Source organism: Mesorhizobium calcicola (assembly GCF_042682105.1).
Lineage (GTDB): Bacteria > Pseudomonadota > Alphaproteobacteria > Rhizobiales > Rhizobiaceae > Mesorhizobium > Mesorhizobium calcicola.
The window spans coordinates 1-110,050 of sequence record NZ_JBHUGY010000017.1; the positions used below are offsets into that span (position 1 = coordinate 1).

118 protein-coding genes and 4 pseudogenes are annotated in these 110,050 nt (G+C 62.9%); 73 read left to right on the forward strand and 49 right to left on the reverse strand.

The window, feature by feature from the left end; genetic code table 11:
* Positions 1–35 precede the first annotated feature (35 nt).
* The 3 genes and pseudogenes from ACFSQT_RS09755 to ACFSQT_RS09765 form a co-directional block, all read right to left on the reverse strand.
* Positions 36–491: a cation:dicarboxylate symporter family transporter gene (locus ACFSQT_RS09755; protein WP_379018113.1), complete on the reverse strand. Its 456-nt coding sequence runs from the start codon at positions 489–491 to the stop codon at positions 36–38.
* Positions 406–675, reverse strand: a pseudogene (locus ACFSQT_RS09760) (cation:dicarboxylate symporter family transporter); the annotation flags it as partial. The gene ACFSQT_RS09755 and the pseudogene ACFSQT_RS09760, both read right to left, overlap by 86 nt.
* Positions 676–759: 84 nt before the next feature.
* The gene (locus ACFSQT_RS09765) at positions 760–897 is read right to left on the reverse strand and encodes a hypothetical protein (protein ID WP_379018114.1); all 138 of its coding nucleotides are present in this window, start codon (positions 895–897) and stop codon (positions 760–762) included.
* Between the two features lie 374 nt (positions 898–1,271).
* Between ACFSQT_RS09765 and ACFSQT_RS09770 the strand changes: the two are divergent.
* The 3 genes and pseudogenes from ACFSQT_RS09770 to ACFSQT_RS09780 all read left to right on the forward strand — a co-directional run.
* Positions 1,272–2,159, forward strand: a pseudogene (locus ACFSQT_RS09770) (divalent metal cation transporter); the annotation flags it as partial.
* Positions 2,160–2,243: 84 nt separating this feature from the next.
* On the forward strand, positions 2,244–3,086 hold the full coding sequence (locus ACFSQT_RS09775) for a protein-L-isoaspartate O-methyltransferase family protein (RefSeq protein ID WP_379018115.1): 843 nt from the start codon (positions 2,244–2,246) through the stop codon (positions 3,084–3,086).
* 120 nt (positions 3,087–3,206) lie between these two features.
* Entirely contained in the window at positions 3,207–3,857 is a 651-nt protein-coding gene (locus ACFSQT_RS09780) for a dihydrofolate reductase family protein (protein WP_379018116.1), read from the forward strand.
* 244 nt (positions 3,858–4,101) lie between these two features.
* On the opposite strand, the gene ACFSQT_RS09785 is transcribed toward ACFSQT_RS09780, so the two are convergent.
* Entirely contained in the window at positions 4,102–4,971 is an 870-nt protein-coding gene (locus ACFSQT_RS09785) for a LysR family transcriptional regulator (protein WP_379018210.1), read from the reverse strand.
* A gap of 125 nt (positions 4,972–5,096) precedes the next feature.
* On the opposite strand from ACFSQT_RS09785, the gene ACFSQT_RS09790 reads away from it, so the two are divergent.
* Positions 5,097–5,696: a LysE family translocator gene (locus ACFSQT_RS09790; RefSeq protein WP_379018117.1), complete on the forward strand. Its 600-nt coding sequence runs from the start codon at positions 5,097–5,099 to the stop codon at positions 5,694–5,696.
* A gap of 241 nt (positions 5,697–5,937) precedes the next feature.
* Here ACFSQT_RS09790 and ACFSQT_RS09795 read toward each other — a convergent pair whose 3' ends face one another.
* The gene (locus ACFSQT_RS09795; RefSeq protein WP_379018118.1) at positions 5,938–6,732 is read right to left on the reverse strand and encodes an SDR family NAD(P)-dependent oxidoreductase; all 795 of its coding nucleotides are present in this window, start codon (positions 6,730–6,732) and stop codon (positions 5,938–5,940) included.
* 219 nt (positions 6,733–6,951) lie between these two features.
* Between ACFSQT_RS09795 and ACFSQT_RS09800 the strand changes: the two genes are divergently transcribed.
* Positions 6,952–7,407: a MarR family winged helix-turn-helix transcriptional regulator gene (locus ACFSQT_RS09800; protein WP_379018119.1), complete on the forward strand. Its 456-nt coding sequence runs from the start codon at positions 6,952–6,954 to the stop codon at positions 7,405–7,407.
* 127 nt (positions 7,408–7,534) lie between these two features.
* Here ACFSQT_RS09800 and ACFSQT_RS09805 read toward each other — a convergent pair whose 3' ends face one another.
* A complete protein-coding gene (locus ACFSQT_RS09805) occupies positions 7,535–8,713 on the reverse strand; it encodes an MFS transporter (RefSeq protein WP_379018120.1) in 1,179 nt (392 codons plus the stop codon).
* A 195-nt stretch (positions 8,714–8,908) separates the two neighbouring features.
* Between ACFSQT_RS09805 and ACFSQT_RS09810 the strand changes: the two genes are divergently transcribed.
* The 6 genes from ACFSQT_RS09810 to ACFSQT_RS09835 all read left to right on the forward strand — a co-directional run bounded on the left by ACFSQT_RS09810 (position 8,909) and on the right by ACFSQT_RS09835 (position 17,082).
* On the forward strand, positions 8,909–9,265 hold the full coding sequence (locus ACFSQT_RS09810) for an ArsR/SmtB family transcription factor (RefSeq protein WP_379018121.1): 357 nt from the start codon (positions 8,909–8,911) through the stop codon (positions 9,263–9,265).
* 51 nt (positions 9,266–9,316) lie between these two features.
* The gene (locus ACFSQT_RS09815; protein WP_379018122.1) at positions 9,317–10,075 is read left to right on the forward strand and encodes a metallophosphoesterase family protein; all 759 of its coding nucleotides are present in this window, start codon (positions 9,317–9,319) and stop codon (positions 10,073–10,075) included.
* A gap of 237 nt (positions 10,076–10,312) precedes the next feature.
* On the forward strand, positions 10,313–11,230 hold the full coding sequence (locus ACFSQT_RS09820) for an SH3 domain-containing protein (RefSeq protein ID WP_379018123.1): 918 nt from the start codon (positions 10,313–10,315) through the stop codon (positions 11,228–11,230).
* A gap of 221 nt (positions 11,231–11,451) precedes the next feature.
* Positions 11,452–14,955: a carbamoyl-phosphate synthase large subunit gene (carB, locus tag ACFSQT_RS09825; protein ID WP_379018124.1), complete on the forward strand. Its 3,504-nt coding sequence runs from the start codon at positions 11,452–11,454 to the stop codon at positions 14,953–14,955.
* 262 nt (positions 14,956–15,217) lie between these two features.
* Entirely contained in the window at positions 15,218–16,570 is a 1,353-nt protein-coding gene (locus ACFSQT_RS09830) for an AAA family ATPase (protein WP_379018125.1), read from the forward strand.
* A gap of 182 nt (positions 16,571–16,752) precedes the next feature.
* Positions 16,753–17,082 carry a hypothetical protein gene (locus ACFSQT_RS09835; protein ID WP_379018126.1) on the forward strand — a complete coding sequence of 110 codons (330 nt, stop codon included), beginning with the start codon at positions 16,753–16,755 and terminating at the stop codon, positions 17,080–17,082.
* A gap of 76 nt (positions 17,083–17,158) precedes the next feature.
* Here ACFSQT_RS09835 and ACFSQT_RS09840 read toward each other — a convergent pair whose 3' ends face one another.
* The 4 genes from ACFSQT_RS09840 to ACFSQT_RS09855 form a co-directional block, all read right to left on the reverse strand.
* Positions 17,159–17,551, reverse strand: a complete 393-nt coding sequence (locus ACFSQT_RS09840; RefSeq protein WP_379018127.1) for a RidA family protein — start codon at positions 17,549–17,551, stop codon at positions 17,159–17,161.
* A gap of 263 nt (positions 17,552–17,814) precedes the next feature.
* Positions 17,815–18,279, reverse strand: a complete 465-nt coding sequence (locus ACFSQT_RS09845) for a cupin domain-containing protein (protein WP_379018128.1) — start codon at positions 18,277–18,279, stop codon at positions 17,815–17,817.
* Between the two features lie 126 nt (positions 18,280–18,405).
* Entirely contained in the window at positions 18,406–18,807 is a 402-nt protein-coding gene (locus tag ACFSQT_RS09850) for an endonuclease domain-containing protein (protein WP_379018129.1), read from the reverse strand.
* 229 nt (positions 18,808–19,036) lie between these two features.
* Positions 19,037–19,780, reverse strand: a complete 744-nt coding sequence (locus tag ACFSQT_RS09855) for a DUF899 family protein (protein ID WP_379018130.1) — start codon at positions 19,778–19,780, stop codon at positions 19,037–19,039.
* Positions 19,781–19,842: 62 nt separating this feature from the next.
* Here ACFSQT_RS09855 and ACFSQT_RS09860 point away from each other — a divergent pair, with 62 nt between their 5' ends.
* Entirely contained in the window at positions 19,843–19,998 is a 156-nt protein-coding gene (locus tag ACFSQT_RS09860; protein ID WP_379018131.1) for a hypothetical protein, read from the forward strand.
* A 9-nt stretch (positions 19,999–20,007) separates the two neighbouring features.
* Here ACFSQT_RS09860 and ACFSQT_RS09865 read toward each other — a convergent pair whose 3' ends face one another.
* The gene (locus tag ACFSQT_RS09865) at positions 20,008–20,496 is read right to left on the reverse strand and encodes a GNAT family N-acetyltransferase (RefSeq protein WP_379018132.1); all 489 of its coding nucleotides are present in this window, start codon (positions 20,494–20,496) and stop codon (positions 20,008–20,010) included.
* A 5-nt stretch (positions 20,497–20,501) separates the two neighbouring features.
* A complete protein-coding gene (locus tag ACFSQT_RS09870) occupies positions 20,502–21,434 on the reverse strand; it encodes a transglycosylase SLT domain-containing protein (protein ID WP_379018133.1) in 933 nt (310 codons plus the stop codon).
* 181 nt (positions 21,435–21,615) lie between these two features.
* On the opposite strand from ACFSQT_RS09870, the gene ACFSQT_RS09875 reads away from it, so the two are divergent.
* Positions 21,616–22,185 (forward strand): methylated-DNA--[protein]-cysteine S-methyltransferase, encoded by a 570-nt coding sequence (locus ACFSQT_RS09875; protein ID WP_379018134.1) that lies wholly within the window; start codon positions 21,616–21,618, stop codon positions 22,183–22,185.
* A gap of 1 nt (position 22,186) precedes the next feature.
* Here ACFSQT_RS09875 and ACFSQT_RS09880 read toward each other — a convergent pair whose 3' ends face one another.
* A complete protein-coding gene (locus ACFSQT_RS09880) occupies positions 22,187–22,516 on the reverse strand; it encodes a hypothetical protein (protein ID WP_379018135.1) in 330 nt (109 codons plus the stop codon).
* A gap of 297 nt (positions 22,517–22,813) precedes the next feature.
* Here ACFSQT_RS09880 and ACFSQT_RS09885 point away from each other — a divergent pair, with 297 nt between their 5' ends.
* From ACFSQT_RS09885 to ACFSQT_RS09895, 3 genes are all read left to right on the forward strand, one after another.
* On the forward strand, positions 22,814–23,026 hold the full coding sequence (locus ACFSQT_RS09885; RefSeq protein ID WP_010910991.1) for a cold-shock protein: 213 nt from the start codon (positions 22,814–22,816) through the stop codon (positions 23,024–23,026).
* A gap of 274 nt (positions 23,027–23,300) precedes the next feature.
* Positions 23,301–23,501: a hypothetical protein gene (locus ACFSQT_RS09890; protein WP_379018136.1), complete on the forward strand. Its 201-nt coding sequence runs from the start codon at positions 23,301–23,303 to the stop codon at positions 23,499–23,501.
* On the forward strand, positions 23,498–23,752 hold the full coding sequence (locus ACFSQT_RS09895) for a type II toxin-antitoxin system RelE family toxin (RefSeq protein ID WP_379018137.1): 255 nt from the start codon (positions 23,498–23,500) through the stop codon (positions 23,750–23,752). The genes ACFSQT_RS09890 and ACFSQT_RS09895 overlap by 4 nt, the downstream gene beginning before the upstream one ends.
* A gap of 121 nt (positions 23,753–23,873) precedes the next feature.
* On the opposite strand, the gene ACFSQT_RS09900 is transcribed toward ACFSQT_RS09895, so the two are convergent.
* From ACFSQT_RS09900 to ACFSQT_RS09910, 3 genes are all read right to left on the reverse strand, one after another.
* Positions 23,874–24,482: a glutathione S-transferase family protein gene (locus tag ACFSQT_RS09900; protein ID WP_379018138.1), complete on the reverse strand. Its 609-nt coding sequence runs from the start codon at positions 24,480–24,482 to the stop codon at positions 23,874–23,876.
* A gap of 263 nt (positions 24,483–24,745) precedes the next feature.
* A complete protein-coding gene (locus ACFSQT_RS09905) occupies positions 24,746–25,594 on the reverse strand; it encodes an EAL domain-containing protein (RefSeq protein ID WP_379018139.1) in 849 nt (282 codons plus the stop codon).
* Positions 25,591–26,487, reverse strand: coding sequence for an EAL domain-containing protein (locus ACFSQT_RS09910; protein ID WP_379018140.1), 897 nt, complete (start codon positions 26,485–26,487; stop codon positions 25,591–25,593). The genes ACFSQT_RS09905 and ACFSQT_RS09910 overlap by 4 nt, the downstream gene beginning before the upstream one ends.
* Before the next feature lie 204 nt (positions 26,488–26,691).
* On the opposite strand from ACFSQT_RS09910, the gene ACFSQT_RS09915 reads away from it, so the two are divergent.
* Complete coding sequence (locus ACFSQT_RS09915; RefSeq protein WP_379018141.1) at positions 26,692–27,894, forward strand: pyridoxal phosphate-dependent aminotransferase; 1,203 nt, start codon at positions 26,692–26,694, stop codon at positions 27,892–27,894.
* 95 nt (positions 27,895–27,989) lie between these two features.
* Here the strand turns inward: ACFSQT_RS09915 and ACFSQT_RS09920 are convergent, their stop codons facing one another.
* The gene (locus tag ACFSQT_RS09920) at positions 27,990–28,385 is read right to left on the reverse strand and encodes a (R)-mandelonitrile lyase (RefSeq protein WP_111542955.1); all 396 of its coding nucleotides are present in this window, start codon (positions 28,383–28,385) and stop codon (positions 27,990–27,992) included.
* A 125-nt stretch (positions 28,386–28,510) separates the two neighbouring features.
* Between ACFSQT_RS09920 and ACFSQT_RS09925 the strand changes: the two genes are divergently transcribed.
* The 3 genes and pseudogenes from ACFSQT_RS09925 to ACFSQT_RS09935 all read left to right on the forward strand — a co-directional run bounded on the left by ACFSQT_RS09925 (position 28,511) and on the right by ACFSQT_RS09935 (position 32,192).
* On the forward strand, positions 28,511–28,642 hold the full coding sequence (locus tag ACFSQT_RS09925; protein WP_379018142.1) for a hypothetical protein: 132 nt from the start codon (positions 28,511–28,513) through the stop codon (positions 28,640–28,642).
* Positions 28,643–28,837: 195 nt separating this feature from the next.
* Positions 28,838–30,889: an elongation factor G gene (locus ACFSQT_RS09930; protein WP_379018143.1), complete on the forward strand. Its 2,052-nt coding sequence runs from the start codon at positions 28,838–28,840 to the stop codon at positions 30,887–30,889.
* An 804-nt stretch (positions 30,890–31,693) separates the two neighbouring features.
* Positions 31,694–32,192: pseudogene (locus tag ACFSQT_RS09935) on the forward strand (methyltransferase family protein).
* Between the two features lie 80 nt (positions 32,193–32,272).
* Here the strand turns inward: ACFSQT_RS09935 and ACFSQT_RS09940 are convergent.
* Positions 32,273–33,169: a LysR family transcriptional regulator gene (locus ACFSQT_RS09940; protein ID WP_379018144.1), complete on the reverse strand. Its 897-nt coding sequence runs from the start codon at positions 33,167–33,169 to the stop codon at positions 32,273–32,275.
* A 78-nt stretch (positions 33,170–33,247) separates the two neighbouring features.
* On the reverse strand, positions 33,248–34,222 hold the full coding sequence (gene trxB / locus ACFSQT_RS09945; RefSeq protein WP_379018211.1) for a thioredoxin-disulfide reductase: 975 nt from the start codon (positions 34,220–34,222) through the stop codon (positions 33,248–33,250).
* 252 nt (positions 34,223–34,474) lie between these two features.
* On the opposite strand from trxB, the gene ACFSQT_RS09950 reads away from it, so the two are divergent.
* Positions 34,475–34,954 (forward strand): Lrp/AsnC family transcriptional regulator, encoded by a 480-nt coding sequence (locus ACFSQT_RS09950; protein ID WP_095090929.1) that lies wholly within the window; start codon positions 34,475–34,477, stop codon positions 34,952–34,954.
* 129 nt (positions 34,955–35,083) lie between these two features.
* Positions 35,084–36,010, forward strand: coding sequence for a glycosyltransferase family 2 protein (locus tag ACFSQT_RS09955; RefSeq protein WP_379018145.1), 927 nt, complete (start codon positions 35,084–35,086; stop codon positions 36,008–36,010).
* On the opposite strand, the gene ACFSQT_RS09960 is transcribed toward ACFSQT_RS09955, so the two are convergent.
* From ACFSQT_RS09960 to ACFSQT_RS09975, 4 genes are all read right to left on the reverse strand, one after another.
* Positions 35,908–36,558: an HAD family hydrolase gene (locus ACFSQT_RS09960; RefSeq protein WP_379018146.1), complete on the reverse strand. Its 651-nt coding sequence runs from the start codon at positions 36,556–36,558 to the stop codon at positions 35,908–35,910. The genes ACFSQT_RS09955 and ACFSQT_RS09960 overlap by 103 nt on opposite strands.
* Before the next feature lie 12 nt (positions 36,559–36,570).
* Positions 36,571–37,143: a D-sedoheptulose-7-phosphate isomerase gene (locus tag ACFSQT_RS09965; protein WP_379018147.1), complete on the reverse strand. Its 573-nt coding sequence runs from the start codon at positions 37,141–37,143 to the stop codon at positions 36,571–36,573.
* 7 nt (positions 37,144–37,150) lie between these two features.
* A complete protein-coding gene (rfaE1, locus tag ACFSQT_RS09970) occupies positions 37,151–38,644 on the reverse strand; it encodes a D-glycero-beta-D-manno-heptose-7-phosphate kinase (protein ID WP_379018148.1) in 1,494 nt (497 codons plus the stop codon).
* A gap of 152 nt (positions 38,645–38,796) precedes the next feature.
* Positions 38,797–39,429 (reverse strand): LysE family translocator, encoded by a 633-nt coding sequence (locus tag ACFSQT_RS09975; protein ID WP_379018149.1) that lies wholly within the window; start codon positions 39,427–39,429, stop codon positions 38,797–38,799.
* 164 nt (positions 39,430–39,593) lie between these two features.
* Between ACFSQT_RS09975 and rfaD the strand changes: the two genes are divergently transcribed.
* From rfaD to waaC, 3 genes are read left to right on the forward strand one after another with little or no spacing between them, the layout of a single operon-like run.
* Positions 39,594–40,544, forward strand: coding sequence for an ADP-glyceromanno-heptose 6-epimerase (gene rfaD / locus ACFSQT_RS09980; RefSeq protein WP_379018150.1), 951 nt, complete (start codon positions 39,594–39,596; stop codon positions 40,542–40,544).
* On the forward strand, positions 40,517–41,524 hold the full coding sequence (gene waaF, locus ACFSQT_RS09985) for a lipopolysaccharide heptosyltransferase II (protein ID WP_379018151.1): 1,008 nt from the start codon (positions 40,517–40,519) through the stop codon (positions 41,522–41,524). Before rfaD ends, waaF begins: the two co-directional genes overlap by 28 nt.
* Positions 41,521–42,495 carry a lipopolysaccharide heptosyltransferase I gene (waaC, locus tag ACFSQT_RS09990; protein ID WP_379018152.1) on the forward strand — a complete coding sequence of 325 codons (975 nt, stop codon included), beginning with the start codon at positions 41,521–41,523 and terminating at the stop codon, positions 42,493–42,495. The genes waaF and waaC overlap by 4 nt, the downstream gene beginning before the upstream one ends.
* A 274-nt stretch (positions 42,496–42,769) precedes the next feature.
* On the opposite strand, the gene greA is transcribed toward waaC, so the two are convergent.
* On the reverse strand, positions 42,770–43,243 hold the full coding sequence (gene greA, locus ACFSQT_RS09995) for a transcription elongation factor GreA (protein ID WP_095090920.1): 474 nt from the start codon (positions 43,241–43,243) through the stop codon (positions 42,770–42,772).
* A gap of 302 nt (positions 43,244–43,545) precedes the next feature.
* Positions 43,546–44,082, reverse strand: coding sequence for a tetratricopeptide repeat protein (locus ACFSQT_RS10000; RefSeq protein ID WP_379018153.1), 537 nt, complete (start codon positions 44,080–44,082; stop codon positions 43,546–43,548).
* Positions 44,083–44,227: 145 nt separating this feature from the next.
* On the opposite strand from ACFSQT_RS10000, the gene ACFSQT_RS10005 reads away from it, so the two are divergent.
* From ACFSQT_RS10005 to ACFSQT_RS10015, 3 genes are all read left to right on the forward strand, one after another.
* Complete coding sequence (locus ACFSQT_RS10005; RefSeq protein WP_379018154.1) at positions 44,228–44,653, forward strand: DUF3775 domain-containing protein; 426 nt, start codon at positions 44,228–44,230, stop codon at positions 44,651–44,653.
* 186 nt (positions 44,654–44,839) lie between these two features.
* Positions 44,840–45,883 carry an extensin-like domain-containing protein gene (locus ACFSQT_RS10010; RefSeq protein WP_379018212.1) on the forward strand — a complete coding sequence of 348 codons (1,044 nt, stop codon included), beginning with the start codon at positions 44,840–44,842 and terminating at the stop codon, positions 45,881–45,883.
* Positions 45,884–45,996: 113 nt separating this feature from the next.
* Positions 45,997–46,800 (forward strand): extensin-like domain-containing protein, encoded by an 804-nt coding sequence (locus ACFSQT_RS10015; RefSeq protein ID WP_379018155.1) that lies wholly within the window; start codon positions 45,997–45,999, stop codon positions 46,798–46,800.
* A 266-nt stretch (positions 46,801–47,066) separates the two neighbouring features.
* Here the strand turns inward: ACFSQT_RS10015 and ACFSQT_RS10020 are convergent, their stop codons facing one another.
* The gene (locus ACFSQT_RS10020) at positions 47,067–48,302 is read right to left on the reverse strand and encodes a TadE/TadG family type IV pilus assembly protein (protein ID WP_379018156.1); all 1,236 of its coding nucleotides are present in this window, start codon (positions 48,300–48,302) and stop codon (positions 47,067–47,069) included.
* A gap of 217 nt (positions 48,303–48,519) precedes the next feature.
* Between ACFSQT_RS10020 and ACFSQT_RS10025 the strand changes: the two genes are divergently transcribed.
* The gene (locus ACFSQT_RS10025) at positions 48,520–49,215 is read left to right on the forward strand and encodes an LssY C-terminal domain-containing protein (RefSeq protein ID WP_379018157.1); all 696 of its coding nucleotides are present in this window, start codon (positions 48,520–48,522) and stop codon (positions 49,213–49,215) included.
* Positions 49,216–49,241: 26 nt separating this feature from the next.
* On the opposite strand, the gene ACFSQT_RS10030 is transcribed toward ACFSQT_RS10025, so the two are convergent.
* Positions 49,242–50,264 (reverse strand): zinc-dependent alcohol dehydrogenase family protein, encoded by a 1,023-nt coding sequence (locus ACFSQT_RS10030; RefSeq protein WP_379018158.1) that lies wholly within the window; start codon positions 50,262–50,264, stop codon positions 49,242–49,244.
* Between the two features lie 127 nt (positions 50,265–50,391).
* Between ACFSQT_RS10030 and ACFSQT_RS10035 the strand changes: the two genes are divergently transcribed.
* Both ACFSQT_RS10035 and ACFSQT_RS10040 read left to right on the forward strand, forming a co-directional pair.
* Positions 50,392–51,306, forward strand: a complete 915-nt coding sequence (locus ACFSQT_RS10035) for a LysR family transcriptional regulator (protein ID WP_379018159.1) — start codon at positions 50,392–50,394, stop codon at positions 51,304–51,306.
* 174 nt (positions 51,307–51,480) lie between these two features.
* The gene (locus ACFSQT_RS10040; protein WP_379018160.1) at positions 51,481–52,791 is read left to right on the forward strand and encodes a hemolysin family protein; all 1,311 of its coding nucleotides are present in this window, start codon (positions 51,481–51,483) and stop codon (positions 52,789–52,791) included.
* Between the two features lie 149 nt (positions 52,792–52,940).
* On the opposite strand, the gene ACFSQT_RS10045 is transcribed toward ACFSQT_RS10040, so the two are convergent.
* Positions 52,941–53,195, reverse strand: a complete 255-nt coding sequence (locus ACFSQT_RS10045; RefSeq protein WP_379018161.1) for a DUF1127 domain-containing protein — start codon at positions 53,193–53,195, stop codon at positions 52,941–52,943.
* A 136-nt stretch (positions 53,196–53,331) separates the two neighbouring features.
* On the opposite strand from ACFSQT_RS10045, the gene ACFSQT_RS10050 reads away from it, so the two are divergent.
* Positions 53,332–54,852, forward strand: coding sequence for a winged helix-turn-helix domain-containing tetratricopeptide repeat protein (locus tag ACFSQT_RS10050; RefSeq protein WP_379018213.1), 1,521 nt, complete (start codon positions 53,332–53,334; stop codon positions 54,850–54,852).
* Between the two features lie 171 nt (positions 54,853–55,023).
* Here ACFSQT_RS10050 and ACFSQT_RS10055 read toward each other — a convergent pair whose 3' ends face one another.
* Entirely contained in the window at positions 55,024–56,004 is a 981-nt protein-coding gene (locus ACFSQT_RS10055) for a quinone oxidoreductase family protein (protein ID WP_379018162.1), read from the reverse strand.
* Positions 56,005–56,101: 97 nt separating this feature from the next.
* Here ACFSQT_RS10055 and ACFSQT_RS10060 point away from each other — a divergent pair, with 97 nt between their 5' ends.
* Positions 56,102–56,515 (forward strand): winged helix-turn-helix transcriptional regulator, encoded by a 414-nt coding sequence (locus tag ACFSQT_RS10060; protein WP_379018163.1) that lies wholly within the window; start codon positions 56,102–56,104, stop codon positions 56,513–56,515.
* A gap of 57 nt (positions 56,516–56,572) precedes the next feature.
* Here the strand turns inward: ACFSQT_RS10060 and ACFSQT_RS10065 are convergent, their stop codons facing one another.
* Positions 56,573–57,178 (reverse strand): NADPH-dependent FMN reductase, encoded by a 606-nt coding sequence (locus ACFSQT_RS10065; protein WP_379018164.1) that lies wholly within the window; start codon positions 57,176–57,178, stop codon positions 56,573–56,575.
* Between the two features lie 90 nt (positions 57,179–57,268).
* Between ACFSQT_RS10065 and ACFSQT_RS10070 the strand changes: the two genes are divergently transcribed.
* Positions 57,269–57,637, forward strand: a complete 369-nt coding sequence (locus ACFSQT_RS10070) for a winged helix-turn-helix transcriptional regulator (RefSeq protein WP_379018165.1) — start codon at positions 57,269–57,271, stop codon at positions 57,635–57,637.
* Positions 57,638–57,913: 276 nt separating this feature from the next.
* Here ACFSQT_RS10070 and ACFSQT_RS10075 read toward each other — a convergent pair whose 3' ends face one another.
* Complete coding sequence (locus ACFSQT_RS10075; RefSeq protein WP_256754348.1) at positions 57,914–58,309, reverse strand: acyl-CoA thioesterase; 396 nt, start codon at positions 58,307–58,309, stop codon at positions 57,914–57,916.
* Between the two features lie 144 nt (positions 58,310–58,453).
* The gene (locus tag ACFSQT_RS10080) at positions 58,454–59,395 is read right to left on the reverse strand and encodes a phosphoribosylaminoimidazolesuccinocarboxamide synthase (protein ID WP_379018166.1); all 942 of its coding nucleotides are present in this window, start codon (positions 59,393–59,395) and stop codon (positions 58,454–58,456) included.
* A gap of 203 nt (positions 59,396–59,598) precedes the next feature.
* Here ACFSQT_RS10080 and ACFSQT_RS10085 point away from each other — a divergent pair, with 203 nt between their 5' ends.
* From ACFSQT_RS10085 to ACFSQT_RS10095, 3 genes are read left to right on the forward strand one after another with little or no spacing between them, the layout of a single operon-like run.
* Positions 59,599–61,215, forward strand: coding sequence for a GMC family oxidoreductase (locus tag ACFSQT_RS10085; protein WP_379018167.1), 1,617 nt, complete (start codon positions 59,599–59,601; stop codon positions 61,213–61,215).
* The gene (locus tag ACFSQT_RS10090; protein WP_379018168.1) at positions 61,212–62,426 is read left to right on the forward strand and encodes a mandelate racemase/muconate lactonizing enzyme family protein; all 1,215 of its coding nucleotides are present in this window, start codon (positions 61,212–61,214) and stop codon (positions 62,424–62,426) included. The genes ACFSQT_RS10085 and ACFSQT_RS10090 overlap by 4 nt, the downstream gene beginning before the upstream one ends.
* The gene (locus ACFSQT_RS10095; RefSeq protein ID WP_379018169.1) at positions 62,423–63,340 is read left to right on the forward strand and encodes an NAD(P)-dependent oxidoreductase; all 918 of its coding nucleotides are present in this window, start codon (positions 62,423–62,425) and stop codon (positions 63,338–63,340) included. The genes ACFSQT_RS10090 and ACFSQT_RS10095 overlap by 4 nt, the downstream gene beginning before the upstream one ends.
* A 79-nt stretch (positions 63,341–63,419) precedes the next feature.
* Here ACFSQT_RS10095 and ACFSQT_RS10100 read toward each other — a convergent pair whose 3' ends face one another.
* Positions 63,420–64,358, reverse strand: coding sequence for a diacylglycerol/lipid kinase family protein (locus ACFSQT_RS10100; protein WP_379018170.1), 939 nt, complete (start codon positions 64,356–64,358; stop codon positions 63,420–63,422).
* Between the two features lie 836 nt (positions 64,359–65,194).
* Here ACFSQT_RS10100 and ACFSQT_RS10105 point away from each other — a divergent pair.
* From ACFSQT_RS10105 to ACFSQT_RS10120, 4 genes are all read left to right on the forward strand, one after another.
* Positions 65,195–65,629 (forward strand): DUF4383 domain-containing protein, encoded by a 435-nt coding sequence (locus ACFSQT_RS10105; RefSeq protein WP_095090901.1) that lies wholly within the window; start codon positions 65,195–65,197, stop codon positions 65,627–65,629.
* Positions 65,630–65,635: 6 nt separating this feature from the next.
* The gene (locus tag ACFSQT_RS10110) at positions 65,636–66,766 is read left to right on the forward strand and encodes a hypothetical protein (RefSeq protein WP_379018171.1); all 1,131 of its coding nucleotides are present in this window, start codon (positions 65,636–65,638) and stop codon (positions 66,764–66,766) included.
* Between the two features lie 15 nt (positions 66,767–66,781).
* Positions 66,782–67,780 carry an alpha/beta fold hydrolase gene (locus tag ACFSQT_RS10115; RefSeq protein WP_379018172.1) on the forward strand — a complete coding sequence of 333 codons (999 nt, stop codon included), beginning with the start codon at positions 66,782–66,784 and terminating at the stop codon, positions 67,778–67,780.
* A 111-nt stretch (positions 67,781–67,891) separates the two neighbouring features.
* A complete protein-coding gene (locus ACFSQT_RS10120; protein WP_379018173.1) occupies positions 67,892–68,413 on the forward strand; it encodes a hypothetical protein in 522 nt (173 codons plus the stop codon).
* A gap of 35 nt (positions 68,414–68,448) precedes the next feature.
* Here the strand turns inward: ACFSQT_RS10120 and ACFSQT_RS10125 are convergent, their stop codons facing one another.
* The 3 genes from ACFSQT_RS10125 to ACFSQT_RS10135 form a co-directional block, all read right to left on the reverse strand.
* Entirely contained in the window at positions 68,449–69,072 is a 624-nt protein-coding gene (locus ACFSQT_RS10125; protein ID WP_379018174.1) for a cupredoxin domain-containing protein, read from the reverse strand.
* An 18-nt stretch (positions 69,073–69,090) separates the two neighbouring features.
* Positions 69,091–70,713, reverse strand: a complete 1,623-nt coding sequence (locus ACFSQT_RS10130) for an FAD-binding oxidoreductase (RefSeq protein WP_379018175.1) — start codon at positions 70,711–70,713, stop codon at positions 69,091–69,093.
* Between the two features lie 198 nt (positions 70,714–70,911).
* Positions 70,912–71,154, reverse strand: a complete 243-nt coding sequence (locus tag ACFSQT_RS10135; RefSeq protein ID WP_140745412.1) for a DUF1344 domain-containing protein — start codon at positions 71,152–71,154, stop codon at positions 70,912–70,914.
* A 445-nt stretch (positions 71,155–71,599) separates the two neighbouring features.
* Here ACFSQT_RS10135 and ACFSQT_RS10140 point away from each other — a divergent pair, with 445 nt between their 5' ends.
* Positions 71,600–72,094 (forward strand): YegJ family protein, encoded by a 495-nt coding sequence (locus ACFSQT_RS10140; RefSeq protein ID WP_379018214.1) that lies wholly within the window; start codon positions 71,600–71,602, stop codon positions 72,092–72,094.
* Between the two features lie 6 nt (positions 72,095–72,100).
* Here the strand turns inward: ACFSQT_RS10140 and ACFSQT_RS10145 are convergent, their stop codons facing one another.
* Positions 72,101–73,069, reverse strand: coding sequence for a hypothetical protein (locus ACFSQT_RS10145; RefSeq protein ID WP_379018176.1), 969 nt, complete (start codon positions 73,067–73,069; stop codon positions 72,101–72,103).
* Positions 73,070–73,135: 66 nt separating this feature from the next.
* The gene (locus tag ACFSQT_RS10150) at positions 73,136–74,182 is read right to left on the reverse strand and encodes a CapA family protein (protein WP_379018177.1); all 1,047 of its coding nucleotides are present in this window, start codon (positions 74,180–74,182) and stop codon (positions 73,136–73,138) included.
* A 161-nt stretch (positions 74,183–74,343) separates the two neighbouring features.
* Here ACFSQT_RS10150 and ACFSQT_RS10155 point away from each other — a divergent pair, with 161 nt between their 5' ends.
* Positions 74,344–75,600: a hypothetical protein gene (locus ACFSQT_RS10155; RefSeq protein ID WP_379018178.1), complete on the forward strand. Its 1,257-nt coding sequence runs from the start codon at positions 74,344–74,346 to the stop codon at positions 75,598–75,600.
* 144 nt (positions 75,601–75,744) lie between these two features.
* Here ACFSQT_RS10155 and ACFSQT_RS10160 read toward each other — a convergent pair.
* Positions 75,745–76,077, reverse strand: a pseudogene (locus ACFSQT_RS10160) (protein-L-isoaspartate O-methyltransferase family protein); the annotation flags it as partial.
* A gap of 271 nt (positions 76,078–76,348) precedes the next feature.
* Here ACFSQT_RS10160 and ACFSQT_RS10165 point away from each other — a divergent pair.
* The 14 genes from ACFSQT_RS10165 (at position 76,349) to ACFSQT_RS10230 (ending at position 91,757) form a co-directional block, all read left to right on the forward strand.
* Complete coding sequence (locus tag ACFSQT_RS10165) at positions 76,349–76,819, forward strand: RNA-binding protein (RefSeq protein WP_379018079.1); 471 nt, start codon at positions 76,349–76,351, stop codon at positions 76,817–76,819.
* Positions 76,820–76,898: 79 nt separating this feature from the next.
* A protein-coding gene (locus ACFSQT_RS10170; RefSeq protein WP_379018080.1) for an IS5 family transposase occupies positions 76,899–77,665 on the forward strand; the annotation gives its coding sequence in 2 pieces (ribosomal slippage) (positions 76,899–77,223 and positions 77,223–77,665; 768 coding nt in all).
* A gap of 291 nt (positions 77,666–77,956) precedes the next feature.
* The gene (locus tag ACFSQT_RS10175) at positions 77,957–79,582 is read left to right on the forward strand and encodes a DUF2778 domain-containing protein (protein ID WP_379018179.1); all 1,626 of its coding nucleotides are present in this window, start codon (positions 77,957–77,959) and stop codon (positions 79,580–79,582) included.
* Positions 79,583–80,057: 475 nt separating this feature from the next.
* Entirely contained in the window at positions 80,058–80,294 is a 237-nt protein-coding gene (locus ACFSQT_RS10180; protein WP_379018180.1) for a hypothetical protein, read from the forward strand.
* A 41-nt stretch (positions 80,295–80,335) separates the two neighbouring features.
* A complete protein-coding gene (locus ACFSQT_RS10185) occupies positions 80,336–80,548 on the forward strand; it encodes a hypothetical protein (RefSeq protein WP_379018181.1) in 213 nt (70 codons plus the stop codon).
* Between the two features lie 5 nt (positions 80,549–80,553).
* Complete coding sequence (locus ACFSQT_RS10190; RefSeq protein ID WP_379018182.1) at positions 80,554–81,906, forward strand: radical SAM protein; 1,353 nt, start codon at positions 80,554–80,556, stop codon at positions 81,904–81,906.
* A 3-nt stretch (positions 81,907–81,909) separates the two neighbouring features.
* Positions 81,910–84,231, forward strand: a complete 2,322-nt coding sequence (locus tag ACFSQT_RS10195; RefSeq protein ID WP_379018183.1) for a TOMM precursor leader peptide-binding protein — start codon at positions 81,910–81,912, stop codon at positions 84,229–84,231.
* Between the two features lie 37 nt (positions 84,232–84,268).
* Positions 84,269–85,249, forward strand: coding sequence for a SagB family peptide dehydrogenase (locus ACFSQT_RS10200; protein WP_379018184.1), 981 nt, complete (start codon positions 84,269–84,271; stop codon positions 85,247–85,249).
* Between the two features lie 114 nt (positions 85,250–85,363).
* Positions 85,364–88,450, forward strand: a complete 3,087-nt coding sequence (gene uvrB, locus ACFSQT_RS10205; protein WP_379018185.1) for an excinuclease ABC subunit UvrB — start codon at positions 85,364–85,366, stop codon at positions 88,448–88,450.
* 100 nt (positions 88,451–88,550) lie between these two features.
* On the forward strand, positions 88,551–88,886 hold the full coding sequence (locus tag ACFSQT_RS10210; RefSeq protein WP_379018186.1) for a hypothetical protein: 336 nt from the start codon (positions 88,551–88,553) through the stop codon (positions 88,884–88,886).
* A gap of 322 nt (positions 88,887–89,208) precedes the next feature.
* On the forward strand, positions 89,209–90,735 hold the full coding sequence (locus ACFSQT_RS10215) for an ABC-F family ATP-binding cassette domain-containing protein (protein WP_379018187.1): 1,527 nt from the start codon (positions 89,209–89,211) through the stop codon (positions 90,733–90,735).
* 112 nt (positions 90,736–90,847) lie between these two features.
* The gene (locus ACFSQT_RS10220) at positions 90,848–91,126 is read left to right on the forward strand and encodes a type II toxin-antitoxin system RelE/ParE family toxin (RefSeq protein ID WP_379018188.1); all 279 of its coding nucleotides are present in this window, start codon (positions 90,848–90,850) and stop codon (positions 91,124–91,126) included.
* A 27-nt stretch (positions 91,127–91,153) separates the two neighbouring features.
* Positions 91,154–91,462, forward strand: coding sequence for a HigA family addiction module antitoxin (locus ACFSQT_RS10225; RefSeq protein ID WP_379018189.1), 309 nt, complete (start codon positions 91,154–91,156; stop codon positions 91,460–91,462).
* Positions 91,463–91,598: 136 nt separating this feature from the next.
* Positions 91,599–91,757 (forward strand): hypothetical protein, encoded by a 159-nt coding sequence (locus ACFSQT_RS10230; RefSeq protein ID WP_379018190.1) that lies wholly within the window; start codon positions 91,599–91,601, stop codon positions 91,755–91,757.
* A gap of 26 nt (positions 91,758–91,783) precedes the next feature.
* On the opposite strand, the gene ACFSQT_RS10235 is transcribed toward ACFSQT_RS10230, so the two are convergent.
* Positions 91,784–92,398, reverse strand: coding sequence for a glutathione S-transferase family protein (locus ACFSQT_RS10235; protein WP_379018191.1), 615 nt, complete (start codon positions 92,396–92,398; stop codon positions 91,784–91,786).
* A 216-nt stretch (positions 92,399–92,614) separates the two neighbouring features.
* On the opposite strand from ACFSQT_RS10235, the gene ACFSQT_RS10240 reads away from it, so the two are divergent.
* Together ACFSQT_RS10240 and ACFSQT_RS10245 are read left to right on the forward strand one after the other, a co-directional pair.
* Positions 92,615–93,037, forward strand: coding sequence for a VOC family protein (locus ACFSQT_RS10240; RefSeq protein ID WP_379018192.1), 423 nt, complete (start codon positions 92,615–92,617; stop codon positions 93,035–93,037).
* A 99-nt stretch (positions 93,038–93,136) separates the two neighbouring features.
* Positions 93,137–93,490: a DUF1428 domain-containing protein gene (locus ACFSQT_RS10245; RefSeq protein WP_379018193.1), complete on the forward strand. Its 354-nt coding sequence runs from the start codon at positions 93,137–93,139 to the stop codon at positions 93,488–93,490.
* 222 nt (positions 93,491–93,712) lie between these two features.
* Here the strand turns inward: ACFSQT_RS10245 and ACFSQT_RS10250 are convergent, their stop codons facing one another.
* Together ACFSQT_RS10250 and ACFSQT_RS10255 are read right to left on the reverse strand one after the other, a co-directional pair.
* On the reverse strand, positions 93,713–95,347 hold the full coding sequence (locus tag ACFSQT_RS10250) for a tetratricopeptide repeat-containing sulfotransferase family protein (protein WP_379018194.1): 1,635 nt from the start codon (positions 95,345–95,347) through the stop codon (positions 93,713–93,715).
* 179 nt (positions 95,348–95,526) lie between these two features.
* Positions 95,527–95,745 (reverse strand): hypothetical protein, encoded by a 219-nt coding sequence (locus tag ACFSQT_RS10255; RefSeq protein WP_379018195.1) that lies wholly within the window; start codon positions 95,743–95,745, stop codon positions 95,527–95,529.
* A 327-nt stretch (positions 95,746–96,072) separates the two neighbouring features.
* Here ACFSQT_RS10255 and ACFSQT_RS10260 point away from each other — a divergent pair, with 327 nt between their 5' ends.
* The 5 genes from ACFSQT_RS10260 (at position 96,073) to ACFSQT_RS10280 (ending at position 97,450) form a co-directional block, all read left to right on the forward strand.
* Complete coding sequence (locus ACFSQT_RS10260) at positions 96,073–96,279, forward strand: cold-shock protein (protein ID WP_227345679.1); 207 nt, start codon at positions 96,073–96,075, stop codon at positions 96,277–96,279.
* A gap of 148 nt (positions 96,280–96,427) precedes the next feature.
* Complete coding sequence (locus ACFSQT_RS10265; protein ID WP_379018196.1) at positions 96,428–96,697, forward strand: hypothetical protein; 270 nt, start codon at positions 96,428–96,430, stop codon at positions 96,695–96,697.
* Positions 96,694–96,942 (forward strand): hypothetical protein, encoded by a 249-nt coding sequence (locus ACFSQT_RS10270; RefSeq protein WP_379018197.1) that lies wholly within the window; start codon positions 96,694–96,696, stop codon positions 96,940–96,942. The genes ACFSQT_RS10265 and ACFSQT_RS10270 overlap by 4 nt, the downstream gene beginning before the upstream one ends.
* A gap of 43 nt (positions 96,943–96,985) precedes the next feature.
* A complete protein-coding gene (locus ACFSQT_RS10275; RefSeq protein ID WP_184874645.1) occupies positions 96,986–97,123 on the forward strand; it encodes a hypothetical protein in 138 nt (45 codons plus the stop codon).
* Positions 97,124–97,225: 102 nt separating this feature from the next.
* The gene (locus ACFSQT_RS10280) at positions 97,226–97,450 is read left to right on the forward strand and encodes a hypothetical protein (protein ID WP_379018198.1); all 225 of its coding nucleotides are present in this window, start codon (positions 97,226–97,228) and stop codon (positions 97,448–97,450) included.
* A gap of 86 nt (positions 97,451–97,536) precedes the next feature.
* On the opposite strand, the gene ACFSQT_RS10285 is transcribed toward ACFSQT_RS10280, so the two are convergent.
* Entirely contained in the window at positions 97,537–97,932 is a 396-nt protein-coding gene (locus ACFSQT_RS10285; protein ID WP_379018199.1) for a Kazal-type serine protease inhibitor family protein, read from the reverse strand.
* 520 nt (positions 97,933–98,452) lie between these two features.
* Between ACFSQT_RS10285 and ACFSQT_RS10290 the strand changes: the two genes are divergently transcribed.
* The 4 genes from ACFSQT_RS10290 (at position 98,453) to ACFSQT_RS10305 (ending at position 101,033) form a co-directional block, all read left to right on the forward strand.
* Entirely contained in the window at positions 98,453–98,665 is a 213-nt protein-coding gene (locus ACFSQT_RS10290) for a cold-shock protein (RefSeq protein ID WP_140821513.1), read from the forward strand.
* Between the two features lie 243 nt (positions 98,666–98,908).
* Positions 98,909–99,121: a cold-shock protein gene (locus tag ACFSQT_RS10295; RefSeq protein ID WP_013530020.1), complete on the forward strand. Its 213-nt coding sequence runs from the start codon at positions 98,909–98,911 to the stop codon at positions 99,119–99,121.
* A 185-nt stretch (positions 99,122–99,306) separates the two neighbouring features.
* A complete protein-coding gene (locus tag ACFSQT_RS10300; protein ID WP_379018200.1) occupies positions 99,307–99,735 on the forward strand; it encodes a BA14K family protein in 429 nt (142 codons plus the stop codon).
* 354 nt (positions 99,736–100,089) lie between these two features.
* Positions 100,090–101,033, forward strand: a protein-coding gene (locus ACFSQT_RS10305) for an IS630 family transposase (RefSeq protein ID WP_379018015.1) whose coding sequence is annotated in 2 segments (ribosomal slippage) — positions 100,090–100,426 and positions 100,426–101,033 — 945 coding nt in all. Because the reading frame shifts where the segments join, the coding sequence is not laid out codon by codon here.
* A gap of 12 nt (positions 101,034–101,045) precedes the next feature.
* On the opposite strand, the gene ACFSQT_RS10310 is transcribed toward ACFSQT_RS10305, so the two are convergent.
* The 3 genes from ACFSQT_RS10310 to ACFSQT_RS10320 form a co-directional block, all read right to left on the reverse strand.
* On the reverse strand, positions 101,046–101,684 hold the full coding sequence (locus ACFSQT_RS10310; RefSeq protein WP_379018201.1) for an MBL fold metallo-hydrolase: 639 nt from the start codon (positions 101,682–101,684) through the stop codon (positions 101,046–101,048).
* A gap of 203 nt (positions 101,685–101,887) precedes the next feature.
* Entirely contained in the window at positions 101,888–102,205 is a 318-nt protein-coding gene (locus tag ACFSQT_RS10315) for a hypothetical protein (RefSeq protein WP_379018202.1), read from the reverse strand.
* 145 nt (positions 102,206–102,350) lie between these two features.
* Positions 102,351–103,244, reverse strand: a complete 894-nt coding sequence (locus tag ACFSQT_RS10320; RefSeq protein ID WP_379018203.1) for a branched-chain amino acid aminotransferase — start codon at positions 103,242–103,244, stop codon at positions 102,351–102,353.
* Between the two features lie 246 nt (positions 103,245–103,490).
* On the opposite strand from ACFSQT_RS10320, the gene ACFSQT_RS10325 reads away from it, so the two are divergent.
* The 4 genes from ACFSQT_RS10325 to ACFSQT_RS10340 all read left to right on the forward strand — a co-directional run bounded on the left by ACFSQT_RS10325 (position 103,491) and on the right by ACFSQT_RS10340 (position 107,453).
* Entirely contained in the window at positions 103,491–104,024 is a 534-nt protein-coding gene (locus tag ACFSQT_RS10325) for a MarR family winged helix-turn-helix transcriptional regulator (RefSeq protein ID WP_379018204.1), read from the forward strand.
* Positions 104,011–104,730, forward strand: coding sequence for a response regulator (locus ACFSQT_RS10330; protein ID WP_095090873.1), 720 nt, complete (start codon positions 104,011–104,013; stop codon positions 104,728–104,730). The genes ACFSQT_RS10325 and ACFSQT_RS10330 overlap by 14 nt, the downstream gene beginning before the upstream one ends.
* A gap of 50 nt (positions 104,731–104,780) precedes the next feature.
* A complete protein-coding gene (locus ACFSQT_RS10335; protein ID WP_379018205.1) occupies positions 104,781–106,196 on the forward strand; it encodes an ATP-binding protein in 1,416 nt (471 codons plus the stop codon).
* Between the two features lie 234 nt (positions 106,197–106,430).
* On the forward strand, positions 106,431–107,453 hold the full coding sequence (locus tag ACFSQT_RS10340) for a glycosyltransferase family 4 protein (protein WP_379018206.1): 1,023 nt from the start codon (positions 106,431–106,433) through the stop codon (positions 107,451–107,453).
* A 150-nt stretch (positions 107,454–107,603) separates the two neighbouring features.
* Here the strand turns inward: ACFSQT_RS10340 and ACFSQT_RS10345 are convergent, their stop codons facing one another.
* A complete protein-coding gene (locus tag ACFSQT_RS10345; RefSeq protein ID WP_379018207.1) occupies positions 107,604–107,864 on the reverse strand; it encodes a hypothetical protein in 261 nt (86 codons plus the stop codon).
* On the opposite strand from ACFSQT_RS10345, the gene ACFSQT_RS10350 reads away from it, so the two are divergent.
* A complete protein-coding gene (locus ACFSQT_RS10350) occupies positions 107,857–108,744 on the forward strand; it encodes a hypothetical protein (RefSeq protein ID WP_379018208.1) in 888 nt (295 codons plus the stop codon). The genes ACFSQT_RS10345 and ACFSQT_RS10350 overlap by 8 nt on opposite strands.
* Positions 108,745–108,876: 132 nt before the next feature.
* Here the strand turns inward: ACFSQT_RS10350 and ACFSQT_RS10355 are convergent, their stop codons facing one another.
* Together ACFSQT_RS10355 and ACFSQT_RS10360 are read right to left on the reverse strand one after the other, a co-directional pair.
* Positions 108,877–109,236 carry a tRNA-binding protein gene (locus tag ACFSQT_RS10355; protein ID WP_379018209.1) on the reverse strand — a complete coding sequence of 120 codons (360 nt, stop codon included), beginning with the start codon at positions 109,234–109,236 and terminating at the stop codon, positions 108,877–108,879.
* A gap of 24 nt (positions 109,237–109,260) precedes the next feature.
* Positions 109,261–109,761, reverse strand: a complete 501-nt coding sequence (locus tag ACFSQT_RS10360) for a type III secretion system chaperone family protein (protein ID WP_013893499.1) — start codon at positions 109,759–109,761, stop codon at positions 109,261–109,263.
* Positions 109,762–110,050 lie beyond the last annotated feature (289 nt).

Here is a 110,050-nt window from a genome sequence, read left to right on the forward strand (position 1 = left end):
GCGGCTTTCTCCATCATTCCTCTTTTTTCTTTCCATCAGCGAGGGCAGGGCGGCTTCAGAGAAGACGTTCCCAGCACCAGCAGCAGCTCTTCCTTGATGTAGCGGATCAGCGACAGGATGGAGAACCCATTGTAGCGGCAGACCGCACCCAGCACGACGAACACGAACAGCAGCGACGTCACGTAGAAGGTGCCGACCAGCATGGCGAGGTTGATGACCGCGCCGATGCCGTATTTGCCGATGGTGAACGCCATGGCGCCGAAGGCGCCGATCGGCGCAGCCTTCATCAGCACGCTGACCAGCTTGAAGATCGGCGTCGTCAGCGCCTGCAGGAAATTGAGGACCGGGCGCGCCCTTGTCGCCGACCAGCGCCAGCGAAATGCCGAACAGCACCGAGAAGAACAGCACTGCAGGATGTCGCCGTCGGCGAAGGCACCGACGATAGTCGTCGGGATGATGTTCATCAGGAACCCGGTGACCGACTGGGTCATGCGCTTTGGCGGCGTAGGTGTTGACGGTCGAGGCGTCGAGCGTCGCCGGGTCGATGTTGAAGCCGGCACCCGGCTGCACGACATTGGCCACGACAAGGCCGATGATGAGGGCCAGCGTCGAGAAGGTGAGGAAGTAGAGCATCGCCTTGCCGGCGACACGCCCGACTTTCTGCAGGTCGCTCATGCCGGCGATGCCGGTCGCCACGGTCAGGAGATGACCGGGGCAATGATCATCTGACCAGCTTGATGAAGGCGTCGCCGAGCGGCTTCATGCTCTCGCCGATCGACGGATAGAAGTGACCGAGCAGGATGCCGACGTGATCGCGACGAGCACCTGCACGTAGAGTTGGGCATAGAAAGGCTTGCGCTGCGCGGAAGGCGCGCCTGATTGATCTGCGATATGCATCGAACTCTCCCTGCCGGATGGGGCGGAAATGCACCGCCCTGCGTGACTTCTCCCATCGCGGCGCTCCGGTCGCACGCCGCTGCAAGGACTTTTGCAAGCGCTGTGCCAGATCGATGAAAGGCCGGAATCCCGGAATTTCTGCGGTTGTCCGGTGCTTTGCGGCAAATGCCTGTGCGGATTTCCGCACAGGCGCGTTTGCCTGGGCGGAATTTCGCATTACACTGGCCGCCAAGCTGCGAAGAAACGGGGCCGCGAAGAAAAGGGAGAGGGCAGACGCCGCAAGCAGGCACCGATAGCGGGTCCGCAGGGTTTCCCGGCCGTGAATTGCTGCGCGAGGGCGGCGGCCCGGCTGCGCGATGGCCGCTGCGTGTCGTATACTGACCGCGCTCGATGCCTTCCTGGTGCTGCTGCTGATGAACAAGGGTTTCCGCTATCTCGAAGCCTTCGTCATCGCGCTTTTGATCATCATCTTCAGCTGCTTTGCCATCCAGATCTTTGTCGCCGCCCCGCCGGCGGGCTCGATCCTGCACGCCATGTTCGTGCCGTCGTCGGAAATCGTCACCAATCCGGCGATGCTCTACATCGCCATCGGCATCATCGGCGCCACCGTCATGCCGCACAATCTCTATCTGCACTCCTCGATCGTGCAGACCCGAGCCTATGAGCGCACCGACAAGGGCAAGCGTGATGCCATCAAATGGGCAACGACGGACTCGACCATCGCCCTGATGCTCGCTTTGTTCGTCAACGCCTCGATCCTGATCGTATCGGCGGTCGCCTTCCACGACACCGGCCACCAGGACGTCGCCGAGATCGGCCAGGCCTTCGAGCTGCTGTCGCCGCTGCTCGGCCTCGGCATCGCCTCGGTCCTGTTCGCGGTGGCACTGCTTGCCTCAGGCCTGAATTCGACGGTGACGGCGACGCTCGCCGGCCAGATCGTCATGGAAGGTTTTCTGCGCCTGCGCATCCCCAACTGGGCACGCCGGCTTTTGACACGCGGTCTCGCCATCATCCCGGTGGTGATCGTCACCGCGCTCTACGGCGAAAAGGGCACCGGCCAGTTGCTGGTGTTCAGCCAGGTGATCCTGTCGATGCAACTGCCCTTCGCGGTCATCCCGCTGGTGCAGTTCGTCTCCGACAAGAAGAAGATGGGCAACCTCGCCATTCCGCGCGGTGTCGCCGCGCTGGCCTGGGTGGTCGCCACGATCATCCTGGTGCTCAATTTCAAGCTCCTCTACGACACCATGTTCGGGGTCAGTTGAGTTCAGCCCGCCGAGAGATCGACTGCCCCTTCGAGTAGGTAATCCCGCGACAAATCGGCAATCCGCGCTATCTTCTCCGGCGCCATGACCGGGATCGAAGACATCAGGAAGTTCTACGCGCGGCTGATGGCCGCCAATGCCGGCTCGCCCGATCCGCGCCTGGAGGCGGTCTTCGCCGAGGTGCCGCGCGAAGCCTTCCTCGGTCCCGGGCCGTGGACGATCATCGCCGGCAACGGCAAGATCACGACGCCGAGCGCCGATCCGGCCCACATCTACCAGAACGTGTTGGTGACGCTCGACGCCGACAAGGGCATCAACAATGGCGAGCCTTTCCTGCACGCCATGTGGATCGGAAAGCTTGCGCCGAAACCCGGCGAGGCCGTTTGCCACATCGGCGCCGGCACCGGCTACTACACAGCGGTGCTGGCCAGGCTGGTGTCGCCCGGCGGCACCGTCACCGCTTTCGAACTCGATGCCAACCTGGCCGAGCTCGCGCGACAAAATCTCGAAGCCTATGGCAATGCGACCGTCGTCCATGGCGATGCCGTGACGACGCCCTTGCCGCCATCCGACATCATCTATGTCAATGCCGGCGTCGCCGCACCGCCGGCCGGATGGCTGAAGGCGCTGCGGCCGGGTGGCCGCATGATCTTTCCCTGGCGCCCGGCCGAACGCGTCGCGCTGGCGGTAATGGTGACCCGCACCGAAAAAGGCTTTAGCTGCGCCCCGTTCATGCGCTCGTGGTTCATTCCATGTGTCGGCGCCTCGGTTGCAGACCCCGCGGCGAAGATCCCGACGCGCGATCAGGCCGTGCGCAGCCGTTCGATCTGGCTGACATCGGATAAGGTGCCGGACCGCACAGCCACCGCCATCTTCGGCGAGGTCTGGTTCTCGTCGCGCAGCCTCGATGCCAGGCCTCGCCGTTGACTCATCCAGGGCGGGCTCGCCGGAATCTTGCTGGCGGTGTCGGACCGGCGGCCGATCGCCCGTCCTTGGGCTGAAGTCCGGCCACTGACGGCGTGGATTGAAGACATGGGAGCACGAACAATGAGAAAGATCATCGCCGCGACATTCGTCAGCCTCGATGGCGTCATGCAGGCACCCGGCGGTCCGGAAGAGGATCCGGTCGGCGGCTTCAAGTTCGGCGGCTGGACATTCCATTACTGGGACGAGGTGGGCGGCGCGGCAATGGATGAACTCTTCTCCAAGCCCTTCGCCTTGCTGCTCGGCCGCAGAACCTACGACATCTTCGCCGCCTACTGGCCGTACCAGAAAGATCCGATCGCTGATGCCTTCAATCCCGCGACCAAATATGTGGCGACGCATCGGCCTGACACACTCACCTGGCAGAACACGCAATGGCTTGGGGAAGATATAGTCGCGGCGCTGCGCCGCCTCAGCCAGGAGGACGGGCCCGACCTGCTTATCCAGGGATCGGCCGATCTGATCCAGACCTTGCTCGCCAACGGGCTGATCGACGAGATCCGGCTGATGATCTTCCCGCTGGTGCTGGGCAAGGGCAAGCGCCTGTTCGGCGATGACGCAATGCCGGCCGCCTTCAGGCTTGTGAAGTCGCAGACGTCGAGCACCGGCGTCGTCATCGCGAGCTACGAGCGCGCGGGCGAAATCGAGGTCGGGTCGTTCGTCACGGGCGAGCCATCCGACGCCGAGCTCGAGCGACGCAAGAACTGGAAGTAGCGGGACCGGCCTTGGCACCTTTCCTCTCCCTCCGGAGGGGGGAGAGGTGGCGCTGCGAAGCAGTGACGGAGTGGGGGAAGGCATTCGCCAAACGCACCGCCGTAAGACAGGCAGTGCCAGGCGGGCAAGAAGACTGGAGGCCTGCGGTAATCAGGCGGAAAAAGATCGACCCCCACTCCGTCGAGCTGCGCTCGACACCTCTCCCCCGATCGACGGGGGAGAGGAACCTAAGTTCTGCTTGGTCTCAAGCCGCCACCAGCCGCCGCGCCAGCCCTTCGCGGATATGCCGCGCGAACTCCTGCGCCGCCGGCCCGACGCCATGCCTGGGCAAATGCAGATTGATGGCGAAATTCGGCAATGGCGGCAGCCCGGAATCCAAGGGCAATATGTCGAGGTCGGCCGGGACGGTGGAGGCCAGCCACGTCGTGACCGCGAGGTCGGAACGCACCGTCGCCGTCGTTGCGTCGATGTTGCCGTTCTCGAACACGGTGCGCCATTCCAGCCCGTGCTCCCCGAGCGCCGACAGCACGGCCGGCCGGAAGGCGCAGGTGTCGGCGACGATCGAAACCGGCAGCGGCCGCTTGGCGCGGGCAACGCCGCCCCTGGCGCCGACCCAGACCAGTCGGTCGATGGCAAGGCACTCGCCGGCCGACGAGCCGACGCGTTCCTCGATCACGGCAAGGTCGATGGTTCCCGCCGCAAGGGCCGCCGCCAGTTCCGGCGAAGAGGCGCAGACCAGCGATATCTCGACCTGCGGATAGGTCTCGGCATAGGTCTTCAGCACCGGCGCCAGCAAGGTGCCGACAAGATCGTAAGGCACCCCAAGCCGCACCTGGCCGGCAACCGGGACGCCCGCCATTTCGGCCCAGATCTCGTCATTCAAGGCCAGCAGCCGCTTGCCCTTGCCGAACAGCCGCTCGCCGGCGCACGTCAGCCTGAGGCCCCGCCGGTCGCGCTCGAACAGGCTGGAGCCGAGCGCCTCCTCCAGCCGCTTGACTTGCTGGCTGACGGCACCCTGCGTCAGGTGCAGTGCGTTGGCCGCGGCCGTCATGCTGGCCTTGTCGGCGACGGTCACGAATGTGCGGATCAACGCCATGTCGAGATTTCGGATCATGGCCTGCATTATGACTTCTAATGCTGATCATGGCAAACATTGCATTTACTGAAGTTCGTGCGCGGCTACGATGGCGGTGTCCAAACAAAACTTGAAGCGCGTCGACGCGCTTTAAAGGAAGCCGCATGCTCGAGCCCGTCATCCCCCTCGTCCTGTTTGCGATCGTTGCCACCACCACGCCCGGCATCGCCACGACCTTGTCGACGGCGTCCGGCGCGCAGTTCGGCTTTCGCCGTTCCGTTCCCTTGCTGGTTGGTAGCGCGGCCGGCCTCGCCACCGTGACGGGCGCCGCCGCCGCGGGGCTTGCCGGCCTGCTGCTGGCCATGCCCTCGCTCCAGCTGGCGATGAAGGTCGTCGGCTCGCTCTATCTCGTCTGGCTGGCGATCAAAATCGGCCGTAGCGGCCCGCCCAATCTGGATGTGACCATGGCCAGACCGAACAGCTTTCTCGGCGGCGCCGGCATTCAATGGATGAACCCCAAGGGCTGGGCGATGGGGCTGGGTGCCGCGGCCTCGTTCGCAGCTTTGGCGAGCGGCCCGCTGCAGCTTGCGCTGCTGCTCGGCGCCACCTTTGGCCTGGCGGCGGCGGCCTCGCTGTCGCTGTGGTGCGTGGCCGGCATGCTGCTTGCCCGGCTGCTCAAGACCGAGTGGCAATGGCGGGCGCTCAACGTCGTGCTGGCGCTGGTGCTCGCCGCCTCGATCATTCCGATGTGGCGGTCGGCATAGAGGTCAATTGCACTCTTTGTGCCTCAGCTGGAGGAGAATAGCGGACCCTACGGGACTTGGGTTCCTCGCCCCCGCCAGAGCGGGGGAGAGGTGGCCGCGAAGCGGTCGGAGAGGGGGCCTTCGTAGGGTGGATACCAGGTATGATTTGGTCACCGTCGCGCCAGTCCCCCTCTCCGTCTCGGCTTCGCCGAGCCACCTCTCCCCCACATCCGTGGGGGCGAGGAACTAAGAGGGCGGCCCCTCAAGCCGCGTAGCGGGCCGCCGGCTTGTCGGCATGCAGGCTGCCGTAAAAGGCTTGCCGCGCACCAAGGAAAGTGTCCAGCTTGGCAGCGTCGGCAAGCCCCGGCACGGTGACGGTTTCGCCTTTGGCCAGGCCGACAAGCGCGGCATCGACCAGGTCGTCGGCCGTCATGACGATCTCCTGCGGAAGGCTGTCGATATCGCTGCCGGCAAGTTCCCAGAAATCGGTCCGCGTCGCCCCCGGCAGCACCACCTGCACTTTCACCTGCGTATCCGCGACTTCGCGCTGCAGGGCCTCGGTAAAGTTGACCACATAGGCCTTGCTGCCACTGTAGATGCCGCCGAACGACGTGTCGAAGGCGAGCACCGAGGCGATGTTGACGATGGCGCCACGGTTGCGCGCCACCAGCCCGGGCAGCACGGCACGGGTCAGCCGCGTCAGGGCGATGACATTGACCTTGATCATGCGCTCGGCCGCATCGGCATCAGCTGTCGCCACCACCTGCTGGCCGCCTAAGCCGGCATTGTTGACCAGCAGCGTCACGCTGTCGTCGGCGGCGATCGCCTGCTCGACGCGGCGGACGTCATTGTCGTCGGATAGATCGGCGCTGATCACACTGACCTTGCGACCGTAGGCATAGCGCAGCTTCTGCGCCAGTTCCTCGAGCCGGTCGGCGCGGCGCGCCACCAGTACCAGGTCATGGCCCTGCCCTGCCAGCCGGTCGGCATAGACCGCACCGATGCCCGATGAAGCGCCGGTGACGACCGCCGTGCCCTTGTTGTTCTGTCCACTCATTGTCCTGTTCCTTCTTCGACTGATTTCTTCGCTTCGACCTGGCCGCCGGTACCGTGGGCAACCGCCCTCGCCTCGACGGCAAAGCCAATCGAGTTCATTTAGTGGCATATACCATCATTAATGAAATAGGCATATGCCGCTATCTTGTCAATGACCGGACCGCGGATTATTTAAGGGTCAGCGGTCGGGCGTGATGTCGCCGTTGCCGAGAGAAAAAACATGCCGAAAGACACCCTGCCCGGACTGACGCTGTGCAACAACGCCATGCTGCGCCGCGCGGCGCGCAAGCTCGGCCAGTTCTATGATGATGTGCTGGCGCCCTCGGGCCTCAAGGCCACGCAGCAGGGCCTGCTCTATCAGATCCATGTCGGCGGCGAGCCGGCGATGGGCGCCATTGCCGCCTCCCTGATCATGGACCTGTCGGCACTCGGCCATACGCTGAAACCGCTGATCCGGGACGGCTATGTCGAGACCTTTTCCGATCCGGACGATCGCCGCATCAAGCGCGTGCGGCTGACGCCGCAAGGGCTGGTCAAGCTCGATGAAGCGATGAAGCTGTGGCACGTCGCCCAGCAGCGCTTCGAGGATGTGGTCGGCAAGGATCAGGCGGCAAAGCTGCGCGCGGCGCTGGATGACATCGCCGCACTGGATTTTGATCTGCCGCCGGCCGGCTAGAGCAGTTCGCCGTTTCACGGAAACGGCGAACAGCTCTAACTCTTTGTTTTGACGCAGTTCCGGACGGAAAACCGTTTCACACTTTTCCTGGAATTGCTCTAAGGCAGCCGACGAGCTTCCGAAAAGACTATTCGGCCGGCATGGCGACTGGCCGCGCCGCCCGGCGCCCGGCCAGCACGATGCCGAGCCCGATGATCGGGAATATCGCGGCGACCAGGCCGAGATCGGCCGGCGTGCCGTAGCGCAGCACGGCACCACCGACCACGGCGCCCAGCGCCACACCGAGATAGAGCGCCGAGCCGTTAAGCGACAGCACGATCGGGGCGGCGTCGGGCGCCAGCTTGATGATGCGGCTGGCCTGCGCCGGCGGGAACGCCCAGCCGACGATGCCCCATGGCACCATCATCGCCATCAGCGCCGGCCCGGCAATATGGGGCGGCAGGAAGGTCGGGATGACCGACAGCAACACCAGCATGGCCGCGCTCAGCGTCAGCGACCAGCCGACGGTGCGGGTCGCGCCGAACCGGTCGGCCGCCTGGCCGCCGGCGATGTTGCCGATGACGGCGCCGACACCGAAGGCGAGCAGCATGCCGGGCAGCGCGATCTGGCTGAGTCCGCCGCCTTCGATGGCGAGCGGCGCGACATAGGCGAAGACGGTGAAGGCGCCGGTCAGCGCCAGCAGCGTGGTCAGCAGGATCGGCATCACGCCGGGACGAAGGGCGGCCGCCAGCCTGCGCTTCAAGGGCAGCCTGGTGCCGACGATGCCGCGTGGCAGCCGGTACCACAGGATTGCACCCGCGAACGCGCCGAGCCCGGCGATGGCATAGAACGTGCCGCGCCAGCCGGCGATCGTCGCAACGAGGGCGCCGAGCGGCGCCCCTACAGCGACGGCCACGGTGGTGCCGCCGACGACGACGGCAATGGCGCGGGCCCGGTGATGGTCATCGACCAGCGCCACCGCCGTGCCCTGCGCTGTCGCGGCGAACAGACCGGACGACAGCGCCATAACGATGCGCGCGATCAGCAGGAGTTCGAACGAGGAGCTCAGGGCGGCGGCGATGTTGCCGATGACGAAGAACACCAGCGTCCACAGAATGACGCGGCGCCGGTCCCATTCGCCGGTCAGCGTGGCCAGGATCGGCGTGCCAACCGCATAGGCGAGCGCGAACGCGGTGATCAGCGTGCCGGCCAGCGGAATCGAGATGCCGGCGTCCGCCGCGATATCAGGCAGAAGGCTGGAGATGACGAAGCCTTCGGTCGAGATCGTAAACGATCCGAGCGCAAGCCAGAAGAGGCGCTTGTCCATGGGCTGTGTCCTTAGTTCAAAGCTTATTGAACAATTGGACATAACAGGGCATGATGTCAATGAAGCCAGGGGAAAATAGCTGAACCCTCCTGACAGCCCTGTGTCAGCACGGATCATCAAACGGAGAAACACTGTGCACGGCCACGGCGGGACGGATGCGTTGAAATCGGCCGGAACTGCGCTTAGGTTCCAGCCATGACCTTGCCGCACCCCAATACCGATCAGATCAGCCTGCCGATCGTGCTCGGCGTGCTCGGCGACCCGACGCGGCTCGCCATCGTGCGCTATCTCGCCAGCAAGCAAGGCGTGCCGCTGAACTGTAGCCAGTTCCTCGATCTCTGCTCGAAAACCAATCTGAGCTACCATCTCGCCAAATTGCGCGAGGCCGGTGTTACCCGCACCGAAGTGGTCGGCACCAACCGCATGATCACGCTGCGCCGCGCCGACCTCGAAGCCCGCTTCCCCGGCCTGCTCGACAGCGTCATCGCCGCCGCCAGCGATGACCCGGCGCTGCCGGCGGTCGGCGGCCACGATCTCGAAGTGCCGGCCTAAAGCTGTTCCTCGCCTTGCATGAGAAACGCTGCTCACACACGGAGCCATCAAATGCGCATTGCCGTCCTCGCCGATATCCACGGCAATGTGCTGGCGCTGGACGCGGTGCTTGACGATCTGCGCCGGCGCGGTGGCGCCGACCTGACCGTCAATCTCGGCGACAGCGTTTCCGGCCCGCTCTGGCCGCGCGAGACGTTTGCGCGGCTCGAAGCGCTCAACCTGCCGACGGTGCGCGGCAACCACGACCGCCGCGTCGCCGTCGATCCCGCCGACGGCGAGATGTGGCCTTCCGACGCCTATGCACAGGAGCGGCTGACGGCAACGCAGCGCGAGGTGCTGTTCGCCCAGCCGCTGACGCTGGAGGTCGCGCCCGGCATCATCGCCTTCCATGCCCGCCCCGACCATGACGAGAAATACCTGCTCGATGCGATCACCGATGGCCAGCTGGTGCGCGCGCCGCTGGCGGCGATCCGGCGCCGGCTGAAGGCGCTCGACCCCGGCTGCCGCATCGCGCTGTGCGGCCACAGCCACCGGGCGGAACTGGTCCGCATCCCCGACGGTCCGGTCATCTTCAATCCCGGCAGCATCGGCTGTCCCGCCTATGACGATTCGACACCGCCGGCGCATGTCTCCGAGCAGGGCTCGCCGCATGCGCGCTACGGCATCGTCACGCTGGGCAGTGCGGATCAGCCCGACCGTTTCGAGGCCATCGCCGTCGACTACGACCACGAGGCCGCGGCCAGGCAGGCCGAACAGGCGGGACGCCCGGAATGGGCCCACGCGCTCAGGACGGGGTTTATGCCCGGCTAAACGCCCCTTGCGTTTATGCCAGGCTGAGCTTGCTCATGCCCGGCTGAACGCCCTTGCGTTCATGCCGCCCGACCGAGCTTGCTCCTGCCCGATCGGACCGGCCGACAGTTCGCACGGACGAAACGGCGATCGAATTTTCGGACTTACATGGCGGCGCGTCGTCCCTTATAAAAACCGGCCGGGCGGCGGGCTCGACCCGCGGCATGGTGTCTTTGAGTACCAGCGCACGGCCAAACGATGAGGCGCACAGTTACGCTCCGAACAACCCTGCATGCGCTGATTGCCGCTCCGCTGCTGATGGCGGCATGGCCTGCCGTTGCCCCCGCCATGGCCGAAGAAGATCTCGTCATCTCCATCGTCACCGGCCTGGCGCCGGACGACCTTCTCAAGGTCCGCACTGCCGCATCGCCGATCGCCAAGGTCGAAACGCGTCTGGCCGGCGGCGACAGCGTCACCAATCTTGGCTGCAACGACGTCAACGGCTACAAATGGTGCAAGATCGAGAGCACCGGCAAGGAGAAGCTGAGCGGATGGGTGCCGGCGCGCTACCTCGTCCCCCTCAATCCGGCGCCCTATGCCGAAGGCCAGACAAAACCGGCCGATGCGCCGGTGGTCGCCTCCACCGATGGCGGCAGTGAGGCCGACCAGGCATCGGCGCCGGACAAAGCGCAGGCCACTGGCACGGACGGTCCTGCAAAGCCCCAGCCGCCGATCGCACCGCCGCCCGACCTGACCGAGCGGCTGGGCGGCGCTGGTCCCGCAAGTGCCGAAAGCACGCTGAACTCCGCCGCCGAAATCGGCCAGACAGCCATGCAGGATGCCTACGGCCTGGCCTTCGCGGCCCCAGCGCCCGACCCGCAGACCGTCGCGCGGACGTCCGCCGATGCCGCCAGCGAAATTCCGTGCGCGCGCTATGTCGGTGAGCCGATGACGCGCTGCGCGGTCAGCGTCGTGCGCAAGGGCAGCGACAAGGCCGACGTCACGGTCACCTGGCCCGACGGCGGAACCCGCGTCATTTCGTTCGTCGCCGGCCAGCCGGCCGGCTCGGACGGCCAGAGCGATTTCCGCTTCACCCGAGAAGGCAGCCTGAACATGATCCGCGTCGGCGTCTCCGAACGCTTCGAGATCACGGATCAGCTGGCGCTGGGGGAATAGGTTTCAGGCAGTAGGCGGTAGGGAATAGGCATTAGGCGCTTTGAACCTCCCCTGCCTACTGCCTAATCCCTACTGCCTATTCCCCTCATTTTCGGGGTTACATCGGGCAAAACTCTTCCCTATAAGGCCCTCCTAGCCTGATACCAGAATCGCGAGCACAACCGGCCGGGTCTTCCCGTCCCGGTTTTTTGTGCAAGCCGCCCGCCGAACGGACCTATGACATGCCAAGACGCACCGACATCAAGTCGATCCTGATTATCGGGGCCGGCCCCATCGTCATCGGCCAGGCCTGCGAATTCGACTATTCCGGAACCCAGGCCTGCAAGGCGCTGAAGGAAGAGGGTTTCCGCGTCATCCTGGTCAATTCCAACCCGGCCACCATCATGACCGACCCGGAACTGGCGGACGCCACCTATATCGAGCCGATCACGCCGGAAGTCGTGGCCAAAATCATCGCCAAGGAGCGTCCCGACGCGCTGCTGCCGACCATGGGCGGCCAGACCGCGCTCAACACCGCTTTGTCGCTGCGCCGCATGGGCGTGCTCGACCGCTACAATGTCGAGATGATCGGCGCCGACGCGCATGCCATCGACAAGGCCGAGGACCGCGCGCTGTTTCGCGAGGCGATGAAGAAGATCGGCCTGGAAACGCCGAAGTCGATGCTGGCCAACGCCACCGACGTCAAGAACACCGACCGCAAGACGCACGAGGCCGAGCGCGCCGCGCTGAAGGCCGAGAAGCCGGAAAACCTCGACGCCGCGCTCGACGCGCTGGAGACCCGCTGGAACCTCGGCGAAGGCGACCGCAAGCAGCGCTACATCAGCCATGGCATGGCGATCGCCGCCCAGGCGCTCGACCATGTCGGCCTGCCCGCCATCATCCGCCCGTCCTTCACCATGGGCGGCACCGGCGGCGGCATCGCCTACAACCGCGCCGAATTCTACGACATCGTCCAGTCCGGCCTCGACGCCTCGCCGACCACTGAAGTGCTGATCGAGGAGAGCGTCCTCGGCTGGAAGGAGTACGAGATGGAGGTCGTCCGCGACAAGGCGGACAATTGCATCATCGTCTGCTCGATCGAGAACATCGACCCGATGGGCGTGCACACCGGCGACTCGATCACCGTCGCCCCTGCCCTGACCCTGACCGACAAAGAATACCAGATGATGCGCAACGCCTCGATCGCGGTGCTCCGCGAGATCGGCGTCGAGACCGGCGGCTCCAACGTGCAGTTCGCTGTCAACCCGGCCGACGGCCGCCTGGTCGTGATCGAGATGAACCCGCGCGTCTCGCGCTCGTCCGCGCTGGCCTCCAAGGCGACCGGTTTCCCGATCGCCAAGATCGCCGCCAAGCTTGCCGTCGGCTACACGCTGGACGAGCTGGAGAACGACATCACCGGCGGCGCGACGCCGGCCTCGTTCGAGCCGTCGATCGATTATGTCGTGACAAAAATCCCGCGTTTCGCCTTCGAGAAATTCCCCGGCGCCGAACCGGTGCTGACCACCGCCATGAAGTCGGTCGGCGAAGTCATGGCCATCGGCCGCACCTTCCAGGAATCGCTGCAGAAGGCGCTGCGTGGTCTCGAAACCGGCCTCACCGGTCTCGACGAGATCGAGATCCCCGGCCTCGGCCATGGCAGCGCGGCTGCCAACCATGCGGACGACCGCAACGCCATCCGCGCCGCACTCGGCACGCCGACGCCCGACCGGCTGCGCATGGTGGCGCAGGCGATCCGCATGGGCACGTCGCTGGAAGACGTGCACGCTATGTGCAAGATCGACCCGTGGTTCCTCGAACAGATCGCCGGCATCCTGGCTATGGAGGACCGCATCCGCGAGCACGGCATTCCTGAGGACGCCGTCAATCTGCGCATGCTGAAGGCGATGGGTTTTTCCGATGCCCGCCTCGCCTCGCTGACCAGCACCGACGCCGAAGAGATCCAGAAGGTCCGCGAAAAGCTCGACGTTCATCCCGTCTACAAGCGCATCGACACCTGCGCGGCCGAGTTCGCTTCGCCGACCGCCTACATGTACTCGACCTATGAGGTGCCGTTCGCCGGCGCGCTCGCCAACGAGGCGCAGGTCTCGTCGCGGAAGAAAGTCGTCATCCTCGGCGGCGGACCGAACCGCATCGGCCAGGGCATCGAGTTCGACTATTGCTGCTGCCACGCCGCCTTCGCGCTGCGCGACGCCGGCTACGAAGCGATCATGATCAACTGCAACCCCGAGACCGTGTCGACCGACTACGACACCTCGGACCGGCTCTATTTCGAGCCGCTGACGGCGGAAGACGTGCTGGAGATCCTGCGCGCCGAACAGGCGTCGGGCGAGCTGGTCGGCGTCATCGTCCAGTTCGGCGGCCAGACGCCGCTGAAGCTGGCCGACGCCTTGGAGAAAGCCGGCATCCCGATCCTCGGCACCTCGCCCGACATGATCGATCTCGCCGAAGACCGCGACCGTTTCCAGAAGCTGCTGCACAAGCTCAACCTCAGCCAACCGAAGAACGGCATCGCCTATTCGGTCGAGCAGGCCCGCCTCGTGGCCGGCGAGCTCGGCTTCCCGCTGGTGGTGCGCCCCTCCTATGTGCTCGGCGGCCGCGCCATGCAGATCATCCATGACGAGGGCATGCTGCAATCCTACCTGCTCGACACCGTGCCCGGCCTGGTGCCGGAGGACATCAAGCAGAAATACCCCAATGACAAGACCGGCCAGATCAACACGCTGCTGGGCAAGAACCCGCTGCTGTTCGACACCTACCTCTCCGGCGCCATCGAGGTCGATGTCGATTGTCTCTGCGACGGCAAGGCGACCTTCGTCTCCGGCATCCTGGAGCACATCGAGGAAGCCGGCATCCATTCCGGTGACAGCGCCTGCTCGCTGCCAGTGCATTCGCTGCCCTCGGAGTTGGTCGACGAACTGGAGCGCCAGACGGCAGCGCTCGCCCGCGCGCTCAATGTCGGCGGGTTGATGAACGTGCAGTACGCGATCAAGGACGGCACGGTCTACGTGCTGGAGGTCAACCCGCGGGCGTCGCGCACCGTGCCCTTCGTCGCCAAGACCATCGGCCGGCCCATCGCGAAAATCGCCGCCCGCATCATGGCCGGCGAGAAATTGGAAGACGCCTTCGCCCATTACGGCGCCATGCCCGACCCGCGCAACCCCGGCCACATCGCGGTCAAGGAAGCGGTCTTCCCGTTCGCCCGCTTCCCCGGCGTCGATATATTGCTCGGCCCGGAAATGCGCTCGACCGGCGAGGTCATGGGCCTCGACCGCGATTTCGCGCTCGCCTTCGCCAAGAGCCAATTGGGCGCCGGCGTCGACCTGCCACGCTCCGGCACGCTGTTCGTCTCGGTGCGCGACGAGGACAAGAAGGGCATATTGCCGGCGGTCAAACGTCTGACCGGCCTCGGCTTCAAGGTGCTGGCAACCTCGGGCACGCAACGCTTCCTCGCCGAAAACGGCGTGGACGCCGAGAAAATCAACAAGGTCCTGGAAGGCCGCCCCCACATCGAAGACGCCATCCGCAACCGCCAGGTGCAGATCGTCTTCAACACCACGGACGGCCAGAAAGCGGTGTCGGACTCAAAGTCGCTGCGGCGGGCCACGCTGATGCAGAAGGTGCCGTATTACACGACGCTGTCGGGCGCGGCGGCGGTGGCCGAGGCGATCGCGGCGCTGAAGGCGGGGAGCCTGGAGGTCAGGCCGCTGCAGGAGTATTTTGCGTAAGGGCCACTTCTTTTTTCCTCTTTAGAAACAATGAAGCACAGTAAGCGAAGTCAGGGTTGTAGCGCTATGGCGCTGAATCGAGCTGATTCTTCATAGCCATGCACCCGCGTAGCATATGCCGACTGCGACGTTTCTATGCATATTGTGCTGCGAACTCGCGGCATCTAGGCAGCCAACTGTCGAAAGACAAAGTGCCTTCCAAAATTTAAATTCGATGATAGCTTATGGCAAATTTTTTGCCCTGCACTCACCGATGAGACCAATGATTAGGTACCTCAGGCTACGCAGTTTCCGCGCATATCGGGATCATAAATTTGAATTCCGTCGACTTAATATATTTATAGGCGCAAATAATTCTGGAAAATCATCGATTCTAAGTGCAATAAATTTAATCGCGCAGACCCATTTCGCGAGCCGAGGCAGTTCGAGCCCGCTAGTCTTGAATGGACCATACGAAGAATTGGGAACGTTTCAGGACGTTGTACATGGAAACAACGTTCGAACGCCTATCGGATTTGATCTTGGGATTGGAGAATTTGACATTTCCTTCGACGTCAAATTCCGATTACAACGCAGAGAGCTCGAAATATCCAGGTTCAGTTTGTCAGAAAACAACGAGGAGATTTTTTCCTATCAAGCTAGGAAGGATAGCTCGGACGTCAAACTCCTGCGGCGGAGTGTGGAGACAGTGCTCGGAAGTAAGAGTGCGAGGCGCCCTCTATTTATTGGATTTTGGCCTTTTGACCCAAGTCTTTCTAGGCTGGTTGTCCCAGAGAACGAATTTCCAAAATCATCAAAGGACATAATTGAACGCGTTGCCCGAGCTTTGCGCAAGGCGGATATGTTGCTTCGAGATAATTTCCGCAACTTCGATTCCCTCAGCCCCTTTCGAGCCCAACCACAGCGCACATATCTCTACAGTGGGGAAACTCCCACCGAGATCGGAAGGACGGGGTCAAACGGCATAACGCTGCTGGTAAATGACACAGCTAAACGCGGCGCTTTACGAATTGGCCTTGAGGAGCAAATTTCGGATTGGTTGCGCGTAAACAAGATAGCTGATAAAATTCGAGTTAAAAATCTAACTACAAGGCACTTCGAAATATGTATTGTCGACTTCAAAGGAAAAGAGCATAATATTTGTGATGTTGGTTTTGGATGCAGTCAAGTACTTCCTGTGCTAATTGGTGGACTTAATATATTTGGATCTCACGTTTCTCAAAGAAAAAGCCCAACTTTTGTAGTTCAGGAACCCGAGATACATTTACACCCGAACGCTCAAGCTTCTCTTGGTTCTTTTTTTGTTGGTTTGGCAAAATTTGGAGGTCAGCAATTTATAGAAACTCACAGCGATAATTTGGTTTTGAGAATTGCGCGACATGTCGCTCTCGGTGATATAAGCCCTTCAGACGTTAAAATTTTCTTTGTGGAAGATCAAAACGGGGAGAAGATCGTTACGGATATTGACATTCGTGCCGATGGAATCTTTAAACCGGATTGGCCCGGCGGATTCTTTCCGCAAAGACAGGTTGAATCACTTCAACTTGCTAAGGCAAGGGCTCACCCTGAAAGGTCTGAGTCAGAACGTCAACTACGTTTTATATATCCAGAATAATGGCTACCTTCCTCGACGCTAATTCATTTAAAACCTACATAGATGGGATGGTAGGCGGCACTCCGAACAATTGTACTGCGTCCGTCGAGCTTATAAAAAGTAAAGATCACCTTACCTTAGACCTTGGTGGGTTATTTCTTCAAGAGTGGCGCTCGTGCACCGGCGGTGTCGGAAATATATTCGTGGCAGACCATATTGCGGATTTGATGCAAAATGGGGCGTTGCGATTGGTCGCTTTTGTCCGAAATAATCCGCTGAGAAAACATCTGGTTCAAAGTGGGATTCCTGTAAAGGACGCTCGAATAGTCGAATTCTCTGCGGGAGCAGAAGTGAGTATTGTAGTCACACAAGACATAGACCTTTTCGAACCTCAGAAGAAAGGGTGTCAATCAAAGGAGAGGCACAAGATTATACATGAGAGAAAGGGTAAGATATGCAAAATGATTGAGAAAGAACTTAAAATTTATATTGTTTGCTGCTGCAGAGTGGAGGAATTTTTACCTCAAAATTGACCGAGATTGTCTTGGTCAAACGCTTAGCTTCTCTCATCCGATCTCACCGTCAACGGAGAGCCAAGAGATTAGCCCCTCACGCCACCGCCACACACTCAATCTCAATATCAAACTCCATCGGCCACGACGCCACCGGCACGAAACTGCGCGCCGGCGGATTCACGCTGAAGTACCGCGCGTAGACCCGGTTGATGGCGTTGTAGAAGCCGGAATTGACGGCGTAGATGCGCACCATCACCACGTTTTCCAGCGTGGTGCCGGCCGCTTCCAGGCAATGTTTCAGCGCCTTCAGCGACGCTTCGGTCTGGACCTCGATGTCGCCGCGCACCATCTCGCCGGTCACCATGTCCACCGGCGGCGTCGCCGAGATGAACACGAAGCCGTTGGCCTTGACCGCCGTCGAGCAGGGCAGGCCGAGCGCCCGCACCTTGTCCGACATGACAGGCACTTCGATGACTTCCTTCTTCATGGTGATCCTCCCTTTGTTGCAGGGAGCTTATCGCGGCACCGGCGGAATGCCAGTCTTTCCTTCTCCCCTTGTGGGAGAAGGTGGATTGCCGCGAAGCGGCAAGACGGATGAGGGGTGTTCCAGCGGAGTGAGACGCTGATAATCAGCTATACGGTCACGGCTGCGCAAGCGGTGTTGCCAAGCTGGAACACCCCTCATCCGTCCGAGCTTCGCTCGGCCACCTTCTCCCACAGGGGGAGAAGGAAAGTCCCGCGTCGCCGCCCTCACGCCTGCCCCGGATACGGCGTGCCGTCCTTGTGCAGGAACCGTCCATCCGAACTCGGGCTCATCATGTCGATGTCGGAGCAGGTGATGACATCGTCCTGAGAGCGCGAGCCGACCTCCAGGTAGCGCGCCGTGGCCGAGGAGCGGTTGATCATGTGATGGCCGTTGCCGCTGTTCCTGGCGAAGGTCGCGCAGTCGCCTGCCCTGAGCAGCGTCTCGCCGCCGTCCTCGACCAGCACCAGTTCGCCCTCCAAGACATAGACGAACTCGTCCTCATGGCTGTGCCAGTGGCGCTGGCTCGACCAGCCTCCGGGCGGCAAGGTCATCAGGTTGACGCCGAAATCGGTGAGCCCGCCGGCCTCGCCGAGGCGGCGGCACGTGCGCTCGGCGCAAGGAGCATCGAAAGGCGCGGGATAGCCCGAGCCCTTGCGGACGGGCACGGATGACAGGTCGATCTTGGGCATGTGTTGCTTCCTTGTTTTGTGACGGCAGACGCGACTTTCCCTTCTCCCCTTGTGGGAGAAGGTGGCCTCGCGAAGCGAGGTCGGATGAGGGGTGTTCCAGCTTGGCGTCTGGTTACGCCCAAGCTGTCACCGCCATGGCTCCAAACTCATGTCCCGCACATAAGCGATGATGGTGTCCCAGACGGAATCCAACTCGCGCATCACATCATCATTCCAGAAGCGCAGAACGCGAAAACCGCGCAGCATCAGATCGTTGTCCCGCTCTCGATCATGGCTGGAATCCGCATGCTGACTGCCATCGATTTCGATGATCAGCATTGCTTCTGCACAAAGAAAGTCGGCAACGAACCGCCCTATCGGGACTTGCCGACGAAACTTGATCCGATCTAATTTGCGGCCGCGTAGCTCGTGCCAAAGCTTGTCCTCGGCCTCGGTCGGTTCGCGCCGCAAGGTTCGGGCGAAACGTCTTTTTGCTGGCAGGACGGGTTGGTGCGGCATTGTGAGAGGATAGGTGAGGTTGGCGTTCACTGGAACACCCCTCATCCGACCTCGCTTCGCGAGGCCACCTTCTCCCACAAGGGGAGAAGGAAAGACCGTACGTGGCGCCCGCCCCTAATGACAGCACGCCTCGCCATATTGCAGCGGCTCGCCGAAGTCAGGCCGGCGTCCGAGCTGCCAATCTCCCCAAGTGGGGGAGATGTCCGGCAGGACAGAGGGGGGCGCCGTAGAGCGCTGATTTTCTAGAAGGCAAGCCCTCCTAATGACAACACGCCTCGCCATATTGCAGCTGCTCGTGCCAGTTCGGCCGGCCCCCAGGTGTGAAATCCATCAGGTTCCACAGCGTCTCGCAGGTGCCGACGCCACGCGGATCCTGGCCTGGGTCCGTTGGCGCGAAATCCAGTTCAGAACTCCAGAAATGGCGGATGCCGTCGGCGTCGCGATGGAACACCGACAGCAGCGGCGACTGTGCGCCGTCAGCCGTCTCCGCATTGTAGTCGCGCTTGAAGCCGTTCCCGGCCGACGACACCAGCCGCATGTTCTTCCAGCCGCGATCGCGGCTAAGTGTGACCAGGTTTTCCAGCGCGGTCTTGGCCACCACGGCGAAATTGAAGCCGGCCGCTTCGAGATGCCCAACGGCGCCGTCGAACTGGTCGAGCAGCGCCGTGCAGGACGGGCATGGCTGGTCTTTCCTCGCCAGCTTCGCCGTGCCGCCGCCGGTCGCCACTTCGCGCGTCTCCTGCGGGTGGCGGGGAAACATCATGTTGTAGAGGATGAGCGAATCCCTGCCCGGCGCGAACAGCTCCGACAGTTTTACCGTCGCCGGCTTGCCGTCCGGTCCGAGCACGTCGAACACATAGTCCTGCGGCACCAGTCCGCCCGGCGGCAATGCACGGCGCGCGACCGCAACCTCTTCCATGGCGCGGCGCAGCCCAATTTCCTTCCGCAGCAATTTTTCGCGGGCGGTGCGGTATTTGGCGGATTCGTTGGGAAAGGTGATCATGATCGTCTCCTTGGGTCATCGCGCTGGCGTCCCGGCGCGGTTGCTCTGCGACCCAAGGACGTTTGGCGGCGATCGGCTCCGACATTTTTTTGCGGATGGCCCGCTACGGAACCTCCCTGGCTTCCCGGCATTCTCACCACGGGATTGTGGGCAGCTACGAGGCCGGCGCCTGGGCGATGGAGCTGAAGCGGAAGATCGGCAAAGCGCCGGACATCTGAGCGCCCCGCTCAGCTGTACCAATCGACCTCGAACATGCCGAGCCGCTGGTAGAGCCTGACGGCGACGGCATTTTCCACCGTGTTGGTCTTCAGGTCGACACGGTCGACGCCGCGCTCGCGAAAACGGGCGAAGGCGTGCCACATCAGCGCCTCGGCAATACCCTTGCCGCGCGCCTCGGGGTGAACGGCGAGGTCCTTGACGAAGCCGCGCGTCCAGCACAGTGCCGCCGCCGCCAGCCGGCCCTTGGCGTCGATGACGAGGAAACACAGCGCCGGGTCGAATTCAGGATCGCCTGATATACGCGGCCACCATTCGTCGAACGGGCCATCGGCGCCGTCGTCGAACACTTCGGTCAAAAGCGCATGCAGGGCCGCTGCGTCACCGGGCTCGAAGCAGCGCATCGCAAAGCCCTGCGGCCAATGCGGAGGAACCAGCGTCTCGTCGAGCATCTTGCGCAGCCGGATGTCGTTCGGAGCCGGCGGACGCGGTTCAGGCATTGCGCTCAGGCGTCGGGCTGCAAGCGGCGACGCTGGCGGTCGCGGCCAAGGCCGGTCGCCTCGAGCAGGCCCTTGCGCTTGGCGTCGAAATAATAGCCGGTCTGGTAGAGCCAGTCGGCGCGCTTGGCGTTGCCGCCGGCCACCAGCCAGGCGCCGCGCAGATACTTGACCGCGTATTTCAAATTGGTCTCGGCGTCGAATAGGCCCTTGGCCGGTCCGTCATAGCCCATGCCGCGCGCCGTCGCGTGCTTGATCTGCATCAGCCCCCAATGGCCATTGTTGTAGGCTTTCGGGTTGAAGGTGCTCTCGCGGTTAACGACATGGCGCACCAGGTCGACCGGCACCTGGTAGAGTGCGGCATATTTCTCGATCAGCCGCTCGACATCGCCGCGCATGCCCGTCGCATGCTCTTCTTCCACGGGTGCCGTCGGGAACTGGACAAGGGCAGCCGGATTCTGCGGCACCACATAAGCGACCTGTTGCACGCCGGGCATGCCTTTTTGACCGCCCTTGGCGGTCGCCGGCATGACGAGCCCGGCGGTCGTGTAGGTCTCGGCCGTGTTGACCGGCTCACCCGCAGTCGCCGGCGGCGGCGCCTGCCAGGCATTGGCGGCCATTACGGCAGGCATGGCCGGTGCCGCCGGGGTCGAACCGGCAAAGGCGGCGGTCGCAGCAAGCGGCTGGACGGCGGGATCGAGTGCTGGCGTGGCCGGACTGGGCGTCAATTCAGCCGTCTGAACGGGCGCGATCCCTGAGGATTGCGGCAGCACCGAAACGGTGTCCGGCAGCGGTATGGTGAAACCGGCGTCAGCGCCGGCGGCGGTCGCGGTTTCGGTCAGGGCAGGCGCGGATTTCATCTGCGAGGTCGACGTGCAGCCGCTCATGCCGGCGGCGGCCAGGATCACGCCGATCGCGATAAAAGTATGTTTTGCTCGCAAGCCGCGCTCGAGTCCGGTTTGTTGGGTTGTTAAGAAATTCCTTACACCAGCGATTCAGGGCCGGCAATCGGGGCCATTAGGTGGTTTTCGGGTGGCGAGACTCTGGCCGGGATGCCATATTGTTCTGGATATGTACTGGGACGAATCCCGGTTTTCGCCACTTTGCGGAAAGGAACGCATCATGGAAACGACATCTTCGATCACAGCCGGCCACGCAGTGTTAGAAACAGTGATCGGTTTCATGGGCATCGCCTGGAGCGAAAAGGGCTTGATCCGGCTCTGCCTGCCCGAACGCAGCCGCGAAGCGGTCGAGCGGCGCCTGCTGCGCCATGCCGGCGTTTCCGCCTCCACCGCCCAGCCGCCATGGGTGGTCGAGCTGATCGCGTCGATCAAGGCCTATGCGGCCGGCGAGGATGTCGACTTCACCGGCGTGCCGGTCGATCTCGACGGCATCGACGACTTCCGCCTCGCCATCTACGATGCGGCGCGAAAGCTCGGCTACGGTGAAACCACCACCTATGGCGAGTTGGCCAAACGCGCCGGCCATGGCGGTCTGCCGCGCGAAACCGGTGCTGCCCTTGGCGCCAATCCGGTGCCGCTGGTCATCCCTTGCCATCGCATCCTTGCCGCCGGCGGCAAGATCGGCGGCTTCTCGGCGCCGGGCGGCTCGAACACCAAGGAGAAGATGCTGGCCATGGAAGGCGTGCGCGTCGGCCCGCCGCCGCCCGCGCAGGTTTCCTTCGGGTTTTGAACTAGTTGTTGTGGAAGAACCGCCGGCGGAAATGCCGATCATTGTCCGGCCGCTTGCAGATATAGACCGGGCAGGACTTCGTGTCGGCGCTCGGCACATAGGCACGCGTCCTCGCCTCGCCCATGGTGCAAAATTGCTGGCTCTGCACATAGCGGTCGTAGAGCGGCAGGCCCGGCACCCGCGTCGACTGGTAGCGCAGGATGACGGCGCCCTGCCGCGCGATCGTCGACTGGACCTTGTCGCAGCTCATATGCGTGGGATCATAGCGCGAGATTGCCTGCGCCTCGGCGGCCGCCAGCGTCAGGCAGGCGGCAAGCAGAATGGTTTTCATGGCCCTCTCCCCAAGGTCCTCTCCTTCCAGAAGCGGATCTAACCCCTGCCGGGGCCCAATCCTGTTGCGACGCTCTCACGCGATTGGGGCGGCCATTGGGCAGTCCCCTGATCACGGCTTTCTCACGCAGTCTTGTTTTTCGTGCGAAAGCAGCCTATATGCGGTCCATTGATATTTCGGCCGATCGATCCGGGCCTCGCGATCTTCGCGTTTGCTGACGTCTATCTCCAAAATCTCGATGCACACCGGCTGGACCTCGGTCCGGTCAATCTAAAGCAAATGTGAAGGACTATCTAAATGGCAACTGGAACGGTCAAGTGGTTCAACGCCACCAAGGGCTTCGGCTTCATCCAGCCTGACGCGGGCGGCGCGGACGTTTTCGTCCACATCTCCGCTGTCGAGCGTGCTGGACTGTCGACCCTGGTCGAAGGCCAGAAGATCAACTTCGAGATCGAGCAGGACCGCCGCACTGGCAAGTCGTCCGCTGGATCTCTGAGCAAGGCAGCCTGATTTAGCGAATGGCGCGCGCCGGGCGAGAGCCCGGGGCGCGTGGCAAGTCACGGATGTACTGACAGTCGCGCGAGAAGCGCGCCGGAGCGGAAAGACCCGACAAGCTGGATCAGCAGATAGCTGCCAGCCCGGACCGGACGCTCCCGATCAGGCTACCGAAAATGGGAAGGCGGGATTTATCCCGCCTTTTTGTTTGTCTGGAGTTCAGGCGTCGCAGCCGGAACTATAGTCCCACTCATGGTACTTTTAGCCCAAATAGTGGTACCATTCGGCCATGACCAAGCTTGAACAAATCGAAAAATCCATCGCTGAACTAAGCCCCGAGGAACTGAAGGCGTTTGCCGCATGGTTCGAGGCGCTCCAGGCGGAGATGTGGGATCGGCAGATAGAATCGGACGCGAAGACAGGCCGGTTGGACAAGCTTGCCGAACAGGCATTGGCTGACCATCGCGCGGGCCGGACGCGGCCTCTGTGAACCACGTCGCCTCTCCATCATTCTGGGAGGCTTACGAAAAACTGCCATCGTTAATCCGGGCAAAGGCGGACAGGCGTTTTGCCAGACTGCGCTCTGATCCTTTTCAACCATCACTCCATTTCAAACAGGTCGGACGCTACTGGTCAGCGCGAGTTGACGACCACTACCGGGCTGTTGCTATCCGCGACAATGATGACGTGATCTGGTTCTGGATCGGCACCCATGCCGACTACGACCATCTCTTGAAATAACCAAATCTTCCCCCCGGCAGCCATTCGCGCCACCGGCCGAAGACCGCAAGCCCGACCGGCGTCGCGCCTGTTGGCGCGCCCGCCCGGAGCAGCCGCGAAGCGGCGACGCCGTGAGGACGAACTATGGAAGCCGGTCCATCGGCACATGCCCTGGATCCGCCTCCACTCGTTTCAGCCACTCTGCCACCGCTGGATAGGCATCAAGCTGGAAGCCGCCCTGCTCTGCCGTATGGGTATAGGCATAGAGCGCGATGTCGGCGACGCTGAGCGCGCCGCCGGCAAAGAAGGCATTGCTTTCCAGATATTTGTTCATCACGCCGAGCGCCTTGTTGCCGCGTTCCAGCGTCACCGCCAGCCGCTCCGGTGTCGCATCGCTGGCGCGTTCGGGAAAGGTCAGCAGCGCCTTGCGCACGGCGATATAGGGCTCGTGGCTGTATTGCTCGAAGAACAGCCATTGATAGGCAAGCCCCCGCTCATACCTGTCGGCCGGCAGGAAGCGCGTGCCTTCGGCGAGATAGAGCAGGATGGCGTTGGATTCGGCCAGCCGGCGGCCATCGTCGAGTTCAAGCAGCGGCACCATGGCGTTCGGATTCTTGGCGACATAATCGGGCTTGCGGGTGTCACCGGTGTGCGAACTCACCTCGACATTGGTAAAGGTGAGGCCGAGCTTGGCCATCAGCAGACGCGGCTTGTAGCAATTGCCGCTGTCGATCATGCTGTAAAGTATCATTGCCGTTCCCCGAAGCGCTGCCTCTATTGGTGCGATTATCGCAGTTGCTCCAGCCGCAACCAATGATTTGTTTAGGTACGACCATCAGCGCCGCTGATGTGTGAACGTATGAGGTCGCTCAAGGGCGTGTTGAGATTCAGGTCAGGCCGAGTCGAAAACGGTAGGTTCCTAGAACCAGAGCGGAGCGTACTTTTGGGTACGTGAGTACCGGAAGCGCAGGAAGCTGCCGTTTGCAGGCCGGCCTCCCTGAATATCAGCATGCCCTAGCCGAACAGCGGCACGACCTTGCTGTCCCTGCCCAGCAGCGTGTCGATGGCCAGCGGCTCTTCGTCGAAGATCGTGCCGGCCAGCGCCGGCCGGGCGAGAAGAAAGCCCTGCAGCAGGTCGACGCCGCCTTCGAGCGCGACGCGCAGATGGGTGGGCTGCTCGATGCCTTCGACCAGCACCTTGGCGCCGCGGTCGTGCAAGGCCGAAACCAGCGGGCGGAAGAACCGTTCTGCGGCGGCATGGCGGCAGAACTCGGCGAACCAGGTGCCGTCGATCTTGACGATGTCGGGGTGGAGCAGGCTCACTCGCTCCGCGGTCGAGTGGCCGGTGCCGAAATCGTCGATGGCGATGCGGATGCCGTCGCGCCGCATTTCGCGCACCAGCCTGGTGAGAAGCGCGTCGTCGGCCGCCTGTTCGGTGATTTCGCAGACCAGCATGCCCGGCGCAAGGCCGAACTCGCCGAGATCCCGGGTCATCAGCCGGATCTCGGCCAGCGCCCGGCCCCGATGGTCGTTGATCAGCGGATTGTAGTTGAAGAACAGATCGAGCCCGTCGACGCCGATGTTGCGAAAATTCCTCAGGTGCAGCGCCCGGCACATGGTCTCGACAAACAGCCGGTCGGAGGCGGCAACGCTTTCGAAGAACACCTTCGGCGCAACGGGGCGGCCGGCGCGGTGCGGCTCGATCAGGGCTTCGACCGCGACGGCGTGAAGAAAGCGGCCGCGCGGCGCGAAAATCGGCTGATAGGCGCTGCGCAGCCGGAACTCGTCATGGACGCCATACTCGATGCCGACCTCGTCGGCGAAGATCGCATCGCCGACATTGCGCCGCTGCTCGGGCCTCATGGTGTCACCCTGCGCCCGAAGACTTTCGCCGGCCGCGTCGCATGCGGTGGGGCCGGTTGGACAGGCGCGGCTCCGACGACCGCCGGGGCGGCTTGCCGCGTGGTTTTGCCGAAGACGCGAAAGCTGGTCGGCGCCAGTTCGGGCCGCGCCAGCACGAAACCCTGCACCATGGACGCTCCCGATTTCTCGGCGAGTTCCAGTTGCCAGCCCTCCTCGATGCCCTCGAACACCGTGCGGATGCCCTGCTCCTCGAAACTTCTCACCATGGCGGTCAGCAGCGCGAAGCCGGCGCCGGACTCCATCAGCTGCGTGATCCAGATGGCGTCGAACTTGACGATGTCGGGCTTCAGCTCCTTGATGCGGTTGATGTCGGAATCGTCGGCGCCATAATCGTCGACGGCGATGCGAAAGCTGTTGGCCCGCAGCGCCGCGACGAAGCTGTGCAGGGTCTCCTGCGATGCCGACCGCTGCTCGGTCACTTCGCAGACCACCCGGCGCGGATCGATATCGGCCTCGTGCAGCACCAGCCGCATTTCGCGCAAGGCATTGTCGGCAACGCTGCGCTCGGTGAACACCGACGGGTCGAAATTGACGAAGATTGATGCTTCCTGCGGCAGGCAGGCGCCGGCGTTCAGAAGATGCAGCGTCCTGGTCAGCGCCTCGACATGCAGGCGGTCGGCGGCCGGACAGGTGCTGAAAAAGCTCATCGGCGATTGCGGCTCGCCGTCGCGGAACGGCCGGATCAGCCCTTCGAAGGCGATCACCGACAGCTTGCCTTCCTTGAAGGCGAAAATCGGCTGGAAAGCGCTTTGCAGCGTGTGGATGCCCCAGACACCGCTGGAGGTGCCGTCATCATGACGGACGATGTGGGCAAGCCCGATGCTGCGCGACACGGTTCCTCGCTCCGCAAGCTGGCGGATTGGATTGCGATCCTGCCACGCAAGCCTCTACCGCCCGTTAATGAATTTTTTGTTGCCGATCACGGGTCCTTGCGATCTGGATCAGCCGACAATGCTTGCACTGCGCGAAATCATGCGACATGAGAAGCGCCGCGGCCGCTCCCGGCCTGCACCGACCTTGCTTGGAGATATCTGGTCATGGCCTTTCTCGCCGACGCCCTTTCCCGCGTAAAACCTTCCGCCACCATTGCGGTGACGCAGAAAGCGCGCGAGCTGAAAAATGCCGGCCGTGACATTATCGGCCTCGGCGCCGGCGAACCGGATTTCGATACGCCCGACAACATCAAGAATGCGGCGATCGAGGCGATCCGCCGTGGCGAAACCAAGTATCCGCCGGTTTCAGGCATCGTGCCGCTGCGCGAGGCGATCGCGAAGAAGTTCAAGCGCGAGAACAATCTCGACTACAAGCCCGAGCAGACCATTGTCGGCACCGGCGGCAAGCAGATCCTGTTCAACGCCTTCATGGCGACGCTGAACCCCGGCGACGAGGTCATCATACCGCGCCCCTACTGGGTCAGTTATCCCGAGATGGTGGCGATCTGCGGCGGCACCTCCGTGTTTGCCGACACCTCGATCGACAACGGCTTCAAGCTGACCGCCGCTGTGCTGGAGAAGGCAATCACGCCGCGCACCAAATGGCTGCTGATGAACTCGCCATCGAACCCGTCGGGGGCCGCCTACACCGAGGCGGAACTGCGCGCGCTGGCCGACGTGCTGTTGAAGCATCCGCATGTCTGGACGCTGACCGACGACATGTATGAGCACCTGACCTATGGCGACTTCGTCTTCAAGACCATCGCCGAGGTCGAGCCGAAGCTTTACGAGCGCACGCTGACCATGAACGGCGTGTCGAAAGCCTATGCCATGACCGGCTGGCGCATCGGCTATGCCGCCGGTCCGGTGGCGCTCATCAAGGCGATGGACATGATCCAGGGCCAGCAGACCTCGGGCGCCTGCACCATCGCGCAATGGGCGTCGGTCGAGGCGCTCAATGGCCCGCAGGACTTCATCGCCAGGAACAAGGCGATCTTCCAGGGCCGGCGCGATCTCGTCGTGTCGATGCTCAACCAGGCACGCGGCATAAGCTGCCAGTCGCCGGAAGGCGCCTTCTATGTCTATCCGTCCTGCGCCCGGCTGATCGGCAAGACGACCAAAGCCGGCAAGGTGATCGACACCGATGAAACCTTCTGCTCGGAACTGCTCGAGGCCGAGGGGGTCGCGGTCGTGTTCGGCTCCGCCTTCGGCCTCGGCCCGAACTTCCGCATCTCCTACGCCACTTCGGAGACGCTGCTTGAGGAAGCCTGCACGCGCATCCAGCGCTTTACGGCGTCGCTGACCTGATCAGGCCAGTCTGATCAGGCAAGTCCTTGAAACTGAAAACCCGGCTTCACCGCCGGGTTTTCGTTGGCATCGACGTCCCCTCACAAGCTCGGCGCTCAGCCGCCATATTGGACCGACGTCACCTCTTCCAGCCAGTCGGCGTGGACGCCGTCGAGCGCTTCCTGCATGGCGATATGCGTCATCGCCGATTTCGGCGCCGCGCCATGCCAGTGCTTTTCGCCAGGCGCAAAGGAAATGACGTCGCCCGCCCTGATCTCCTGGACCGGTTCACCCCATGTCTGGGCAAGGCCGGCGCCTGAGGTGACATAGAGTGTCTGGCCGAGCGGATGCGTATGCCAGTGGGTGCGCGCGCCCGGCTCAAAGCTGACCAGCGTCGCCCGCAGCCGTGCCGGCGCCTCCTTCTCGATGATCGGCGTCTGCAGCACGCGGCCGGTGAAGTATTTTTCCGGCGCTATGATGGTCGGCACGCTGCCACAGGCAATGATCTTCATCGTGAAACCCTGGAACTGTTGAAGCGATCGGCAACAAACGCCGCCCGACATTTTGAGGCAGGACGCATTCTCGGCCGATATCATCCCGGGCGCAACCGGCCGTTTCGCCCGCCGTCGCAAGACTAGTGTTTTTCGCCCTGGCCAGGGCCGCCGGTTGCAATCGTTTCCAGGGCTATTTCTTCGGCCGGCCGGCGCCACGCGACAAGGTCGGTCTCTTGCGCGCCGTCCATGCCGGGCCGCTGGCGCTGCGCGCCTGAGGCCACAGCGAAGAATTTCTATTTTTCTTGCCCTGCCGGCAAACAAGTGGGACGATGGTTTTGGGCAGGTGGCGAAACCAAAAGAACCCCGCCCGCGACGGTCGAACAGGCCGGCCGCCGCTCAGGACCGATTGACCACGCCTGAACCATGCATGCCAGTCGGTCCTACGGGAAACGCCTGAGTGGAGGTCAGTCATGGGTACTCGCGCCGGAGGACGACGCACGGGACCGAAATGCATTGCCATAGTCGGTCCCTTCGCAAGCGGTAAGACGACACTTCTCGAAGCCATATTGGCCCGCACGGGCTCCATTCCCCGACAAAATCCCGTCTCATCAGGAAACACCGTTTCAGATCATTCGCCGGAGGCGCGCGCCCACGCCATGAGCGTCGAGGCGACCTTCGCCACCACCGAATTCATGGGCGAGCAGCTTACTTTCGTCGATTGCCCCGGCTCCATCGAATTCTCCTTCGAGGCCGAGCCGGTGCTGGCTGCCTGCGACCTCGCGGTGGTCGTTGCCGAGGCCGACGAGAAGAAGATCCCTGCCCTGCAGCTGATCATGCGCAAGCTCGACGATCTCGACGTGCCGCGCATCCTGTTCCTCAACAAGGTCGACAAGGCAGTCGCCGGCGTGCGCGACACGCTGAAGATGCTGCAGCCGGCCAGCGCCATGCCGTTGCTGCTGCGCCAGATCCCGCTGCGCAAGGACGGCGTCGTCATCGGCTCGATCGACCTGGCGCTGGAGCGTGCCTACGTCTATCGCGAATATGCCCAGAGCGAGGTGGCCGAAATACCGGGCGACGACAAGGCGCGCGAACTGGAGGCGCGCTTCTCCATGCTGGAGACGCTGGCCGATCATGATGACCAACTGATGGAGCAGCTGCTGGAGGAGATCGAGCCGCCCAAGGACGCCGTCTTCGACGACCTCGCCGCCGATCTGCGCGATGGCGCGGTGACCCCGGTGCTGATCGGCACCGCGGAGAAAGGCAACGGCGTGCTGCGTCTCTTGAAGGCGATCCGCCACGACGCGCCCGACATCGAGGCGACTCGCAAGCGGCTCGGCGCGCCCGATGGCGCGGCCACCGTCGCTCAGGTGATGAAGACCATCCACACCCCGCATGGCGGCAAGCTGTCGGTGTCGCGCATCCTGTCCGGCCAGGTCGTCGACGGCTCCGAACTCTGGCTGCCCGGCGGCAACACGGCGAAGGTTTCCGGCATCTACCGAATGCTCGGCAAGGACCAGGTCAAGCTCACCATCGCCAAGGCCGGCGACACGGTGGCACTGGGCAAGCTGGACGAGGTCAAGACCGGCCAGACGCTCAGTTCGGCCAAGGGCGGCATCAAGCCGCTGCTTGAGTTCGAGCCGCCGCAGCCGGTTTTCGCTTTCGCGCTGCGCCCCAAGGAGCGCAAGGACGAAGTGAAGATGTCGGCCGCCATCCAGCGGCTGGCCGAGGAAGACCCCTCGCTCAGCCTGCGTCACAACCAGGATTCGGCCGAGACCGTGCTGTCGGGCCATGGCGAGATGCATCTGCGCGTCGTGCGCGAACGGCTGGAAGGCAAGAACCAGATCCCGGTTGAAGGCCATGCGCCGGCAGTGCCCTATCGCGAGACGATCCGCAAATCGGCGCAGCAACGCGGCCGTCACAAGAAACAGTCCGGCGGCCATGGCCAGTTCGGCGACGTGGTGATCGAGATCAAGCCGCTGCCGCGCGGTTCCGGCTTCCAGTTCACCGACACCATCACCGGCGGCGTCGTGCCGAAGACCTACATCCAGTCGGTCGAGACGGGCGTGCGCGACTATCTGAAGTTCGGCCCGCTCGGCTTTCCCGTCGTCGATGTCGCCGTCAACCTGTCGGACGGCTCCTACCATGCGGTCGATTCCTCCGACATGGCCTTCCAGATGGCGGCCAGACTGGCGATGAAGGAAGGCATGGCCGCCTGCTCGCCGGTGCTTCTGGAACCGGTGATGAAGGTCGAGATCGTCACGCCCTCCGACGCGACCGCGAAGATCATCGCGCTCATCCCGCAGCGGCGCGGACAGATCCTCGGCTATGATGCGCGGCCTGACTGGCCGGGATGGGATGTCGTCGAAGCGACCATGCCGCAGGCCGAGATCGGCGACCTGATCATCGAATTGCGCTCGGCGACCGCGGGCGTCGCCAGCTACCGCGCCGTCTTCGACCACATGGCCGAACTCACCGGGCGTCTTGCCGACGAGGCGATGAACGCCAGCGGCAAGGCTGCCTGATTCCATCTGATGCATGTCGCCCAAAAGTGCGCGGCGATGTTGGGGCAATGACGAGCATAAGGACAAGGATGCCGCACTCCCCTCGAACCTCGGTTCGAGGGGCCAAATGAAAACGACGCCCGGCGGGGACCGGACGTCGTTTTATTTGCGGACCGTTCCTTGGGAGGTAAAACGGCAGGTCCGCCGCATCTGGCGCCGCCGGGCTTCGGCGGCGGAAATGGTTCGGACGCGGTAGCCGCCTGAGCCCGGGCCGTCCGAGTGATGCCCCCATCTCCCGCACGACCACACCGCGTCCTATTATCTACGTAGCAGGTGTTGAGCGTCCGCGACATGTTACCTGGGGTTACATGTCACTGTTACGTGGCAATTCTGATGAATTTTTTTGTTGGCCCGGCAGAGCTTTGTTGGCCCGGCAGAGCGCGGGCAACAAAAAAGCCGGATCAACGAAGATCCGGCTGAGTTTGATTGGAAGTGCCTGTTAAGGCTAACCTCCAGAGGGGAACACTCGAGGGCGCTAATGGGAGGAGAACGCGCCCAGGAGATGGTCTATATATGTGCTCATCATGCCCAAGAAACAAGCATCTATTTTGCAACACACGCATGCAAAAAGACGCAGGCTGTGGTCCAACCCGTATCCGAGGCAAATAGGACCAGCAAAATCACCGAAAAGGAACGCTGCGCGCTGCGATTCACACTACAGAATCGCCAATCGCGATCGGTTTTACCCCGAAATGTCAAAATCGCGTGATGACGTGGAAGCAGGCAACAGGCGTCCATTTCTCAGGCAGTCAGGGAGGGCATCCAATGCGGACGTTTTCGGCGATCGCCCGGCAGCGCGGCGTTCTTCATGGCCGCACCTGGCGTGGTTGCCGGGCTTGTGCCCTGGCTGTTGACCGATCGCTGGGGCTTGCCGTGGTCGAGCCTGCCTGGCTTTGTGCCTGTTGGCGGGCTCCTGATCGTCGCCGCGACAGCTGCGCTGTTGCATGCCTTCGGCCGCTTTGCGCTCGAGGGCCTGGGCACCCCGGCTCCGGTCGCGCCGACCGAGAGACTGGTGATCGGCGGCATCTACCGCCATGTCCGCAACCCGATGTATGTCGCCGTGCTGTCGATCATCCTCGGCCAGGCGCTGCTGTTCTCGAGCTGGACGCTTGCCGCCTACGCCGTCATCGGGGCGATCGCCATGGTGTCGTTCGTCAGGTTGTATGAGGAGCCGACATTGGCCCGCCGCTATGGCGCGCAATACGAAACCTACCGCCGCAATGTGCCAGGCTGGCTGCCGCGACTGACGCCCTGGCGGGGTTGAGCCGAAGAAACGAAGCAACACTGTTCCAGGGCATGTTGAGATTCAGGTCAGGCCGGCATCACCTGATTATCAATATGTCCTCAGAACGACCAGCTTCGGGCCTTCGCAATGATGAAGTCGCGAAAGACATGCAGCTTGGCCTGGTTCTTCATCGCGTCCGGATAGGCGAAATAGGTGTCGAAGGACGGCACTTCGGTCTCCGGCAGCAATTGCACCAGGTCGGAGTCCTTGTTGATCACATAGTCGGGCAGCATGGCGATGCCGGCGCCGCCCTGCACCGCACGCTTGATCGACAATATGTCGTTGATCTGCAGCGTCGGCACCCTTTGTCCGCCTTCGAAATCGCCAACCGTTTCCAGCCAGTTCAGCTCCGACAAATGCGACGGCACCGGCACGCCGAAGGTGACGATGCGATGGCTCTTCAGCTCGGCCACCGAAGCCGGCTTGCCGTACTTGGCGACATAGGCGGGTGAGGCATAGAGGTGGAAGTGCACGGTGAACAGGCGGCGCTGGATCAGGTCCGGCTGCTGCGGCTGCCGCAGCCGGATGGCGCAATCGGCCTGCCGCATGGTGAGGTCGAGTTCCTCGTTGGCGAGGATCAGCTGCAGGCTGATTTCGGGATAGAGCTCGATGAACTCCTGCACCCGCTCGGTCAGCCAGCCGGCGCCAAGCCCGACGGTTGTCGTCACCCTGAGCACGCCGGAGGGGCGATCCTTGGTCTCGGTCAGCCGCGACTTGATGGTCTCGAGCTTCATCAGCACGTCATGTGCCGTGCGGAACAGCATCTCGCCCTGCTCGGTCAGCACCAGCCCGCGGGCGTGACGGTTGAACAGCGGCACGCCGACATCATGCTCGAGCGCGCTGACCTGCCGCGAGATCGCCGATTGCGACAGATGCAATGTCTCGGCCGCATGGGTAAACGACCCCGCCTCCGCCGCAGCGTGAAACACGCGTAGCTTGTCCCAGTCCAACGCCATGATTCCCTCGTTCTGTTTTGGCGTCTGAATGAAAAATCAGGCTTTTACACGGCGTTTCTAAGCCGCTTTCTGAACTCTCTACTCCGCCGCTTCGCGGTGCACTTCGATGCCGGCCAGATACTTCTCGGCCTCGAGTGCCGCCATGCAGCCGAGCCCCGCCGCCGTCACCGCCTGGCGGTAGATGTCGTCGGTCACGTCGCCGGCCGCGAACACGCCGGGAACGTCGGTGCGGGTCGAATCCGGCGCCGTCCACAGATAGCCGTTCGGCTTCTGCTTCAGCTTGCCGACAAACAGTTCGACCGCGGGCGCGTGGCCGATCGCCACGAACACACCATCGACCTTAAGATGCGTTTCCTGGCCGGTCACCGCATTGCGCAGCTTCAGCCCTTCGACCGAAGGCGGCAGCGGCGTCTTGCCGGGGCGGCCGGTGATCTCGTCGACGACCGTGTCCCAGATGACGCGGATATTGTCCTTCTTCAGGAGCCGCTCGCGCAGGATCCGCTCGGCGCGGAAATCGCTGCGCCTGTGGATGACCGTCACGCTCTTGGCCAGGTTCGACAGATAGAGCGCCTCTTCCACCGCCGAATTGCCGCCGCCAATCACCGCGACATCCTTGCCGCGATAGAAGAAACCGTCGCAGGTGGCACAGGCCGAGACGCCGAAGCCCATGAACGTCTGTTCGGTCGGGATGCCCAGCCATTTGGCCTGCGCGCCGGTGGCGATGATCAGCGCGTCGGCGGTGTAGGTGGTGCCGGAATCGCCCTTGGCGCGAAACGGCCGCACATTGAGGTCGACCTCGGTGATGATGTCGTTGATGATGTCGGTGCCGACATGCTCCGCCTGCTTCAGCATCTGCTCCATCAGCCACGGACCCTGGATGGGGTCGGCGAAGCCGGGATAGTTCTCGACATCGGTGGTGATCATCAACTGGCCACCCTGCTGCAGGCCGGCGACCAGCATCGGCTTCAGCATGGCGCGGGCGGCGTAGACCGCCGCGGTGTAGCCGGCGGGGCCGGAACCGATGATGAGAACAGGCGCGTGCTTGGTGGTCATCTGGAAGCCTTTGCGGAGGGCTGCCGGCAATTGCGGCATGGAAAACTCGTCGATATCGCGCGTAATGTAAGTGTTGCCCACGACGCCAGCAAGGCAAGTTGGCGTTCGTCCCCGGAAAGCTTTGTCGCACCCCGTTCCTGCTTTGCCCCTCCGAAATATTTCGAGCGAGGGATGGAATGGACAGCGAAGTCGTTTAATTACAAAATCACGCAAGATTCTTGCGTGCTACCCCCCGACTTATCGAGAGCCCTCATGCCGCTCAAGGCCGATCTCGACGCCATCGACTGGAAGATCCTGCGCGAACTTCAGGCCGATGGGCGCATGACCAATGTCGAACTGTCGAACCGCGTCGGCATTTCGGCGCCGCCATGCCTGCGCCGCGTCAAGCGGCTGGAGGAAGCCGGCATCATCCGCGGCTACCGCGCCCTGCTCAACGCGCCGGCGCTTGGGCTGGATGTCGTCGCCTTCTGTCTGATCGGCCTGCATCACCAGGCCGACGCCGAGCTGCGCACCTTCGCCGAGCGCACCCGAGGCTGGCCGATCGTGCGCGACGCCTGGATGGTGTCGGGGGAATCCGATTTCCTGCTGCATTGCGTGGCGAGCGACCTCGGCGCCTTCCAGACCTTCGTCATCGAAGAACTGACCTCGACCCCGAATGTCGACACGGTGCGCACCGCGCTCACCATTCGGCGGGTCAAGGACGAAGGGCTGGTCTCATTTGCACAGCCTTGAGGCCGGTGGACGCCAGCACCACATCGTACCGGCCGATGCGGGTTGCGGGCTTCGGCATATCCGGGCCGCTTTGGCATTCGATAGGCTCTGGTGTAGAAAGCCTGATCGTTCTGCCGTGGCCGTCCGGAATTGCATAAGAGCAGATGGCGCAAGCAGCGTAAGTTTCGAGAACAGTGTGCCGTGGATGGGACTATGACTCGATTTTCTAGCCCGGTTTCGGCGCTTATCATCTGCATGAACGAAGGCGACATGATCGGCGCGTGCCTGGAAAGCATCGACTTCTGCGCCGAGATCATCGTCGTCGATTCGGGCTCGACGGATAACACCCTGGACGTCGTTCAGGAGTTCATCGCCAAGGGCTACCCGATAAGGCTGTTCCACAACGACTGGCCGGGTTTTCCACGTCAGCGGAAATTTGCGCTTGATCAAGCCACGCAGCGATGGTGCCTTTCGATCGAAGCCGATGAGGCCATCGACGACCTGCTCAGGCAGTCGATCGTGGCCGTGACGCAGCCTCCAAATGACGTCATGGATGGATGGTACGTAAGACGCCGCGACAAGCTGAAAGGCTACGGCTATGCGCACCGCTGGGTGCTGCACAACCGGCTGCTGCGTCTTTTCCGCCGTGACAAGGCCACCATGGACGTCAACTTGCGGGTCCATGAATCGTTTGAGGTGCCGGGCGAAACCGACACGATTGAAAGTGGCGTATTGCTGCATCGCCGCGAAGTGACTGTCGCGGAGGATCTGGCAAGAGCCAACACCTACTCCAGCCTCAAGGTTGCCACGCTGATCGAGAGAGGCAAGAAGCCCGGCCTCATACGGCTGGTGCTGTCGCCGCTCGGCAACTTCCTGAAGTTCTACCTGGCCAAGCGCTACTTCCTGTGCGGCCGGCATGGCTTCGTCTATTCGATGATGGTGATGGTGTATTCATTCGCCACCGAGGCCAAGCTTTATGAAGCTTCGCGAGACACAGCGCCGAGTGCCGCTATTGCGGCGAGCAGGCCGCCGAAATCCTCGCGGCCGCGCCAGGGCCTGACCACGAAGCCCGATTGAACCGCCGCTTCGCCGTCGACCAGCCAGCCCTCCGCGAGGCCGGCGCGCTGTCCCGCCTCCATGTCCGCCGGCTTGTCGCCGACGATCAGCGAGCGCTGCAGATCGAGCCCGAGGCGTTTGGCCGCCTCAAGCAGCATGCCTGGATTGGGTTTGCGCATCGGATGATCGGCGATCGCAAGCGGCCCCTCGCCTGCCTCGTGATAGGCGCAGGCAAGGACCATATCCACGAACGCGTTGTCGGCGCCCAGCAGGTCGAGCACGCGGCCGTTGACGGCGGCGAAATCGCCCCAGCCGAAATAGCCGCGCGCGATGCCCGACTGGTTGGTGACGATGATGACGGGAATGCTTGCCCGATTGGCGGCACCGATCGCCGCGGCGATATCCTCGCGCAGCACCATCTTGGCCGGATCATCGGGATAGCCGGTATCGACATTGATGGTGCCGTCGCGGTCAAGGAACAACGCCGGAGTGCCGGTCGGAAAAATCCTGGTGTCGATCCGCTCGACCCACAGTCCGGGCTCCTGGAGCGGATAGGGTCCGGGCTTCACGACAGCGTCCCGTCAGCCATTGCTGAGACGCGCTTCGACCACTTCGCACAGATGATGATAGAGGCACAGGTGCCCCTGCTGGATGATCGGCGTCGAGGTCGAGGGCACGTTGAGCAGGATGTCGGACAGCGGCTTGAGCTTGCCGCCGGTGTCGCCGGTCAAGCCGATCACCGTCATGCCCATCATCCGCGCCTGTTCGGCGGCGGCGAGGATGCTCGGCGAATTGCCGCTGGTCGAGATTGCCAGCAGCACGCCGCCGGCCGAGCCATGCGCCTCGACCTGGCGCGAAAACACCGTGTCGAAGCCATAGTCATTGCCCCAGGCGGTCAGCACAGCGGCGTTGGCCGGCAGCGCGATGACATTGTAGGCCTTGCGCTCCTTGAGGAAGCGGCCGACCAGTTCGCCGGCGATGTGGATGGCATCGCTGGCCGAGCCGCCATTGCCGCAGATCAGGAAGGCTTTGCCCTGCGACAGAGCCGTCACCACCGATCTCACCGCCCGCTCCATCTCGCTGGTCAGGTCGCGCTCGACCATGGCGGAAATCGCGGCCGCCGAGCGGACCAGGTAATCGTTCAAGTCGGACATGAATTCCTCAGCTTGTGGTGCCGCCAGCGCGCAATTTGCCAATGGTACTGGTGGTGCTTTTACCGGCGACGAGATCGACCAGCACGACGCGTCCGCCCGCCTTCTGCACCACATCGGCACCGACCACGGTGTCGACCGTGTAATCGGCGCCCTTGACCAGTATGTCGGGCAGCAGCGCTTCGATCAACGCCAAGGGCGTGTCCTCCTCGAACACCACGACCGCGTCGACCGAGGCAAGGGCGGCGAGCACGCAGGCGCGGTCATGCTGGTCGTTGACCGGCCGCCCGGCACCTTTCAGCCGCCGCACCGAGGCATCGCTGTTGAGGCCAAGCACCAGCCGGTCGCACTGGCTTCGCGCCGCGTGCAGGAGACTGACATGACCGGCATGCAGGATGTCGAAACAGCCATTGGTGAAGCCGACGCTCAGGCCCTCTTCCTTCCACGCCGCGACCATGCGCGCGGCCGATGAGGCATCGAGGATGGCATCCTTGTGGGCGGTCGGTCCATGCGAACGGAACAGCGCTCCGCTGAGTTCTTCGACCGTCAGCCGCGCGGTGCCGCGCTTGCCCACCACGACGCCGCCGGCGGCATTGGCGATCGAGGCCGCCGCGACGGGATCGGCACCGGCCGCCAGCGCCAGTGCGAAACTCGCGATCACCGTGTCGCCGGCGCCGGAAACGTCGAACACTTCACGCGCCTGGGTGGCGATGTGGCGCGCCTCGGTCGGGCCGATCACGCTCATGCCCTTTTCGCTGCGCGTTGCCACGACGAAGTCGAAGCCATGCGCTGAAACCAGCTGGCGTGCCGCCGCCACGATCTCGTCATCGGCGAACACCGCATGGCCGACAGCCTCGCCAAGCTCCTTGCGGTTGGGGGTGATGGCTGTCGCCCCGGCATAGCGCGCATAGTCGCGGCCCTTCGGGTCGACCAGCACCGGCTTTCCCGCGTCGCGGCAGATGGCGATCAGTTCGCCGGCGACGCCGTCGAGCAATATGCCCTTGCCATAGTCGGACAGGATGACGATGTCGGCGCGCGTCAATGCGGCGCGGAAATGCCGGATCAGGCCGGCGCGCTCCGTGGCGCCGAGCGGCTTGATCTCCTCCTCGTCGAAGCGCAGCACCTGCTGGTTGAGCGCGCTGAAGCGGCTCTTCGACGAGGTCATGCGACCACGCTCCTGCGCCAGGCCCACCGTGTCGGCGCCGAGTTCGCGCAGCATGCGCACGAGATGGTCGCCGGCGGCGTCGGTGCCGATCACCGACACGGGAACAGCGGTTGCGCCGAGCGAGACGATGTTGGCGACCACATTGCCGGCGCCGCCCATCGTCGAGGTCTCGCCGCGCCCGTGCAGGACCGGGATCGGCGCTTCCGGCGAGATCCGCTCGATGACGCCGTTGACGAAACGGTCGAGGATCAGGTCACCGACCACCAGAACGGTGACGTCGCCGAAGCGCGCAATGGCGCGATGCAAGGGCTCGGGAGAAGGCGGATTGTGCTTGATCATCTTTGTAGGAAAAGCCGATCTCAGTGATTTTGAAACGCTCGATAGGCAGGCCGGTCAATCAAGTCCACCCAGCCAAGTTGGACTTGGCGAAGCCGATATACCGCAATTCCACGCAGTGCAACGGCAGGACACGATCGCAACGGCCCCATCGGTCAGGTCTTCTGCAGGGCGACGTGGACGCCCAATCCGACGAGCACGGCACCGCCTGCCCGCTGCATCAGCCGCTGTGCGCGGCTCGAGCGCCGCAAGCGGCCGATCACGGCACCCGCCAGGAACACGCAGACGACATCAGCCGAAGAGAACATCAGATTGACGATTGTGCCCAACACCACAAACTGCAGCCAGACCGGGAATGCCGCCGAGGCATCGATGAACTGCGGCAGGAACGCCATGAAGAAGATCGCCGTCTTCGGGTTGAGCACCTCGACGGTGATGCTCTCGAAAAAGGCACGTCGAGCGGATTTGCGCTCGATCGCGGGCAGTGCCGCATCACCCTCCACGCGCTTGCGGAACAGCGAAACGCCGAGCCAGATCAGATAGAGCGCACCCACCAGCTTGACCGCCATGTAGAGCGTCGGCACGGCGTGAAACAGCACCGATAGCCCGGCGGCGGCGGCAAAGACATGCACGTAGCCACCCAGATGAATGCCAAGTGCCGCCGTCAGCCCGGACCAGCGGCCGCGCGCCATCGTCTGCGCGGCGGCGTAGAGCATCGCCGGGCCTGGAATGTAGGCGAAGATCGCCGTGGTGGCGAAAAACGCGATGAGCAGTTCGGTCGACGGCATTCTTTTGTCCCTCGCGATCATGCCGGGCGGCACAAGCCGACTGAAGCGGAAGCTTTGCGGCACCACTGTGACATTCGCTCCGCGGGCTGCTTTGTCGACAGCCCACCCTGCCTCCCTTATAAGGGCCAGAATCGGTAAGCGAAACGCGTATCAGGGCCAACAACATGATCATCGTCACGGGCGGCGCCGGCATGATCGGCTCCAACATCGTCGCCGCGCTCAATGCCGAAGGCCATGACGACATCCTCGTCGTCGACGACCTCACCGACGGCCGCAAGATCGCCAATCTCGCCGATCTCAGGATCGCCGACTATCTCGACAAGGACGATTTCCTAGGCCCCATGGAGGCAGGCTCGCTCGGCCGCATCGAGGCCGTCTTCCACCAGGGCGCCTGCTCGACGACCACCGAGTGGAACGGCAAGTTCATGATGGAGGTGAACTACGCCTTCTCGAAACGGCTGCTGCATGCCTGCCAGGCGCTGCGCGTGCCCTTCCTCTACGCCTCCTCGGCTTCCGTCTATGGCGGCGGCGCCGAATTTCGCGAGGACCCCGCGCTCGAGCGGCCGCTCAACGTCTACGCCTATTCCAAGAAGCTGTTCGACGACTATGTCCGGCGCACCGTCTTCGATACCGATCATTCGCAGGTCGCGGGCCTGCGCTACTTCAATGTCTATGGCCCGCGCGAGGCGCACAAGGGCGCCATGGCCTCGGTCGCCTTCCACCTGTTCAACCAGGTCGAACGAGGCGAGAATCCGAAACTGTTCGGCGCCTATGACGGATTCGGGCCTGGCGAACAAAGCCGCGACTTCATCCATGTCGGCGATGTCGCCGACGTCAATCTGTGGCTGTGGAAGCGCGGCTCGAGCGGCATCTTCAATTGCGGCACCGGCCGCGCCCAGCCGTTCCGCGCCATCGCCGAAACCGTTATCGACGTGCTCGGCAGGGGCGAGATCGAATTCATCGAATTCCCCGACCATCTCAAGGGCAGCTACCAGAGCTTCACGCAAGCTGATATGTCCCATTTGCGCGCGGTCGGTTACAATGGCCAATTCCGGACAGTGGAAACCGGTGTCAGAGACTATGTCGAATGGCTGAAAGCCCAACGATCCTCGTGATCGGCCCACGCTGGGTGGGCGACATGGTGATGGCGCAGTGCCTGTTTTCGGCGCTGAAAGAGCTGCATCCCAACGCCGCGATCGACGTGCTGGCGCCGGCCTGGGCCGCACCGCTGGTCAAACGCATGCCCGAGATACGCCAGCAGATCGACTTTCCGCTAAAACCCGGCGCGCTCGAATTCACCATTCGCCGGCGTTTTGGCCGCCTGCTGCGCGGCCGCTACGACATCGCCTATGTCCTGCCGGGAAGCTGGAAGTCGGCGCTGATTCCGTTCTTTGCCCGCATTCCACACCGTTTCGGCCATCTGCGCGAAATGCGCTATGGCCTGCTAACCGACATTGTGCCGCTGCCCGATGCCGTGAAACGACGCACCGCACAGGCCTATTTCAGCCTCGCCCGGGGCGGCAGCTTCCAGGCGCCTCGGCTGACCGTGGACGCCAGCAACCAGGCCATCCTGCTCGACCGCTTCGGGCTCACGTCGCAGAAGTTCGCAGCACTGATGCCCGGCGCCGAGTTCGGCCCGGCCAAGCGCTGGCCGAGCGAAAGCTATGCCGGGCTTGCCCGCGACTTCATGGCGAAGGGCTTGAAGGTCGCGCTGTTCGGTTCGAGGAACGACCGCGACGTGACGGCGGAGATCGCCGCCCTCGCCCCAGGCGTCATCGATCTTGCCGGCCAGACGCGGCTGGAGGACGCCATCGACCTGATTTCGGCGGCAAGGCTGGCGGTGTCAAACGACAGCGGGCTGATGCATGTCGCCGCCGCCGTCGGCACGCCGATCGTTGCCGTCTATGGCTCGACCTCGCCGCAAAATACGCCGCCGCTGGCGGAACGGCGCGAACTGGTCTGGCTCGGCCTGTCCTGTTCGCCTTGCCACCAGAAAATCTGCCCGCTCGGCCACTTCAACTGCCTGAAGACGCTTGAAGTCGGGCAGGTCGCGGCGGCGGCGGAACGCCTGCTGGAAATCCCGGCAGCCGCATGAAGGTGCTCATCGTCAAGACGTCGTCGATGGGCGATGTCATCCACACCTTTCCGGCCGTCGAGGATGCCCGCCTCGCCAGGCCGGACGTATCCTTCGACTGGTGCGTGGAAGAAGCATTCGCCGGCATCGTGGCGCTGCACCCGGCGATCGACAAGATCCACACGGTAGCAATCCGGCGGTGGCGCAAGGCGCTGCTCGACGGCGGCACCTGGCGCGAGGCGACCGCCTTGCGCCGCACCTTGCGCGGTCGCCGCTACGACCTCGTAATCGATGCGCAAGGCCTGCTGAAATCGGCCCTGGTGGCACGACAGGCCGGCGCGCCGATCGCCGGCTTCGACCGGTCGAGCGCGCGCGAACCCTCGGCGACGCTGTTCTACGACGTCACCTACGCCGTGCCGCGCGACCTGCACGCCATCGAACGGACGCGGCGGCTGTTCGGGCTGGCGCTAGGTTATCGGCCCGATCTTTCGACGCTGGACTCCGGCATCGTGCCATCGCCCGACAATCTGGCCGGCACCGCCGGGAAAACCGCCTTCCTGCTGCACGGTACCAGCCGCGAGGACAAGAAATGGCCCGTCGAAGACTGGATCGAAACCGCCCGCCTCGTTGTGGATCGCGGCATGACCCCAGTCACCACATGGTCGAACGAGCGTGAAAAGGCCGTGGCCGAAGCCATCGCAAAGGCCGTTCCGTCAACGGTTGTCGTGCCGAGGTCGCCGCTGGCCGACATCGCCGCGATCATCGGCCGCTCGACGCTGGTCATCGGCGCCGACACCGGGCTGACCCATCTCGCCAGCGCCTTCGGCCTGCCGACGGTGGCGGTTTTTCTTGCAACCGAGCCCGGCCTCACCGGCCCGCGCGGCCAACATGCGTCGACGCTTCTGGCCGCACCCGGGGAGCGTGTGACGCCGGCGGAAGTGGTGGCGGAGGCAGAGAGGCTGCTGGAGCGTAGTCGGGTCAATGGAGATTGATTTGTTCAATTAATTCAATTGGAAAGGCTAGCGCTGCCCTCATCCGCCTGCCTCCAGCTGAGCGCAGCCTCGGCGCTCTTCATTGCACGTGGGAGATTGGCGAAATCACCAGTGAAGGTCGTTCTTCTCCCCGGCACTATACGGGGGGTTGAGGAGTGGTCTGTGTAGCGAACGAAAAGCCAATTGCTTGGCTTTTCGAACGACGAACGCCCGGCAGGGCGATGAGGCGGCGCAAACCGCAGTTAGAAACCGCGGATCAGCGCCCTCAAATCCCTTAGATGAACTGCACCTGGACGATCTCGTAACCCCTTGCGCCACCAGGCGCGTTGACCTCGATGGCGTCGCCGACTTCCTTGCCGATGAGCGCGCGCGCGATCGGCGACGAGATCGAGATGCGGCCGGACTTCACGTCGGCTTCCTGGTCGCCGACGATCCGGTAGGTCTTCTTTTCCTCGGTGTCCTCGTCGACCAGGACCACGGTGGCGCCGAACTTGACCTTGTCGCCGCTGAGCTTGCTGACGTCGATGACTTCGGCGCGCGCGATATAATCTTCAAGCTCGTTGACCCGGCCCTCGTTGAGGCTCTGCGCCTCCTTGGCGGCATGGTATTCGGCATTTTCGGAAAGGTCGCCATGCGAGCGCGCCTCGGAGATCGCCTCTATGATGCGCGGCCGCTCTTCCTGCTGGCGCCAGCGCAGCTCTTCCTTCAATGACGCGAACCCCTCGCCTGTCATCGGGACCTTGTTCATGATGCCTGACCTTTCCTGCTGCCACCCCCGCGTTTCGGGGAAAGCCTTGTCGATGGGTACAAAAAGAAAACGGTCCGACAGCCTCGGGCTAACGGAACCGTTTCACCGCAATTTCCCTGAATATAGCAATCTTCGCGGGTTTTTCACGCCCAAAAATCGGTTTTACAAAAATCATCTACGGCTGTCACAAATGCAGTCGGCTTTCACAAATGCCGTCGTGGCAGATGCGAACCGCGGATGGCCGGCAACAAAAATCCGGCCACGATCGCTCGCGGCCGGATTGAGGAGTACCGGGGAGTGAATCAGCTCCGCATGAAATGATCGATTTGTTCCGACAGCATGCCGTATTCGCGTGAACCCTTGCCGGTCCGCTTCTCGATCTCCATCAGCTGCTGCTGGGCGCCGGCCAGATCGCCGATCTGCAGATGCGCTTCGCCGAGATATTCGCGCACCAGCGTGTAGTTGGGATCGATGCGCAGCGCTTCCTCGTAATAGCCGAGGCCAACGGTGACGCGGCCGGAATGGCGGTGCGAATAGCCGAGATAGTTGAGGATGCGCGGATCCTGCTTGTTGGCAGCGAGGCTGAGCACGGCGATCGCCTCGTCATAGCGCCCGGCCAGCGCCAGCGAATGGCCTGCATCATAGATGCTGTCGTCGTCCAGCATGCCTTCCTGGGGTGCGACGCACTTCTTCTTCTTCTTGTCCCAGACCTCCCCCTTTTTGCACTGGGTGACGGTCTGATCGCTGCCGCCGCTACTGCCGGCGGCGAACACCGGAACGGCAAGGAACTGCAGCGCGACAAGGGCAGTCGCCGCCTGGATCAGCATTCTTTTATGCATCGAAGCCTCCTTGAGGGGTGAGAATGCAACACTAACGCCGGATGACCTGGGTTTCATCCCGGAAAAAAAGCATATCGGAGAACATCATGTGACGAATGCTGCAAATCCGCTATCATCCAGGCAAACGACCTGACGGAGACGGCCCGTGCAGCGGCGGCTTGAAAAGGACTGGGAGCTTTCGATCGGCCCCGACACCGTGCGCCTGTTCATCCTCAAGGCCAAGGCACTGAGTGCCGCGGTCTACGAGGACTATGCCGATGGCGCCGAGCATGAGGTCGAACTCGACGGCTCGGCCCATGCCAATCACCATCATGACGGCCTGGCCGAGGAAAGTTCCGAAAACCTTACCGAGGAAGAGCTGCGCGAGCTGATCAACGACCTCAATGTCGATGAAGCAGCCGAACTCGTCGCCTTGGCGTGGATCGGTCGCGGCGACTACGATGGCTCCGAATGGGCGGACGCGCTTGCAGCGGCGCGTGAACGCGCCAACAAACGCACGGCAAAGTATCTGCTTGGCATGCCGCTGCTCGCCGACTGGCTGGAGGAAGGGCTGGAAGCGATCGGCGCGTAACGTCGTGGTTACCGTTCGTGATGGAGCCAAGGCAACCTCCTGGCATTGGCGCCGTTGACGGCGATGGCGTCGTTTGTCTTTTCCCAAATCTGCAGGATCGCACTTGTCATGGCCGTCACGGCCCTGCTGGTTGCGCCGGCCGACGCCAGACATCGCCACCGGCAACACAAGCCGCTGACCATGCGGGTGGAGCAGCCGCTGACACCGCGGGCCGGACGGCCGCTGAAGCCGCGGGTGAAGCACCCGTTGAAACGGCGGGGCGAGCAGCAAGCCACGCCTAACCCGACACAGACGCAGCAGAAAACGCTGGATCCGTTGGCATCGCCTGCCGAAGTCCCGCTGCCTGAGCCACGTCCCACAGACGCGCAGAAGACCGACGCCTCAAGGACGGAGGAGCAGAAGACGCAAGGTCCAAAGAGCGGCGGCGCGGGCCGGTTCGATGAAGAGGGCCGGTTCAATGAAGAAAAGTCCCATCAGAAAATGCAGGCACGCCCCGAACCTTCGACCGATACGGAAAGCGAGCCGGGACCGCCGGCCATTGCGCCGACGCCGCCACAAAAGCCTGCCGACGCCGAGCCCGGGATTGAGCCGCCCGCTGTCGCCCCGCAACCGCCGCAAAAGCCCGCCGATGCAGGCGAGAAGATGCTCCCCGATCCACGCTCTGCCGATCTGCCCGATGACAAGATGCCCGAGGCGGAAGTTGCTTGCCGCGAGCGGCTGAAGACGCTCGGCGTCGAGTTCGAGGCGCACAAGGCGGAAAGCAATCCCGAAATCGGCTGCTCGCTCCCCTACCCGATCATGCTGAAGACACTCGGCAAGTCGATCGGCATCGCCCCCGGCACCGAGCTCGATTGCCCGATGGCCGAGGCGGCGGCGCGTTTTGCCGCAAATGTCATCCAGCCGGCGGCGAAAGCCGAATTCGGCGCCGACCTGAAATCGATCGGCCAGGCATCGGCATTTGTCTGCCGGCCGCGACACGGCACACGAAAACTGTCTGAACACGCCTTCGGTAACGCGCTCGACATCGCCAGCTTCACGCTGTCGGACGGCAAGAAGATCGAAGTCGGCCCGGCGCCGCCGGAAAAGGACGCGAAATTCCTCGACGCCGTGCGCAAGGCCGCGTGCGGTCCCTTCAAGACCGTGCTCGGCCCTGGCGCAGACCCGGACCACGCCTTGCATTTCCATCTCGATCTCGAACCGCGCCGGCACGGCGGCACGTTCTGCCAGTAGCGTTGGCCGAGACCGCATGCCGCAATTCGGCCGCAGGCATGAACGCGGGCACTGAGTTTTCCTTTACCCTTGATCGTTAAAATGCCGGCTATCTGGGAATAGGGATTCCGCCGATGGCCGGGACATTTCGCGCCGCCACGATGGTCGCGCGCCAATCGAAACGTGCAGCGATGGTGGCGGCCGGCCTTGCCCTCGCGGCGGTTTCGGCTTGCAACACCGGCAGCGTCCTGTCGCTTGAACCGGCCGTCGATGTCGGCTCGCAGACGGCTGCCGTGCCGCAATACACGGGCATGCAGAAGCTTGTTCCCTCCAATCCTTACATGACGCAGGCTGCCTATCCGCGCATGGATGAGCCGATGTCGCCGGTCGAGCAGATGCCGGCCAGCGAAACCGATTGTCGCCAGCAGCTGAAGCGCCTCGACGTGGCCTACACCGACCTGGCGCCGATCCATGAAGGCCAGTGCGGCATCGATTATCCGGTCAAGGTCTCGGCCATCGGCAACATCCAGATGAAGCCCGCCGCGACGCTGACCTGCGACATGGCCGCCACCTTCGCCGGCTGGACCAGGAACGAACTCGTTCCCTCCGCCCGCTGGCGCTATTTCTCCGGCGTCAGGACCATCCACCAGGGTTCAAGCTATTCCTGCCGCAACATCGCCGGCGAAGGCGTCCTTTCCGAGCATGGCAAGGGCAACGCGCTCGACGTCATGAGCATCGAGCTCAACAATGGCGACGACATCGACGTGCGCAAGCCCGGCCTGTTCGCCTTCCGCACCCGCGGCTTCCTCAACAATGTGCGCGCCGACGGCTGCCAGTATTTCACCACCGTGCTCGGCCCCGGCTACAATTACGACCACCGCAACCATTTCCACTTCGACATCAAGAACCGCAAGAACGGCTACCGCGCCTGCCGCTGACCCTCGGCAATGTTGGACATTGCCGGGAGCCTCGGCAGTCGGGAAGCGACGTCGCGCAGACCTTGGGATCGTTGCGAAAGAAGAGACTGGCTTGGCGGTCCCGGCGGCAGGCGACCGTCTACGAGCGCAGCATCGGCAAGCTGCGGAAGCACTTGGGCTTTCTTCCATACCGTCGCGCGGCGTTCGACCCGCACGCGCGTTGCAAGCTGGAATTGACGCTTGCGGCTGGAATGCGCCGGCACGGTTATGGCCGCAAGCGCGCTCTGTTACTGAACCAGCCTGGGCGATCCCGTGCCGCCTGACGTTGTCATGGCCAGATCACCCGGGGCGACCGCCCAGTTCAGCGCGTTGAAGATGAGCGAGGAGAAGACCATCGTGGTCTTGTCGGCATTCACGTTCGATACGGAATTGATCGTGACGTCTCGGCTGGGCAGATAAAGCAGTCCCTGAATGCTGCTGCCGTTCGTCCCGTTGATGGGAAGGTTCGTGTTCGGCAAGCCACCAGGTTCAAACATCAGAATGTTGGCATAGGTCCCCGAGGTAGGCGGCGACAGCGTCGTGTTGACGTTGCCATTGAAGGTCAGCGTCGCGTTCTGGTCGACCAGGTAGAAGGTGACGCCGGCGCCGCTGACCGTCCAGCCTGAGTTGAAGGTCATGCCGCCGTTGTTAACAACGTAAAGTCCCGGCTTGAGCGTCAGTTTTCCGCTGCCATTGAAATTCGTCCAGCCGCAATAGACGCCCGGCTGCAGGGTGACGTTGCCTGGGTCGAAGACCTGGTTGTTGAAGTTGCAAGCTCCCACAGAAACCTTTGGCATCGATTTGGCGAAAGGATCGGAGATCGCGGCGCAATTCGTCTCCGGCGCCAGGTTCATGCCACCACCATTGTTGATGATGTCCTTGCCTTTGATGCAAATGCGTTTGACCGAGAGCGTCGAGCCCGAGTTAAAAATGGCAGCCGGGCTGGCTGTGGACAGGACGTGAATCTCGCACTGCGTGGCGTTCAGCACCGCCCCCGAGTTGACCAGGAAGGACTGCGACTTCGAAGGGTTGACCAGCAAGATGCAGACCCTGGATGTGGCGGCCGCCATGGCGGTCGCGGCGACCTTGACGGGCAAGCCGGCGATGCCGAGCACCGACATGAAAGTGGCCCGCGCCGTCCCCTCGGCCGTTCCCGTCAGCTGGCCCTGGCCGTTGACGGAAAAGGTCGCCGTCGGCGCGTCACCCCAGTAGTTTGCGGCTTGCGCGCTGAAGAAGGTACCGGCCTGTTTGATCTGATCGTCCGTCGTTGACTGCCGAATGCCTGCGAGCACGGCCGCGTCCAGGGTCTCCTGAGCCCGACTGCGAAGTTGCGAGGCATTGTGGTAGTCGACAGCGAAGCCGACGGCCACCATCATCGGCATAAGCGCCAGTGCGAAAAAGACCGCGAAATTGCCCGAGCGATCCCCAATGAAACGTCGCCAAAACAGCACCGCCGAAGTCAGACGCCTCGGAATTGAAGTCATCGTGCCCCCTCCTGCTCGAGCCTGGGTAGCAATTTCATATTAAGATCACGTAAAGTAAGCACAAAGAGGAATAGGGTAGGCGATCCGCCGTTTGACGCTTCATCTCTGATCGGCGCCATCTGTCCGGCGCGGGCCATAGGCCGAGCTCTCACATTGGCCATACCGACACCGCCATGATGCAATCTGCTTAGACCCTGACGACGACAGGCGGCGGCAAATGAGCCCGCGAGGTTTTCGGCGACGCATTGCAATCTGGGTGGCGGCCTTCCTGGCCGCCTATCTGGCGCTCGCTTACTTCGCCGCGCCTGAATTCTGGACATTCCGCGATCGCGGCTTTCGCAGCCAGCGCTTCGAGATGGTGACGCACACGCCGCAAGGCATTCCCGGCGACCCTATCAATGTCGGCCTGGTCGGCACGCAGAAGGAAGTGGTCCATGCCTTCGCCGTCGCCGGCTGGGACACCGCCGACGCCGTGACCTTGAAGACCGCGATCGAGATCGGTGAAAGCGTGCTCTTCGACCATCCCTATCCCGACGCGCCGGTCAGCCGGCTGCTGTTCGACGGCCGTGCCCAGGATCTCGCCTTCGAAAAACCGGTGGGAGCCAGCGCCGACCGGCGCCATCATGTCCGCTTCTGGCAGACCGGCGCGACCGGCGATGACGGCCGGCCGCTGTGGCTGGGCTCGGCCAGTTTCGATCGCGGCGTGGGGCTGAGCCACGACACCGGCGCCATTACGCATCACATCGGCCCCGACATCGATTTTCTGATGCGCGATCTGGCCACCGCCGGCACGCTGATCTCGACCAGCGACATTGCGGGCGTCGGCGCCACCAGCAGCGGGCGCAATGGCGGCGGCGATCCCTATTTCACCGACGGCGAGGCAGTCGTCGGCGTGTTGAAGCAACTGCCGTGACACGCAACGGTCAGGACACGCAACGGTCAGGTTGTGGTGACCACGATCTTGCCGAACGGCCCTTTCTCCAGATGCTGCAAGGCCTGCGGCACCTCATCGAAACCGAAGACCTTGCCGACGACCGGCTTGATATTCAGTGCCTCGATCGCCTGGTTCATCCGCTCGAAGGCACGGCGGTGCCCGACCGATACCCCCTGCACGACGATGCGGTTGCGCATGAACGGTATGATCGGAAAACTGAGTTCCGTGGCGCCCAGCAAGCCGATGATCGACAGCCGGCCGTCGGCGGCGAGCGCGTTGAGCGATCGCCGCGCATTGTCGCCGCCGACCATTTCCAGCACATGATTGACGCCCAGGCCATTTGTCAGTTCACGCGCCACCTCGTCCCATGCCGGCTGAGTGCGATAATTGATCCCTTGCCAGGCGCCGAGTTCCTTTGCTCGCTCGAGCTTCTCGTCGCTGCTTGAGGTGACGATGGCGCGCAGGCCGAACGCGGTGGCGAACTGCAGCGCAAACAGCGAGACGCCACCGGTGCCCTGTATGAGAAGGGTCTGGCCTGCCACCGGCCTGGTTGCTTCGGTCAAAGCGAACCAGGCGGTCAGCGCCGCGATCGGCAACGTCGCGGCCTCGATATCGCTGAGCGACGGCGGCGCCAGCACCGCGGCGTCCTCGCCGAAAATGACGTGGTCGGAAAGCGTGCCCGGCAGTGACGAGCCCAGCGTGTGCTTATGCAGCACCGGTGGCGCGTCACCATCCGGCCAATCGGCGATCACCTGGCCGAGCACACGCTGCCCGACCCGAAAGCGGGTGACCGCGTCGCCGACAGCCACCACCTCGCCCACCGCGTCGGATGTCGGCACGAACGGAAAGATCAGGTCGGGGATCAACACGCCGTCGACGATCATCTTGTCCTTGTAGTTGAGGGATACCGCCCTCGTCCGCACCAGAAGGTCGTGTGGCCCTGGCTCGGGAACCATGCCTTGCGCCTGGCTTAGCCTGGACAGGCCAAAGCCGCTCATCTGCCAGGATCTGTTGATTTGGCTGCACATGTCGTCTCGCGCTCCGTGGGTGATGGTCACGCGAGACATCTATGCATCTCAGACTATGGAAAATAGTGCTTCTATGTGGCATATTCGGCAACAGATTGAAGAGTTTAATTCGACAATTGGAACCACCATGGAAACGATCGACCTGCAAGGCATCGTCGCGTTTGTTCAGGCTGTGGAGGCCGGCAGCTTCACCAGCGCCGGCGAGCGGCTGCATGTGACGAAATCGGCTGTCGGCAAGTCGATCGCTCAATTGGAACAACGGCTAGGCGTCCGCTTGCTCAACCGCACCACGCGCAGCCTCAACCCGACCAGCGAAGGCATCAGCTACTATGAGGCCTGTGTCAGGGCGCTGGGCGAGATCGAAGCCGCGCAATCATTGCTCGCCTCGCGCCGGCAGACCCCGTCCGGCCGGCTCAGGATCGACGTGCCGCTCGCCTTCGGCCGCCGCTGCGTTGCACCCGTGCTGTTCGAGATTTCCAGGAGATTCCCGGATCTGATGATGGAAATCTCCTTCAACGACCGCCGCGTCGACCTGATCGAGGAAGGCATCGACCTCGCCATCCGCATGGGCGATCTCGACGACAGCCTGTCGCTCGCAGCCAGACGCATCTATGCCCAGCGCTCGGCCATCTGCGCGGCTCCCGCCTATCTCGCCAGGCATGGCCGGCCGCGATCGGTTGAGGATCTCGCCAATCACAGCGTCATCGGCTACGGACGCGAGGGGGTCGTCCGTCCCTGGATCATTAGGCATGCCGACGGCCATCTCGCGACATTCGTGCCCAAGGCGCGGCTTGTGCTGGGCCATGGCGAGCCGATGCTGGATGCCGCCCTTGCCGGCTGCGGCGTCACCTTCCTGCCGACCTGGCTGGCCGCCGATGGCCTCAAATGCGGCGATCTCGAAATGGTGCTGTCGGACTGTCTGGTCGAGAACATCGTCGTGCATGCCGTCTGGCCGGTGACGCGCGCCCTCACGCCGAAAGTGCGTGTCGTCGTCGACGCCTTGGTCGAGCATTTTTCGGCGCCGGCTTGGGATGCTGCCTGAACGACGCAACTGTCATTTTCTAAAATGGCCCAATGCATGTCGCCCAAAAGTGGTCCTAGTTTTGGAACCACGACATGCATCAGCACAAAGACTTAAAGCGGTGCGCGTGAATCCGTCACGCGCGAAGCGCTTTAAGTATTTTCGAAGACCGCACCGCAATGCTATTGACAGCTGATGCTATACGTCGAAATCGCTATCGTGGTCGTCCTCATCTGCGTGAACGGCCTTTTGTCGATGTCCGAACTCGCCATCGTCTCGTCGCGCCCGGCGCGGCTGAAAACCATGATCGACCGCGGCATCAATGGCGCCGGCCGCGCCCTTGAGCTCGGCTCCAACCCCGGCAAGTTCCTGTCCTCGGTGCAGATCGGCATCACCTTGGTCGGCGTTCTCTCGGGCGCGTTTTCCGGCGCCACGCTCGGCGAACGGCTGGCTCAATTCCTGGCCTCGACCGGCATCCGCGAAAACGTCGCCGATCCGCTCGGCGTCGGCATCGTCGTTGCCATCATCACCTATTTCTCGCTGATCGTCGGCGAGCTCGTGCCCAAGCAGATCGCTCTGCGCGATCCCGAGCGCGTTGCCGCGCGCGCGGCGCCGGCGATGACCATCCTCGCCACCGTCTCGGCCCCTCTGGTCTTCCTGCTCGACATTTCCGGCCGCGCCATATTGTGGCTGCTCGGCCAGCGCGGCGAAAGCGAGGAGAAGGTCACCGACGAGGAGATCAAGATGCTGGTCGCCGAGGCCGAGCATCACGGCACCATCGAATCCGACGAACGCCGCATGATCGCCGGCGTCATGCGGCTTGGCGACCGCGCCGTACGCGCGGTGATGACGCCGCGTACCGAGGTCGACTGGATCAATTTGCAATCCGACGAGAGCACCATCCGCAAGCTTTTGATGGAGACCCAGCATTCGCGCCTGCCAGCGGGCGACGGCGGCGTCGACGTCATGGTCGGCGTCGTCCAGACCCGCGACGTGCTCGCCGCACTGCTTGCCGGACGGGTGCTCGACCCGCGCAGGCATGTGCGCGCCGCCCCCATCGTCTATGACCAGGCCGACGCGCTGGATGTGCTGCAGAAGCTCAAGGAATCCGACGTGCCGATGGCGCTGGTGCATGACGAATACGGCCATTTCGAAGGCATCGTCACCCCGGCCGATATCCTCGAGGCCATCACCGGCGTCTTCCGGGCGGATACCGACGCCGGCGACGAGGAGAATGCGGTCAAGCGCGAGGACGGCTCATGGCTGCTCGCCGGCTACATGCAGGCCGACGAGATGGCCGATATTCTTGGCTTCGACCTGCCGGAAAACCGCGACTACGAGACCGTCGCCGGCTACGTGCTGGCGCATATGCACCATCTGCCGGCGACCGGCGAATGCGTCGACGCCCAGGGCTGGCGCTTCGAAGTGGTCGATCTCGACGGCCGCCGCATCGACAAGCTCATCGCCACCCGCCTGCCCGGGGGCCACAGAGAGGCGGTGCGCTGACAGTTCGAAATGTCGACTTACGAACCCAATGCGGTCGCCAGCAACGGCGGTCCGGGTGGAAGCAGGCGCGGCCGCACCCCTCTCGAACTGGGATATCTGCCACCGCGGCACGCGAAAACCGGCGATCCCGTGTCATTGCGGCATTCGCCTTATCGTTGCCAGAAGGGCTTGGCGATCTCTTCCTCGACCTGTCGTTTCGTCAGGCCGATATCGTCGATCAAATGCGGATTGTCCTTCGACATTTGCTCGAGTTGCCAGCGAAAGCGTATCCGCTCGCGCCATGTCCGCTCGCGCCAGGCCGCGATAATGCTTCGCAGGGGCGCCAGGTGCCGACGCGACACCTGCCCCGCGGGCGTTCCCGGCCGCGCTGCCTGATGCGGGGCCGACGCCAGGATATCGTACATGGTAACCTCCATATGGTTTGAGGGTCCGAAGGCCCTCGACCTGAAAGAGGTTGAATTCTGCGGGATACGAACAGTGTCGTAATTAAGCTCTCCCAAATAGTTCTCAAAAGTTCCAAACGGGCTATAGATGCGCCGTATGCAGGGATCGCGCTTTGCCTTTGGTCCGTTCGTCCTTGATTCCGGTGCGGGGACGCTGCTTCGGAACGATGTCCCCGTTGCCGTTGGCTACCGCGGGCTGAAGCTGCTTGCGGCGCTTGTCGGACGGCCTGGCGAAATCCTTGGGAAGGCCGAGTTGATGGATGCGGCGTGGCCGGGCATCGCCGTCGAGGAGGGCAACCTCACCGTCCAGATCGCGCAGCTGCGCAAGCTGCTTGGTCCGGCCGGGGATGGCAGTGATGGGGGCGGTGAATGGATATCAACGGTTCCGCGCGTCGGCTACCGCTTCACGGGCTCCGTCGAACAGCTCGGTGACGCGAAGCGAAGACCTTTGCCGCTGCCCGGCAAACCATCGATAGCCGTGCTGCCCTTCGTCAATGTCAGCAACGATCCCGAGCAGGAATCCTTCGCCGACGGGATAACCGAAGACCTGATCACCGACCTGTCGAGGATCTCCGGCCTGTTCGTCATCGCGCGCAACTCGGCCTTTGCCTACAAAGGAAGGGCGATGGACGTGCGCGCGATCGCTGAGGACCTTGGCGTGCGCTACCTGCTGGAAGGCAGCGCAAGACGCGCCGCCGGGCGCGTGCGCATCAACGCCCAGCTGGTCGACGCGGCGAGTGGCGATCATCTATGGGCGGAACGCTTCGATCGCGGCATGGACGATATCTTTGCCGTTCAGGACGAGGTCACCGGCAAGATCGTGGAGGCGTTGCTCGGCCGGCTGCGCGCGCCGCCACCGCGCAACCGGCCCAAAAATCTCGAGGCCTACGATCTCTGCGTGCGGGCGCGCAAGCTGATGGATGATTCGCCGCAGATGGCGCGGGAAGCGCATCTGATGCTCACGCGCGCGGTTTCGCTCGATCCGGAATACGCCGAGCCCTATCGCTGGCTGGCTATGAACCACTGGATGGGATGGGTGCATTCCGGCGGACCAACTGAATCTTCCCGTGGCGTTGCTTTGGAACTGGCGCGCAAAGCCGTGGCGATCGACCCCAACGATGCCGGCTGCCGCTGGGTCCTGGCTTACCTGCTTGCCTATGAGCGCAGCTTCGCCGAGGCGGATGCGGAATTCGCCAAGGCGATCGAACTCGACCCGAACGAAGCCGATGCCTGGGCTGCATTATCCGACATCGCGGTCCTGGCCGGGCGGGTCGAAGAAGGCCTCGAGCACATTCGCAAGGCGTTCCGGCTGAACCCGTTTCCGGCAAGTTGGTACTATCTGACGCTCGGCGCGGCACAATATGCGGCCGGCGAATACGAAGCCGCTGTCGAAACACTGCGCAGGGACGAGACGTATCGCACGAGCTCACGGCGTTTCCTGGCGGCAAGCCTTGCCCAACTTGGCCGGCTCGACGAGGCGCGCGCGGAGGTCGAACTGTTCCTCGTCGGCAACCCGCATTTCACAACCCGCCACTGGGCCACGATGGAGCCGTTCCGCGACGCAGCTGTGCTGGAGCATTTCGTTGACGGCTTCCGCAAGGCCGGTCTTCCGGAGTGACGCGTCTGTGCCAGGACGCCGCGACGAGCAAGCCGCACGCCGAGTTCTGCGCCGCATCAATGCTCTTGCCGGATCTTGATGATCTTACCCGGGCTCTTGAAGGATGACGGGTTTTCCGGCCCGCCATCCAACCTTTGTGCGGCACCCCTCGATGCAGGTTGAACGCAAGACTCAAGGCATCAGCACGACCTTGCCGGTCGAGCGGCGCTCGTCCAGCAGCCGGTGCGCCTCTCCCGCCTGGTCGAGTGGGAAGCGGCCGCCGATCGCAACCTGCAGCCGGCCGCTCGCCGCCAGCTGGAACAGCTCGGACAGGCTGGCTCTCAGCACCTGCGCAGACAGCAGCGGCAGCAGCGCGAAACCTCTCAGCGACTGGTTGCGGCCGATCATCGCTTCCAGATCGGAAGCCGCGAGCCCGTAGCGGCCGAGCGCCGCGAACACCAGCTCGCCGCCAGCTGACAGCGCCTGCAGCGACGCCGCCGTCAGCGCGCCGCCGACCGTGTCGTAGATGATGTCGGCGCCCTCGCCGCCTGTGATGTCGCGGACGCGAGCCGGCCAGTCCGGCTCGGTATAGTCGACGGCGGCATCGGCGCCGAGCGACAAAGCCAGATCGAGCTTGGCCTTGCCGCGGCCGGCCGCGATCACTTGGCTTGCGCCCTTCAGCCTCGCAAGCTGGACAAGCAACGAACCGACGCCGCCCGCTGCCGCCGGCACCAGCACCGATTTGCGGTCCGGCGGGCTTTGCCGCAGCAGGCGAAGGGCAGTAAGGCCCTGCACCATCAAGGCGGTCGCATCCTCGAACGACAGGACGTCCGGCAACGGCACGACGAGGTCAGCGTCGATCGTCACCTGCTCCGCGTAGCCGCCGTGAGGACGTTGCGACACGAACAAAGGCGCCGCCACGCGGGTTCCCAGCAGCGACGCATCCACCCCTTGTCCAACGGCCTCGACGAAGCCCGCCGCCTCGACGCCCGGGATCATCGGCAGCTGCGGCGTCACCGCGTAGCCATCCCTACGCATCAGCACTTCGAAGAAATTGATCCCGGCGGCATGGACGCGGATCAGCACCTCGCCGGCCCGCGGCACCGGCGTCGGCAGGTCGACCACCTCCAGCACGTCCGGGCCGCCGAAACGGCTGAGTTGAATGGCTCTCATGGCAAACTCCGATCGCTATGGCATCGGCCACGGTTTGCCACTATCTGCGGGACCCCGACTACACACTCATTTGTCCCCTGCTGACCAGAAGGTGACCATGGCCAATCTGAGCAAGAAAATGCCCATCAAGAGATTGCCGATGCTGCCGGCGGAACGCGCCCTGAAAGTGATTGCGGGGCGCTGGAAGGCGGTCATTCTCTACCATCTGTTCGATAGGCCCCGGCGGCTTTCGGCACTGAAGGCGATGATGCCCGGCATCACCCAGAAAGTGCTGATCCAGCAGCTTCGCGAAATGGAGGAGCACGGCCTCGTCAGCCGCGAGATCTTCGCCGAAGTGCCCTCGCGCGTCGAATATTCGGCGACCCGCCTCGGCCTCAGCCTCGAGCCGATCCTGCTGGCGCTCTGCCAATGGGGCCAGCACCACGCCGACGAACTGAACGAGATGGATCGTCTCGCCGACTGCATCATCCGGCCACGGCCGGCGCCGGAGGCGCTCGCTTCCCACAATTGAAAAGGGCGGCGCAAGCGCCGCCCCATATCCTTGGGAGGATAATCTCCGGCCTATGACTCAGGCCGCCCTGACCTCTTCGGTGATCGCGTCGGCCTGACGCGCTGCCTTGAGCGCCTTGGCCCACCAGGCAACGTCGTTGACCAGCGCCGTGGCGGCCTGGTTCAGGTGCTCGAGGTCTTCGAGCTTCTTCTCGCCCTGGCGAACTGCGAGGAAATCGCCCCAGGCGATATGGACGGCCGACTTGACCGGCGCCATCTGCAATTCGACCGCATGCATGCGGAGCTGTTCGACGGCGCGGGCGCCGCCGACGCTGCCGTAACCGACGAAGCCGGCCGGCTTCTTGTTCCATTCGTTGGCGGCGTAGTCGATGGCGTTCTTCAGCACGGCCGTCGGGCCATGATTGTATTCGGCGGCGGTGAAGATGAAGCCGTCGAATTCGGCGACCTTCTTCTGCCAGCGCTTGGCCACTTCGTTCTGCGACGGCGCCCAGGCGGAGGATGCGACTTCATCGAAGAACGGCAGCGGGAAGTCACGCAGGTCGACGATCTCAACGTCGATGTCGGCATGCGATTTGGCGATCTTGGCGATCCACTGGGTTGGTATGTCGGCGAAGCGCGCGGCGCGCGTCGAACCGACGATGATGGCGATCTTGGGTTTTGACATGGGGGGCTCTCCTTGCAAGTAAAGCTGGTATCGTTTGGATACCGGCGCTATATGAGATACTGTCAACTCAATGCGCAAGGAGGCACCTTTTTGTTACTGAGGAACCCGCTTAACACCGAAGACTGCCGCGCCGTTTCGGAAATCCTGCAGCGCGTCGGCGACAAATGGACCGTTCTGGTGGTCGGCAAGCTCGGCCAAGGACCGTTGCGTTTCAACGAGTTGCGCACCGCTGTCGGCGGCATCTCGCAGAAGATGCTGACCACCACCTTGCGCGGACTGGAGCGCGACGGCTTCGTCACCCGCACCGTATTCCCGACCATACCGCCGCGCGTCGACTACGAGCTGACCGAACTCGGCCATGAATTGCTGATCCCGGTCAGCGCGCTTGGCGAATGGGCGCGCAAAAACACCACGCGCGTGCGGGCAGCGCGCGAAAAATTCGACGGCATGCACGCCTGAAACCCTTGCATTGCAAGGGTTTTCGCTCCCGGCTGCGCCGACGGCGTTGCATTCCGTTGGCGGCTGATGCTCCGGTTTGGCTCCGGCTTCTTCAGACGGATTCCGCCGGCAGACAAAGCAAAAGCCGCGAAGGCGGTTGCACCACGCGTTCAGCAATCGTTGACTGATTGTCTTCGTTCCGGTCGCAACCGACACAACCGAAAAACACCCCGTGGCGGCGCATCAGCCGCGCGGCGGAGGCATTCACCCTGGCTTGGGCTAAGCCGCCATGCCCGCTCAGCTTTCCGCCGGAACCGCCTTCGGCTTGCCTTCGCCATCCAGCGCCACCATGACGAAATCGGCATGGGTGACCTTCTCCATCAGGTCGGAGAGGTAGCGCTGCGCCCAGGCCTCGACCTTGAGCGTCATCGAGGTGCGGCCGACGCGCTCGACATGGGTGTAGATGCACAGCGTATCGCCGATCTTCATCGGCTTGGCGAACGACATCTCCTTGACCGCCGCCGTCACCACGCGGCCCTTGGCGCGCTCGGCCGCACGGATGCCGCAGGCCAGGTCCATCTGCGCCATCACCCAGCCGCCGAAGATGTCGCCGGCCGCATTGGCGTCCGAAGGCATGGCCAGCGTGCGCAGCGTCAGATCGCCGAGCGGCCGTCCGTCAGCGTAGTGCACCATGGGGAAATCCTTCGAGGTCAATTGCCCTCGATCCCGTAGCGTCAAGGCGCCGACAGGTCAACGCGCCACTGGCCAACGTCGCGCTCTGCGGTTCGGCAATGGTGAAGACTACGTTCGCATCACCAGCGAAGGCCCACGTGGCCGCTAAAAGTAACGCTCGAGGTTCGAGCGAATGCGTTCGAGGACAGTATCCCCGGACAGGTCAGGAGAGAATTCCCTGCCGGTGATCGCCTCATAGGCCTGCGCATAGACCCTGGAGGCCTGCTCGACGATCTCGTCGGGGATGTCGGGAATCGGTTCGCTGTAGGGATCGCACCTTGCCGAGACCCACGACCGGATGAAATCCTTGTCGAAGCTCTCCGGCCGGCTGCCGCTGGCGACGGCCTGTTCGTAACTCTTCGCGATCCAGTACCGGCTGCTGTCCGGCGTGTGGATTTCGTCGGCAAGGATTATGGTCCCGTTCTTGTCGATACCGAATTCGTATTTCGTATCAGCGAGAATGAGGCCGCGTTCGGCGGCGCGCTGCTGGCCGTGGGCGAACAGCTGCAAGGCGTAGTCCGATACGATATCCCACTGCGCCTGCGTGAGAAGGCCCTGGTCAATGATCTCGGCCTTGGACAGAGGCTCGTCATGGCCACCATGCAGGGCCTTGCTCGTCGGCGTGATGATCGGCTCGGCCAGTTTTTCATTGTCGCGCAGGCCGTCCGGCAGTCTCAATCCATACATGTCCCGATCGCCACGACGATACCGGGTCAGGATCGAGGTGCTGGTCGTCCCCGCCAGATAGCCGCGCACGACGATTTCGACGGGCAGGATGTCGAGCCTTGTGCCGACGACGACATTGGGGTCGGGATATTCGAGCACATGGTTCGGGCAGATATCGGCGGTTTCCTCGAACCAGTAGCGCGCCGTCTGGGTCAGGATCTCGCCCTTGAACGGGATCGAGGTCAGGATGATGTCGAAGGCACTGAGACGGTCGGTGGCTATGATGATGCGCCTGCCGTCCGGCAGGTCGTAGTTTTCGCGGACCTTGCCCTTGTAGTAGCCCGGCAACTCGGGAATGAACGCATCCGACAGGGTCCGCATATGATTTCCTGCCTTCCGCAGAGTGGCTGATGCTATCGCATAAGCCGTCGACCCCATGCATATCAAGCGCGATTGTCGGGATTCCCCGCAACTCGACCTGGCACCGCGGTCGCATTTTTCACAACGCATGCCGGAAGGCGCGGCGACGCGGCGGACCCGCCGCGTCTAGGCTGTGGCCAGATTTCCGGAGCCGTCCACCAATCATGCAGACCTATGACTTCATCATCGTCGGCTCCGGCTCCGCCGGCTCGGTCCTGGCGGACAAACTGTCGGCCTCGGGGCGTTTTTCCGTGCTGGTGCTGGAAGCCGGCGGCACCGACCGCCGCTTCTACGTGCAGATGCCGCTCGGCTACGGCAAGACCTTCTTCGATCCGGCGGTCAACTGGAACTACAAGGCCGAGCCGGACCCGGGGCTCGCCGGCAATGCCGACCACTGGCCGCGCGGCAAGCTGCTCGGCGGCTCGAGTTCGATCAACGCCATGGTCTGGATCCGGGGTGCGCGCGAAGATTTCGACGATTGGCGCGCCGCCGGCAATCCCGGCTGGGGTTATGACGAGCTGTTGCCGATCTTCAAGGCGCTCGAGGACAATGAGGCCGGCGCCGACAAATGGCGTGGCACCGGCGGTCCCCTGCACATCAGCGACACGGCCAACGCCGTCCACCCGCTGACAAAGCGCTATCTCACCGCCGGCCAGCAGGCCGGCCTGCCGCTCAATCCGGATTTCAATGGTGCTGCCCAGGAAGGCGTCGGCGTCTACCAGATCTCGACCAAGAACGGCCGCCGCATGTCCGCCGCGCGCGCCTTCCTGCGCCCGGCGATGAAGCGCGGCAATGTCCGCGTCGAGACCGACGCGCTGGCCAGCCGAATCCTGTTCGGAGGCAAACGCGCCGTCGGCATCGAATATCTGCAGAACGGTCAGACGAAGACCGCCTGCGCCGGCCGCGAAATCATTCTCTCTGCCGGCTCGATCAACTCGCCGCAATTGCTGCAGCTGTCCGGCATCGGCCCCTCGGCTTTGCTCAGTGGGCTTGGCATTCCCGTCGTCCACGCCAACGAAAATGTCGGCGCGCATCTGCAGGACCATGTTGGCATCAACTACACCTTCAAGGGCAAGGTGCCGACGCTCAACCAGATCCTGCGCCCCTGGTGGGGCAAGCTGCTGGTCGGCATGCAGTACATACTGACGCGCTCGGGACCGCTGTCGCTGTCGATGAACCATGGCGGCGGTTTCCTCCGAACCGACCCGGCATTCTCGCGCCCCAACATGCAGCTCTATTTCCAGGCCTTCTCGACCGTCATCCCGAAGAGCGGCGAACGGCCGATCCTGACGCCCGACCCATGGCCGGGCTTCTCCATCGGCCTGTCCAACTGCCGCCCCTCGAGCCGCGGCGAGATCATGATCCGCTCCAGCAATCCGCTGGAATATCCAAAGATCACCGCCAACGCCTATTCGACCAATGCCGATGTCGAGGAGATGCTGGCTGCGGTGAAGTTCGTACGCAAGATCGCCTCGATGCCGGCGATGGCCGAAATCACCCAAGAGGAAGTCCTACCCGGCCCGTCGATCCAATCCGACGCCGACCTGATCACGGATTTCAGGAAACGCTCCGGCACCGTCTATCATCCGGTGTCGACCTGCCGCATGGGCCCTGATCCCTCGCGCGCCGTCGTCGATCCGCGCCTGAAGGTGCACGGTATCGAAGGCTTGCGCGTCATCGACGCCTCGATCTTCCCCGACAACATCACCGGCAACACCAATGCAGCCGCGATCATGACCGGCTGGAAGGGCGCCGAACTGGTTCTGGAGGACCAAAAATGAAAATCACCGACGTCAACACCTGGGTTGTCGGCAACCCGCCGCCCGGCATCGGCGGCAAATACTTCATCTTCGTCAAGCTGACCACCGATGGCGGCGTGGTCGGCTATGGCGAGGCCTACAACGCCACCTTCTCCGCCCATGTCACGGCCAAGATGGTCGAGGACATGGCCGAGCGCTATCTGATCGGCCGCGATCCGCACGACATCGAGAACTTCTTCCGCCGCGCCTATTCGTCCGGCTTCACCCAGCGGCCGGATGTGTCCGGCATGGGCTGCTTCTCGGCGCTCGAAATGGCCTGCTGGGACATCATCGGCAAGGAGGCCAACAAGCCGGTCTACAAACTGCTCGGCGGCCAGGTGCACGAGACGCTGCGCTCCTACACCTATCTCTACCCGCACACGGGCAGCGTCCATTCGGAGGACGCGCCGGACGGCAGAAACGTCTACAACGACCCCGAGATGGCGGCGGCCTGCGCACTCGAATATGTCGAGCAGGGTTTCAATGCCGTCAAACTCGACCCGGCCGGCCCCTACACCGCGTTCGACGGCCATCAGCCGCGCCTGCTCGACATCGATGTCTCCACCCGCATGATCAAGGCGATCCGCGAGGCGGTCGGCACCCGCGCCGACATCCTGTTCGGCACCCATGGCCAATTCACCGCCTCCGGCGCGCTGCGCATGGCGCGCGCCATCGAGCCCTACGATCCGCTTTGGTTCGAGGAGCCGGTACCGCCCGACATGCCTGAGGTTATGGCGCAGGTCGCTCGCGGCACGTCGATCCCGATCGCCACCGGCGAGCGGCTGACGACCAAGTTCGAATTCGCCCGCGTCATCGAGAACCGCGCCGCGACCATCCTGCAGCCGGACCTCGGCCGCTCCGGCGGCATCCTTGAAACCAAGAAGATCGCCGCCATGGCCGAGGCCTACCACATCCAGGTCGCGCCGCATTGCTATTGCGGGCCGATCGTCGGCGCCGCCAACATCCAGCTAGCGGTGACGCTGCCGAACTTCCTCATCCTGGAATCGCTGAAGCAGTGGGACGGCTTTCACGCGACGCTGCTGAAGAACAAGATCGAATGGCAGGACGGCAACGTCATTCCCTCGAAAGAGCCGGGCCTTGGCGTCGAGCTCAATGAAGCGGTCTGCGAGGCGCATCCCTATACCGGCAAGGAACTGCATCTGCAGATGATGCAGACGCCGTTGATGCCGTGAGCGAAAGCTACGCCTTCATCGGCCTTGGCCATCTCGGCGGCAACCTTGCCGCCAGTCTGATCCGCAACGGCTTTGCCGTCACCGTCTTCGACCGCAATCCCGCCGCTGTCGAAAGCCTGGTGGCGCTCGGCGCCACCGCTGCGAACAGCCCGGCCGAGGCCGCCGCCAAAGCCGGCAACGCCATCTCTTGCCTGCCCTCGCCGAAGGTCAGCGAAGCGGTGCTGGCTGGCCCCGGCGGCTTGATCGAGGGCCTGCCCGAGGGCGGCACCTGGATCGAGATGTCGACCAACGGCCGCGACGAGATCGTCCGTCTGGCCGCCCTCGCCTCGGCCAAGGGCGTCGAGACATTGGAATGCCCGGTCACCGGCGGCGTGCATCTGGCGGCGGTGGGAAAAATCACCGCGCTGGTCGGCGGTGATGCGGCGCTCTATGCGCGCCACCGTACGGCCATCGAAGCGATGTGCGCCAAGTCGTTCCTGATGGGTCCGGTCGGCTCAGCGGCGGTGATCAAGGTCATCACCAACATGCTCGCCTTCATCCATCTGGTTGCCGCCGGCGAAGCGCTGATGCTGGCCAAGCAAGGCGGGCTCGACCTCGCCCAATCCTACCACGCGATCGTTGCCTCCTCCGGCAACAGCTTCGTCCACGAGACCGAAAGCCAGCTCATCCTCAACGGCTCCTACGACATCGGCTTCACCATGGACCTGGCGCTGAAGGACCTCGGCTTCGCGCTCGCCATGGGCGAGCAATCCGGCGTGCCGCTCGACCTGGCATCGCACGTCAAAGCGATTTTCGAGCAAGGCAAGGCAGCCTATGGCGGCAGCGCCTGGTCCACCCAGATCGTCAAGTTGCTGGAAGATGCCGTCGGCACGGAGCTCCGCGCCCCCGGTTTTCCGGCCAAACTCGAAGGCTGATCCGGGTAAGAAACAAAGCGATTTCAAAGCGTTGGATCCATCGCTGAATCCACTTGAATCGATCTGTCAACGACTTGAATCAATATCTGAGCGTCAGCGCGCCGGGCAGGATCTCGAAAGTCGCCGGTATGCGTCCCGGCGACTCGCCGTCGATATCGACCAGCGCGCCGTTCTTCTCGACATCGCCGAGCGGTTCGACCACCACCTTCCTGCCACGCAGGATGGTGATCGCCGGGTGGTTGCGGTGCCGGCCGCCATAGAGCAGCCGGATGTCCCAGATCAGCTTCAGCTTGCCGGCCGCGCGCAGGATGACGATGTCGAACTGCCCGTCGGACAGCTCCGCATCCGGCGCGATCATCATGCCGCCGCCGAAGAATTTTCCATTGGCCACCGCCACCAGCGCCATGCGCGCCTCGACCGGCGCGCCGTCGTCGACGGTGATCCTGACATCCTGGAACCGGTAGCGGATGAACTCGACCACGGTGCGCCACAGGAACAGCGCCTTGGCCGACATCTTGCCCTTGCGCTTGTCGGCATTGATGGCGCGGTCGGTGGCGCCCGACAGGCCGAGGCTGGCAATGTTGATAAAGTGCCGGCTGGCCAGTGCGCCATGGTCGTCGACGTAGCAGATGCGCCCGGCATCGACCTTGCGCCCCTTGGCCTCGGCGAGCCGTTGCAGCACCGCGTCTACCACGCGCGGCAGGCCCAGCCCGCGCGCGAAATCGATACCGGTGCCGCAAGGCAAGAGGCCGAGTTCGGTCGTCCTGCCGCTCTCCTGAAATGCCTGCAGCAGCCCGTCGGCCACTTCGCTGGCCGTGCCGTCGCCACCGGCCGCGATCACCAGGTCGAAACCGCTCGCCGAAAGATCGAGCGCCAGTCTCTCGGCATCGCCTTCAGCCTGCGTTTCGCGCAGCTCGAATTCGCCGAAGTGCTTTTTCAGCGACGCGGCGACCTCCGGCCAATGCCGTTTCAGCCGGCCGCCACCAGCAATCGGATTGAGAACCACCCCGACTTTCAAGCTCACCCTCCCGCAAGGACGTCAAGGCGCTCGGCGCCTCGAATCCTTTGCCGGCATTGAAGCCCGCACCGGTCGGCAGGGCAAGGGCCGAATGTCCGCCGCCGCCGCCCCTCATGATCGACCAGAAAAGCCGGCTGTCCTTGGGTGATCCCCGATAATCCCGTTATCCACAGGCCTGCCGCAGTTTCGCCAACCACTTACCCGGCGTACATTGAACCCATCTCAGGCGGCTACCGATCGCCAAGCCGAAAGGCGAAGTGAAAGGCGGATTTCCTGAGGCCCGTACGGCCCTGAGCGAGAGCAGGCTTGCCTGTTGGAGGGACGGATGCCGAGACCTACGGGGCCGCGGAAAGCGTGCCAACGCCGACGGCGGACCGATGCTGCCATGAAGGACGGCAAAAACCTTCGATGGCGCTGGGCAAGGCTCGCAAGGGCGGAGACCGGCGTGGTCCAGAACGGACGCTGCCCTCGGGTGGCGGACTGGCAGGACCGTCAAAATCAAGGCCGGCATGGCGCGACGACTTTACGGAAGTTGCTGCCGCGACCGTGTCCTGATCTGACAGGGAGGCGCTGGGAGAAATCCCGGCGCCGACTGTCTTTTGGCTATCCCCTACAATTTTTACGCTGTTTTCGGATAGGGCTGCAACCCGGCGCTAAAATCAGCTACGTTCGGCGTCGTCGGAGTCCGTTTGATAACGCGCTCTGCAGAGGTGCATGGCGTGGGTTTCCGAAGCGCAGCGGACATTTGGGTCCGTGAGCATCGGAAGCGCGGAAAACCGCGTCAGGCGTCCGGCAGAGTAGCGTTAGCGAATGGGCTCCCTGAAGGGGGATACTTTATGACGTTGATCCAGAAGCTTGCCGTTGCCTATGCGTTCCTGTTCTTCGGCGTCGTCGCCATCGGCTACATACCGGCGTTCAACGATGCCAACGGCAATCTGTTCGGCCTGTTCTCGCTGCAATGGTATGACGACCTGCTGCACGCCTTCTCTGGCGTCTGGGCGCTGGCCGCCGCCTTCATCTCGCACCGGCAGGCGGTGTTCTATTTCAAGCTGTTCGGCTCGGTCTATCTGTTCGATGGCGTGCTTGGCCTGATCACCGGTTCCGGCTGCCTGGACGCCGGTATCTTCATCAACGGCTTCCGCTCCCTCAACGATATCGAATTCCCGGCCCGCTTCTTCGCCAACCTGCCGCACATCGTCATTGGCGGCTTCGCCGTCTATGTCGGCTTCTGGCTGTCGAAGCGCATACACGACCACTTCGCCACGGCCTGACCGGCCATGTTCCTGTTCCGCTGGCTGAAGCGCATCGTCAAGACGATCCTGTGGCTGATCGTCATCGTCATCCTGATCCCGATCGTCGGGCTGAGCTATGGCTTCCTGACGACGTCGTCGCTGGACAAGGCGCCGCTGCCCGGCATTGCCGACGGCGCCCCGCCCAAGGCACTGGCCGACAAGGTTCGCGCTGAGATCCCCGGCTACCAGCGTCCGGAGGAATCGACCTTCCTCACCTACCCGGAATGGGCGATCGTCTACGCCGCGCGCGAATATGCCGGCTTCGTCGACAAGAACCAGCCGAGCAGCTTTCCCTATTGGTCCTATGTCGGCCGCTTCTGGCAGGACTACGCCATGGTGATCCGCGCCAGCTCTCCCTACAAATTCAACTATGCCAACCACCAGATGCTGGTCATCATCGGCACCAGCCACAGCATCGAACATATGTTGCAATGGGCCTATGAGAACACGGTCGGCCGCATCACCGAGGCGACATCAGGCAAGCGCACCGCCGCCGACATCTATCAGGCCAAGGTGGCGGCCGATTATGCCGCGTTCCTCGACCAGGTGCCGTGGTATCAATTCCCCTATGCGCAGAAGCGCGCCAGCCTGTTTGCCGTGCAGCCGGCGCCGGGCGACAGCTCCATCCGCACCAGCGAGCGCAAGCTCGCCTTCGGCCTCGCCGACACCATCAAGCAGGGCTACGCCGACCTCATCAGGCAGGCGCTCGCAGCCACATCCCCACCAGCATTCCTCGATATCCATGTCTGGGCCAAGGGGCCGGTCGGCGAAGCGACGCGCAACGAACCCGACACCTTGCTTGAGCGCGACTACGGCGCCGACGGCACCATCTTCGTCACCAAGCGCTACCAGGTGTTTACCGAGATGATCCCGCGCTTGATCGACAAGGGCGTCTCCTTCGTCGAAATCGGCGGCAATGACGAGATCATGGTCACCGTGCTTTCGACCGATACGATCGCTGTCCCCGATGGCATCCGCATCCTGTTCAGCTATCCGCTGCCCGCCGATCCCGCCACGCGCCGCACCGGGCTGACCGTCGCCGTGCGCAAGCTGCATCTCGTGCTGCCGGCTCTGATCAAGTCAGGCGCTAGGCTCGAACACGTCTATGACTATTGAGACGATAGCCTGGCAATGCGCAAACTGATCCGCATCGTCGGCTGGCTTGCGCTCACGCTGGTCGTGCTCATTGTGGTCGTGCTTGTCGGCTTTCGCAGCGCGGCGGCGCTGCGAGAGAACCTGTCACCCGAGGAGGCAGCCCCGGCGGGAGCGCTGTTTGCCACCGTCGATGGCCTGAAGATACACTATCAGGTCTGGGGGCCCCAGGACGGGCCGCCGCTGCTCCTGTTCCACGGCACCGCCTCCTGGGCCGAGACATACCGCGATATCGCCGCGCCATTGGGAGAACAGGGCTTTCGCGTCATAGCGCCCGACATGCCTCCCTTTGGCTATTCGCAAAGACCGGCCGACCAGGATTATTCGCGCGCCGCCCACGCAAAACGCGTCCTCGGTTTCGCCGACGCGCTCGGCCTTCGCCATTTCAGCATCGGTGTCCACTCCTATGGCGGCGGTGGCGTGATCGAAGCCGCCTTCTCGGCCCCGGCTCGCATCGACTCGCTCATTCTGCTCGACGTGGCACTTGGCCTCGGCCGGACCGAGGCGCCCACCCTGCCATTTGCCGCTCTCCTGAACCTGCGATGGCCTCGCGAACTGCTAACCGCCTCCACCTTCACCAATCCGTTGATGGTCGGACCGGGCCTGCGCTCCTTCATTGAGAACGACAACCTCGTCACCGCTGAACGTACCGCGATCTACGCACGGCCATTCAATGTCGAAGGCACGACCGATGCGGTCGGCCACTGGCTGTTTAGCGGCCTGTATAACGACGAACGAAAATCCCTTGCCGCCAACCCCGCGAACTATCGCACCTTCACGCCGCCCGTTCTCGTCATCTGGGGACGCCAGGATACGACCACGCCCCTCGAACAGGGCGAAGAGATCGCCTCGCTGTTTCCGCACGCCGAACTGGCGGTTCTCGATGGCGTCAACCACATCCCGCAGGTTGAACGTCCGCACGATGTGGTGCGGCTGATCGCGAGCTTCCTCAAACGGATCTCGCCGGCCACTCGATAGATCGACTGTTCGGCGCTCCGCCACGCTCATTCCACAATCGCGGCCAAATCCCGCCTTGTTCGCGCGCGATGGATTGTTGCATGTCGCCCAAAATCTCGAAGGGACAAGACCGTGATCAAGACCGCCCTTGTCGCCATGACGATTGTAGGCTGCGACTGCGACGCCAAGCTGTGCGAGTATATCGGCGAGACGCCGGCCAAGTGGTCGACCATTGCCGAGTGCGAAGCGGCGATGAAAAGCCAGATGCTGCACGAGCGCAATTTCAACTATCCGGTCATTTCAGGCATCTGCCGCGCGAAGGGCTCGTCGTCGTCCTCGCAACTGGCCGCGACCGCGTCCCGCCCGGAGCTGAAACCCGTCAGCAGGGTCGTTAAAATCGAGAGCCCGCTGCCGCCTGAATTGAGCCATCGGCCGAGCGTTCCGGTCGGCGCACCGACGACGGCCATGGAAGCGGAGGCCGCCCGGCCCGTCGCCTATGAGCAAGTGGTCGATGGCGGAACCGGCGTGCTCTATCGTACGAAGAATGGCTATGCCGTGGTCAAGACCGATCTTGGCCGCGCCGTGTCCGCGACCGCCGACGCGGCGAAGCGGTCGGCCAACTGGCTGGCCGGACTGGTGCCGAAGGGCCTCTAAGCTTTCCCTTAGGGAATTGCGTCGAAACAAAGCCCCTACAGCTTGACCTTCAGGCTCTGCCAGAACTTGTCGATCAGCGGCTTTTCGGTGGCCGCGTCCTCGCTGGCAACGCGCGTGATGAACAGCAGCCCCTGATCGGCAAGGCCGAAGCCGACGATCTCGAAATCGGCGGTGTCGGTGCGTGTCTTCACCGTCGCTGTGATACCGGTCAGTTCCTTGCCGTCGGCGAGCTTGCGCGTCGTCGGCTGCTGCGTCAGCGTTGCACCGGCCTGCACCGATTCCTTGGTCATTTCCTGCAGCATCAGCTGGTTGAGCGACACCGGATTCATCTTGCCGTATTCCTGCACGACGACGATCGTGCCCAGCGCCGACGCCATCAGATATTGCGTGATGTTCTCGCCGAGATCGGTCTTGGTCACCGAAATGTTGCTCGGATGGACGAAGGAGAAACTGCCGCCGGAAAAGGTGGCGAAGTCGTTGCGCTCAAGCGTCACCTTGGCCTGCTTGCCACCGGGCAGTGTTACGTTTGCACTTTCGCCGGGATCGATATCGACCGTCACCCCGTCGATCGTCAGCTTGAAAGCCTTGAGATCCTCGGCCTGCGCCGGTCCAGCGCAAAGCGCCATGAGCGTGAGTGCCGCCGCTGATACCATCCGCATCGGTTGTTCTCCTGACGTCTACACCACTCCGCTCAGCGCCTTGATGGCACGGTAGAAGGTCGAGGAAAACAGTTCCGTCGGGTCATATTGCCGTTTCGCCGCCAGAAAGGCCGGCAACTCGGGGTAGGACGCCAGCAACTCCCTGGCGGTGTAATGCAGCTGATAGGGCAGGAAGAACCGCCCGCCATGCTTGATCGTCACGTCGATCAGCGCCCGCGTCAGCGTCCGCATTCTCGCATTGCCGTCGGCATCGGTCGGCTGGTTGATGTAGAGCACCAGCGAATAGGCCGGCTCCGGCGCATAGGTCAGCGCGACATCCTCCTTGTGGACGATGCGCACCGAGGCGTTGAGCACCGGCAGTGACTGGTTGCGCAGGATCTCCCGCGCCTCGGCTATGAATGGATTGTAGGCAGCGCGAGGAATAAAATATTCGTGCAGGATGTCGGTCTCATCCATCAGGTCATTGAACAGATACGGCACCGAATCGTGCATCGGGTTGTTGCGGGTGACGAGACAGGCCTCGCCCTCCGCCATGGCCGAGGTGCGCGCCACCGTGCAGCTTTCGAATTTCGGCTCCAGCGTCTTTTCGGTGAACCATTTCAGCTGCTGGAACAGGCTGCCCCATTTCGCCATATTGATGATCACCCGCTTCAGCCCGACCGAGCCCGGCTCGCCGATCTCAGGCTGATCGGCCGGCGGCTGGTCGGCCACCTTGTCGTAGCGATAGACGATCATGTCCTCGAGGAAATTGCCCGGCGCCGTCGACAGATGGCCGTAGAACAGGCCGATCTCCTTGTTCGGCTCCAGCACATCGGCAAAGAATTTCGGGAAATCGTCCGATTTGATGATTTCGCGCGAGGTGCGGTAGACCACGTTGTCGACGATATCGAGCGTCGCCTCCAGCACCACGCCGAACAGGCCGTAGCCGCCGACGACGTGGCGGAACAGGTCGGTGTTCTCGGTCGGCGAGCAGGTCGTCACCGAACCATCGGCCAGCATCACCCGCATCGACCGGATCGAGCCGGCAACCGAACCCGCCTGGTGATCCATGCCATGCGCATTGACCGACAGCGAGCCGCCGACCGAGAAGATGTCGGTCGACTGCATCGCCTTCACCGCGAAATGCGGATGCAAAAGGTTCTGGATGTCGTGCCAGCGCGCGCCCGGCTGCAGGGTCATGGTCTTGGCCGCCGCATCGACGGTGACCTTGTTGAACTTTCTGAGGTCGAGCACCAGCGCATTGTCGTCGAAGGCGTGCCCGCCCATCGAATGTCGGATGGCGGCCAGCGACACTTTCAGGCTGTTGGCGCGCGCGAAGCCCAGCGCCTTGGCGATGTGGTCTTCCTCGCTGACCTCGACCACGCCATAGACCGGCGTCATCGACAGGCCGCTGGCGTCGTTGATGTCACCGCCTTTTGCCGACCAGGGCAGCGAAGGGTCAAAGGCCGGCGGACTGGCAATTGGCTTCAGCGGCAGCGCGATGCCGTCGATATCGGCGATGCGGCCTGCGTTCTTCGGTCCCGAAGGCCCTCGCGCCAGCCGTGCCACCGTGGTGCCGCCCCACAGCACCGCACCGCCGACGACAGCCGCACCCAGCAGCAATCGCCGCGACAGGCGAAACCCTTTTTGTTCCTCGGCCATGGATATCCCCCCGTTGGCCAAGGGATAGCGCGGCTTCTTGGCAAAAACCATAGCCGCGCTGTCAGGACTGCGCTCCACCTGGCCGCCTGGCGACGAGTGGCGAAGGAAATGAAAGTGGCCGATCCCCGAAGGAACCGGCCACGAGAATGGAACAGGGTCTGAAAAGTTCGGTCAGCAGGTCTGCTGATACGCTCGCGTCTACGAAGCTTTCTTGATCGACGTCACCATGCCGGTCTTGTCGTCGACGGTCACCGCCACCTTGGCGCCGACCTTCAGTTTGCCGACCGTCGCTTCCGGCGACAGCTGGTAGATCTTGCCGTCGTCGAGGGTGATCGACTTGGTCGTCGGATCGACGGCCTGGATGGTGCCCTGAACGGTTGCGGCATAGGCCGTGCCAAGGAAGGCGAGCAGAGCGGCGGTGGTTGCGAGGGTCTTCTTCATCGAGAGCACTCCGTGCTGTTTCGGTTTTCCGGGCTGCCAGCTTGAGAAACGACAGCACCGAACGGCCCGAAACTGGACCGGAAAGCGTGCCCTCCGCAAATCACGTTGAGTGAATTTTCGCAAACAATATCATAGGCTTAATTCCGACACATTGCCTGCCGTCGATGCAACCGCCGGCTGCTTTGGTTGCCTCCAGCAAGTGCACTTCTCTCCACGAAAAGAGTCACTTGGCCGATTGTGGCGGGCGGCCTTCGATCACCACGCAGCCGCCGCAATCCACCTCCGGCGGCATCACGAAACAGATTGCTGACCGGTCATCGGTACAATTTTTGTTTCATGGATCAGTTCAAACCGACCCAAAAAAACGGATGAAACTCGCGCTCTGGTTGCAAACCGGGAACAGATGCACGATGGTGTCGACCGTTGCGGTGAAGGGGGCCATTCAATGATGCTTGCAGTCCGGACCGTGATATCCCTGATGCTGGCGCTTGCTCGGGGATTGGCCGGCGCACAAGGCGTGGATCCGGGCGACGACAGAACGGTCATATTTACCCCCGACGATCCCGATATGGCTCTGGCCACCGCGAAGGCGCGCGCCAGACTGGATGAATTCCTCGCCTTGTCCGAGGCTCCTCCCCCTGGGACAGACAGGTTCAAACTGAAGGTCAAGGTGCGGGACGGGAATGTCACCGAACACTTCTGGGTCATACCGTTCCGCCGCACCGAGACCGGTTTCGTCGGTATACTGGCGAACCAGCCGGAAGGAGTGCACACCGTCGTCCTCGGCCAGAACATAGAATTCACCAGGGACGACATTTCCGACTGGGGATACAGAAGCGGTGGGCGTCAGGTCGGCAGCTTCACCGTCTGTGTGATGTTCGAGAAAATGTCGAAAGAAGAAGCGGACTACATGCGCGACAAATACGGCTTCGACTGCTGACAGCGATCAACCGATCTCGTCTTTCGCGCCTATCTTTCGCACCAGCGCCGCCGTTGCCAACATGGCGGCCATGTCCGAGATCATGGGCGCGACATGCCTGGTGTAGTCTAGCGGTACCGAGATATCCGGCAGCTCGAAGAAATTCTTCGTCTGCGGCAACAGCAGGAAACCGTCGCTGCCGTTGAGCGCTACGCGGGCCGGATCGTCGGGCCATGTTTCGCCCAGCCATTTCAGCGCCTGCGCCAGGCGGCCGGTCACCAGCGGCCGCGCCGCCTCGACATTGTCGGTGCGGAATTCATAGGCGGCGTCGAGCTCAGGCACACCGGACGACAAGTCCTGCATCTTGCTGGCGAACATGCCGCGGAAGAAGCCGACGACCGCATTGGTTCGCCGCGTCGCCACCAATACCCCCGGGAACGGCTCGATCGCTTCGAAAGCGACGATGACACCCTTGAAGACTGTCGATGAATCCTTGCCCGACCCTACTCGCAGTTCTGCTTCGTAAAGCTCGAACGGAAACTCTTCGTAGCGGCCCGAAACGACATCATCGAACGACTGCTTGTTGAAGGCGCCGACCGCCTCGCGTGGCAGCCGGTCGAAAGAGTTCGGCCTCCCTCCATGCTGGTAACGCATATCCCCGATGAAGCCGAAGATGATTGGCAGCAGCGTCTCGCGGAACGATTGCTGCAGCCGCGTTGCCGGTTTCATGGCCTGGAAGTAGAGCACGCTCGAAGCCACCAAGCCGATGCCATAGAGAAACACATGTGGCGTCGAGAACCATTGCTCGTTGGGGTCGGCGACCTTGTTGAACAGCCAGGCGACCAGCGCCACGAACACCAGCACAAGGCCGACGAACAGCGGCACCCGCCAGCGCACCTGGCGAACCGCCCAGGCCCTTGCCGCCTCATAGGTCTCGATGTCTTTCCGGATGCCGGCGGTGACCGCCTCGCTCGGCATGAAATCCGCTGTTTCCATCGCCACCCCTCGCAAGCCTGCCTCTGCCGGCACATGATAGTCGGTTTTGCAGAGGCCGCCAGACGGTTAGGCGGTAGGTAGGGGAGAGGGAAAGATCGCCCTCAGCCGACCCTCCACCTTGCCACGCATTCGCCCCTCCAGCGCCTCTACCGGCAGCAGCCGCTCATGGTCGCCGGCGCGCAAGCGCACGAAGGGATGCAGCCGGTAAGACGCGATCGCGCCGCGCGTGCCGGCGTCGGCGCTGACATCGACGACGAGGATTCCGCCGATACGACCCGGCCATGGCTGGCGGGCAAGGGCGGTGCCGAGGAAATCGCCGAGCCCATAAGCAACGATCGTGCGGCCGATCCGCTCCACCGGCTGCACGACATGGGCGTGGTGGCCGGCGACCAGCCCGACGTCCTGCCCGGCCAGCCGCCTGGCCAGCGCCTGAGTCTCGGCGCGCGGAAAATGCCGGAACTCCCAGTCCCAATGCGGCACCGCGCAGAGAAGATCGACACCATCGCGCGGCCAGTGCGCCGGATCGCTGTCCATCGACACGCGGCCGGCGAACAGGTTTTCATCGGCGTTGCGCCACAGCGTGAAGGCGGCGAAGCCGACATTCAGCGGCCCGGCAGCGAAGCGCTGGACTGGACCGCCGGCGGCCAGGCCGATGGTGCGGATGCCGAGCCGCGTCAGCGCTGCCACCGTCGCGTCGAAACCGGCGACGCCCTGGTCGAGCACATGATTGTTGGCCAGCGACAGCACGAGCTTTTCGTGTGCGATGCCGACGGCCGCCAGCGCCCCGGCCAGAAACCGTCCGGTCATGGCATGGTGTGTGCCAAGCCGCGTCCCAAGCACCGCGCTCGGCCGGTCCACGACAGGACTTTCGCAATTGCCGATCACCAGATCGGCGGAACCAAGCAGCTTCGCGATCGCAGGATCGCATTGCGGCGCGCTGCGATTGGCGACCGCTGAGATGTCGCCGATGAAGGCGAGCCGCGCCGTCCGCTTCGGCGGTGGATCGATCATCGTTGCAGCGGCCGGCGCAAAGCCATGGACGTCGCCGCCGAGCGACGGCTTCAGGAAACGGGGCAGCCACGACAGTTTGTAGGAAAATGGATAGTTCGACACGCCCATGCCCAATCGTTTGCCTTGTGTAGACCGTCCGCCTTGAGGGTTGAAGCGCATCCGTCGACAATCGTGCAACGATGACAGCCCGCGCCTCGGCGCTGATAGGCGCGGCACCGCAAATGCGTTATGGTCGCCGGCGCGACCAACGCATGGGGGAAAAGATGACACGAATAGCAAGCCTGCTGGCATCCGCCTTTATTGTGCTTGCGCCTTTGTCTTCCGCGCACGCCGCAATGCCCGAAGCCGCAACCGCTTTGTTCGAGGCCAAGACCGTGGCCACGCGCGACACGGCCCTGTCGACGCTGGAGGCTGCCGCGCCAAAAGATCCGGCATCTGCCTATGCGGCCGGCGCCGGCGAGTTCTTCACCGCGTTGGAGCTGCTCGCCAAGGGCCTGCACCGCCATGGTTTCGAGAGCCCGCAATCCTTCATGCTGCCATTGATGCGGCTGCCGGTGCCGGACAATCCCAATCCCGAGCCGCTGACCTATGAGCAGTTCCGCGCCATCCTGGTCGCCTTCCGCGACCGGCTGGAGAAATCCGCCGCCACGCTGGGCTCGGTGCCGGCCGATGCCGATATCGGCATGGTCATCGACCTCACCCATGTCGGCATCGACCTCAACGAGGACGGCGCGATCACGCCGGATGAGAGCATGGCCGCCATCATAGCCGCTCTGTCGCGCGGCGGCAGCGTGCCGGACGATGCAACGCCCGCGCTGACCTTCCGCTTCGATCGCGCCGACGGTTTCTGGCTGCAGGGCTATTCCGAGTTCCTGATGGCGCAGGCCGATTTCTGGCTGGCGCATGATTTCAGGAGCACTTTCGACGGTTCCTTCCACATGCTGTTCCCGCGCGCCAAACTGCCGTTGCAGGACATTCTCGTGCCGCCGAGCAGTGACATGGGCAGCAGCATCTTCTCGTCGGAATGGCGCATCGCCGATTTCATCTCGCTGGTGCATCTCGTCAACTGGCCGGTGGCCGAACCGGAACGCCGGCAGGCGGCGCGTCGCCATCTGTTGGAGATGATCCGGCTGTCGCGCGAGGACTGGAAGGCGATCCGCGCCGAGACCGACAATGATCGCGAATGGCTGCCGGGACCGCAGCAGAAGGGTGAGAATCCACTCACTGGCCTCGAAGTCGGCGAGGAACAGGTCCAGGCCTGGCTCGCCACCTTGACCATGGCCGAGGATCTTTTGGAAGGCCGCTTGCTGCTGCCGCATTTCCGCATCACCGGCAAGGGCATCAACATGAAGCGCTTCTTCGACGAGCCAAAACCCTTCGACCTGGTGCTGTCGATCACCGGCCCTGCCATCGCGCCCTATCTCGAAAGCGGCACTATCCTGACCAGTGACGATTTCGACCAGATCCAGCGCCAGTTCGGCGGCAGTGGATTCCTGACCTTTGCGCTGTGGTTCAATTAACGCGCAAATCCGTGTAGTCGGCCGAGCAACCATTGTAGGGGATTGCCGACGAAAGCACGCGTGACGAAGCTGTCGTGGGCGGCGTCCGAGGCAAGCAAGGGTGCGGCGGGTGCGCTGCGCCAGCGGATTGATGATCTCGATCGTGTGCACCTTGTCGGTCAGATTGGCCAGATAGGCCGACTGGTAGCCGGAGCCGGTGCCGATCTCGAGTACGGATTCGCCGAGCTTGACATCGATGGCCGTCGTCATGCGGCCGACCAGATGCGGACCGGAAATGGTCACGCCATAGCCGGTGTCGAGGAAAGCGTGATCATAGGCGCGACCCAGATTCTGCGGCAGGACGAACTCTTCGCGCGGCGTCAACAGGAAGGCGCGCTTGTTGCGGTCATCCAGCACATCCTTGTTGTAGACCATGATCTGGAAGCGATCGAAGCGCTCGGCCAGCAACTTCGGGTCCTCGCCGCGATTGGCCACCATCCACTCGATGAACGCCTTCTTGTCGTTCAGCGGCACTTCGGCACTTCGGCATTCCGGTCATAGGGCACCGGCACCTTAGCCTTGACGACGTGTATCAATGGCCGTCGAGGGGCGACCGTCCGGGCGATGAATTTGTGGCAAGCGGGCAACAGTTTTGCCGGTGCCGGAGGCTTATTCAGCAACACTCAATGGCGCGGGCCGTTGTCGCATGACCCGCTGAACGGCATTTTGGATAAATTAGGTCGTGAACCCATAAATGGGAATGAGGGAGATGGGTGAAAAGCGATCATTGCGTCGTTTGACCGATCGCACATATTGTCGAGGAATGACTGAACTCGCATTAGAACCCGGCGGCGGATTGAGAGGTCTTCCGATTGGATCAACCAAAGGAAGCGTTCGGACATTTTTCGGTGATAAGCACCAGCCGTTTAAGCGTACACCCGAAGGCAATCCGACAGATTATTGGGCGGATGCAGGCGTTTTTGCCTACTATGATTCTGACGAGCGCCTGGAGGCCTTGGAGTTTGCAAGCCCAAGCAACCCGACGTTGAACGGATTGGCTCTTATCTCGGTATCGATGGGCGAAGCGACACAGATTCTCCAATCTCTCGACCCGAAGTTACGCTTGGGGCCGGATGGCGCAACCTCAACGCAGCTTGGTATAGGCGTCTGGTCCTCGACGGGCGAAGCCGATCAACCTGTGATGTCCGCGATAACATTCGGACCGGGCTACTACGATTAGGCTGTGGCGCGGAACGTCTGATTTTGATGGGTTTGCCAACTCGCTTCCATATCGCGCGGGATTGTGATTCAGGCTCTACATGAGCCGATATGACCTGACCGACTTCGAGTGGCGCGTGATCGAACCGCTGTTACCCAACAAACCTAGAGGCGTGCCGCGCGTCGATGACCGACGCGTGTTAAACGGAATCTTCTGGGTGCTGCGCTCCGGTGCGCCATGGCGCGACCTGCCCGAGCGCTATGGGCCACGCACCACCTGCTACAACCGCTTCTCGCGTTGGCGAAAAGCAGGCGTGTGGGCTCGGCTGATGGACGCCATCAGCCGAGCCCATCATGGTGAAATCCAGATGATCGACAGCACTTCCATTCGGGCGCACCAGCAGGCTGCGACGGCAAAAAGGGGGGCGCAGATAATTGTCTCGGTCGCAGCCGAGGTGGCCTCACGACCAAAATCCACGTCGTCGTCGACGCGCAAGGACTCCCGATCCGGCTCGGCCTGACGGCGGGACAAACGCACGATGGGCAGATCGCCGATCGATTGCTCGACCATCTCGGCCCGCGCATTATCGTCCTGGCCGACAAGGCCTACGATGCCGACCGTATCCGGGAGTTGATCCAGCAGCACGGTGCCACGCCCAACATCCCACCGAAGAGCAACCGGCGCTGGAAGCCGTGCTTCAGCAAGCGCCTCTATCGCGAGCGCAACCTGATCGAACGCTTCTTCTCCAAGCTGAAGCATTTCCGCCGTGTCGCTACACGGTACGACAAACTGGCAGCTAACTTCCTCGCCATGATCCAGCTCGCCTCAATGCGACTGTGGCTTCGCGCTTATGAGTCTACGGCCTAGCAACGGCTGTTTTGCTTGACTCGCACGGAAAAAACAGGCAGCAAAACGGCATTGGAAGGGCTGCAATACCGCGTTCATGGTCGTGGACAAGCCTTCTAGGGCAAAAAGTCCACGTCTCTCGGTTGGTTTTGAGAGGGATTGGTTAACCAACTTTGTCCATATTTTGAAGCAATCGGCAACTAACGACAGGCGCGGCAAACGCGTCGGGGACCACCTGGGATCACTCACAGAATGGTCGTCGCGGCTATCACAGCCGCGGACGTGGGAGCCGATTGGAGCAAGATTGGTTGCATGGCGTTCTTGAGTAAAAAAACTGTCGGGGACCAGCGTTGGGACGGCGAGACCGCCTGCGACGCGCCACGTTCCTCTTCCTTCAACCCTGAACGGATCATCCGCTGGGTCGCCGTGCCCAGCGTCGGCGCTGCCGTCGGCCTGTGGCTGGTCGGCACCATGGCTGGCCTGAGCTCCGTCGGCGCCTCGCTGTCGGCGACATCAGGCGGCCTGCCGCAGACGCTTTCGATACCGGGATCGCTTGCCCTGGCCGATCCGCTGAAGCAGCGTTTCCTGACATCTTCGGCGCCGTTCGTGCTGGCCAATGCCCATGGCGGCGCGCGGGCGCTGCGCGACCATGCCGTGCAATGCGGCGCCGGCTGCTTCAAGCTGGCCGGGGTGAGCCCCCAGACGGAGAAATCCGCTCGCCTCGTGGCGCAGGCAAAGCCGGTACCGATGGTCGTAAAATCGAAATCGCAAGAGCGTTTCGAACGCATGGAAGCGTCGCTGTCGCCGACGAGGCTCGCCGCTGCCTTTGCCGGCGCCGGAAAACCTGCCGGCGCGGTCAATGCATCCGCGCACCCTGTCATTTCTGCTGTTGCGCCGCAAATTACTGAAGCGTCCCTGGTGCCATCCGTCACGGTCATGGCCAGCCTGTCGGATGACATGCCGGCTCCTGCGGCGGAACGCTTCGCCCGGATGGATACCGGCTCCGTCGTGCAGACCGCGCCACAGCCGATGGGCTTTGCCCAGTCGGACGCGGAGGCGCCAGACAACGCACAGTTGGCGCTTGCCCTCGTCCAGTCGCTGCCGGTCGACGACGTGGCGTTCGCCTCGCCGCTGCCGATCGAGGAATCGTCGGCCGATATCGCGGTCTCGCCTGTCGAAATCCAGCAGGAGCAGCCCGGCGATGCCGCCTCGCTGCCCGACGCGCTGACCGACGACGTGCCGCTTCCGACCCAGCGCCCGCAATTCGATGCGCCGCAGCCGCCCAAGGTCGTGCAGCAGTCGACAAAGCCCGTCCAGCAGCAGCCCAGACCCGCCCAGCAGCCGAAGCCGGCCCGTGAGACGATCCAGCAGGCCCAGCCGGCAAAGCCGGCCCGGCGAGGCCGGCCAGCGGATGGCGGCGACGTGCTGGCCTATGCCAAGCCGGACACGCCTTCGGGCGGCCTCGGCCAGGCGTTCAGGAACCTGTTCAACTCGCCGGGCTCCAGGAGCGGAGCCGGCAATGGCGTCGCCATCTACGACATCAGCGCCAAGACCGTCTACATGCCGGATGGCCAGCGGCTCGAGGCGCATTCGGGCCTCGGCGCCATGGTCGATCAGCCGCGCTATGTCGACCAGAAGGATCGCGGCCCGACACCACCCAACACCTACAATCTGTCGCTGCGCGAATCGCGCTTCCATGGCGTCGAGGCCTTGCGCCTGACGCCGGTGAACGGCGGCAATAAGTATAACCGCAACGGCCTGCTTGCCCACACCTACATGCTGCGCGGCGGCCGCGCCGAGTCCAATGGCTGCGTCGTCTTCCGCGACTATGCCCGCTTCCTTGCCGCCTTCAAGAGGGGCAAGGTCGCCCGCCTCGTCGTGGTGCCGCGCCTGAATGGATCGCCGACGCGTGTGGCATCGGCCGCCAGGGGTGCCTGACCTCCAACGGGCAGGCACCGCGCGGTGCCTGCCGCGCCGTCTTCAGGCAGCCTTCCGAACCGCAAACGTCCTCTGTTCGAGGTGATCGCCGTGCCCTTGCGCAAAGAGCGCTCGGCGCCGCCGGAAGCCTCGCCCCAGAGCCGCTGACAGAGCAATTTCACGACTGCATTCGCGTTCCGCGATCGGCCGGGCGCATTGTGCCGGGCATACGAGCCAGCGTCGCGCGCTTCATGCAGCAAGCGGGCAATCTCCTTGAGAAACAAGTATTTATACTCGAAACCATAAAGATTTACTATTTACTTTCTAAATTATGAGTTGGAATGCATTTCAGTAAATTTGTCACAACTTGAGCCTCATGTCTTTGTAAATGAAGATATTTATGGAAGTTGATTACAATTGTAAACGAAGATATATTGACGAGTTTGGAAAATAAGAGCATACCTATAGAGTATTTGAAGATGATAGGAGGCTCAAATTGGCTACCAACGACAAGAGACAGGTTGAGGCGAAAGCTCTTGCTGAAGTTTTGCGTGAGGCGAGCGTTCGTCTAGATAATGCAGTATCTCAATTGAAAGCCGCAGGCGTGCCTATTGACAGTATCCTCAAAAGAAAAGCCGCACTCGACGACAACAACACCGGCTGCAATACGGCGTGTTCTTGCGGTGGTGGAGGGGGTGGCGGCGGCGGCGGAAATTGCGTCGCAATTCAATAGTTACGACAAGGTGCATCACTTGGTTCGGATCGGAGATTGAGATGGCTGACCAGAAAGCCCAGGTAGACGCCCAGCAGCTTGCGTCGATACTGATTGAAGCAAAGATACGCCTCGACGATGCGGTTGCGCATCTGAGGTCGCCAGCCGACAAATTGTTGCGGGTGGGACGTGCGCTGGAAGACAACAACACCAGTTGCAACACAGCATGCACTTGCGGAGCGCTAGCTGACCAGATTAGCCAACCGGAGCGCTGAGTTCGATGCCCGAGAGCCTCGAACTCTCCCACTATCATGTTGTCAGCCCGCGCTTCGTGGATGAGCGGGCTCAGGCAGCGAGGCGCGTGGTATTCGCCACGCGCACCGCTGAAGTTCGCGTTCTTGACGACAATCTATGGCAACAGATCGGAGCCGGCCGCATTTCGGAAATCGACTCGACCATCGTTGAGGATCTCGCAGGGATCAAGCTGCTGGTCGCCGCCGGCGAGAACGAGCTCGCGAGCATTGTAAACCAGAACAACGCCGCGATCGACCGCAACCCGGTTCTGTCGCTTGTGGTATGTCCCACGGCCGCCTGCCAGCTTGGATGCCCCTATTGTGGTCAGGAGCATACCAATCGCTGGCTTGCCGAGCACCATCAGACCGCTTTCCTTGCCATCGCCGAGAACAAGCTTCGCGCCGGTTCGTACCGCGCTGTACAGCTGTGCTGGTTTGGAGCCGAGCCTCTGCTTGGCATGAAGGTCATACGTGCCTTTACACCCAGGATTCGCCGGCTGGCGGAACAGTATGGCTGCAAGTACACAAGCCGCATCATAACCAACGGCCTGGCGCTGACCTCTGATCGGGCGACCGAACTCGTCAAGGAATACTCCGTCAGCAACATCGATCTGACACTTGACGGTGTAGCCGCCCTCCACAACGAACGCCGCTCCATGAAGAACGGACGGCCGACCTTCGATCGCATTTTCCAAAACCTCGTCGCGCTGGCAAGCCGGGATGACCTCGACGTCGAGATCAAACTGCGGACCAATGTCGATGCTTCGAACTGGCAAGCGGTGTCACCGCTCATCCGCATGCTGGCTGATGCCGGCGTGCAGCACCGGATCGGCTACTACGTTGCACCCATCCACTCATGGGGAAATGATGCCGACAAGGCGTCGCTGCCACGGGAAGAGTTTGCCAGCCACGAGATAGAGTGGTTCGCCGAAATGATGCTGAACGGTTTTGACGTTGGGCTCATCCCGCCAAGGAAGCCTATTGTCTGCCTTGCGGTGCAGCATGACGGCATGCTGGTCGATGCATCTGGAGGGCTGTTCAACTGCACCGAGGCACCATACGTCCCGACCCATCAGGACGACAGTTTGCAAACCGGCGATGTCACCGAGGGCGAAAACCGGTCGGCCCGCCAGAAGCTTGGCGATTTCAACACCCATGTCGCTGCGGGCAAATATCCGTGCTCGACTTGCCGGATGCTGCCTGTGTGTGGAGGTGCGTGCCCGAAAGGCTGGCTCGAGGGTTGGCGTCCATGTCCCAGTGCCCTCGACAACATGCCCGACCGATTGCTGCTCGCCTACGTGTCGTCGATCAGGAGCGAGCCGGCGGCGATGGCCAGCTGACTCATGCCGACACGTCCGGATCGCTACAAGCTGGTTCCTTCGGCCTGCATAGAATGCACGAGCGACGGTGCGATCCTGCATTCGACCTTCGGCGACCTGCTCTTGCCCGGAAAGGACGCAAGCCGCTTCGTCGAGAGCATCCTGCCTTTTCTCGACGGCGTGGCCGAATGGCGCGACGCCGAAGAGGCGATCGGCGCCGGCAATGCCTCCAACCTGCAAGGCTTGCTCGGCTTGCTTGAACGCCACGGCATTGTCGAGCCATTGGGGCAGGACAATGGGCCATGCGCGCAACAGAGGCGATTCCTTGCCTTCTGCGACGAGGCTGGCGCCGAAGGCAAGCTGCGGCGTGCGCGCGTGCTCGTCGTTGGATCCGAGCCCTGGGTCACCAACGCGGTGACCGAATTGGCGACATCCGGTATCGGCGGCATTCACTTCCTCGACGACGAGGCCAACGCACCGCAACGCGAATTGTCCAGACGTCTGGCGGCTGCAGCGCCCTCGTGCAAGGTTTCGGCGGGCGCCGAATTGGCGGGCGACGGATGGGATCTCGTCCTGGGCGGCCTCTCGCCGTTCGCGATTGCCCGCCAGCGCGAGCTTGCCCGTTTTATCGCCGCACGGAAGCTGACGGCGCTGTTTGCATCGCTGCAGGGCTCGGAGGCGGTTCTGGGTCCAGCCGTGGTTGATGGTCGGCCGCCTTGCTGGGATTGCTGCCGGCATCGGCTGCTGGCGAACGTGCCGGAGCCATGGACAGTGCATCGCATCCATCGCCGGGCCCAGATTGGGTCCGGATTCGATGGTCAGCGCGCCGCGCTGGCGCCGATGAACGGTCTGATTGGCCATGCCGCGGCGCTCTGGGCAATTCAGCTCCTGGGTTTCTCCCGGCGCGATGAGCTGAGCCGACAGCTGGTCGTCCAGAACCTGCTCACCCTCTCGACCACGCGGCATCAGGTCGTGCCGCTGCCATGGTGCGAGCTGTGTGGCGGCGCTGCCCATGCAAACGTGCCATCTGTCGACTGGGACGGACTGGCCTCGGCCGAAAACGGTGGACAGGCACGGGATCTGGCTCAGGGCTGGGTCGATTCGAGGACCGGCATCCTCCCCGCCCTGCGCGCCAGGGAGAGGACGGTCGCCAGGGGATCGCTTCCATACACGGCGCACGGCACGCTTGCCGCTTATTCGGACGCAAAGGCCACGACCGGCTTTAGCCGCCCCTACGACGGCCCCCTGGAGGCGATCGGAGGCAAGGGGATGACACGCGGCGAGGCGCTGGTCGGCGCTCTCGCAGAAGGGCTTGAACGATATTCCGCCACCCGTGTCCGAGACGACATCGTGACGGTGGCCCACATCGACGGGCTTGTGGGAGAGCGCCTCGATCCTCGCCGCATGGCGTTGTACGAGGACCAGCAGTACGACAGCGTCGGGTTTCCATTTGTCCGGTTCGCCCCGGAGCGCCCGCATCAGTGGATTGCAGCGCGCTGGGCCGATACGGGGGAACACGTTTGGGCCCCTGCCCGGCTCGCCTTCTACAGCGAAATCGATGACCGCTTCGCTCAGGTGACGTCCAGCGGCCTGGCGGCCGGGCGGGATTTCGAGGATGCCGGTCGTCGCGCCCTGTTCGAGCTGGTGGAACGCGATGCATTCATGGTGACATGGCTGTGTCGCCTGCCAGCGGCCCGCCTCGTCCTCGGCAACGAATGCGATCCGGATACCAGCGAGGTCGTTCGTGGCCTGGAGGCACTCGGCGCCGAGGTCCGGTTCCATCTGCTCGATGTCGGCTCGGGCATCCCGGTCGTGCTCTCGCTTGCGTTCGGCGATGGCCAGGAGTGGCCGGGCGTAACCGTCGCGCTTGGTGCGCACCAATCCGTCAGGCGCGCGCTCCGTGCGGCGGCTTTGGAGCAGGGATTTTCAGGGCCTTATATCCGCGAGACAATGCAGTCTGGCTCACAGCGGATACCGGACGAACCGGCACAGGTAACGTCCTTCCTTGATCACGCGCTGTACTACGTGCCGCGGCATCGTGCGGCCGCGCTGGGGTTCCTCGATGTCGGCGCACCACCGCCTGTTTGCCTCGCCGACATGCCTGACGAAGGCAACGAAGTGACGCTTGTCGACTGTGCTGCCGCGCTGCGTGGGCGGGGCATCCGCGTCGCACTTGCCGACGTGACGGCGCCTGATGTGGCAACGAGCGGCCTGCACGTGGTGCGGGCGCTGGCCGAGGGGGCGCAGCCACTCCATTGTGGATATGGGCGCGAGCGCGCTGCCAATCCCAGGCTGGAGCGATTCCGCACGGGCGCGCTCAATCGCGACGTCCATCCGATGTGCTGATGCCATGGATACGCAGCCGCGGTATCGGCGATCGCCATTGCTGGCCCTCGAATGGATCGGACAGCAAGCAGTGCTTGCGATTGGCTCGACGGGTGAGCGGCGCCCCATTGACCCTGTCCTCGTCGGATTGCTGGCAAGGCTCGGAGAATGGGCAGCCCGGGAAGAACTTCGCCAGGAGGGCATCGATATTTCGGTGGATTCGCTTGACACGCTCGTTCAGCTTGGTGTGCTCGAAACATCGCCGGGCGAGAACCGCGCAACGGCATGCGGTTGGCACCCCTTTGACCTCGACGTGCTGCAAATCCAGTCGATCGGCGGGGTCGCACCCCGGACAAAACCGCCGCCGCCGCCGTTCCGGCCGGCGTTCGAGGGCCGGCGCATCGAACTTCCGCGAGGCGCGTTGCCGGCAATGACGCTTGCCGAGGCGCTGTCGCGGCGGCGCAGTCTCCGGCGATATGGAGCAAGGCCGCTGTCCCTCGCGGACGTTGGCGTTCTGCTGGAGCATGCGGCTCGCGTGGTCGCCATCCAGACGGACTCGAATCTTGGGGAGATTGTCTATCGGCCTTACGCTGCCGCCGGCGCGCGCTCCGAACTTGAATTGTACGTCATGGCGAACCGCATCGAGCATGTCGTACCCGGCCTTTATCACTACGAGGCACGCGAGCACCGCATGATCCACATTCGGGCGCATGACAAGGGCGGGGCCGCGCTCAACGCGTGGCTCAACGATGCGATGGGGCAAACCCGGAAAGGCGAGCCGCAGCTTGTGCTCGTGATTGCCGCCGTCCTGGAACGGCTGTTCTGGAAGTATGGACGCTTCGGCCTGACCCTTGCCTATCAGGATGTGGGCTGTCTCTACCAAACGCTCTATTTGCTCGCGACGGCCCTGGGACTAAGCCCTTGCGCTGTCGGAGCCGGACGGGCGCGGGAGACGGCGAAATGGCTCGGGGTCGACGAACTCACGGAGACGCCTATTGGCTACTTCGTCGTTGGGGTTCCCGAAGCCGATCTCGCCTGAGCCGCACCGCCATGCCGGATCTCCTGACAGCCTTCTGTCAGGAGCCGCATCCGGCGAAGCGCCTCGCTTCATCCCACTCTTTCCATTTTGGCCAGGAAATCCCATATTCGCGGCATGGCCAAATCCCCCGATGAAAAAACGCCGCCGACGGCGAATGACGACCGCGCCGCGCCGAAGCGGCGCAGCCCGCTGACCGATTTCCTCGACGCCTCGGAACCGCTGCACAAGGGCGGCTTCGCCGAGATGCCGCAGGCCGAACTGTCGGGCACGCCGCTGACCGGTTCGATCGCCGATTGGGCCGAGCAGATCGAGCAGGAGGCCGAAAAGGAAGGCCGCCTTGCCGGCAAGGGCGATGGCGGCAAATCGCCGAAGGCGGCGAAAAAGATTCCCGAGCGCTCGACCTCCCCCGGCCGCACCGTGCGCGGCACCTCGATGGGTGGCGCGGCGACAGCCAGGGAGCGCACCGCAGCCGGCCTCAATCCGGTCGCCGGGCTCGACATCTCGCTGGAAGACGCCGAGACGATGGCCGCCGGCAGCGTCACCGCGACGGTGGCCGCGCTGTCGGCGCTGATCGAATCCGGCAATCCGCTGCACAAGGACGGCGTGCTGTGGACACCGCACCGTCCTGCCCGCCCGGAAAAATCCGAAGGCGGCATCGCCATCAAGATGGTGTCCGACTTCGAGCCGGCTGGCGACCAGCCGACGGCGATCAAGGACCTGGTCGAAGGCGTCGACAACAACGACCGCACCCAGGTGCTGCTCGGTGTCACCGGCTCCGGAAAGACCTTCACCATGGCCAAGGTGATCGAGCAGACGCAGCGCCCGGCTCTGATCCTGGCGCCGAACAAGACGCTGGCCGCGCAGCTCTACTCCGAGTTCAAGAAATTCTTTCCTGACAACGCGGTGGAGTATTTCGTCTCCTATTACGACTACTACCAGCCGGAGGCCTACGTCCCGCGCACCGACACCTTCATCGAGAAGGAATCCTCGATCAACGAACAGATCGACCGCATGCGCCATTCGGCGACGCGCTCGCTGCTCGAACGCGACGACGTCATCATCGTCGCCTCGGTGTCCTGCATCTACGGTATCGGCTCAGTCGAGACCTATACGGCGATGACCTTCCAGATGCAGATCGGCGACCGGCTCGACCAGCGCGCGCTGCTCGCCGATCTCGTCGCCCAGCAATACAAGCGCCAGGACATCAATTTCGTCCGCGGCTCGTTCCGGGTGCGTGGCGACACGATCGAGATCTTCCCCGCCCACCTGGAAGACCGCGCCTGGCGCATCTCGATGTTCGGCGACGAGATCGAGCAGATCACCGAGTTCGACCCGCTGACCGGCCAGAAGACCGGCGAGTTGAAGAGCGTCAAGATCTACGCCAACTCGCACTATGTGACGCCGCGCCCGACCCTCAACCAGGCAATCAAGTCGATCAAGGAAGAACTCAAGCACCGGCTGGTGGAACTCGAGCGCGCCGGCCGCCTGCTGGAGGCACAGCGGCTTGAACAGCGCTGCCGCTTCGACCTAGAGATGCTCGAAGCCACCGGCTCCTGCGCCGGCATCGAGAATTATTCGCGCTATCTCACCGGCCGCCAGCCGGGTGATCCGCCACCGACCCTGTTCGAGTACATTCCCGACAACGCGCTGGTCTTTATCGACGAAAGCCACGTCACCGTACCGCAGATCGGCGGCATGTATCGTGGCGATTTTCGCCGCAAGGCGACGCTGGCGGAGTATGGTTTCCGTCTGCCGTCCTGCATGGACAACCGGCCGCTGCGCTTCGAGGAATGGGACGCCATGCGGCCGCTTTCCGTTGCCGTCTCGGCGACACCCGGCGGCTGGGAGATGGAACAGGCCGGCGGCGTCTTTGCCGAACAGGTCATCCGCCCGACCGGCCTGATCGATCCGCCGGTCGAGGTGCGCCCGGCCAAGAGCCAGGTCGACGATGTCGTCGGCGAGATCCGCGACACCACCAAGGCCGGCTACCGCACGCTGGTCACGGTTTTGACAAAGCGCATGGCCGAGGACCTGACCGAGTATCTGCACGAACAGGGTGTGCGCGTCCGCTACATGCACTCCGACATCGACACGCTGGAGCGCATCGAGATCCTGCGCGACCTGCGGCTCGGCGCCTTCGACGTGCTGGTCGGCATCAACCTTTTGCGCGAGGGGCTCGACATTCCCGAATGCGGCTTCGTCGCCATTCTCGATGCCGACAAGGAAGGTTTCCTGCGCTCGGAAACCTCGCTGATCCAGACCATCGGCCGCGCCGCCCGCAACGTCGACGGCAAGGTCATCCTCTACGCCGACCAGGTCACCGGCTCGATGGAGCGGGCGATGGCCGAGACCAGCCGCCGCCGCGAGAAGCAGGTGGAGTGGAACGAGGCCAACGGCATCACCCCGGAATCGGTCAAGTCGCGCATCTCCGACATCCTGGATTCGGTCTACGAGAAGGACCATGTTCGCGCCGACATCTCGCAGTTCACCGACAGCGCCGGTGCGATGATGGGCAACAATCTCAAGGCCCATCTCGACGCCTTGGACAAGCAGATGCGCGACGCCGCCGCCAATCTCGATTTCGAGAAGGCAGCCCGCATCCGCGACGAGATAAAAAGGCTGCGCGAGATGGAACTGTCGATCTCCGAAGACCCGCTGGCGCGCGAGATGGAAGGCCAAAGCCCCGCCTCGGGCCGCGAAAAGGGCAAGCACAACAAGGGCGTGGCCAAACATCGTACGACCGAGGAACAGGAGCGCTTCCGCAAGCTCGACGAAGCACGTGCCGCCGAAGAGGCGGCCAGGGCTGCCCGGCCCAACCTCTTCCGCAAGCCGGCACTCGACGCGATGGGAGCCGGCGGCGCCGTGCCGGTGAAGAAGCCGCTGTTTTCCAAGCCGTCGCTCGACGCCATGGGTCCAGGCACCGACATGCCGACGCCAGCTGGCGCCGTGCCGCGGTCGCTGTTCAAGAAGCAGTCGGCCGAGCAAGCGCACGGCTCGGACTTCGGCATTCCGGGCGACGCCAACAAGCCGCTGTTCAAGAAGAACTCGCTCGACGAGATGACCGTGCGGCGGACCGAAACACCGATCGAGGGCGACAAGCCGGTCAAGCGCGAGCGCGCCGGCATCGGCTCCTACGAGAACCCCGGCGACGCCCGCCGCGAAAAGAGGCGGCCGGGCAAGACAGGCAGGCCTGGACGGTAGGGCGCCCCTTTCCTTCTCCCCTTGCGGAGAAGGCTGATCGGCGCGCAGCTACCTACAGACGTCCGTTGCAGACCTCCAGCACCAGCGCTTAGAATGCGCAATGGTCGTCGTTCGCAAACTCGATGAAGAAGAGTTCAAGGCTTGCTTCATTGAGCCAATGACGGATGTCACGGCCACGGCCGATGCTGCAGTCGACATATGGCCGTATGTCGACGCGCTGAATCTGGACGAAGTCGGCGTGCCGTATTTAAACGACGTTCGCCATGTCTACCGAGACGCGCAGAACCGATTTGACCAAGTGCTGATTGGCACCGGTCGTTTCAACGCTCTTTTGGTTATTGTTGTCGATTTGAACGGAAAGATAGTCTTCGGCCACATCCTGCTCGACCTGAACAAAGAATACAACGTGAGTGGCGGTGACTTGCGGGTTGTTTGATCCTCGATTTTCTGCCCCGACCACACGCGTCGAACACCTCCTCTTGCCACCATCCCCGCCTTTGGTGTAATCGCTCCCCACACTCGAACGTCTCGAAAGGAGGGCTCAAATGTTTACGTTTTTTCGTCACCATCGTCAGCGTGGCCCGATTTCTGCCCTGCGAGCTTGCTTGCAGGGCTGACCAGGGACGGTCCGGGTTTTTCCCGCTTCGATTTTTTGGTCTGCCCTTCGTGGTGCCGCAACGCCGAGCCTGATGGCCAGCACGCGCACCGTCAAAGTGCATGGAACCGGACTTGATTCCGGCAAGACCAGAGAAATCACAATGGCCCTGATCAGCCTCAAATCCCTCGGCGTCACCATGAGTGCGCCGCTCTTTGCCAATCTCGACCTCACCATCGGCAGCGGCGACCGGCTCGGCATCGTTGCCGCCAACGGCCGCGGCAAGTCGACCTTGCTCAGATGCCTGACCGGCGAGATGGAACCGACCTTTGGCGACATCACCCGCACGCGCGGCCTGCGCCTCGGCCATGTCGAACAGTCCGTTGCACCTGCCCTTCTCGGCCGCAGCTTCCATCAGGTGGTGGCCGATGCCTTGCCGCTCGAGCAGGCCGAAAGCGAGCTGTGGCGGGTCGACGTCGTCCTGGATTCGCTCGACGTGCCGGAGGCGATGCGCGAACGGCAGATGCAAGCGCTGAGCGGCGGCTGGCAGAGGCTGGCGCTGATCGCCCGCGTCTGGGTCACCGATCCGGATGTGCTGTTGCTGGACGAGCCCACCAACCATCTCGATCTGGCCCGCATCAGCCAGCTCGAGGCCTGGCTGAACACGCTGCCGCGCGAGGTGCCGGTGGTGATCGCCAGTCACGACCGTGCCTTCCTCGACGCCACGACCAACCGGACCCTGTTCCTGCGCCCGGAACAGTCGCCGGTGTTCGCCCTGCCCTACTCCCGCGCAAGACAGGCGCTGGACGAGGTCGACGCCTCGACCGAGCGAAAATTCCAGCGCGACATGAAGGTGGCGCAGCAATTGCGCCGGCAGGCCGCCAAGCTCAACAACATCGGCATCAATTCGGGCAGCGACCTGTTGACGGTCAAGACCAAGCAGCTCAACCAGCGGGCCGAGCGTCTGGAAGAGGCGGCGAACCCGGCCCATCGCGAGAAATCGGCCGGCGCGATCAGGCTCGCCAATCGCGGCACCCACGCCAAGGTGCTGATCACGCTCGACGACGCGGCGGTGGAAACCCCTGATGGAACGCTGCTGTTCAGGACCGGCAAACGCCACATCTGCCAGGGCGATCGCATCGTCCTGCTCGGCCGCAACGGCTTCGGCAAGTCGCGCTTCGTCACCCTGATCCGCAACGCCATCCTCGAGCCTGAAACGGTGCGGAACGTGAAGGTGACGCCATCGACGGTGCTCGGCTACAGCGACCAGGCGCTGTCGGGCATCAGCGGCGACGACACGCCGCTGGCGATGGTCTCGCGCCGCTACGATGTCGGCGAGCAGCGCGCCCGCTCGCTGCTCGCCGGTGCCGGCGTCGGCATCGACATGCAGGAGCGCCGGATCGGCGTGCTGTCCGGCGGCCAGAAGGCGCGGCTGATGATGCTGGCGCTCCGGCTCGCCAATCCCAATTTCTATCTGCTCGACGAGCCGACCAACCATCTCGACATCGACGGCCAGGAAGCGCTGGAAACCGAGCTGCTGGCGCATCAGGCAAGCTGCGTGCTCGCCTCGCACGACCGCTCCTTCATCCGCGCCATCGGCAACCGCTTCTGGCTGATCGACAAGCGGCGGCTGACGGAGGTCGATGATCCCGAGGACTTCTTCCGCTTGGTGGCCGACGCGGGCGGCTGAGACGGCGGTCGGCGGAACTCCGGACTCGATGTACCGTGAAATAGCAACAGGGTCTGTAAATTATTCGCTTACAGAGCTCTTGATTTATGTAAGCAATCTGTTTACATGCGTCATGATCAAGTCCTTCAAGAACAAGGCGCTGTCGGACCTCTTTCAAACCGGAAAAACCGGCAAGATCGACGCCAAGATGCACAAGCGCATTCTTGTCCGGCTTGACCGCCTGGAAGCTTCGGAAAAGCCGGAGGAGATGAACCTCCCCGGCTTCGACTTCCACCAGCTGAAACGCTTCGACCCCATCCGCTACACGGTCCACATCAACGGCCCGTGGTGCATCACGTTTGAATTCGACGGCAAGGACGCCGCCCGCGTCGATTTCGAGCAATATCACTGAGGCGGCCAGATTGGAGAAGTTCGACTTATGACCGTGCACGAGCCGACGCGTCCGATTGAGCGTTGTCCCTCCCACCCGGGAGCGCTGCTTGAGGACATTATCCCGGCAACTGGAAAGACCAAGGTGGAAATTGCAAATCTGCTCGGGATCTCCCGGCAGCAGCTCTATGACATCATCCGCGAAAAGAAACCGGTTTCGCCGGCTGTGGCCGCCCGCCTTGGGAAGCTGTTCGGCGACGGCGCCGCGATCTGGCTGCGGATGCAGGCGGCTTTCGATGCCTGGCATGCAGAGCGTGAAGTTGATGTTTCAGCTATCCCGACACTCACGGTTGCGTAGGTCCGGCGACGAAATCTTCTTCGACCAAAAATCGGGTGCCGCGTAAAAATTCCGGCGGGTTGTCGGATAGCCTCAGCCTGCCTCGTCCTTGGGATGCCGACACGATGATGCCGGCGTCAACCAAGGAGAACTCATCATGTCAGTCCTGTCATCCATCGGTCGCATCGCAACCCGCTATGCGGCAGCGCGTGCTCGCCACCGCAGCGAACGCATCCTGCTTTCGCTGCCAGCCGCGCTGCGCAAGGATATCGGCTTTCCGGAAATCTTCGATGCGCAGAACAGCCGGCGTCATTGACGCCGGCTGCCAAAGGCGACCGTTGGTCAATCATGCGTATCGCCCGAAAGCAGCGTTGCCTGCATCGACGCGCGCTTTTCGAAAGCGTCGAACCAGCGCGTGAGCCGCGCCCGCGCGCGAAAAGGCGGAAGGTGACGGAACGCCATCCAGGACAGCGTGGTGGCCAGGGCTATATGGCCGACATGAAACAGCGCGTCATCGTCTAGCGCGCTTTCGATCCAATCGTAGCTGGCCTCGATCTTTTCACGATATCCTTCGGCAAGAGCACTGTAACGCAGCTGTTCGGGTCTCCTTTCCGTCTCCCAGCGCAACGCAATGCCCGTCTGCGCCAGGCCCTGGGCGACCGACTGCAGCCGCAACGCCTGCCAGCGCGCCTCGCCGTCTTGCGGCAGCAATTTGCGGCCGCCATGCAGTGTATCGAAGTAGGCGCAGATGACATCGGAGTCGAAGATCGGCGACGCATCGGGCCGCAACAGCACCGGTACTTTGCCGAGCGGATTTTCGGCGTAGACGCTGGCATTGTGCAAGGTTGGACTGGTCTCGTGATGAATGACCTCGAGCCGATCGGCAATGCCGACCTCGTGAGCGAAGACGAGCGCCTTGCGCGCGAAGGGCGAATGGGTCTGGTAGTAGAGGATCATTGTCGTCTCAGGGGTTGAGGAAGCCGCGGCCCACCAGTTCTAGCCTACGAACTGCGAGGATTGCGCTCTGATTGGAGCCCGCTGACGCAAGTTCATTTCACGACTTCCGTTCAGACCACCGGCTACCCGCGAAAATTTCGCGGCCCTGTAGGATTGCCGTCACCTCACGCGTCCTATGGTCTGCAAGGCCAACCCAAACGCAAAGAGGAGCAAGACATGACTGACCAGACCCCCGTTCAGCCCGCGCCGAAAGTTCTCGGCGGATTGACCCCCTATCTGCAGGTGGACGGCGCCTTCAAGGCGGCTGAATTCTATAAGAAGGCCTTCGGCGCCGAGCAGGTGTTTGCCTATCCGCCGGACGAAAAAGGCCGCACCATGCACATCCATCTCTACATCAACGGCTCGACGCTGATGCTGGGCGACGCCTATCCCGAGCACGGCCACCGGCACCAGAACCCGCAGGGCTACACCATGCAGCTGCATCTCCAGGACGACACCATCGAAACCTGGTGGAAGCGCGCCGTCGAGGCCGGCTGCGAGGAAGTGGTGCCGCTGCAGGTGATGTTCTGGGGCGACCGCTGGGGCCAGCTGCGTGACCCCTTTGGTGTTGCCTGGGCGATGAACGCCCCGGTGAAGTAACGAGCAGGGGTCGCCCGCCAATGGCAGGGCTGACGCGCTCACCGCGCCGGGTCGCATCCCCGCCGACCCGGCGCTCGGTTTTCAGCAAAGGAGTTCACCATGTCCTATGTCGATGGTTTCGTGCTTGCCGTGCCAAAGGCCAAACTCGACGACTACAAGAAGCTGGCCAACCTCGCAGGCCCCATATGGATGGAACACGGCGCGCTCGCCTATGTCGAATGCATCGGCGACGACGTGCCCTATGGCGAGCTGACCTCGTTTCCGCGTGCCGTTCAGGCAACTGACGACGAGATCGTCGTCTTCGCCTGGGCGGTCTATGAATCCAGGCAAAGCCGCGACACGGTGATGGCCAAGGTGATGGCCGACCCGCGTTTGACACCCGACTGGGGGCCCATGCCCTTCGATATGAAGCGCATGATCTCCGGCGGCTTCCGGCCCTTCATCGAGCTTTGAGCAACTGAGCCCCCACCGCTTCGTCATCCTATGGCGGAGCAAGGAGCGAAGCGACGCGGCGCAGACCGTAGGATCCATGCCGTGACGTTAACGCTTTGAAAACGGTGAAGAATTCTGCGCCACTGCATCCGTGATCGAGTTCACGGCATGGATCCTCGGGTCTTCGCGACACCGCTTCGTGGCTGCTCCGCCCGTGGATGACGAAGCTGAGGACCTCGCGCGCTAATCCAACTTGTCCAGCAGCGGCTTCAACCGATCGCCATAGCGCTTCCACAGATCGACCGAGCCCTGATACATCGGCTGGCGCACTTGCGCGGCGGACGCCGTGCGCACCGGCCGGTCGGTCTCGTGGAACGACAGCACCGCCTCGTCCCACGGCAGGCCGAGATGGGTGATGAGCGCCCGCGTCTGCCCTTCCTGGTCGGCGACGAAATCCTCGTAGCGCACATCATGCACCACGCCGGGCAGCACGGTATGCCAATGCGCCATGATGTCGGTGTAGAGATTGTGGAAATCGGCGAGTTCGCCGAGGTCGTAGCCGTAGCGATGGCTGTCGCCGCGGAAATGCACCTTGTAGATCGACAGGCACGTTGCCGCCGCGTCGCGCGCGCAATGGATGATCTTCGCCTTCGGCAGCATCAGATGCAGGAAGCCGACGAGCAGGAAATTGCCCGGCATCTTGTCGGTGACATGCTTGGAGCCGGGATAGCGGGCGTGCAGCATGTCGAGATAGGCTTCGCCGGCCTCGGCGAAAGCCTTGTCGGGCATGTCGGCGATCCCTGCCGGGAAGCCGCCCTTCATGGTCAACGGAAACTGCTTGCCGACCGCCGTCTTCAGGATGCTGAGCTCGCCGGCGCCATAGACCTGGGGATGGCTGGCGATGATCTGCTCGACCAGTGTCGTGCCGGAGCGCGGCATGCCGACGACGAAGATCGGCGTGTCGTCGCTAATTGAACTCGGCCGGTGCTTTTCGAAGAAGCCGGCATCGAAGGTTGCCTTCATCGCCTCGAATTCGGCGCGCGTCTTGGCCGCGTCGTACTCGATGCCCTTGCGGCGGATCGTATTGCCTTCGGCGAAATAGTCGAAGGCCCTGCCATAATCCTTCAGATCGTCATTGGCCTTGCCGAGGCCGAAGGACAGCTGCATGCGCGCCAGGCTGTCCTGCGGCGCCTTGGCGTGCTGAGCCTCCATGCTGATCAATTCTGCGTCGCGTTCCTTCTGCCGCTTGACCTGCGTCAGCATCAGCCAGGCTCTGGCCATGCCCGGGTCGACCGCCAGTGCCTGCCGGAACAGATCGGCCGCTTCATCAAGCTTGCCCTTCTCCATCAGCCCGACGCCCAGCCCATGCAGCAGCTCGGCGTCCTTCGGCCGGATGGTCAGCGCCTCGTGGAAGACGGCCAGCGCCTCATCCAGACGCCCGGCTTCCTGCAGCGTTTCGGCAAGCCCGATGCGCGCGCGAACATGGAACGGATTGCGCCCGACGGTGCCGCGATAGATGTCTTCAGCGCCTTCGAACTGGCCGAGCTGCTTCAAGGATGAGCCGAGATTGTCGCGCGCCGCCAGTTGGTCGGGCCGCAGCGTCACCGCCTTGCGGAAGCAGTCGACGGCAGCAGCGACCCGACCAAGGTCGCGCAGCACGGTGCCGAGATTGTTGTGAAAATCCGGATTGCCGGGCTGCAACCGCACCGACTGTTCGATGAGGCCCAGCCCTTCGGCGCTGCGCCCGGTCTGGTGCAGCAGCAGTCCCAGGAAATGCGCGGCGGCGGCGTGATTGGCCTTTTGCGCCAGCACCTGCCGGTAGATCGCCTCGGCCTCTTGCCGGCGCCCCGCCTGATGCAGTTGCAGCGCCTGCTGCACACGCTGGTCGAGCCCCAGCGGCGGTTGACCGCCTGAGCCTGAATTGGCGCCCGCCGCTCTTCTCTGATCTCGGTTGATGGGAAACCTGCCGTGTTTGTCCGCTTGTGGCGATCTAGGCCATCGGCACGGCGGGTTCAAGGCTTCGCTTGGTGTCTCGCCCTTCCGTCGCGTGGAAAAGATCAGATCAGGCGGTTGGTCTCGGCAACCTGCCTGGCCCGCCTCACGGTACCATCGGTATCGGCGATCGTTCGCCTTGCCGCCTCATCGCTTCTGATGGTCAGCCGTGCCGATTTGACGATCATCGGCTTGCCAGTCGGACCAACGGCAATGGCGTGTATGGGCTTGATGATCGGGTTGATCGCTACGGTCGTGCCTCTCGGGGTTCTAACGGAAAACATGGCTTTTGTCCTTTCGACAATAAATAAAATACAAGTGCCGGGAAAACCGCCCCAGCATAACCCCAAGCATTTTTTTAGAAAGCGTTTGATCCATATCAGAATTTTTCAAATGGTTACAGCGATCTATTTTTTTTAAGAGGGTGAGTGTTTTTTAGAAATCTTCTTGAACAATTGGGCCTGACGAGCTATGTAAGCAGGATCGTTTGGGCCAGAATTGGCATATCGCGGCGTCAGAGGTTCTCGACCCGCCAATCTCATTCCAATTATCGATACCGGGCGTGCGGCAGATTCGCTCCGCGGCCATGTCTCATTCTTCGAAAGACACAGATGAACACCGGAACCGTAAAGTTCTACAATGGCCAGAAGGGCTTCGGCTTCATTCAGCCGACCGATGGCGGCAAGGACGTTTTCGTCCATGTCAGCGCGCTGGAGCGCGCCGGCTTCCCTGGCCTCGCTGAAGGCCAGAAACTGCAGTTCGAATTGGACCGTGACACCAAGGGCCGCGAATCGGCCGCCAATTTGCAACTGATCTGATCCGGCCGAATTCGATGAACGCTGACCACGGATGTACTGGCAGCCCTCGAAAGCGGCTTATTTCCAGCGATTGCCGGAAATAGGAAAGCGGGGCTCGCCCCCGCTTTTTTGCTTTTAAGGGCCGCTGCGGAAGCATCAAGGCAAGACAATGACGGATCGCACCACCCACACCATCGCGCATTTCGCGGCACCCTTCGTGCTCGGCGGGCTGGAAGGACAGCTGCCGGCCGGCGACTACGACATCGACCACGACGAAGAGGTGATCGAGGGCATGTCGCGGCTTGCCTGGCGCCGCGTCGCCACCTTCATCCATCTGCCGGCAAGGGCGGTGAAAAACCCGACCACCAGCCAGCTTGTCGCCATCGATTACCTCGAACTCGAAACAGCGCTGAAGCGCGACAGGGAGAATGCAGCATGATCCGTTTCCAGCAGAATGCGCGCCCGCGCACCGATACGCCCGCGCACCAGTTTGCGATCGGTCAGACTGTCCGCATGAAGAGCCGCACCGGTCTCGTCCAGAAGACTGCGGAACTGTTCCAGATCAAGAGCAGGCTGCCAGTCAAGGACGGCTCGCCGCAATACCGCATCCGCAGCGAGCAGGAGACCCATGAGCGGGTCACCACGGAAGACAATCTCGAACCGGCTGAAAACCCGGCCGTCTGAGACCGCCACCGCAAGCCAGGCCAACACGCAACAGGAGCACGACATGTCCAAGGGTCAACAGCGAAGCAATCGCGAAACGCGCAAGCCGAAGAAGGACAAGGTCGTGGCCAAGCCCGCCTCCCCGTTCGGCTCCTCGGTCAAGCAGGCCGAGAGCAGCCTGAAGCCAAAGGCGAAGGGCTGACAGCCCAGGGGCGCCTCGCGCGCCCTCTTCCGTCGCCCACTGCGTGAGGCGACGGACTGACGCAACGGCCCGCGCAACACACCCTGGCACACGGAGGCGCGCTTGAACTTCGTCATCGAGTTCTACCGGTCGCGCGACGCCGCCGAAGCCACGTTCGACAAGGTATCGCTGGAGGCGCCGAACCTGCGCGCCGCCTTCCAGGGCGCCACCGCGCTATTCCACACGCTGGCCATGCCGCAAATCCCCGATCGCCTGCGCATTTCCGATGACAACGGCAGCGAGCTTTACGCCGGCCCAGCCGATGGGGCGTATCCGGCGGAGGTGTGACGAGCAGCGCAACTCCTTTGCGCTGTCCTTATCTATCTGTCCGCGTCCTACGACGCCTCCCCGAAGATGGAGAGCATCCAGGTCTCCTAGCAAGGCCCGCCATCAATGACGCGATAGTCCGCGGCGCGGGCTTCGCAGGCATTGGGGAAGGTGCGCAGTTCGCCATGGCGGCGCGCGCACACGGGAGCATATTCGCGGGTGCAGAACGTCTGCTCTTCGCCATCCCCGCCGTCGCGGCAAGGGCCGTCACGCACGATGCGGTAGCCGGCCCGGTCGGCAAGGCAGGCATTGGCGAAGGTCTGGCGGTCGCCGCCGCGCCGGGCGCAGACCGGCTCGTACTGCCTGCTGCAGAATTGCGGTTCGGGCCGTGGCGCACGCGGCCCTGGTCCCTCATCGACGACGACGGTGCAGGCGGCAAGAATTACCGACAGGAAAAGGATGGCAAAACCTTGCCGCGAAAAGATTTCCGCCAGAAACTTCATGTCGATCTCTCCCTCGATCCCGTCCCTGAAAGACGATCCTCGCCATTCCCCGATCTTCATCGATCCCTTATCAAATGCAACCCCCGTTTGCAGCGCCACGCAACAACCCGGGAGCCGAGGCCGCGATCAGTCCGGTCTCGCCCCGGCGGCCACACCATCTGGCCCATTCGTGGCCCGGCTCTGGGCCGATGACCCGGCCGGCAACCAAGCCTATGTCGAGCCGCATCGATGCTCAGGTCAGTCGATCCATGCGTCGGGATGCGCCCGCGGCGGCCCGCGGCGCTATCTTGCAACCTTCACGTTTCCGTGCGATAAATTCCGTGTTCGGGCATTTGCGACCCGGAGAGCGGAACGTTTTGGACGACCTTTCCCCGATACTGTGAATCTCTGACGGCCCCGTTTTCGGCGGGGGGTTTGACCATGCGCCAATGCATGACTGCCGAAGCAACCACCGGGACTTGCCCATTGCGCCAGGCGGCGGGCAGGACCACCAGACTGAACGGGTGAAGGAGTTTCCCCAATGGCCCAGACCGGCACCGTTAAATTCTTCAACGCGACCAAAGGCTTCGGTTTCATCACTCCCGATGGCGGCGCCAAGGATGTGTTCGTCCATATTTCCGCGATCGAGGCCTCCGGCCTGCGCACGCTCGTCGACGGCCAGAAGGTCACCTTCGACGTCGAGCCGGATCGCATGGGCAAAGGCCCCAAGGCCGTCAACCTCCGCGCTGGCTGAGCCATCGGCACGCCGCACGTCTCTCGGACGCGCGATGGAGGCTCCAATGCCTGGACCTGGCTTGGAGAGGGATTTGAATTTGTGAAAGGCGCGGCGGTTTTCGTCGCGCCTTTTTCGTGCCGCCAACGCGCACTTGGTGCCCGCAAAACTTTCTCTTGCCGATAGCGCTAAAATAAAGGACAAATTTCCATTCGGGCATTTGCCGGCCCGAGACTGGACTTTATGGGATCAAAGGAGCTTCCCATGCCGCAGACCGGCACCGTCAAATTCTTCAACCACGCCAAGGGCTTCGGCTTCATCACGCCCGACGATGGCGCGAAGGATGTTTTCGTCCATATTTCAGCCGTGCAGGCGTCAGGTCTTCCCGGTCTCGAGGATGGCCAGAAAGTGTCGTTCGACACGGAGCCGGACAAGCGCGGCAAGGGTCCGAAGGCCGTCAATCTTTCGGTCGGCTGAGCCCTTCAGACAGGCGACGGCTGCTGCAGGACAGATCCGCTCCCTTGAGGGGGCTTTGACGCTTGTTTCGACATCGACGCGTCGAAATCCGTTCAGCCCCCGTTCAGCCATGGTCGTATATTAGTCTTTGGTAAAGCCGGACCGCATCCCCAGAAACTGCACGGGCCGGCACGAAGGAGACAGACATGAACCGAATTTTCAAGACCGCCGTCCTGTCCGCCGCCTTGGTCGCCACCACGCTCGCGATCTTGCCGGCTGCCAGCGCGGGTGATTGGCGCCGTCATGGCCACCACGGCAACGGCGACGCGATTGCCGCCGGCGTCCTCGGACTCGCGGCCGGCGCGCTGATCGGTGGTGCGTTGGCCAATGACCGGCCGCCGCCCGACGCTGACCGCTACTACGATGACGGTTACTACGATCGTGACGTAGTGGTGCGCCCGGCCCCGGTGCGCCGCTACTATGCGGAGCCGAGGGTTGTCTACGCCGATCGTTATGCCGAGCCATGGACGCGTGACTGGTACGACTATTGCTCGGACCGCTACCGCACCTTCAACTCCCGCACCGGCACGTTCACCGGCAATGACGGCGAACAGCATTTCTGCACGGCCAACTGATTTAGGACCAAGGGCTTCCCTGCCCCAAACAAAAAGCGCTGGCCGCGAGGCCGGCGCTTTTTGTTTGGCTCTACAACCGGAGCGGAGCGTACGTTTGGGTAGGTGAGCACCGGAGGCGCAGGAAACCGTTCGCAGGCCGGCATCACCTGAATATCGGCATACCCTTAGAGCAATTCCAGGAAAAGTGTGAGACGGTTTTCCGTCCGGAATTGCGTCAAAACAAAGAGTTAGAGCAGTTCGCCGTTTCCGTGAAACGGTGAACTGCTCTAGAGCACGTCCCGCGATCAATGAATCGATTGTGATGTGACGTCGGGCTTCGCGGGTGATTCAACATCCACTTTGATGAGGTGGATGATGGGAAGAGCACTGAGCGACGATCTTCGATCGCGGGTCTTGAAGGCTTCGGACGCGGGCATGTCTGCCCGGCAGGCGGCGGCGCGGTTCGGCGTCGGCATATCGAGTGCAATCCGGTGGATCGCACGGGCGAAGATCGGCGAGCGGACGCCGCGGCCGCAAGGCCGTCGACGCGCGTCCAGCCTCGATGCGCATAAAGCCTTCATCGTGGGGTTGATCGATGAGCGCAAGGACATCACGCTGAACGAGATGGTAGAGCGGCTGGCGGTCGAGCGATCGGCTCGGATCAGTCGCAGCGCCTTAAGCGCCTGGCTTGGCCGGCACGGCTGGACGTTCAAAAAAAGTCCGCACATGCACTGGAGCAGGATCGTCCCGACATCCTGAAGCGCCGTCGTGCGTGGTTCGACGGCCAACTCGATCTCGATCCGGCAAAGCTGGTGTTCATCGATGAAACTGGACTATCGACCAAGATGGCCCGGCTGCGGGGCCGTGCGCCATGCGGTGAGCGTTGCCGGGCGGGCGTGCCGCACGGCCATTGGAAAACCACCACCTTCACCGGCGCACTGCGGCTGACGGGCATGACCGCCCCGTTCGTCTATGACGGCGCCATGAACGGCAACGTATTCCTGGCCTATGTCGAGCAGGTGCTGGTCCCGACCCTGTCGGAGGGCGACATCGTCGTGATGGACAACCTTCCCGCCCACAAGGCCGCCGGCGTTCGCGATGCAATCGAGACGACCGGCGCGAGGCTCATGTTCCTGCCGCCCTACAGCCCCGACTTCAATCCGATCGAAAACGCCTTCTCAAAACTCAAGGCTCTTATGCGGGCCAAAGCCGAGAGGACAATCACAGCCCTGTGGACCGCCGTCGGATCGCTCGTCGACCTCTTCACCCCAGCCGAATGCCAGAACTACTTCAAGGCCGCAGGTTATGACCCAGATTAAACCGGACGTGCTCTAGGTCAGGAAAGGATTGGTCCGCCGCTCCTCGCCGAAGCGTCCGCCGGGGCCATGGCCGCAGATGAAGCCGATGTCGTCGCCGAGCGGCAGGAGCTTGTCCTTGATCGAGGCGATCAGCGCCGCATGGTCGCCGCCCGGCAGGTCGGTACGGCCGACCGAGCCGCGAAACAACACGTCGCCGACATGGGCGAACTTGGCCGCGCGGTTGTAGTAGACGACATGGCCAGGCGCGTGGCCGGGGCAGTGCAACACCTCGAACACATGCGAGCCGAACGACACGGTCTCGCCTTCGGTCAGGAACCGGTCGGGCACGCAGTTGCGCGCGCCGGCGATGCCGTAACGCCTGCCCTGGTTTTCCAGATTGTCGAGCAACGACTTGTCGGCCTCATGCGGACCGATGATGTCAATGCCGAGCGCTTCCTTCAGTTCCATGGCGCCGCCGGCATGGTCGATATGGCCATGCGTTATCCAGATTGCCCCGGCTGATATCGCGTTGTCCTTCAGCACCGCCAGCACCTTGTCGATATCGCCGCCCGGATCGACGACGACACCATGCTTGTCGTCCATGTCGAACAGGATGGTGCAATTCTGCTGGAACGGTGTGACCGGCACGATGCCGGCATTGAGCTGACCCATGATCGTCCTTTCGCTATTCCAGCGTGATGTAGAGCAATTCCAGGAAAAGTGTGAAACGCTTTTCCGTCCGGAATTGCGTCAACCTGGAAAAAGCGGGCGAAGGGCGTCCACCCCTCGAAAGACGAACAGTCAGTCGTTCCGGAAACAGAAATGGGCGGCCGGAGCCGCCCATTTGAAATGCTGTAGAACCTCGATCGAATGGCTTACTTCTTCATGGCGCCCATGACCGCGCCGAGAATGGCGGTCAGGATCGCGCCGCCGCCGGCGCCGCCGACGATGTTGTTGAGGTTGAGCGCGCTGCCGAGACCGCTCGTTGCTGCTGCCGCGGCAGCCGGATCCACCGCACCGCCACCCAGCAGACTGCCGAGGATCGCCGCACCGCCGACGCCGCCAATGGCTCCGCCCAGGATTTTGGGAAGCTGACCCATCGCGGCTGTCTTGAGCGCCGCACCGACCGCCTGACCACCGATGATACCCGTAATCACCTGTACAATGATCGGAAGAAGCGTGTTCATGTCCATATGATTAGTCCCTCCATAGCTGCCAGCCTCCCAGGCCGACACCATCATGAGACGCCGAATTGGACGAAAGTCAAATGCAGAAACACTTAAATAAAAGGGGCGGCCCTAAAACCGCCCCTGCTTGCTCGAAAAGCTGTGACTTTCGTTATTCTGCCGCGATCGCGTGCTTGGGCTGAACCGCTGCAGAATAGTCATTCATGAGATTCTTGGCGATTTCACCGACCTCGAATCGGTAAGGTCCGATCTCCGAAACCGGCGTTACTTCCGCTGCCGTCCCGGTCAGGAAGCATTGCTCGAAGCCTTCCAGTTCTTCCGGCATGATGGCGCGCTCGATCACCTCCAGACCGCGATCCTTGGCCAGGCCAATGACCGTGCGGCGCGTGATGCCGTCGAGGAAGCAATCGGGCTTGGGCGTGTGGATCTTGTCATCCTTGACGAAGAAGATGTTGGCGCCGGTCGCTTCCGCGACCTGGCCACGCCAGTCGAGCATCATGGCGTCGGCATAGCCCTTGGCCTCGGCGGCGTGCTTTGACATGGTGCAGATCATGTAGAGGCCGGCTGCCTTCGACTTGGACGGCGCCGTGCGCGGGTCGGGCCGGCGCCATTCCGCCACGTCGAGGCGGATGCCTTTCAGCTTCTGCGCCGGATCGAAATAGCTCGGCCACTGCCAGATGGCGATGGCGCAGTTGATGCGGTTGTTCTGCGCTGAAACGCCCATCTGTTCGCTGCCGCGCCAGGCGATCGGCCGCACATACGCGTCCTGGAAACCCTGCTTCTTCAAAAGCGTGGTGGAGGCATCGTTGAGCTCGGCCACCGAATAGGGAATCTTGAAGCCGAGCAGGCGCGCCGATTCATGCAGGCGCTCGGTGTGTTCGTTGAGCTTGAAGATCTCGCCGCCATAGGCGCGCTCGCCCTCGAAGACGGCGCTGGCGTAGTGCAGGCCATGGGTCAGCACGTGGATCTTGGCGTCACCCCATTGGACGAACGCGCCGTTCATCCAGATGAAGCCGTCCAGTTGATCGAAGGGAACGGATGCCATGGTAACCTCCCGCGGGCGGCAACCCGCATAGTGTTGTATCGTTGTGTTTCGTGTCGGCCGCGCAAAGCGGCTTTTATGCTGGAGCGTAGGCGGATAATTGCGCTCTGGCAAACTCAGGAAGTTCCAGAAAAACCGGCTTCGCTTGCCTTTTCGTTCGCAATCAGCCCAAAAGCTTGTCAAAAATTACCATTGCAGGGAAATTACGTCAATAGTACTGACATAATCTCTCTTTCAAGCGGAGAAAAGATGACGGACCGAAGCCACGCAGCCGGGAAACCGATCAGGACGGCGATCACCGACGAGGACGGCATCGACTTCGCCATCATCGAACTGTTCTTCTTCGCCTATCGTGACTTCACCTCCGATCCGGATCAGATCCTGGCCGATTACGGCTTTGGCCGCGCCCATCACCGGGTGCTGCATTTCGTCAACCGCAGACCGGGCCTAACGGTCGCCGAACTGCTCGACGTGCTGAAGATCACCAAGCAGAGCCTGGCGCGCGTGCTCAAGCAATTGATCGACACCGACCATGTCGTGCAGTTGCAAGGTCCGCGCGACCGCCGCCAGCGTGAGCTCTATCCGACAGCCAAGGGCCGCGCGCTGGCGCTGGCGCTGGCACGGCCACAGTCGCGCCGCATCCATGCTGCATTGGGAGATTCCGGGATCACCGAACGGACCTTGGTGGAACGGTTCCTCGAAGCGATGGTCAATCCGGAACTGAGAGCGCAGATCGACGTTGGGTCCGCAAAAATGTCAGGGAAAAGCCATGGAGAGCACTGAAAGGGTCGATCACGCGGCCGCACCGGACGATGACGCGCCGCATTTGCTGGTCGTCGACGACGACACCCGCATCCGCAATCTTCTCAAGCAGTATCTGACCGAAAACGGCTTTCGCGTCACCGTCGCCGGCAATGCCGGCGAAGCCAGGCGCAAGCTTGCAGGTCTCGACTTCGATCTTCTGATCCTCGACGTCATGATGCCCGGCGAAACGGGCGTCGACCTGACCAAGTCGCTACGCGCCGAAAAGAACGTGCCGATCCTGATGCTGACGGCGCTGTCGGAAACCGACAGCCGCATCACCGGGCTCGAAGCCGGTGCCGACGACTATCTGCCAAAACCTTTCGATCCGCGCGAGCTGATCCTGCGCATCAACAACATCCTGCGTCGCGGCGGCCCGGCGACGACGCCGAAGGTCGAGCAGTTGGTCTTCGGCCCCTACACCTTCCAGATCGCCAGGCGCGAATTGAAGCGCGGCGGCGAGGCGCTGAAGCTGACCGACCGCGAGCAGGAGATCCTGGCGATCTTCGCCGCGCGGGCAGGTGAGACGATACCCCGCCACGAGCTTGTCGGTGACGATTCCGAAGTCGGCGAGCGCACCATCGACGTCCAGATCAACCGGCTGCGCCGCAAGATCGAGCGCGATCCGTCCAATCCGGTCTGGTTGCAGACCGTGCGCGGTATTGGGTATCGGCTCAGCGTGGAATAGAATGCCGCCCGTGGCCGGCTGAACGGTTGCGGGGCATGCGAAAAGAGCGAATGGCGACCACGGAACTGCAACAGCCCGGCAATGGCGGCTTGAGCGCACGCGCCGCGCGGACGCTGAAGGCGGTGCCGCGCGCCTGGAACCGGTTCTGGCGCCTCGTTTCGCTCTATATGCCGAAGCGGCTCTATGCCCGCTCGCTGATCATCGTCATCGCGCCGATGATCCTGCTGCAATCGGTCGTCGCCTTCGTCTTCATGGAACGCCATTGGGCAACCGTGACGCAGCGTCTGTCGCAGGCCACCGTGCGCGACATCGCCGCCATCATCGACCTGATCGAGACCTATCCGCACGACGCCGACTACGCCAACGTGATCCGCATCGCCCAGGATCGCATGCAGTTGAAGGTCGACCTCTTGCCGCCCGACCCGCTGCCCGCGCCCGGTCCAAAGCCGTTTTTCTCGATTTTGGATGATGTTCTCTCGGCCGAGATCACCCGCCAGATCAACCGTCCGTTCTGGATCGACACGGTCGGCAATTCCAACATCGTCGAGGTGCGCGTCCAGCTCGAGAACAAGGTGCTGCGCGTCTTCGTGCGCCGCAGCCAGGCCTATGCCTCGAACACCCACATCTTCCTGATCTGGATGGTCGGTACCTCGCTGGTGCTGTTGATGATCGCCATCCCCTTCCTGCGCAACCAGATCCGGCCGATCCTGACGCTCGCCGAAGCCGCCGAAAGCTTCGGCAAGGGACGGCCGATGCCGCGCGATTTCCGGCCGCGCGGCGCCGAGGAGGTTCGCCGCGCCGGCTTTGCCTTCATCCAGATGCGCGAGCGCATCGAACGCCAGATCGAGCAACGCACCGCCATGCTGACCGGCGTCAGCCATGATCTGCGAACCATCCTCACCCGCTTCAAGCTGCAGCTGGCGCTGGCCGGCGGCAAGGCCGAGACCAAAGCAGCGCTCGACCAGGACATCGACGACATGCAGTCGATGCTCGAGGGCTATCTCGCCTTTGCCCGCGGCGAGGCTTCGGAAGACGCCGGGAGGTTCGATCTCGATGCCTATTTCCAGAAGCTCGACGACGAAGCCAGGCTGCGCAAGCGCAAGTTGTCGACGACGCTTACGGGCGATCCTGATGTGCATGTGCGGCCGAACGCCTTTGCCCGGTTGATGTCCAACGTCATCGGCAACGCCTTCCGCTATGCCAAGACGGTGGAGGTCACCGCCAACCATGGCCGCGGCTCGCTGCTGGTCACCGTCGACGACGACGGTCCAGGCATTCCCGCCGACAGGCGCGAAGACGTGTTCAAGCCCTTCGTGCGGCTCGATGAAGCCCGCAACCTCGATGCCAGCGGCACCGGGCTCGGCCTGTCGATCGCCCGCGACATTGCCCGCAGCCATGGCGGCGACATCACGCTCGACGACAGCCCGCTCGGCGGTTTGCGGGCCGTCATCAAGGTTCCGGCTTAATCGGAGCATGATCCCGAAAATGGAATCATGCTCAGCCAAGCGACGGCTTCATCCGCCCGTCATGAAACCATGGTGAAGAGCGCGCATGAAGCGCGCGACCTCAATTGATTCGGCCTTGCCGCCTCACTTCGATCCCCCCGCCCGGGTGCGCTGGAGCGAAGCGAGAGCAGCAGGCTGGTCGCCGTTCCGGCATCGTCTCAAGGCAACCGTCGACCTTTCAAGCAAAGGGCCGCCATGCGCATATTGATGGTCACCGACGCCTGGCGCCCGCAGGTCAACGGCGTCGTCCACACGCTGGAGCGGCTCGCCGAAACGCTGAAATCCTTCGATGTCGCGCTGGATTTCCTGACGCCGAACATCTTTCGCACGCTGCCCTTGCCGACCTATCCCGACATCCGGCTGGCGCTGACCACCCCCGGCCATGTCGCGCGCCTGATCGAAGCCCGCAAGGCGGACCACATCCACATCGTCACCGAGGGTCCGCTCGGCATCATGGCGCGGCGCTATTGCCGCCATGCCGGCCGGCCGTTCACCACCAGCTATCACACACGCTTTCCCGAATATCTCAGCGCCCGCCTGCCGGTGCCGGAAAGCTGGGCCTATCGCTGGCTGCGCGATTTCCACAATTCCGGCCAGGGTACGCTGGTTGCCACCCAGTCGCTCGCCGACGACCTTTCGGCGCGTGGCTTCAACAAGCTCAGGCCCTGGACGCGTGGCGTCGACACCGACCATTTCCGGCCGGACAAGAAGAAAGATCTCGGCTTCCCCGGCCCGGTCTTCCTCTGCGTCGGCCGCGTCGCCATCGAAAAGAACCTGAGCGCCTTCCTCGACCTCGACCTGCCCGGCAGCAAGGTGGTCGTCGGCGAAGGTCCCGAGCTTGCCAGGCTCAAGGCGAAATACCCGCAGGCGCATTTCCTCGGCCATCGCCCCAATGACGAACTGGCCGAGATCTATGCCTCGGCCGATGTCTTCGTCTTCCCCAGCCGCACCGACACCTTCGGCAACGTCATCATCGAGGCGCTGGCCAGCGGCACGCCGGTCGCCGCCTATCCGGTGACCGGGCCGATCGACATCGTCGGTGACGGCTTCGGTGGCGCGGTCTCGAACGATCTGCGCGCGGCGGCGCTTGCCGCCCTCAATGTCGACCGCGCCGAGGCGCGCGAACGCGCCATGCGCTATAGCTGGAAAGCCTGCGCGGAAATGTTTCTCGACACGGTCGAGGAAGCGCTGGGAACGACGCGCAAGCTGGCGGCGTGATGGAGCCGGCGCATAGGATGCAGTGAGATGCAGGCCGAGCCGGAACGGCGAGTTCCGATAACCGGGGCGGAGCATACTTTTGGGTATGTGGCGTCTGCCCCCGGCGATGCGGAGCGGCGGCTGTTGAGCGGCCTCTTCGATGGCGCCCACTCATACGTTTCCTTCAGGAATCCAGAACTTCGACAACTTGCCGATACTTTTAGACAAGTCTTCCGCGTGAAATTGTTGGGATGCATTGGGAGATGGTGCGCCGGCAAGCTTTAGTCGCCGAGAGCGCGCTCCTTGCGAGAGCTTGCGCGACAGTTCCTTGCGGTGCATTATTCTGCATCTGTAGTTCGCTGCGGGATTGACACCGATTTCAACGCTGGACCAGTCGCCTGCCGTATCGCCGAAGCGTCGCGTCTTGCGCATCAGCAAGACCGTTGCGAAGGTGTTCGGCTATTGCCGTGCGAATGCCTGGCCACTCTTCGTGACCGCCTGGTTTCCCTGCTTTCTGACGACGCTCTGTCTGGCGGCGCTTGCTCTTATTCTTTTTGCCGATCCGGGGCAGGTGCCCGGCTGGCTTCTATCGCGAGGCTTTGACTCCAGGACCTGGCTTTCCGCGATTGTTGCGACGCCGTTCTCGGCGATGGTCCTTGCGTTCGTTCTGGACCGCATGGCAAACGCGCCCGAGCGCGGTCGTGTCGTTGTTCGGCGCGGCGTTGAACGTGTCAGACGCTTCGCTGTCCCGGGCATGCGCTTTGAGCTCAGCCCGCGGATTCTCTTGGCTGCGTTGCTTCTCGCGGTGATCCAGCTTGTTTGCGGCTTTGCCGTCGCCGGCGAGCACAGACTGCTTGTGGCCGCCCTGCTGGCCACGCGTGACCTACCGCTCACCCCTGAGGACGTCGCGCCTTGGGTGTCGGCGATGGGAGTCTTCAACCTGTTGGCGGGTGCTTTCGTACTTGTCTGGACATATCTTTTTGTCGGTGATTTTCTCTGGACAGGATCGTTTGATCCTATCGGGTGCTGGCGTGCGCTGGATGGCAATCATCTGCGTTTCCTCGCCATAATGTTCATCGTTTTCGCAACAGTTGCCATACTCAAATGTGGGCTGGCCCTGGCCGTAGGCTTGATCCTAATTCCCGCGGATGCGGCGTCGCCTTCCTTCCTGACCCTTATGCTGATGCATTTCGGACTCGCCTGGCCGTTCGACGTCCTCCATCTCGTACTCTCGGCCGCAACGGTCGGAACCATTCTCGGCGCGTTTCGGCCTCCGGGTATGGCTTCAATCCGGCCGGCTGCCGCGCAATGATTGTGCCTGCCGGGGCTTCCTGGCGGCGCTGCGCTCGGCAAGGTTCTTTGAGCACGCCGGGCCAAGTTGCATCTGGCAGGAAAAGATCGAGCCAAGAGATGACGGATCCGGAGGGATTCTGCTCGTTGATTTTTAGAACAGCCGCCCGCCGTCCGGGACCTTCCGCTCGATGGCGCCAAGCACCACCGCGCCCTCTTCGTCGGGAAAGCCGAGTGTCAGCACTTCCGACATGAACGGGCCGATCTGGCGCGGTGGGAAATTGACCACCGCGAACACCTGCCGGCCGATCAGCGTTTCAGGCGCGTAGTATTTGGTGATCTGCGCCGACGATTTCTTGATGCCGATGCCTGCGCCGAAATCGATCTTCAGCTTGAACGCCGGCTTGCGCGCCTCGGGAAAAGGCTCTGCCTCGACGATCGTGCCGGCGCGGATGTCGACACGATCGAAGTCGGCAAAACTGATCTCGGGCTTGCGCTCGCTGCTCGAACTCATCTCTGCCTTCTGCCTTGCCGTCGCTCAGGCGTTGCCGTAGGTCTCGAACAGCACGCCGGCCAGCGCGTCCTTGGCCGAGGTCCCCGACCAGACGACGAACTGAAACGCCTGGAAATAGCATTCGCAGGCTTCCAGCGCCGACGACAGCAACACTTCGACCTGCTGGCTCGACGGCTCGACCCCGCCCGCCAGGAGCAGCGACTGGCGGAACATGATCGCGCCTTCCTGCTCCCAGAGGTCGAAATGACCGAACAGCATCTGTTCGTTGATCAGCGAGAGCAGCCGCATCACTTCGAGCGCGCGGGTCTCCGGCACCTTGATGTCGAAGGCGCAGGCCAGATGCAGCGCCTCGAAATCCTCCATCCACGAGAAGGAGACGTGATAGTCGGTCCAGCTGCCAGCAACCGAGATCGAGATCTCGTCGTCGCCAGCCCGCTCAAAGGACCAGTCGTTGTTGTGGGCCACCTGCTCGATAACATCCACCGGATGGATTTCGCGGGAGAATTCGAGTTCGAGAAGTTCCATGGAATGCTTCCTGTCGTTCTGAGGAGCGCCGCCACACGCTCCGCGGGAGGGCACACACAACGAACAATCTTGTCTAGAACTCGGACGGCCAGGACTTCTCGACGCAAAGACCCCAGACCGGACCCCACCGCCCGGCCGCATGACCCTGCTCCGAATCATGCAACAAATTCAGTCTATTGATCGGGAGTCGCGTGAACAGCCCAATTTTTCGCACTGCGTCATTCGCATGTGGAAAGCCGCTGTCACAAAGATTCATGCAATGTCCGTAAGCGAGTTCACGGAGGTGCCA

Coding starts and splice junctions, on each gene's coding strand:
- ACFSQT_RS09755 (WP_379018113.1), bottom strand. CDS start 491: ATGACCCAGTCGGTCACCGGGTTCCTGATGAACATCATCCCGACGACT.
- ACFSQT_RS09765 (WP_379018114.1), bottom strand. CDS start 897: ATGCATATCGCAGATCAATCAGGCGCGCCTTCCGCGCAGCGCAAGCCT.
- ACFSQT_RS09775 (WP_379018115.1), top strand. CDS start 2,244: ATGACCGGGATCGAAGACATCAGGAAGTTCTACGCGCGGCTGATGGCC.
- ACFSQT_RS09780 (WP_379018116.1), top strand. CDS start 3,207: ATGAGAAAGATCATCGCCGCGACATTCGTCAGCCTCGATGGCGTCATG.
- ACFSQT_RS09785 (WP_379018210.1), bottom strand. CDS start 4,971: ATGATCCGAAATCTCGACATGGCGTTGATCCGCACATTCGTGACCGTC.
- ACFSQT_RS09790 (WP_379018117.1), top strand. CDS start 5,097: ATGCTCGAGCCCGTCATCCCCCTCGTCCTGTTTGCGATCGTTGCCACC.
- ACFSQT_RS09795 (WP_379018118.1), bottom strand. CDS start 6,732: ATGAGTGGACAGAACAACAAGGGCACGGCGGTCGTCACCGGCGCTTCA.
- ACFSQT_RS09800 (WP_379018119.1), top strand. CDS start 6,952: ATGCCGAAAGACACCCTGCCCGGACTGACGCTGTGCAACAACGCCATG.
- ACFSQT_RS09805 (WP_379018120.1), bottom strand. CDS start 8,713: ATGGACAAGCGCCTCTTCTGGCTTGCGCTCGGATCGTTTACGATCTCG.
- ACFSQT_RS09810 (WP_379018121.1), top strand. CDS start 8,909: ATGACCTTGCCGCACCCCAATACCGATCAGATCAGCCTGCCGATCGTG.
- ACFSQT_RS09815 (WP_379018122.1), top strand. CDS start 9,317: ATGCGCATTGCCGTCCTCGCCGATATCCACGGCAATGTGCTGGCGCTG.
- ACFSQT_RS09820 (WP_379018123.1), top strand. CDS start 10,313: ATGAGGCGCACAGTTACGCTCCGAACAACCCTGCATGCGCTGATTGCC.
- carB (WP_379018124.1), top strand. CDS start 11,452: ATGCCAAGACGCACCGACATCAAGTCGATCCTGATTATCGGGGCCGGC.
- ACFSQT_RS09830 (WP_379018125.1), top strand. CDS start 15,218: ATGATTAGGTACCTCAGGCTACGCAGTTTCCGCGCATATCGGGATCAT.
- ACFSQT_RS09840 (WP_379018127.1), bottom strand. CDS start 17,551: ATGAAGAAGGAAGTCATCGAAGTGCCTGTCATGTCGGACAAGGTGCGG.
- ACFSQT_RS09845 (WP_379018128.1), bottom strand. CDS start 18,279: ATGCCCAAGATCGACCTGTCATCCGTGCCCGTCCGCAAGGGCTCGGGC.
- ACFSQT_RS09855 (WP_379018130.1), bottom strand. CDS start 19,780: ATGATCACCTTTCCCAACGAATCCGCCAAATACCGCACCGCCCGCGAA.
- ACFSQT_RS09865 (WP_379018132.1), bottom strand. CDS start 20,496: ATGCCTGAACCGCGTCCGCCGGCTCCGAACGACATCCGGCTGCGCAAG.
- ACFSQT_RS09875 (WP_379018134.1), top strand. CDS start 21,616: ATGGAAACGACATCTTCGATCACAGCCGGCCACGCAGTGTTAGAAACA.
- ACFSQT_RS09880 (WP_379018135.1), bottom strand. CDS start 22,516: ATGAAAACCATTCTGCTTGCCGCCTGCCTGACGCTGGCGGCCGCCGAG.
- ACFSQT_RS09885 (WP_010910991.1), top strand. CDS start 22,814: ATGGCAACTGGAACGGTCAAGTGGTTCAACGCCACCAAGGGCTTCGGC.
- ACFSQT_RS09890 (WP_379018136.1), top strand. CDS start 23,301: ATGACCAAGCTTGAACAAATCGAAAAATCCATCGCTGAACTAAGCCCC.
- ACFSQT_RS09900 (WP_379018138.1), bottom strand. CDS start 24,482: ATGATACTTTACAGCATGATCGACAGCGGCAATTGCTACAAGCCGCGT.
- ACFSQT_RS09905 (WP_379018139.1), bottom strand. CDS start 25,594: ATGAGGCCCGAGCAGCGGCGCAATGTCGGCGATGCGATCTTCGCCGAC.
- ACFSQT_RS09915 (WP_379018141.1), top strand. CDS start 26,692: ATGGCCTTTCTCGCCGACGCCCTTTCCCGCGTAAAACCTTCCGCCACC.
- ACFSQT_RS09920 (WP_111542955.1), bottom strand. CDS start 28,385: ATGAAGATCATTGCCTGTGGCAGCGTGCCGACCATCATAGCGCCGGAA.
- ACFSQT_RS09930 (WP_379018143.1), top strand. CDS start 28,838: ATGGGTACTCGCGCCGGAGGACGACGCACGGGACCGAAATGCATTGCC.
- ACFSQT_RS09940 (WP_379018144.1), bottom strand. CDS start 33,169: ATGGCGTTGGACTGGGACAAGCTACGCGTGTTTCACGCTGCGGCGGAG.
- trxB (WP_379018211.1), bottom strand. CDS start 34,222: ATGACCACCAAGCACGCGCCTGTTCTCATCATCGGTTCCGGCCCCGCC.
- ACFSQT_RS09950 (WP_095090929.1), top strand. CDS start 34,475: ATGCCGCTCAAGGCCGATCTCGACGCCATCGACTGGAAGATCCTGCGC.
- ACFSQT_RS09965 (WP_379018147.1), bottom strand. CDS start 37,143: ATGTCCGACTTGAACGATTACCTGGTCCGCTCGGCGGCCGCGATTTCC.
- rfaE1 (WP_379018148.1), bottom strand. CDS start 38,644: ATGATCAAGCACAATCCGCCTTCTCCCGAGCCCTTGCATCGCGCCATT.
- ACFSQT_RS09975 (WP_379018149.1), bottom strand. CDS start 39,429: ATGCCGTCGACCGAACTGCTCATCGCGTTTTTCGCCACCACGGCGATC.
- rfaD (WP_379018150.1), top strand. CDS start 39,594: ATGATCATCGTCACGGGCGGCGCCGGCATGATCGGCTCCAACATCGTC.
- waaF (WP_379018151.1), top strand. CDS start 40,517: ATGGCTGAAAGCCCAACGATCCTCGTGATCGGCCCACGCTGGGTGGGC.
- waaC (WP_379018152.1), top strand. CDS start 41,521: ATGAAGGTGCTCATCGTCAAGACGTCGTCGATGGGCGATGTCATCCAC.
- greA (WP_095090920.1), bottom strand. CDS start 43,243: ATGAACAAGGTCCCGATGACAGGCGAGGGGTTCGCGTCATTGAAGGAA.
- ACFSQT_RS10000 (WP_379018153.1), bottom strand. CDS start 44,082: ATGCATAAAAGAATGCTGATCCAGGCGGCGACTGCCCTTGTCGCGCTG.
- ACFSQT_RS10015 (WP_379018155.1), top strand. CDS start 45,997: ATGGCCGGGACATTTCGCGCCGCCACGATGGTCGCGCGCCAATCGAAA.
- ACFSQT_RS10020 (WP_379018156.1), bottom strand. CDS start 48,302: ATGACTTCAATTCCGAGGCGTCTGACTTCGGCGGTGCTGTTTTGGCGA.
- ACFSQT_RS10025 (WP_379018157.1), top strand. CDS start 48,520: ATGAGCCCGCGAGGTTTTCGGCGACGCATTGCAATCTGGGTGGCGGCC.
- ACFSQT_RS10030 (WP_379018158.1), bottom strand. CDS start 50,264: ATGTGCAGCCAAATCAACAGATCCTGGCAGATGAGCGGCTTTGGCCTG.
- ACFSQT_RS10035 (WP_379018159.1), top strand. CDS start 50,392: ATGGAAACGATCGACCTGCAAGGCATCGTCGCGTTTGTTCAGGCTGTG.
- ACFSQT_RS10040 (WP_379018160.1), top strand. CDS start 51,481: ATGCTATACGTCGAAATCGCTATCGTGGTCGTCCTCATCTGCGTGAAC.
- ACFSQT_RS10045 (WP_379018161.1), bottom strand. CDS start 53,195: ATGTACGATATCCTGGCGTCGGCCCCGCATCAGGCAGCGCGGCCGGGA.
- ACFSQT_RS10050 (WP_379018213.1), top strand. CDS start 53,332: ATGCAGGGATCGCGCTTTGCCTTTGGTCCGTTCGTCCTTGATTCCGGT.
- ACFSQT_RS10055 (WP_379018162.1), bottom strand. CDS start 56,004: ATGAGAGCCATTCAACTCAGCCGTTTCGGCGGCCCGGACGTGCTGGAG.
- ACFSQT_RS10060 (WP_379018163.1), top strand. CDS start 56,102: ATGGCCAATCTGAGCAAGAAAATGCCCATCAAGAGATTGCCGATGCTG.
- ACFSQT_RS10065 (WP_379018164.1), bottom strand. CDS start 57,178: ATGTCAAAACCCAAGATCGCCATCATCGTCGGTTCGACGCGCGCCGCG.
- ACFSQT_RS10075 (WP_256754348.1), bottom strand. CDS start 58,309: ATGGTGCACTACGCTGACGGACGGCCGCTCGGCGATCTGACGCTGCGC.
- ACFSQT_RS10080 (WP_379018166.1), bottom strand. CDS start 59,395: ATGCGGACCCTGTCGGATGCGTTCATTCCCGAGTTGCCGGGCTACTAC.
- ACFSQT_RS10085 (WP_379018167.1), top strand. CDS start 59,599: ATGCAGACCTATGACTTCATCATCGTCGGCTCCGGCTCCGCCGGCTCG.
- ACFSQT_RS10090 (WP_379018168.1), top strand. CDS start 61,212: ATGAAAATCACCGACGTCAACACCTGGGTTGTCGGCAACCCGCCGCCC.
- ACFSQT_RS10105 (WP_095090901.1), top strand. CDS start 65,195: ATGACGTTGATCCAGAAGCTTGCCGTTGCCTATGCGTTCCTGTTCTTC.
- ACFSQT_RS10110 (WP_379018171.1), top strand. CDS start 65,636: ATGTTCCTGTTCCGCTGGCTGAAGCGCATCGTCAAGACGATCCTGTGG.
- ACFSQT_RS10115 (WP_379018172.1), top strand. CDS start 66,782: ATGCGCAAACTGATCCGCATCGTCGGCTGGCTTGCGCTCACGCTGGTC.
- ACFSQT_RS10125 (WP_379018174.1), bottom strand. CDS start 69,072: ATGCGGATGGTATCAGCGGCGGCACTCACGCTCATGGCGCTTTGCGCT.
- ACFSQT_RS10130 (WP_379018175.1), bottom strand. CDS start 70,713: ATGGCCGAGGAACAAAAAGGGTTTCGCCTGTCGCGGCGATTGCTGCTG.
- ACFSQT_RS10135 (WP_140745412.1), bottom strand. CDS start 71,154: ATGAAGAAGACCCTCGCAACCACCGCCGCTCTGCTCGCCTTCCTTGGC.
- ACFSQT_RS10140 (WP_379018214.1), top strand. CDS start 71,600: ATGATGCTTGCAGTCCGGACCGTGATATCCCTGATGCTGGCGCTTGCT.
- ACFSQT_RS10145 (WP_379018176.1), bottom strand. CDS start 73,069: ATGGAAACAGCGGATTTCATGCCGAGCGAGGCGGTCACCGCCGGCATC.
- ACFSQT_RS10155 (WP_379018178.1), top strand. CDS start 74,344: ATGACACGAATAGCAAGCCTGCTGGCATCCGCCTTTATTGTGCTTGCG.
- ACFSQT_RS10165 (WP_379018079.1), top strand. CDS start 76,349: ATGGGTGAAAAGCGATCATTGCGTCGTTTGACCGATCGCACATATTGT.
- ACFSQT_RS10175 (WP_379018179.1), top strand. CDS start 77,957: ATGGCGTTCTTGAGTAAAAAAACTGTCGGGGACCAGCGTTGGGACGGC.
- ACFSQT_RS10185 (WP_379018181.1), top strand. CDS start 80,336: ATGGCTGACCAGAAAGCCCAGGTAGACGCCCAGCAGCTTGCGTCGATA.
- ACFSQT_RS10190 (WP_379018182.1), top strand. CDS start 80,554: ATGCCCGAGAGCCTCGAACTCTCCCACTATCATGTTGTCAGCCCGCGC.
- ACFSQT_RS10195 (WP_379018183.1), top strand. CDS start 81,910: ATGCCGACACGTCCGGATCGCTACAAGCTGGTTCCTTCGGCCTGCATA.
- uvrB (WP_379018185.1), top strand. CDS start 85,364: ATGGCCAAATCCCCCGATGAAAAAACGCCGCCGACGGCGAATGACGAC.
- ACFSQT_RS10210 (WP_379018186.1), top strand. CDS start 88,551: ATGGTCGTCGTTCGCAAACTCGATGAAGAAGAGTTCAAGGCTTGCTTC.
- ACFSQT_RS10215 (WP_379018187.1), top strand. CDS start 89,209: ATGGCCCTGATCAGCCTCAAATCCCTCGGCGTCACCATGAGTGCGCCG.
- ACFSQT_RS10220 (WP_379018188.1), top strand. CDS start 90,848: ATGATCAAGTCCTTCAAGAACAAGGCGCTGTCGGACCTCTTTCAAACC.
- ACFSQT_RS10225 (WP_379018189.1), top strand. CDS start 91,154: ATGACCGTGCACGAGCCGACGCGTCCGATTGAGCGTTGTCCCTCCCAC.
- ACFSQT_RS10230 (WP_379018190.1), top strand. CDS start 91,599: ATGTCAGTCCTGTCATCCATCGGTCGCATCGCAACCCGCTATGCGGCA.
- ACFSQT_RS10235 (WP_379018191.1), bottom strand. CDS start 92,398: ATGATCCTCTACTACCAGACCCATTCGCCCTTCGCGCGCAAGGCGCTC.
- ACFSQT_RS10240 (WP_379018192.1), top strand. CDS start 92,615: ATGACTGACCAGACCCCCGTTCAGCCCGCGCCGAAAGTTCTCGGCGGA.
- ACFSQT_RS10245 (WP_379018193.1), top strand. CDS start 93,137: ATGTCCTATGTCGATGGTTTCGTGCTTGCCGTGCCAAAGGCCAAACTC.
- ACFSQT_RS10255 (WP_379018195.1), bottom strand. CDS start 95,745: ATGTTTTCCGTTAGAACCCCGAGAGGCACGACCGTAGCGATCAACCCG.
- ACFSQT_RS10260 (WP_227345679.1), top strand. CDS start 96,073: ATGAACACCGGAACCGTAAAGTTCTACAATGGCCAGAAGGGCTTCGGC.
- ACFSQT_RS10265 (WP_379018196.1), top strand. CDS start 96,428: ATGACGGATCGCACCACCCACACCATCGCGCATTTCGCGGCACCCTTC.
- ACFSQT_RS10270 (WP_379018197.1), top strand. CDS start 96,694: ATGATCCGTTTCCAGCAGAATGCGCGCCCGCGCACCGATACGCCCGCG.
- ACFSQT_RS10275 (WP_184874645.1), top strand. CDS start 96,986: ATGTCCAAGGGTCAACAGCGAAGCAATCGCGAAACGCGCAAGCCGAAG.
- ACFSQT_RS10285 (WP_379018199.1), bottom strand. CDS start 97,932: ATGAAGTTTCTGGCGGAAATCTTTTCGCGGCAAGGTTTTGCCATCCTT.
- ACFSQT_RS10290 (WP_140821513.1), top strand. CDS start 98,453: ATGGCCCAGACCGGCACCGTTAAATTCTTCAACGCGACCAAAGGCTTC.
- ACFSQT_RS10295 (WP_013530020.1), top strand. CDS start 98,909: ATGCCGCAGACCGGCACCGTCAAATTCTTCAACCACGCCAAGGGCTTC.
- ACFSQT_RS10300 (WP_379018200.1), top strand. CDS start 99,307: ATGAACCGAATTTTCAAGACCGCCGTCCTGTCCGCCGCCTTGGTCGCC.
- ACFSQT_RS10310 (WP_379018201.1), bottom strand. CDS start 101,684: ATGGGTCAGCTCAATGCCGGCATCGTGCCGGTCACACCGTTCCAGCAG.
- ACFSQT_RS10315 (WP_379018202.1), bottom strand. CDS start 102,205: ATGGACATGAACACGCTTCTTCCGATCATTGTACAGGTGATTACGGGT.
- ACFSQT_RS10320 (WP_379018203.1), bottom strand. CDS start 103,244: ATGGCATCCGTTCCCTTCGATCAACTGGACGGCTTCATCTGGATGAAC.
- ACFSQT_RS10325 (WP_379018204.1), top strand. CDS start 103,491: ATGACGGACCGAAGCCACGCAGCCGGGAAACCGATCAGGACGGCGATC.
- ACFSQT_RS10330 (WP_095090873.1), top strand. CDS start 104,011: ATGGAGAGCACTGAAAGGGTCGATCACGCGGCCGCACCGGACGATGAC.
- ACFSQT_RS10335 (WP_379018205.1), top strand. CDS start 104,781: ATGGCGACCACGGAACTGCAACAGCCCGGCAATGGCGGCTTGAGCGCA.
- ACFSQT_RS10340 (WP_379018206.1), top strand. CDS start 106,431: ATGCGCATATTGATGGTCACCGACGCCTGGCGCCCGCAGGTCAACGGC.
- ACFSQT_RS10345 (WP_379018207.1), bottom strand. CDS start 107,864: ATGCGCAAGACGCGACGCTTCGGCGATACGGCAGGCGACTGGTCCAGC.
- ACFSQT_RS10355 (WP_379018209.1), bottom strand. CDS start 109,236: ATGAGTTCGAGCAGCGAGCGCAAGCCCGAGATCAGTTTTGCCGACTTC.
- ACFSQT_RS10360 (WP_013893499.1), bottom strand. CDS start 109,761: ATGGAACTTCTCGAACTCGAATTCTCCCGCGAAATCCATCCGGTGGAT.